General features: G+C 62.1%; 105 protein-coding genes and 3 pseudogenes (1 of these 108 running past the window's edge). 51 read left to right on the top strand and 57 right to left on the bottom strand.

Annotation, left to right across the window (positions count from 1 at the left end):
* Positions 1-410: the 5' portion of an amidohydrolase family protein gene (locus tag GNZ12_RS25975; protein ID WP_235993884.1), read on the bottom strand. The gene continues 25 nt to the left of window position 1, outside the view; 410 of the gene's 435 nt are visible here — the first part of the coding sequence; it begins with the start codon at positions 408-410; its stop codon lies beyond the left edge, outside the window.
* A 177-nt stretch (positions 411-587) separates the two neighbouring features.
* Between GNZ12_RS25975 and GNZ12_RS25970 the strand changes: the two genes are divergently transcribed.
* From GNZ12_RS25970 to GNZ12_RS25960, 3 genes are all read left to right on the top strand, one after another.
* The gene (locus GNZ12_RS25970; RefSeq protein ID WP_172315106.1) at positions 588-1547 is read left to right on the top strand and encodes an MBL fold metallo-hydrolase; all 960 of its coding nucleotides are present in this window, start codon (positions 588-590) and stop codon (positions 1545-1547) included.
* A gap of 18 nt (positions 1548-1565) precedes the next feature.
* Positions 1566-2666, top strand: coding sequence for a CobW family GTP-binding protein (locus GNZ12_RS25965; RefSeq protein ID WP_172315058.1), 1101 nt, complete (start codon positions 1566-1568; stop codon positions 2664-2666).
* Between the two features lie 439 nt (positions 2667-3105).
* Positions 3106-3516, top strand: a complete 411-nt coding sequence (locus tag GNZ12_RS25960) for a DUF995 domain-containing protein (RefSeq protein WP_216673356.1) — start codon at positions 3106-3108, stop codon at positions 3514-3516.
* A gap of 120 nt (positions 3517-3636) precedes the next feature.
* Here GNZ12_RS25960 and GNZ12_RS25955 read toward each other — a convergent pair whose 3' ends face one another.
* From GNZ12_RS25955 to GNZ12_RS25945, 3 genes are all read right to left on the bottom strand, one after another.
* Positions 3637-4155 carry a hypothetical protein gene (locus tag GNZ12_RS25955; RefSeq protein WP_172315056.1) on the bottom strand — a complete coding sequence of 173 codons (519 nt, stop codon included), beginning with the start codon at positions 4153-4155 and terminating at the stop codon, positions 3637-3639.
* Between the two features lie 341 nt (positions 4156-4496).
* Entirely contained in the window at positions 4497-5246 is a 750-nt protein-coding gene (locus tag GNZ12_RS25950) for an SDR family NAD(P)-dependent oxidoreductase (protein WP_172315055.1), read from the bottom strand.
* A gap of 27 nt (positions 5247-5273) precedes the next feature.
* Complete coding sequence (locus GNZ12_RS25945; RefSeq protein WP_172315054.1) at positions 5274-6371, bottom strand: SDR family oxidoreductase; 1098 nt, start codon at positions 6369-6371, stop codon at positions 5274-5276.
* A gap of 264 nt (positions 6372-6635) precedes the next feature.
* Here GNZ12_RS25945 and GNZ12_RS25940 point away from each other — a divergent pair.
* A pseudogene (locus GNZ12_RS25940) lies at positions 6636-6932 on the top strand (solute carrier family 23 protein); the annotation flags it as partial.
* A 16-nt stretch (positions 6933-6948) separates the two neighbouring features.
* Here the strand turns inward: GNZ12_RS25940 and GNZ12_RS44575 are convergent.
* From GNZ12_RS44575 to GNZ12_RS45095, 7 genes and pseudogenes are all read right to left on the bottom strand, one after another.
* A pseudogene (locus tag GNZ12_RS44575) lies at positions 6949-7131 on the bottom strand (ATP-binding cassette domain-containing protein); the annotation flags it as partial.
* A 60-nt stretch (positions 7132-7191) separates the two neighbouring features.
* Positions 7192-7791: a LolA-like protein gene (locus GNZ12_RS25935; RefSeq protein ID WP_172315052.1), complete on the bottom strand. Its 600-nt coding sequence runs from the start codon at positions 7789-7791 to the stop codon at positions 7192-7194.
* A gap of 360 nt (positions 7792-8151) precedes the next feature.
* Positions 8152-8808, bottom strand: a complete 657-nt coding sequence (locus tag GNZ12_RS25930; protein ID WP_172315051.1) for a TetR family transcriptional regulator — start codon at positions 8806-8808, stop codon at positions 8152-8154.
* Positions 8809-8871: 63 nt separating this feature from the next.
* Positions 8872-12234: an efflux RND transporter permease subunit gene (locus GNZ12_RS25925; protein ID WP_172315050.1), complete on the bottom strand. Its 3363-nt coding sequence runs from the start codon at positions 12232-12234 to the stop codon at positions 8872-8874.
* A gap of 10 nt (positions 12235-12244) precedes the next feature.
* On the bottom strand, positions 12245-13519 hold the full coding sequence (locus GNZ12_RS25920) for an efflux RND transporter periplasmic adaptor subunit (protein WP_172315049.1): 1275 nt from the start codon (positions 13517-13519) through the stop codon (positions 12245-12247).
* Positions 13520-13595: 76 nt separating this feature from the next.
* Positions 13596-15080: an efflux transporter outer membrane subunit gene (locus GNZ12_RS25915; RefSeq protein ID WP_328806074.1), complete on the bottom strand. Its 1485-nt coding sequence runs from the start codon at positions 15078-15080 to the stop codon at positions 13596-13598.
* Between the two features lie 253 nt (positions 15081-15333).
* Complete coding sequence (locus GNZ12_RS45095; protein ID WP_268959056.1) at positions 15334-15462, bottom strand: hypothetical protein; 129 nt, start codon at positions 15460-15462, stop codon at positions 15334-15336.
* Between the two features lie 59 nt (positions 15463-15521).
* Between GNZ12_RS45095 and GNZ12_RS25910 the strand changes: the two genes are divergently transcribed.
* The 3 genes from GNZ12_RS25910 to GNZ12_RS25905 are packed head-to-tail and all read left to right on the top strand — an operon-like array spanning position 15522 to position 17187.
* Complete coding sequence (locus GNZ12_RS25910; protein WP_407947729.1) at positions 15522-16358, top strand: flavin monoamine oxidase family protein; 837 nt, start codon at positions 15522-15524, stop codon at positions 16356-16358.
* A gap of 12 nt (positions 16359-16370) precedes the next feature.
* Positions 16371-16808 carry a flavin monoamine oxidase family protein gene (locus GNZ12_RS45605; protein WP_407947732.1) on the top strand — a complete coding sequence of 146 codons (438 nt, stop codon included), beginning with the start codon at positions 16371-16373 and terminating at the stop codon, positions 16806-16808.
* Entirely contained in the window at positions 16801-17187 is a 387-nt protein-coding gene (locus GNZ12_RS25905; protein ID WP_172315047.1) for a c-type cytochrome, read from the top strand. The genes GNZ12_RS45605 and GNZ12_RS25905 overlap by 8 nt, the downstream gene beginning before the upstream one ends.
* Positions 17188-17315: 128 nt before the next feature.
* Here the strand turns inward: GNZ12_RS25905 and GNZ12_RS25900 are convergent, their stop codons facing one another.
* Positions 17316-17780, bottom strand: coding sequence for a ribonuclease (locus tag GNZ12_RS25900; RefSeq protein WP_172315046.1), 465 nt, complete (start codon positions 17778-17780; stop codon positions 17316-17318).
* A 338-nt stretch (positions 17781-18118) separates the two neighbouring features.
* Here GNZ12_RS25900 and GNZ12_RS25895 point away from each other — a divergent pair, with 338 nt between their 5' ends.
* Complete coding sequence (locus tag GNZ12_RS25895) at positions 18119-19546, top strand: cytochrome P450 (RefSeq protein ID WP_172315045.1); 1428 nt, start codon at positions 18119-18121, stop codon at positions 19544-19546.
* Between the two features lie 143 nt (positions 19547-19689).
* Entirely contained in the window at positions 19690-20781 is a 1092-nt protein-coding gene (locus GNZ12_RS25890) for an IS630 family transposase (RefSeq protein WP_172315044.1), read from the top strand.
* Positions 20782-20903: 122 nt separating this feature from the next.
* Here GNZ12_RS25890 and GNZ12_RS25885 read toward each other — a convergent pair whose 3' ends face one another.
* The 11 genes from GNZ12_RS25885 to GNZ12_RS43945 all read right to left on the bottom strand — a co-directional run bounded on the left by GNZ12_RS25885 (position 20904) and on the right by GNZ12_RS43945 (position 32067).
* Positions 20904-21644, bottom strand: coding sequence for an SDR family NAD(P)-dependent oxidoreductase (locus tag GNZ12_RS25885; protein WP_328806073.1), 741 nt, complete (start codon positions 21642-21644; stop codon positions 20904-20906).
* 69 nt (positions 21645-21713) lie between these two features.
* The gene (locus tag GNZ12_RS25880) at positions 21714-22298 is read right to left on the bottom strand and encodes a TetR/AcrR family transcriptional regulator (protein WP_172315043.1); all 585 of its coding nucleotides are present in this window, start codon (positions 22296-22298) and stop codon (positions 21714-21716) included.
* Positions 22299-22528: 230 nt separating this feature from the next.
* On the bottom strand, positions 22529-23653 hold the full coding sequence (locus GNZ12_RS25875; protein ID WP_172315042.1) for a porin: 1125 nt from the start codon (positions 23651-23653) through the stop codon (positions 22529-22531).
* Between the two features lie 210 nt (positions 23654-23863).
* Positions 23864-25033: a thiolase C-terminal domain-containing protein gene (locus GNZ12_RS25870; RefSeq protein WP_172315041.1), complete on the bottom strand. Its 1170-nt coding sequence runs from the start codon at positions 25031-25033 to the stop codon at positions 23864-23866.
* Positions 25034-25039: 6 nt separating this feature from the next.
* On the bottom strand, positions 25040-26575 hold the full coding sequence (locus GNZ12_RS25865) for a class I adenylate-forming enzyme family protein (protein WP_172315040.1): 1536 nt from the start codon (positions 26573-26575) through the stop codon (positions 25040-25042).
* On the bottom strand, positions 26572-26979 hold the full coding sequence (locus tag GNZ12_RS25860; protein WP_172315039.1) for a Zn-ribbon domain-containing OB-fold protein: 408 nt from the start codon (positions 26977-26979) through the stop codon (positions 26572-26574). Before GNZ12_RS25860 ends, GNZ12_RS25865 begins: the two co-directional genes overlap by 4 nt.
* Entirely contained in the window at positions 26976-28466 is a 1491-nt protein-coding gene (locus tag GNZ12_RS25855) for a carboxylase (protein ID WP_172315037.1), read from the bottom strand. The genes GNZ12_RS25860 and GNZ12_RS25855 overlap by 4 nt, the downstream gene beginning before the upstream one ends.
* A gap of 5 nt (positions 28467-28471) precedes the next feature.
* Complete coding sequence (locus tag GNZ12_RS25850) at positions 28472-29920, bottom strand: hypothetical protein (protein ID WP_172315035.1); 1449 nt, start codon at positions 29918-29920, stop codon at positions 28472-28474.
* Entirely contained in the window at positions 29917-31329 is a 1413-nt protein-coding gene (gene accC, locus GNZ12_RS25845; protein ID WP_172315033.1) for an acetyl-CoA carboxylase biotin carboxylase subunit, read from the bottom strand. Before accC ends, GNZ12_RS25850 begins: the two co-directional genes overlap by 4 nt.
* A gap of 21 nt (positions 31330-31350) precedes the next feature.
* A complete protein-coding gene (locus GNZ12_RS25840) occupies positions 31351-31833 on the bottom strand; it encodes an acetyl-CoA carboxylase biotin carboxyl carrier protein (protein ID WP_172315031.1) in 483 nt (160 codons plus the stop codon).
* Between the two features lie 3 nt (positions 31834-31836).
* The gene (locus GNZ12_RS43945) at positions 31837-32067 is read right to left on the bottom strand and encodes an NAD-dependent epimerase/dehydratase family protein (RefSeq protein WP_216673355.1); all 231 of its coding nucleotides are present in this window, start codon (positions 32065-32067) and stop codon (positions 31837-31839) included.
* A 117-nt stretch (positions 32068-32184) separates the two neighbouring features.
* On the opposite strand from GNZ12_RS43945, the gene GNZ12_RS25830 reads away from it, so the two are divergent.
* The 6 genes from GNZ12_RS25830 to GNZ12_RS25805 all read left to right on the top strand — a co-directional run bounded on the left by GNZ12_RS25830 (position 32185) and on the right by GNZ12_RS25805 (position 38732).
* On the top strand, positions 32185-33729 hold the full coding sequence (locus GNZ12_RS25830; protein WP_328806072.1) for an acyl-CoA carboxylase subunit beta: 1545 nt from the start codon (positions 32185-32187) through the stop codon (positions 33727-33729).
* A gap of 18 nt (positions 33730-33747) precedes the next feature.
* The gene (locus tag GNZ12_RS25825; protein WP_172315029.1) at positions 33748-33972 is read left to right on the top strand and encodes an acetyl-CoA carboxylase biotin carboxyl carrier protein subunit; all 225 of its coding nucleotides are present in this window, start codon (positions 33748-33750) and stop codon (positions 33970-33972) included.
* Positions 33973-34058: 86 nt separating this feature from the next.
* The gene (locus GNZ12_RS25820) at positions 34059-35336 is read left to right on the top strand and encodes an MFS transporter (RefSeq protein ID WP_172315027.1); all 1278 of its coding nucleotides are present in this window, start codon (positions 34059-34061) and stop codon (positions 35334-35336) included.
* Between the two features lie 153 nt (positions 35337-35489).
* Positions 35490-36203 (top strand): GntR family transcriptional regulator, encoded by a 714-nt coding sequence (locus GNZ12_RS25815; RefSeq protein ID WP_172315025.1) that lies wholly within the window; start codon positions 35490-35492, stop codon positions 36201-36203.
* A 62-nt stretch (positions 36204-36265) separates the two neighbouring features.
* Entirely contained in the window at positions 36266-37855 is a 1590-nt protein-coding gene (locus GNZ12_RS25810; RefSeq protein ID WP_172315023.1) for an AMP-binding protein, read from the top strand.
* Positions 37848-38732, top strand: a complete 885-nt coding sequence (locus GNZ12_RS25805; RefSeq protein WP_172315021.1) for a TauD/TfdA dioxygenase family protein — start codon at positions 37848-37850, stop codon at positions 38730-38732. Before GNZ12_RS25810 ends, GNZ12_RS25805 begins: the two co-directional genes overlap by 8 nt.
* Before the next feature lie 654 nt (positions 38733-39386).
* Here the strand turns inward: GNZ12_RS25805 and GNZ12_RS25800 are convergent.
* The 6 genes from GNZ12_RS25800 to GNZ12_RS45350 all read right to left on the bottom strand — a co-directional run bounded on the left by GNZ12_RS25800 (position 39387) and on the right by GNZ12_RS45350 (position 45823).
* Complete coding sequence (locus GNZ12_RS25800; RefSeq protein ID WP_172315019.1) at positions 39387-40871, bottom strand: ATP-binding cassette domain-containing protein; 1485 nt, start codon at positions 40869-40871, stop codon at positions 39387-39389.
* Positions 40868-41794, bottom strand: a complete 927-nt coding sequence (locus GNZ12_RS25795) for a branched-chain amino acid ABC transporter permease (protein ID WP_172315017.1) — start codon at positions 41792-41794, stop codon at positions 40868-40870. The genes GNZ12_RS25800 and GNZ12_RS25795 overlap by 4 nt, the downstream gene beginning before the upstream one ends.
* Before the next feature lie 12 nt (positions 41795-41806).
* Positions 41807-42682: a branched-chain amino acid ABC transporter permease gene (locus GNZ12_RS25790; protein WP_172315015.1), complete on the bottom strand. Its 876-nt coding sequence runs from the start codon at positions 42680-42682 to the stop codon at positions 41807-41809.
* 108 nt (positions 42683-42790) lie between these two features.
* Complete coding sequence (locus tag GNZ12_RS25785) at positions 42791-44056, bottom strand: ABC transporter substrate-binding protein (protein ID WP_172315013.1); 1266 nt, start codon at positions 44054-44056, stop codon at positions 42791-42793.
* 231 nt (positions 44057-44287) lie between these two features.
* Positions 44288-44887, bottom strand: a complete 600-nt coding sequence (locus GNZ12_RS25780; protein ID WP_172315011.1) for a LolA-like protein — start codon at positions 44885-44887, stop codon at positions 44288-44290.
* A 300-nt stretch (positions 44888-45187) separates the two neighbouring features.
* Positions 45188-45823: a 2OG-Fe(II) oxygenase gene (locus tag GNZ12_RS45350; RefSeq protein WP_172315009.1), complete on the bottom strand. Its 636-nt coding sequence runs from the start codon at positions 45821-45823 to the stop codon at positions 45188-45190.
* A gap of 419 nt (positions 45824-46242) precedes the next feature.
* On the opposite strand from GNZ12_RS45350, the gene GNZ12_RS25770 reads away from it, so the two are divergent.
* Positions 46243-46983, top strand: coding sequence for a carbonic anhydrase (locus GNZ12_RS25770; RefSeq protein WP_172315007.1), 741 nt, complete (start codon positions 46243-46245; stop codon positions 46981-46983).
* A 152-nt stretch (positions 46984-47135) separates the two neighbouring features.
* On the opposite strand, the gene GNZ12_RS25765 is transcribed toward GNZ12_RS25770, so the two are convergent.
* The gene (locus GNZ12_RS25765; protein ID WP_172315005.1) at positions 47136-47717 is read right to left on the bottom strand and encodes an isochorismatase family cysteine hydrolase; all 582 of its coding nucleotides are present in this window, start codon (positions 47715-47717) and stop codon (positions 47136-47138) included.
* Between the two features lie 117 nt (positions 47718-47834).
* Between GNZ12_RS25765 and GNZ12_RS25760 the strand changes: the two genes are divergently transcribed.
* The 6 genes from GNZ12_RS25760 (at position 47835) to GNZ12_RS25735 (ending at position 52276) form a co-directional block, all read left to right on the top strand.
* Positions 47835-48053 carry a hypothetical protein gene (locus GNZ12_RS25760; protein ID WP_172315003.1) on the top strand — a complete coding sequence of 73 codons (219 nt, stop codon included), beginning with the start codon at positions 47835-47837 and terminating at the stop codon, positions 48051-48053.
* Positions 48007-48615, top strand: coding sequence for a TetR/AcrR family transcriptional regulator (locus GNZ12_RS25755; RefSeq protein ID WP_172315001.1), 609 nt, complete (start codon positions 48007-48009; stop codon positions 48613-48615). Before GNZ12_RS25760 ends, GNZ12_RS25755 begins: the two co-directional genes overlap by 47 nt.
* 108 nt (positions 48616-48723) lie before the next feature.
* The gene (locus GNZ12_RS25750) at positions 48724-49533 is read left to right on the top strand and encodes an oxidoreductase (protein WP_172314999.1); all 810 of its coding nucleotides are present in this window, start codon (positions 48724-48726) and stop codon (positions 49531-49533) included.
* 49 nt (positions 49534-49582) lie between these two features.
* Positions 49583-50575, top strand: a complete 993-nt coding sequence (locus tag GNZ12_RS25745) for an NADP-dependent oxidoreductase (RefSeq protein WP_172315103.1) — start codon at positions 49583-49585, stop codon at positions 50573-50575.
* Between the two features lie 345 nt (positions 50576-50920).
* Complete coding sequence (locus GNZ12_RS25740; protein ID WP_172314997.1) at positions 50921-51859, top strand: aldo/keto reductase; 939 nt, start codon at positions 50921-50923, stop codon at positions 51857-51859.
* Between the two features lie 33 nt (positions 51860-51892).
* Entirely contained in the window at positions 51893-52276 is a 384-nt protein-coding gene (locus GNZ12_RS25735; protein ID WP_172314995.1) for a nuclear transport factor 2 family protein, read from the top strand.
* A gap of 164 nt (positions 52277-52440) precedes the next feature.
* On the opposite strand, the gene GNZ12_RS25730 is transcribed toward GNZ12_RS25735, so the two are convergent.
* Complete coding sequence (locus GNZ12_RS25730; RefSeq protein WP_172314993.1) at positions 52441-53271, bottom strand: SDR family oxidoreductase; 831 nt, start codon at positions 53269-53271, stop codon at positions 52441-52443.
* Positions 53272-53386: 115 nt separating this feature from the next.
* Here GNZ12_RS25730 and GNZ12_RS25725 point away from each other — a divergent pair, with 115 nt between their 5' ends.
* From GNZ12_RS25725 to GNZ12_RS25715, 3 genes are all read left to right on the top strand, one after another.
* Complete coding sequence (locus tag GNZ12_RS25725) at positions 53387-54289, top strand: LysR family transcriptional regulator (protein ID WP_172314991.1); 903 nt, start codon at positions 53387-53389, stop codon at positions 54287-54289.
* Between the two features lie 250 nt (positions 54290-54539).
* Positions 54540-55853 carry an MFS transporter gene (locus GNZ12_RS25720; protein WP_328806071.1) on the top strand — a complete coding sequence of 438 codons (1314 nt, stop codon included), beginning with the start codon at positions 54540-54542 and terminating at the stop codon, positions 55851-55853.
* A gap of 255 nt (positions 55854-56108) precedes the next feature.
* Entirely contained in the window at positions 56109-56540 is a 432-nt protein-coding gene (locus GNZ12_RS25715; protein WP_172315101.1) for a hypothetical protein, read from the top strand.
* Between the two features lie 135 nt (positions 56541-56675).
* Here the strand turns inward: GNZ12_RS25715 and GNZ12_RS25710 are convergent, their stop codons facing one another.
* The gene (locus GNZ12_RS25710) at positions 56676-57050 is read right to left on the bottom strand and encodes a hypothetical protein (RefSeq protein WP_172314989.1); all 375 of its coding nucleotides are present in this window, start codon (positions 57048-57050) and stop codon (positions 56676-56678) included.
* 378 nt (positions 57051-57428) lie between these two features.
* Here GNZ12_RS25710 and GNZ12_RS25705 point away from each other — a divergent pair, with 378 nt between their 5' ends.
* Positions 57429-58085, top strand: a complete 657-nt coding sequence (locus GNZ12_RS25705) for a phosphatase PAP2 family protein (RefSeq protein WP_235993882.1) — start codon at positions 57429-57431, stop codon at positions 58083-58085.
* Between the two features lie 95 nt (positions 58086-58180).
* On the opposite strand, the gene GNZ12_RS25700 is transcribed toward GNZ12_RS25705, so the two are convergent.
* Entirely contained in the window at positions 58181-59110 is a 930-nt protein-coding gene (locus GNZ12_RS25700; protein WP_172314987.1) for a LysR family transcriptional regulator, read from the bottom strand.
* 108 nt (positions 59111-59218) lie between these two features.
* On the opposite strand from GNZ12_RS25700, the gene GNZ12_RS25695 reads away from it, so the two are divergent.
* Both GNZ12_RS25695 and GNZ12_RS25690 read left to right on the top strand, forming a co-directional pair.
* On the top strand, positions 59219-59821 hold the full coding sequence (locus GNZ12_RS25695; protein WP_172314985.1) for an NADPH-dependent F420 reductase: 603 nt from the start codon (positions 59219-59221) through the stop codon (positions 59819-59821).
* 345 nt (positions 59822-60166) lie between these two features.
* Positions 60167-61570, top strand: a complete 1404-nt coding sequence (locus tag GNZ12_RS25690; RefSeq protein WP_172314983.1) for a GGDEF domain-containing protein — start codon at positions 60167-60169, stop codon at positions 61568-61570.
* A 145-nt stretch (positions 61571-61715) separates the two neighbouring features.
* Here the strand turns inward: GNZ12_RS25690 and GNZ12_RS25685 are convergent, their stop codons facing one another.
* From GNZ12_RS25685 to GNZ12_RS25675, 3 genes are all read right to left on the bottom strand, one after another.
* Positions 61716-62213 (bottom strand): hypothetical protein, encoded by a 498-nt coding sequence (locus tag GNZ12_RS25685; protein ID WP_172314981.1) that lies wholly within the window; start codon positions 62211-62213, stop codon positions 61716-61718.
* A 149-nt stretch (positions 62214-62362) separates the two neighbouring features.
* Positions 62363-64633, bottom strand: a complete 2271-nt coding sequence (locus GNZ12_RS25680) for a xanthine dehydrogenase family protein molybdopterin-binding subunit (RefSeq protein WP_172314979.1) — start codon at positions 64631-64633, stop codon at positions 62363-62365.
* A complete protein-coding gene (locus GNZ12_RS25675; protein ID WP_172314977.1) occupies positions 64634-65161 on the bottom strand; it encodes a (2Fe-2S)-binding protein in 528 nt (175 codons plus the stop codon).
* Positions 65162-65297: 136 nt separating this feature from the next.
* On the opposite strand from GNZ12_RS25675, the gene GNZ12_RS25670 reads away from it, so the two are divergent.
* Positions 65298-66194 (top strand): LysR substrate-binding domain-containing protein, encoded by an 897-nt coding sequence (locus GNZ12_RS25670; protein ID WP_172314975.1) that lies wholly within the window; start codon positions 65298-65300, stop codon positions 66192-66194.
* Positions 66195-66264: 70 nt separating this feature from the next.
* Here GNZ12_RS25670 and GNZ12_RS25665 read toward each other — a convergent pair whose 3' ends face one another.
* Positions 66265-67176: a LysR substrate-binding domain-containing protein gene (locus tag GNZ12_RS25665; protein WP_172314973.1), complete on the bottom strand. Its 912-nt coding sequence runs from the start codon at positions 67174-67176 to the stop codon at positions 66265-66267.
* 242 nt (positions 67177-67418) lie between these two features.
* Here GNZ12_RS25665 and GNZ12_RS25660 point away from each other — a divergent pair, with 242 nt between their 5' ends.
* The 8 genes from GNZ12_RS25660 to GNZ12_RS25625 all read left to right on the top strand — a co-directional run bounded on the left by GNZ12_RS25660 (position 67419) and on the right by GNZ12_RS25625 (position 76329).
* Positions 67419-68384, top strand: coding sequence for an amidohydrolase family protein (locus GNZ12_RS25660; RefSeq protein ID WP_172314971.1), 966 nt, complete (start codon positions 67419-67421; stop codon positions 68382-68384).
* Positions 68384-69310 (top strand): amidohydrolase family protein, encoded by a 927-nt coding sequence (locus GNZ12_RS25655; RefSeq protein WP_172314969.1) that lies wholly within the window; start codon positions 68384-68386, stop codon positions 69308-69310. The genes GNZ12_RS25660 and GNZ12_RS25655 overlap by 1 nt, the downstream gene beginning before the upstream one ends.
* 94 nt (positions 69311-69404) lie before the next feature.
* Entirely contained in the window at positions 69405-70802 is a 1398-nt protein-coding gene (locus tag GNZ12_RS25650; protein WP_172314967.1) for a UbiD family decarboxylase, read from the top strand.
* A complete protein-coding gene (locus GNZ12_RS25645; RefSeq protein WP_172314965.1) occupies positions 70799-71413 on the top strand; it encodes a UbiX family flavin prenyltransferase in 615 nt (204 codons plus the stop codon). The genes GNZ12_RS25650 and GNZ12_RS25645 overlap by 4 nt, the downstream gene beginning before the upstream one ends.
* A gap of 49 nt (positions 71414-71462) precedes the next feature.
* Positions 71463-72575 (top strand): CobW family GTP-binding protein, encoded by a 1113-nt coding sequence (locus GNZ12_RS25640; protein ID WP_172314963.1) that lies wholly within the window; start codon positions 71463-71465, stop codon positions 72573-72575.
* A gap of 163 nt (positions 72576-72738) precedes the next feature.
* Positions 72739-74085, top strand: a complete 1347-nt coding sequence (locus GNZ12_RS25635) for a nucleobase:cation symporter-2 family protein (RefSeq protein WP_172314961.1) — start codon at positions 72739-72741, stop codon at positions 74083-74085.
* Positions 74086-74175: 90 nt separating this feature from the next.
* Positions 74176-75555: an amidohydrolase family protein gene (locus GNZ12_RS25630; protein WP_216673362.1), complete on the top strand. Its 1380-nt coding sequence runs from the start codon at positions 74176-74178 to the stop codon at positions 75553-75555.
* 42 nt (positions 75556-75597) lie between these two features.
* Complete coding sequence (locus tag GNZ12_RS25625) at positions 75598-76329, top strand: maleate cis-trans isomerase family protein (RefSeq protein WP_172314957.1); 732 nt, start codon at positions 75598-75600, stop codon at positions 76327-76329.
* Positions 76330-76425: 96 nt separating this feature from the next.
* Here GNZ12_RS25625 and thrS read toward each other — a convergent pair whose 3' ends face one another.
* Positions 76426-77715: a threonine--tRNA ligase gene (gene thrS, locus GNZ12_RS25620; RefSeq protein WP_268959055.1), complete on the bottom strand. Its 1290-nt coding sequence runs from the start codon at positions 77713-77715 to the stop codon at positions 76426-76428.
* 251 nt (positions 77716-77966) lie between these two features.
* A complete protein-coding gene (locus GNZ12_RS25615; protein ID WP_172314952.1) occupies positions 77967-78362 on the bottom strand; it encodes a lysozyme inhibitor LprI family protein in 396 nt (131 codons plus the stop codon).
* A 164-nt stretch (positions 78363-78526) separates the two neighbouring features.
* Between GNZ12_RS25615 and GNZ12_RS25610 the strand changes: the two genes are divergently transcribed.
* Positions 78527-79012 carry a GNAT family N-acetyltransferase gene (locus GNZ12_RS25610; protein WP_172314950.1) on the top strand — a complete coding sequence of 162 codons (486 nt, stop codon included), beginning with the start codon at positions 78527-78529 and terminating at the stop codon, positions 79010-79012.
* A gap of 37 nt (positions 79013-79049) precedes the next feature.
* Here the strand turns inward: GNZ12_RS25610 and GNZ12_RS25605 are convergent, their stop codons facing one another.
* The gene (locus GNZ12_RS25605) at positions 79050-79634 is read right to left on the bottom strand and encodes a flavin reductase family protein (protein WP_074289290.1); all 585 of its coding nucleotides are present in this window, start codon (positions 79632-79634) and stop codon (positions 79050-79052) included.
* Between the two features lie 126 nt (positions 79635-79760).
* On the opposite strand from GNZ12_RS25605, the gene GNZ12_RS25600 reads away from it, so the two are divergent.
* Together GNZ12_RS25600 and GNZ12_RS25595 are read left to right on the top strand one after the other, a co-directional pair.
* Positions 79761-80417, top strand: a complete 657-nt coding sequence (locus GNZ12_RS25600; protein WP_172314948.1) for an aspartate/glutamate racemase family protein — start codon at positions 79761-79763, stop codon at positions 80415-80417.
* A 6-nt stretch (positions 80418-80423) separates the two neighbouring features.
* Positions 80424-81230: an aminoglycoside phosphotransferase family protein gene (locus tag GNZ12_RS25595; protein ID WP_172314946.1), complete on the top strand. Its 807-nt coding sequence runs from the start codon at positions 80424-80426 to the stop codon at positions 81228-81230.
* 54 nt (positions 81231-81284) lie between these two features.
* Here the strand turns inward: GNZ12_RS25595 and GNZ12_RS25590 are convergent, their stop codons facing one another.
* A complete protein-coding gene (locus GNZ12_RS25590; protein WP_172314944.1) occupies positions 81285-81617 on the bottom strand; it encodes a hypothetical protein in 333 nt (110 codons plus the stop codon).
* Between the two features lie 224 nt (positions 81618-81841).
* A complete protein-coding gene (gene pdxR / locus GNZ12_RS25585) occupies positions 81842-83413 on the bottom strand; it encodes a MocR-like pyridoxine biosynthesis transcription factor PdxR (protein WP_172314942.1) in 1572 nt (523 codons plus the stop codon).
* 108 nt (positions 83414-83521) lie between these two features.
* On the opposite strand from pdxR, the gene GNZ12_RS25580 reads away from it, so the two are divergent.
* Complete coding sequence (locus tag GNZ12_RS25580; RefSeq protein WP_172314940.1) at positions 83522-84262, top strand: GNAT family N-acetyltransferase; 741 nt, start codon at positions 83522-83524, stop codon at positions 84260-84262.
* Positions 84263-84371: 109 nt separating this feature from the next.
* Here the strand turns inward: GNZ12_RS25580 and GNZ12_RS25575 are convergent, their stop codons facing one another.
* Complete coding sequence (locus GNZ12_RS25575) at positions 84372-84908, bottom strand: GNAT family N-acetyltransferase (protein ID WP_172314938.1); 537 nt, start codon at positions 84906-84908, stop codon at positions 84372-84374.
* Positions 84909-85167: 259 nt separating this feature from the next.
* On the opposite strand from GNZ12_RS25575, the gene GNZ12_RS25570 reads away from it, so the two are divergent.
* Positions 85168-85839 carry a VC0807 family protein gene (locus tag GNZ12_RS25570; protein ID WP_172315099.1) on the top strand — a complete coding sequence of 224 codons (672 nt, stop codon included), beginning with the start codon at positions 85168-85170 and terminating at the stop codon, positions 85837-85839.
* Between the two features lie 9 nt (positions 85840-85848).
* On the opposite strand, the gene GNZ12_RS25565 is transcribed toward GNZ12_RS25570, so the two are convergent.
* Positions 85849-86715, bottom strand: coding sequence for a LysR family transcriptional regulator (locus tag GNZ12_RS25565; RefSeq protein WP_172314936.1), 867 nt, complete (start codon positions 86713-86715; stop codon positions 85849-85851).
* Between the two features lie 124 nt (positions 86716-86839).
* Here GNZ12_RS25565 and GNZ12_RS25560 point away from each other — a divergent pair, with 124 nt between their 5' ends.
* The 5 genes from GNZ12_RS25560 to GNZ12_RS25540 all read left to right on the top strand — a co-directional run bounded on the left by GNZ12_RS25560 (position 86840) and on the right by GNZ12_RS25540 (position 90904).
* On the top strand, positions 86840-87784 hold the full coding sequence (locus GNZ12_RS25560; protein ID WP_172314934.1) for an AEC family transporter: 945 nt from the start codon (positions 86840-86842) through the stop codon (positions 87782-87784).
* A gap of 118 nt (positions 87785-87902) precedes the next feature.
* A complete protein-coding gene (locus tag GNZ12_RS25555; RefSeq protein WP_172314932.1) occupies positions 87903-88742 on the top strand; it encodes an AraC family transcriptional regulator in 840 nt (279 codons plus the stop codon).
* A gap of 229 nt (positions 88743-88971) precedes the next feature.
* Positions 88972-89937, top strand: coding sequence for a quinone oxidoreductase family protein (locus GNZ12_RS25550; RefSeq protein ID WP_172314930.1), 966 nt, complete (start codon positions 88972-88974; stop codon positions 89935-89937).
* 55 nt (positions 89938-89992) lie between these two features.
* On the top strand, positions 89993-90169 hold the full coding sequence (locus GNZ12_RS25545) for a DUF1427 family protein (RefSeq protein WP_074290155.1): 177 nt from the start codon (positions 89993-89995) through the stop codon (positions 90167-90169).
* A gap of 156 nt (positions 90170-90325) precedes the next feature.
* The gene (locus tag GNZ12_RS25540) at positions 90326-90904 is read left to right on the top strand and encodes a DUF4337 domain-containing protein (protein ID WP_172314928.1); all 579 of its coding nucleotides are present in this window, start codon (positions 90326-90328) and stop codon (positions 90902-90904) included.
* 71 nt (positions 90905-90975) lie between these two features.
* Here GNZ12_RS25540 and GNZ12_RS25535 read toward each other — a convergent pair whose 3' ends face one another.
* The 5 genes from GNZ12_RS25535 to GNZ12_RS25515 form a co-directional block, all read right to left on the bottom strand.
* Positions 90976-92253 (bottom strand): RNA polymerase sigma factor, encoded by a 1278-nt coding sequence (locus GNZ12_RS25535; RefSeq protein ID WP_172314926.1) that lies wholly within the window; start codon positions 92251-92253, stop codon positions 90976-90978.
* 4 nt (positions 92254-92257) lie between these two features.
* Positions 92258-92665, bottom strand: coding sequence for a VOC family protein (locus GNZ12_RS44570; RefSeq protein WP_172314924.1), 408 nt, complete (start codon positions 92663-92665; stop codon positions 92258-92260).
* A 94-nt stretch (positions 92666-92759) separates the two neighbouring features.
* Positions 92760-93287, bottom strand: a complete 528-nt coding sequence (locus tag GNZ12_RS25525) for an SRPBCC family protein (RefSeq protein WP_172314922.1) — start codon at positions 93285-93287, stop codon at positions 92760-92762.
* 62 nt (positions 93288-93349) lie between these two features.
* On the bottom strand, positions 93350-93763 hold the full coding sequence (locus GNZ12_RS25520; RefSeq protein WP_172314920.1) for a YciI family protein: 414 nt from the start codon (positions 93761-93763) through the stop codon (positions 93350-93352).
* Positions 93764-93928: 165 nt separating this feature from the next.
* Entirely contained in the window at positions 93929-94276 is a 348-nt protein-coding gene (locus tag GNZ12_RS25515; protein WP_172314918.1) for a YciI family protein, read from the bottom strand.
* A gap of 231 nt (positions 94277-94507) precedes the next feature.
* Here GNZ12_RS25515 and GNZ12_RS25510 point away from each other — a divergent pair, with 231 nt between their 5' ends.
* On the top strand, positions 94508-94696 hold the full coding sequence (locus GNZ12_RS25510; RefSeq protein ID WP_172314916.1) for a glycine zipper 2TM domain-containing protein: 189 nt from the start codon (positions 94508-94510) through the stop codon (positions 94694-94696).
* A 254-nt stretch (positions 94697-94950) separates the two neighbouring features.
* On the opposite strand, the gene GNZ12_RS25505 is transcribed toward GNZ12_RS25510, so the two are convergent.
* Positions 94951-95424 carry a hypothetical protein gene (locus GNZ12_RS25505; protein ID WP_172314914.1) on the bottom strand — a complete coding sequence of 158 codons (474 nt, stop codon included), beginning with the start codon at positions 95422-95424 and terminating at the stop codon, positions 94951-94953.
* Positions 95425-96337: 913 nt separating this feature from the next.
* Here GNZ12_RS25505 and GNZ12_RS25500 point away from each other — a divergent pair.
* Together GNZ12_RS25500 and GNZ12_RS25495 are read left to right on the top strand one after the other, a co-directional pair.
* The gene (locus tag GNZ12_RS25500) at positions 96338-96811 is read left to right on the top strand and encodes a GNAT family N-acetyltransferase (protein ID WP_172314889.1); all 474 of its coding nucleotides are present in this window, start codon (positions 96338-96340) and stop codon (positions 96809-96811) included.
* 36 nt (positions 96812-96847) lie between these two features.
* Positions 96848-97198: a DOPA 4,5-dioxygenase family protein gene (locus GNZ12_RS25495; protein ID WP_172314887.1), complete on the top strand. Its 351-nt coding sequence runs from the start codon at positions 96848-96850 to the stop codon at positions 97196-97198.
* Between the two features lie 54 nt (positions 97199-97252).
* On the opposite strand, the gene GNZ12_RS25490 is transcribed toward GNZ12_RS25495, so the two are convergent.
* Both GNZ12_RS25490 and GNZ12_RS25485 read right to left on the bottom strand, forming a co-directional pair.
* Positions 97253-97564, bottom strand: coding sequence for a high-potential iron-sulfur protein (locus GNZ12_RS25490; RefSeq protein ID WP_172314885.1), 312 nt, complete (start codon positions 97562-97564; stop codon positions 97253-97255).
* Between the two features lie 113 nt (positions 97565-97677).
* A pseudogene (locus GNZ12_RS25485) lies at positions 97678-97857 on the bottom strand (nitroreductase family protein); the annotation flags it as partial.
* 298 nt (positions 97858-98155) lie between these two features.
* Here GNZ12_RS25485 and GNZ12_RS25480 point away from each other — a divergent pair.
* The gene (locus GNZ12_RS25480) at positions 98156-99151 is read left to right on the top strand and encodes an aldo/keto reductase (protein ID WP_172314881.1); all 996 of its coding nucleotides are present in this window, start codon (positions 98156-98158) and stop codon (positions 99149-99151) included.
* A gap of 24 nt (positions 99152-99175) precedes the next feature.
* Here the strand turns inward: GNZ12_RS25480 and GNZ12_RS25475 are convergent, their stop codons facing one another.
* From GNZ12_RS25475 to GNZ12_RS25455, 5 genes are all read right to left on the bottom strand, one after another.
* Positions 99176-107791, bottom strand: a complete 8616-nt coding sequence (locus GNZ12_RS25475) for a GH36-type glycosyl hydrolase domain-containing protein (RefSeq protein WP_172314879.1) — start codon at positions 107789-107791, stop codon at positions 99176-99178.
* Positions 107792-108340: 549 nt separating this feature from the next.
* On the bottom strand, positions 108341-109141 hold the full coding sequence (locus GNZ12_RS25470; RefSeq protein ID WP_172314877.1) for an ROK family protein: 801 nt from the start codon (positions 109139-109141) through the stop codon (positions 108341-108343).
* Positions 109142-109174: 33 nt separating this feature from the next.
* Positions 109175-110776 (bottom strand): glucose-6-phosphate dehydrogenase, encoded by a 1602-nt coding sequence (gene zwf / locus GNZ12_RS25465; RefSeq protein ID WP_172314875.1) that lies wholly within the window; start codon positions 110774-110776, stop codon positions 109175-109177.
* Between the two features lie 159 nt (positions 110777-110935).
* Entirely contained in the window at positions 110936-113743 is a 2808-nt protein-coding gene (locus GNZ12_RS25460) for an MGH1-like glycoside hydrolase domain-containing protein (protein ID WP_172314873.1), read from the bottom strand.
* 51 nt (positions 113744-113794) lie between these two features.
* The coding region (locus GNZ12_RS25455; protein WP_235993881.1) for an amylo-alpha-1,6-glucosidase at positions 113795-115343 on the bottom strand (1549 nt) is incomplete at its 5' end.

Below are 115343 nucleotides of genomic sequence, written 5' to 3'. Positions count from 1 at the left end.
GCGTTGTCGCGGCCGATCTTCTGCCGGTCGTTGTCGCCGATCTCCGCGCGATCGAACCAGGCGCTCGCCTCTTCCATCGTCTCGAACGGATAGTCGGTCGAGAACAGCACTCGGTCGCCGCCAATTTCCTCCATCGCATTGCGCATGGCAATCGTGCGGAAATTGCCGCTCGTCGTCATATGGAAGTTCTGCCGGAAATAGTCCATGAACGGCTGCTTCGCCTTGACGCCCATCGGGTTCTTGCCATTCGCCAAGGCCCAGTGCGAGGTACGCCAGATGTTCTTCTGCACGAGTTCGCCCAGATGGCCGAGAATCACCTGCAGCTTGGGGTAGGCGTCAAACAGACCGCTGCCAATGAGGCGCAACGTATGGACACCCGTCTCCACCGAGAATGCCCATGCCGGGCCCATCAACCACGGATGCCCGTCTATGAGCTATTTCACGATCTTCGTCCGAGCGCTGTTCTCTGATAGTGTCTAGGCGACGCTGCCCGATCCCGACGCTAGAATCGCGCGCACCCTAACCAGAATGTCAGGAGACACAGAGCCATGAGTGATCAGCCGTTCGGACGTTCCCGTCGTGATTTCATGCGTATTGCCGTTACAGCAGGCACCACCGCAGCGCTGCCGTGGATGCAGGACGCTCACGCGCAGTCACCGGCCAGCTCCGCAACCCCTGCACCCGCCGCTGGACTCCCGGCAAAAGGCACACAACTGATCCTGCTCGGCACCAAGGGGGGCCCGACGCCATCTGACCTGCGCGCGGCACCGGCGAACGTGCTGGTGGTCGACGGTCAGCCCTATGTGATCGATTGCGGCAACGGCGTCGCGCTGCAATTGACCAAAGCAGGCATCAAACTGCCGGGCATTCGTGACATCTTCCTGACCCACCATCATTCGGACCACAACGCCGACCTCGGCAACCTCGTGTTCCTCGCCTGGGCCACCGGCCTGCATACGCCCGTCAATCTGTACGGACCGCCGCGCATGACAAAGATGATCGACGACTTTGTCGACATGAACGCGATCGACCTCGACGTGCGAATGCGCGAAGAAGGCCGCCCGCCGTTCCGGCCACTGATCAACATCCATGAATTCGACGGCCCGCGCCTCGTGATGGAAGACGACCGCGTGCGCGTCACCTCGACACTGGTCGACCACTACACGATCAAGCCGGCGTTCGCTTACCGCTTCGAGACCAAGGACCGCACCGTCGTCTTCTCCGGCGACACGACCTACTACCCGGCGCTTGCCGAGTTCGCGAAAGGCGCTGACGTGCTGGTGCACGAAGTGATGTACCTGCCCGCGCTCCAGAAGCTGATGAAGACCGTCGACAACGCGCCAACGCTGCTCGATCACCTCGTGAAGAGCCACACCACCACTGAACAGGTCGGCAAGATCGCCGCGGCGGCTGGCGTCAAGACGCTAGTGCTGAGCCATTTCGTGCCGGGCGGCGATCCCGCGATTACCGACGAGATGTGGGCCGCCGATGCGCGCAAGCATTTCGACGGACAGGTCATCGTCGGAAAAGACCTGCAGGTAATCTGAGTGTCAGGAAAAACCACCGTGCAATCCGCTGCGATTCCCCTAACGTTGCTGACTGGTTTTCTCGGTTCGGGCAAGACCACGTTGCTTAATCGCCTGCTGCCACAACCGGCGCTGGGCCGTTGTGCGGTGGTGATCAACGAACTGGGCGCGATCGGTCTCGATCATCTGTTCATCAGCACCTCGCGCGACGACACCATCGCGATGCTGGAAAACGGCTGCCTGTGTTGCGGCGTGCGCGACGAACTGGCTGCGACCGTGGCCGATCTGCTAGAGCGTCGCACGCGCGGCGAGATTCCCCCGTTCGAGCGGATTTTGATCGAGACCACGGGGCTCGCGCGCCCCGGTCCGGTAATCTCGCTGCTGCTGGGCGACCCAGCGCTTGATGGTCGTTTGCAACTCGATGGCATCGTGACGACCGTCGATGCGAAACACGGCGCCGCGCAACTTGCCCGACACGAGGAATCGCGTCAGCAGGTGGCGGTCGCGGACCGGCTGTTGCTGACAAAGGCTGAGCTAGTCGATGCGCCCGCGCTTGCCGACCTCGAGGCCGCGCTTGAGGCGCTGAATCCGGGTGCGACGCGCATTCCGGTGCGCAACGGCGAGATTGACGCACAACAATTGCTCGACATCCTGACACCGCGTGCCTTGCGGCCCTGGTTGCGCGCCGAGCCTTCGCCCCGCAAGTCGCTGATGCGTGGCGCGACGGCGTCACGCGTGGCCCATCCGGACATCGACAGCTTCTGCCTGACATACTCGCAGCCATTGCCGATGCAGGCATTCGAGACCGCGCTGACCGTACTGCTCGGCTATCACGGCGAACGCATCCTGCGGGTTAAGGGGATCGGCAATTTCATCGGCGAATCGCGGCCTGTGGTGTTCCATGGCGTGCAGCAGTTGCTGCATGAACCGTTGCGACTTGAAGCGTGGCCTGACGACGATCACACGACTCGGCTCGTCTTCATCGTGCAGGGGCTCGCCAGGTCGGTGATCGAGGAAACGATCACGCATTTTTTGCGCGAAGCTGGGGTGGAGAAACTGGCGCAAGGCGACGACGACGCTTCCTCACGCTTCGTACAAGGTGATGAAGCCTCGGATGCTGAGCGGTGCACCAATCAGTGATTGGAAAGTGGCTCTTGGTAAACGACTGCCCCCTTCAAACGCTGGTTTACTCTTGAAGTTCTGGAAACGCCCCGCTACAACTTCGATAGAGGAACGCAGTTTTTTCAATCACTCGCAAAACGAAGAACTGCATGCACAACTTTTGACGAACCGCGGCTCGGCATTGATTACCCGATGCCGTGCTATTCGTGTTTGCGAAATGTGTTGTGGTAAGTTCCAAAATGCTTCGTTCGAGGGATAGTGGCGCCCTCAATTCCGAAAAAATTAAGACTACGAACGCATCCGTCGACAGTGTCGTCTCTCACGCCGAGCACCTTGTGAATGAGTTTTCCCTGTGGGGCGATGCCTACACCGGGATATGAATCACGAGGGCTCAGGTGTGGCCCGTCAATCGATTGACGACCATCGATTCCGGCGCGTTGCGCCGTGTGGAGACACTATGAAACGCTCCTCAATGTTAATCGTTGCCGCTGCCCTGTCTCTGTCGACTGTCATTGCCGTCGCAGACGATGGGCAACCTTTGTCGCGGGACGAGCTGCAACAGATACTTCCGAATTCGGACGTCAACATCAAGTTTGCGAATGGAGACAACAATCGATGGACGAACGCGCAGGACGGAACACTCGTTGCGAATTGGCAAAATGGCGTTGGATCCGGTTCGAAACACTTTTCGGCGCTCGGCCACGGAACCTGGAAAATCTCCGATGACGGTCGGTACTGTGTTCACATTCAATGGCCGAAGTCAGTCACCGACTGGTGCCGTACCGTCGCCCGGTCGGGCGAGGATTCGTACACGCTGGCGACAACGAACGGTGAGCCGAGCTGGCAGATGAAGGTTTCGAAAAAATAGTCGGCAGGTTCATGTTCGCATGGTCAGATGGACGTCGCCGATATGAAACTGCGGTACTTCGAATAATTGAACGTCTCAGTTTGGGTCGGTCCGAGCGTTGCCCGTCCCACACACCTCGGATTAAAAGCCGTGTCTGACAGAAAGCGTCGCGCCCGTATCATGTGAATGGAGAACCGCGACACGCGCTGTTCCAGAAAAGATCCAGTCGTCGACGATCAACGACAGTCTTCGCTGTGGTTGCGCACCGAGCGTTAAAGTCGCGTTTGGCAACTGAACCAGTGTGAGTTGCAGCGCCGTCGACGGACCCAGATGGAGATAATCCGATGCCTGCTGCGGTACCGCCTCAGGCGTTGGTGTGGCGTTCCCGGCGCCGAATTGGAAGTCGTGGGTCACCTGTGTGCTATAGAAGTTCTCGAATTGCGCGTAGAACGGCTTTCCCTGATCCGACTGATATTCCATTTCATAGCGGGGCAAGTAGCGTTGCGGCTCCGGAATGGGCGGAACGACCGTCTCGGGCAGAGGCGCGATATTCGCAACTGTCGTCTCTTCGGGCGAATCGGTGACGAGGCCGCTCGCGAACGCATATCCGCTCAGTAGAAAAAATATTGCGCCGACAATCCTTTCGCTCAGGCAAGTCATGGGCATGCCTCCGATGAAGGAATTGAAACGTCACTCTACTGACCGTTATGCCTGAACAGACCACCTTTGCAGTTTCGCTTGCACCTATACATTGTAGTCAGTCCTTCGCGTATGGCTACCAATGTGTGCAGCGCCCGCCATACTCCGGCGATCGATGTGCGGGACACGGTACAACGTGGCCCGCGAGTTGGAGAGATGGCGCAAAACATCGCAGGCGTACAGCTGACGCTGAACGTAGGCACCGGTAAGCGCGAAGCGCGCACCTCGCGCGGTGATGTTCCGCGGAGGTGCGCCAAGGCATTTATCTGTCGCGAGGCTGCGACATCGCGGCGTGGCAGGGTCTAGACCTGCGCCAAGCCACCATCGACAAACAGCTCCACGCCTGCCACATAGCTGCTGTCGTCGGATGCGAGGAACAGCGCCGCAGATGCAATTTCCTCCGGTCGTCCGATACGTCCCAGCGGCGTGGCGGCAGCGAAGTTCTGGCGAATCTTTTCCGCGTCCTCGGGCGTCGACGCCTGGCTGTCGATGATCGGTGTGTCGATCGCCCCTGGGCTGATCACGTTGACACGAATGCCACGCCCTTTGAGCTCCATTGTCCACGTACGCGCCAGGGACCGGACCGCCGCCTTCGTCGCACTATAGGTGTCGTGCGCAGGAAGCCCCTTGATGGTAGCGACTGAGCCCGTGAGGATAATGCTGGCGTTGTCCCGAAGGATAGGCAGAGCCTTCTGCACGGTGAAAATTACGCCGCGGACATTGACGTCGAAAGTCTTGTCGTAATGCTCGGGCGAAATCTCCCCGATTGCCTGGTGCTCCACGAAGCCGGAATTGGCGAAAAGTACATCGACAGATCCCCGTTCGGCCTTGACCTTGGAATACAGCCGATCGAGGTCTTCCATCCTTGTGACGTCGCCCTGTACCGCCGTGACGTTTTTGCCTATATGGTCAACGGCTTTATTCAGTTCCGATTGCCGCCTCCCAAAAATAAACACGTGAGCGCCCTCTTCCGCGAATCGCTTTGCCGTGGCGAGGCCGATGCCGCTGCTACCGCCTGTTATGACGGCTGTCTTGTCCTGCAGTCTGTTCATGATGTGTTCCTCCTGGCCAGCGCGCCCTCACTGCAGCGTCGGCGGCAAAAGCTTCCGGTCGATGAAAGACTGAAGCGCTGCGCAGAATGGGTCCTGAGTGTCGACCGCAGCGTTGAATCCGGCTTTACGAAGCTTGACGGTGCTGACAAAAGCGACGGGGCCCGCAGGCGCTCCATATGCGAACGCAAAGTCGGCATGTTGATCGCCCTGTCCGACAAACGCACGAAGATCACCACTCGCAAGGTCGTACTTCTCGACGATCTTCGCCCAGACGTCGGCGTTGTCGCGAATGTACTGCGCCACCCTGGTAGGCTCATCGCCTCCAACTTTCACGCCTAGCGTCTTCGCCATCGCGGGCCACACACTTCGCCATTCGAAGACATCGCCGTTGGTGACGTTGAAGATCTCGTTCGCCGCTTGCGGAGATTGCGCCGCCCACACCATCACCTCGCCGACGAGATCGGCGTCTGCCATTTCCCAGACGAACGACGGGCCGCCGGGAAAACTGAATGCCTCGCCCTTCTCGCGGCGGATAGCCGCATACACACCGATGGCCGGGAGTACGTTGAGCGCCCCGGGCGTCTTCCCGGTGACGAGTTGAGGGCGCAGCACGGTGTAAGTGAAACCGTGCTTCGCAGCCGTGTCGCGAACGTAGTCCTGCTGATCGAAGAAGAAGTTCGCGTGATTTTCGCGGGGGTCGCTCTCCCGTGCCGGGATAGCAATAGGATGAAGGTGCACGCCGTATGCCTTCGTTCCCTGCAGGATAGACACATGCTTGAGCGCCGATTTCCCTGAAATGAGGGGCTCGATCACATTGCGCAGCATCGCATTGTTCACTTCGATCTGGTCTGTGCTCGACCAACCGCTCACCAGATCATCGGCATGCTCGTAAATTGCCGCATACGCTACGTGCGTAATGTCGGTGAGCGCAGACAGCGCCTCATGGGCGGCGCTCTCATCTCGCAAATCCACCGGGATAAACGCAAAGTCTCGCCCACTCGGCAGTTCCGGCTTGCGCCTCGAAATACCGACGACATCCCAGCCCGCGGAGAGAAAGGAATCAATCGCGGCTACGCCTATGAGTCCGCTCGCTCCCACCACCAATACCTTATTTCTCGTGTCCATTACTTCCTCCAGTTCCGTGATTTCTGTCCCGGCCCAAACATTCATATTCGATTCTGAAAATATCGAATCTGCCTGGGCGCGCTTCCCGACTGGCAGCCGGTCGTGACAAATTTAGTCCCGACGGTAGGTGCGTGGTAGCAGCGGGCGCGGAATCATAGTTATTCCCTGGAGTAATAGTCGTCCTCGCCCGAAACGATCGATCGCAGACGACCATGCCCTGATTGCGGACCGCGGCTTTCCGGGCCTGATGGCGAGGGATCAGGTATGCGACAGCCTGGCCGCTCCGGCAGCATTCGGCGATGCGACGTGCGTTTCGTCACACTGAGTTCGGCACGCTTCGTTTTGACGGCAGTCAGCGCGCCATTCGCGTTCGGCGCACCATGTTTCGCGGTAACGCCAATTCTCGTGATATCGCTCGCGATGCCCGTCATCATGGCGGAGACGACCGGCAACGTACTCGCGATCGGCACGATCATCGGGCGCCCATCGTCGCAGACCACGCTTGGCAACGCGTTTCGCGCCGACGGGCTTTCGACGATGCTCGGTGGCGTCTTCAACAGCTTCCCGTGCAACGCGTTCAAGCAGAACACCGCACAGTTTCCAGGTAGCCGCGTCCCATCTCCCGCTCAAAGCTCGACGGATCGCCCTCCCACACGATCCGGCCATGCTCCAGTACGTACACCCGGTCAGCATGCGGCAACGCAAAGGTGACGTTCTGCTCGCCCAGCAACACCGTAATCGGCGTCGTCCGCTGCAATGACTTCCGCCGCGCGGTTCACAGTGGTGGGGCGCATCGCCGGAATGCAAGCATGCGGAAGGGCTATAGAAACGGCTCGATTTCAGGCAAATCGACGCGAAGGTCTTCCATTAGCACTGTTTCGATCATTTCGCCGCGCCCGTTTGCGCGGATCACCTTGATCGGCAGACCGGTCATCACGTCGAGCCACAGTTGATAGCAGCCATCGCCGGCCGCGTCGTGCTCCGGCGCGCCCGAGATGACAAGATGTACGGCGTGGCGCGAGCCAACCGCCTCGTGGCCCACGATTTGGGTCTTGCCATGGCGCTGAAGTTCACGGACATTCCCCAGCAGCGCGCCGATATCAGAGTGATCGATGCGGTGAGCGTTCGGGCCTTGAATCAACGGATTGTCGGGTGCGAGCGCAAGCCGCGGGAACGTATGAAAGCCGAATGGCCAGAGCGTCACCCTGTCCGTCTCCGGACTGTAGGTGAGGACGGCGCCGGCATGCGGGCGGATGAAGTCCATCCGGATGAATCCCGGCTTGCAGTAGCAATAGCGGACTTCGACCGGAACGCCTGCGTACGGTGTCGACCGGACCGTCGCCTCGTAATTCGTCAGCGCGTCGAATCGGGCTTGAGCATCCGCGATGAGATCGGGCGCGGCAAAGAGGCAATCTGTCATGGTGCGCGTCAGTGAGTTGCCGATACGACAGGCCCGGTGACGTCTTCTTCCACGCACCTGCGAAACGCATGCGCGACGACCACCAGGATCCGCATACATCCTCCTGTACTCGCAGATGGAGAACGTCCATACTGACGCTCCGCATGCATGGATGCAACGCCGTTCTGCCGTTGCAGTTCCTTAGTGGCGAACGATCGATCAGTAGCCGATAACCGACACACCAGCCTGGATACTTTAATGACGACTGGGGCCGATGACCTGTCGTTCACAGATGCGAAGTGACAGACGGTTGATCGGCCTTATGCGAAGCTTTCCATAAGGCCGATGACGCGTCGAAGAAGATCGGAGACCGATCGTCCCTTAACTGAGCGAATGCACATCCTCACCTCCCCGCCGCAGCGAAGGCGAATGCCGCAGCATGCCGATGCAGACATCCGCCAGATACTCAGCATCGCGCGGCAATACGATCGAATCCTGTTCCAGTAGCCAGTCTCGCAACACCCCGTCGAGAAACACGTGCACGACGCCCGACGCGCGCACTGTATCCAGGTCGGACGGCAATTGCTCTTTTGCGATCGCGTTTCGCAAAGCAAGCTCAAGCTGCTTTCTTCCGTTGCGGGCCGCGTTGCGCTGTCGATCGAACACCAGATCCGTGTCGCGTGTGTGCTCACACTTCGTGAACAGCACTTCGAAAACACGGCGGCTATGTGGCTCTACCACGGCCTTGCCAAGGCAGAACACCAGCAATTTCCGTAACCTGCCAAGCGGATCTGGCTCGCCGGCATCGACCGATGCCGAGACCAGCATCTCCATCGGCAACATGACGCGGTTCGTCATGGCGACGAACAGCTCGCCCTTGTTGCGAAAGTGTCCGTAAATCGCGCCGCGCGTGAACCCCGCCCGCACCGCGACGTCCTCCAGCGAAGTATGGGCGACGCCATGCTCGGCGAAGACCCACTCGGCCGCGTCGAGAATCTGGTTGCGCGTGTCCTGCGCCTGTTGCCGTGTTCTTTTCATCTGTCGCTGCGCCGCTGCATGGCTGACTGAAGCGCGCCGTATCCGGCGCGCGCCGGTTGTTCGCTAGGCAGGCGTGCCCTCTCCCGCAGAACTAGCGCCCCCGCCACCCGTCCCACCGCCGTCATGACCGCCATCACCTCCCGGTGTGCCACCGTCTTGCTCGCCATGGGCGCCCCCGTCTTCACCGTCGCGATGGCGCATTTTGTGCGACACGTCGTCGAGCTCGTCGCCCAACAGCCGCCGGACGACCACATAGAACACCGGAATCAGCAGCAAACCGAAGAACGTGGCAAACAGCATGCCGCCGATCACGCCTGTGCCAATTTCATGACGCGAAGCGGCGCCGGCACCCGATGAGACAACGAGCGGGAACACGCCGAGAATAAAGGCCATTGATGTCATCAGGATCGGACGCAGTCGCAGCCGGGCTGCGGTCAGGACGGCGTCGCGCAGCGTCATGCCACGTTGCTGACCCTCCACTGCGAACTCGACAATCAGGATCGCGTTTTTCGCCGCGAGACCGATCACGGTCACGAGGCCGATCTTGAAGTAGATGTCGTTCGGCACACCGAACGACAGGCAGAATGCCAGCATGCCGAGCATGCCGAGCGGCACGACCAGCAGCACCGCAGCCGGAATCGACCAGCTTTCATACAGCGCGGCGAGACACAGGAACACCACCAGGATCGACAGCATCAGCAGCGTCACCGCCGACGATCCCGACAGCAATTCCTGGAACGACTGCCCGGTCCAATCCGCCGCGAAACCCACCGGCAACTGGTGGTCCACGATGTTCTGCAGCACATCGATCGCCTGACCGGTCGAATAGCCCGCGGCCGAGTTGCCGACAACCTCGATCGCCGAGTAGCCGTTGTAGCGCGGTAGCACGGTCGGCCCGAAGCTCCATCGGGCATTCACCACACTAGAGAGCGGCACCATGTTGTAAGGGCTGATCGACGGATTCGCGGGCGACGGATCGACGGGCGTCGCGAAGCCGTTCGATGCGGTCGCACTATTCGCTGACAACTGGCTCGCGGCGGTACTCGTGCTGCTACCGGTTGTGAACAGGCTCGGCGTATACAGGTGCTGGAGCGCATCGAGCCCCATCCGGTACGGCGCGTCCGCCTGGATATAGACACGCTTCACGCGCCCGCCGTAAGTGAACTGGTTGACGTAGAACGGCGCGAGCTCCATCTCGAGCGTGTCGTAGACATCGGTCAGCGACAGGCCCATCGCTTCGGCCTGAGTCCGGTCCACCGCGACGTCCAGTTGCGGCGCGCTCGGCAGCGAGTTCGGCCGGATCCCGAATAGCACAGGGTTCTTCGACGCGTTCCCAAGCAGCGTGGCCGTGGCCTGGCCAAGCTCCGCGCGCGATTGGCCGGCACGCGCCTGCAGATACATATCGATACCGCCGAACTGGCTGAGACCGCGGATGGTCGGCAGATTCACCGCGAAGATCTGCGCGTCGGGAATGGTATGAAGGATCTGGTTGATCTGCGGAATCAGCTTCATCGCGGTGTCATGGCGTTTGTTCCAGTCCGCCAGCTTGATGAACGACATGCCGACGTTTTCGCTCGTGCCGACAAAGCTGAAGCCTTCTGGCTGGAAAATGCCCACGATTTCCTTGCCGACCGCACTGTGTTCCAGCTTGTCGCGTACCTCGGCCATCACGTGATCGGTGCGCTGCAGCGTCGAGCCGGGCGGCAGATTGATGAGTGCGAGCACGAAGCCCTGGTCCTCGTCGGGCACGAAGCTGGTCGGCAGTTTCGTATACAGGAAACCGGTTAGTACGACGACGAGCACAAACACGATCATCCAGCGTGGCGCATGGTGCACGGCGCTGCCGGCATGGCCGAGATACTTTTTCGAGGTCCAGTCGAAACTGCGGTTGAACCAGCGGTAGACCGCGCTCTTGTTCTCCGCGTGTTCTGGCCTCAGGATCGCCGCGCACAGCGAAGGCGTGAACGACAGCGCGAGGAACGCGGAGAACCCCATCGACACCGCGATCGTCAGCGCGAACTGTGCGTAGATGATGCCGGTCGCGCCCGGCTGCAGCGCGGAGGGGATGAACACGGCGGAGAGCACCACCGTGATCGCAACAATGGCGCCGGTGATCTGGCCCATGGCCTTGCGGGTCGCCGCCCGTGGCTCCAGATGCTCCTCGCTCATGATGCGTTCGACGTTTTCGATCACGACGATCGCGTCGTCAACCACAATGCCGATCGCCAGCACCATGCCGAACAGCGTCAACTGGTTGAGCGTGTAGTGCAGCGCCGACAGGCCGATGAAAGTCCCGAGCAGCGCCACCGGAATCACGAGCGTCGGGATGATCGTGGCCCGCAGATTCTGCAGGAAGATCAGCATCACGAAAAACACCAGCACGATCGCCTCGATGAGCGTGCGGATCACGTCGACGATCGACGCGGTGATAAACGGCGTGGTGTCGTAGGGCACGCTCCACGTGACGCCTTCCGGCAAATCCCGCGCCAGCGTCGCCATCTCGGCTTTTACCGCCTTTGCGACCGCGAGCGCATTTGCACCCGGCAGCAGGAAGATCGCCATCCCCCCAGCCGCTTTGCCGTTGTAGACCGGCGCAAAGCCATACGTCTGCGAGCCGAACGAAATACGCGCCACGTCGGAGAGCTTGACCGTGGTGCCGTTGCTGTTCGCGACGATAATGATGTCCTGGAACTGCTTGAGCGACGAAAACAGGCTGTCGCCCGTCACGTTCGCCGTAAACACTTGTCCTCTCACGGCCGGATCCGCGCCGAGAGAGCCCGCTGCGAACTGCGCATTCTGCGAGCTCACGGCATTGAGCACCTGGGTCGTCGATAGTCCGTAGCTCTGCAGCTTGTCGGGGTCGAGCCAGATGCGCACCGCGTACTCCGAGCCAAGCAGCGTGGTATTGCCGACCCCGTTCACACGGCCAATGTTAGGCTGGATCTGCGAGGCGAGAATATCTGAGAGCCGCCCAGCATCGATCGCGGGATTGTCCGACTGCAGCGCGACGAACATCAGGATGTCCGGGCTTGCCTTCGCCACCACCACCCCTTGCTGAGTGACCTGCGAAGGCAGCAGAGGCTGGGCGAGCGTGACCTTGTTCTGCACCTGCACCTGGGCGATGTCCGGGTTGGTGCCGGTCGCGAACGTGAGGATGATCTGCGTCTGGCCATTCGAACTGGAGTTCGAACTGAAATACAGCAGATTGTCGATGCCGGTGAGTTGCTGCTCGATCACCTGGGTCACCGTCGATTCCATCGTCTGGGCGCTCGCGCCCGGATACTGCGCGGTGACGGTCACTTCCGGTGGTGCGATCTCCGGGTACGAATCGATCCCCATGCCGTGCACCGAGATGATGCCGAACAGCGAGATCAGGATCGCGATGACCCAGGCGAAGACGGGGCGATTAATGAAAAAACTCGGCATGAGCGGTCTCCTACTGCGCCATGCCGGCCGAAGCCGGTGATGCTGCGGAAGCCTGCGCCGCTGCGGGACCCGACGACGACGCCGGGCTTGACACAGCAGGTGTCGTGGTCGCAGCCGAATCCGCAGCCGCGCCCGATGCTGCCGTAGGCGCCTGCCACGCGACGGTCTTCACCGGCGCACCTTCCCGCACCATCTGTACACCTGTCGCGATGATCTGGTCACCGTCTGCCAGCCCATGCGTGACGACCCAGTTGTTGCCAAGGCTATTGGTCGCCTCGACGTCCTTGCGCGTCACCTTGCCGTCCGCGCCGACCACAAACACGTATGCACCGACCGTGTCGCGCTGCACAGCCTGCTGTGGAATCAGGAACACATTGTTCTGCTGGCCGAAATTGACGGTCAGCGTCACATACATGCCCGGCAGCAGACGCCGCTGCGGGTTCGCGACGAGCGCACGCATATTGATCGAGCCGGTCGCGGCATTCACCGTCACGTCGGAGAAATCGAGGGTGCCCGCCGTGCCGTACGATGTACGATTGGGCAGCGCGATCCGCACCGTGGTCTGGTTCTGTTGCTGCAGTTCTATCGAGCCGTTGCTCTGGGACTGCTGCAGCGTCGCCAGATCGGCCGAACTGATCGTGAAGTTCACGTACATCGGATCGATCTGCTGGATCGTCGTCAGCAGCGTGCCGCTGCCACCCGTGTCGGACGTGCTGGTGCCGACCACCGCGCCCGCCGTCACCTGTTGCTGTCCGGCGATACCGTTGATCGGCGCCGTCACGCGCGTGTAGTTGAGCGAAACCCGTGCGCTTTCGACGGTTGCCTCGTCGGCCTTGACCTTGGCCGCGGCGCTGCGTTCGGCGGCATCGGAATTGTCGACGGTCTGCTGCGAGACCGAACCGACCGGCAGCAGTTTGCGGTTGCGCACGGCGGTGATGTGGTCGTTGACGTAGGTGGCCTGATCCTCGGCCAGTAGCGCGAGGTCGTTATTCAGCTGCGCGCGGTAAAAGACCGGATCGATTTCGAACAGCAGTTGCCCCGCGCGAATCTGCGAGCCTTCCATGTAGGTGCGCCGCAGCAGCACGCCGGACACGCGCGCCGTCACATTGGCGCTGTAGTAAGGCGAAAGCCGGCCGACAAACTGACGCTCGAGCGGCACCGTCTGCGATTGCGCCTTCACCACGGCGACTTGCGGCGGCGGCGGCGGCGGCGCGTGTTTCGAGCAGGCGGCGAGTACGATCAGACACAGATACGACAGCACGCCGCGCTGAGGACGTGACTTCATGAGAACTCCGTTCTTGCTTAAGGCCGGCACACGCGTGCTGCGCGGGATCCCAGACCGTTATGGAACAGCATGTGAGTCAATCGGCAGACTGCGCCGACGCAGGTCGTACAGCAGTTTCGGAAGCGGGCGAAGAAGCGGCGGCCGGCACCGAAGCGACCTTGGCGTCATCACGCTGCCAGCCGCCGCCAAGGTTCTTGACGAGTAACACGTTGCTCTCGGCGAGCAGAGCCTGCGTATCGCGCAGGTTCTGCTGCGCCTGGACCAGGGTGAGGCGCTGCGTCAGCACGTTTTGCTGGCTGGACGCGCCGGCATTGAACTGCGCCTGTTGGCTCGCGAACAGCCGGCTGCTGCTGTCGAGCACCTGCGCGAACGCGCTTTCCTGCGCCCGCAGGTGATTCATCGATGACAGGCTGTCCTCCACGCTCTGGAATGCCGTCAGCACGGTATTACGGTAGTTCGCGACGTCCTCGTCGTAGGTCGCGCGCGCCTTGTGAACCGCGGCCGTGCGTTCGCCGCCATCGAAAATCGTGGCGGCAAGATCGGGGCCTAGCGTCCAGAAGCGGCTCGGCACCGTGAAGAGATGCGCGAACGTGTTGTGCGCAAAACCGCCCTCGGCCGAGAGCGTGAGGGTCGGAAAGTACGCGGCTTCGGCGACGCCGATGGTCGCGTTGGCCGCCGCCGCCGTGCGCTCGGCGCTCACCACGTCGTAGCGCCGCTCGAGCAGTTGCGAAGGGAGCGCGGGCGGCACGTCAGGCTCAAGGAAGGGGTAGTCAGGATCGGGGGCGATGCTGAATGACTCGGGCGGCGTGCCGGTCAGCACGGCAATCGCGTGCTCGTCCTGCTCGCGGGTCGTTTCGGTTATCTGCAAATCGGCGATCACCGTTTGCAGGTTCTCCTGCGCGTTGAGCACGTCGTCGCCCGACGCTGCGCCTTCTTTGAACCCGGTCTGCGTCATCACGAGAATGCGGCTGTCGATGTCCTGCTGCTCCTTCAGCGCGCGAATGTCGTAGTCGGCCTGGCGTAGCTGGAAGTAGTCGGTCGCGACACTGGCCGCGATCGAAATGCGCTCACCAGCAAGCTGCGCATCCGACGCCTCGGCGTTTGCTTTCGCTTCCTCGATCTCGCGCCGTATCTGTCCCCACAGGTCCAGCTCCCAACTGACGGTCCCGGTAGCAGCCACGGCGTTGCCCGCCGAGGCCGACGAGCCGGAACTCGCCGAGAGCCCTTGGACGTTGCCGCCGGAACGCGCACCAGCGAGGCCCGCCGTGACGACTGGGAACAGGCCTGCCTGGTTGGTCTCCACGGTCGCGAGCGCGACGCGATAGGCGGCTTCAGCCGCCGCGATCGACTGATTTGCCTTCAACGCCTGCTCGACGAGACCGTTGAGCGTCTCGTCGCCATACATGTGCCACCAGGTGCTTGAGATCGCCGCCTGCGGATTCGCCTCGGCGCGCTGCCAGTCGACGCCTTCCTTGAACCCTTCCGGCACCTGGACCTCAGGCTTGCGATAGTCCGGGCCGACCATGCACGCCGCAAGGGACGCGACGAGGACGAGCGCCACGCCGCCCTTCATCGCGCGGTGCGATCGAGAGGGTGTAGCCTTTTTGCAAGCAAATCTCAAGGTACGTGAATGACTTCTCAAGTGCATTCCCCTGTGTCGACATGCAAAGCACTAAATCCGGTCCCATGCAGACTCGCTCTGCACACCGGATCAGCAATCCGGCAATGAGATGACGCATACTTTAGCGGGATTAAACGAACTCTGCAGAGCCGAGCCACCAGGAGAGAATTTGAATGGCGACCGCCACTTCGCACTACCCCGGTGAAAACTCCCCCAGCCGCTGGAGCGGCTTGGTCGTGCCGACCGGAATAGTGATGCGCGTATCGAGTACTCTCCGTTTGGTGTACTGATTGGTGTCGCCTGCGGTTATGCTGCTGTTCATCGCAGCAGAATCCGCGCGGAACATCAATAGTTTCTCTCCAGCCGGGGCACCACGTCCTTATGTCGAGAATGACCACCAATGCGATGAGCCGACGGCACCTGCTGACGCTAATCGGCAAGAACCTCGGCGCGGCCGCCATGATGCAAGGCATGGGCACGTTGGGGTTCGCCGCTACCTCGACCTACGCCGGACCGATCAGACTCGATGGCGCGCCCAAAGGAACGCGAATTCTCGTGCTCGGCGCGGGCATGGCTGGCCTCGTCGCGGCCTTTGAGTTGAGAAACACGGGCTACCACGTGCAGGTGCTCAAGTACAACGACCGCGCGGGTGGTCGGGCCTGGACTGTCAGGGGCGGTGATCGTTATAGAGAACTCGGCGGTGCCACCCAGTACTGCGATTTCGCTGACGAGCTTTATCTGAACCCAGGGCCGTGGCGCATTCCGTATCACCACCAGGGCGTACTCGACTATGCAAAACGCCTGAAGGTGCCGCTCGAGCCGTTCATCCTAGTCAATTACAACGCCTACCTGCATTCGACGGAGGCTTTCGATGGCACGCCGCAACGATTCCGGGCAGTGCAGACCGACTATCAAGGCTATGTCGCCGAACTGCTTTCCAAAGCAATCCGCAAGGACGCGCTCGATGATGCGTTGTCAGTCGAAGATGCGCATCTGCTACTCGAATCCCTGCGCCAATGGGGTGCGCTCGGTCGGGATGGGAGCTACCAGGCGGGCCGGCGAAGCAGTGAACGCCGCGGATTCGCGACCGCGGATGGCGGTGGGCTGATGCCCGAGGCGGTACCGTCGAATCTGCTCCCGCGCGACCCTTTGCTTGCATCGCGTTTGTGGCAATGGCTCTCGTCTGGAAACGAGCTGGACTACCAAAGTGCCATTTAAGAAGACGAGCAGATCTACGGCGGCATCACGCATACTGACCTGCCGATCTCGACGATCGGCTATCCGGCAACAGGTTACGGATCGACCGGTCCGGCGGTGCTGCTCGGCGCCTACATGTGGGGGCCCGCCAGCTATGAGATGGGTGCACTGTCCCCTGCGGAACGGATCGCGGTGGCATTGAGCCAGGGCAGCCAGATTCATCCGCAGTACGCGCGCGAGTACCAGAACGGCTTCGCGATGAGCTGGAGCCGATCGCCGTTCACGAATGGCTGCTTCGCCGCATGGACGGATGCGTTGAGAGACGCGCATTACGCGGATCTCTGTCAGATCGACGGACGGATCGTCCTTGCCGGAGAGCACGCTTCCCATATCCCGGCATGGCAGGAAGGCGCCGTGCTGTCGTCGCTGGATGCGATCACCCGGTTGCATCGGAGAATCGCCAATGGATAGGCCGCCGCTGATCTTGAGTGTGATGCTGATGGCCTGGCTGATGGGAGCCGCGACGGTGTCGTCGGCTCAGGACCTGGCACAGGAGGCACCACACGCCTTCACGATTTCGCCGGGCTACCGCTTCACCGAAAAAAGCGGCGAAGCGCTCTACAACGCGACCTGCGCGGGATGCCATATGCCGGATGGAAAAGGCGCACAGGGCGCGGGTCACTACCCGGCGCTCGCTGACAACCCGGCAGTTGAAGCAGCACCCTACGTCATCGTCAACGTACTGCACGGCCGAAAGGCGATGCCACCCTTTGGCGATGCGATGGATGACGATCAGGTCGCTGCTGTCGTCAACTACACGAGAACCCATTTCGGCAATCGATTTGCCTGAGATGTCACGCCGAGCCAGGTTAGAAGTCTGCGCTGAGTTCACGTGGCATGGCTGTCGATGCGCGGGCTCTTTCCCGCACCCTCCTCCATTGCTTCACGAGACTGATGGCGCGATGTACCCGGGTCTGTTTATTCTGCAATGCGTTTGAAACTGGCGTAGTAATCGTCAGTGTAATAGCAGTCGCCGGTCTGCCTGCGCGGTCCACCACATACGATACGGCGCTGCCCGCGATCCGCCGAGCCAGGCGTGCGAACTGTGTATGCGTGGTAATAGCCGCGCGGATGCTGCGGCAGCAATGCCGCGCTGTTGCGGAACAAGACACCGTCCTCGCCAAAAGGGAAAGGGCCGCCCGCTTTGATCAGACGCAGCGTTTCGGCTGCTTCCCCCGGCAACTGCGCCTTAGTGACGACGGCCGGCGCGCTCCGCGCCTGCGCGCCCGATGCGGCGGGAGTGTCGCTCGCGGCCCGCCCAAGCTGCGCCTGACTCGCGGATGCGCCCGATTCCTGAGTAGCATTTTGCGATCCGCCCTTGCCGCATCCGCCGAGGATCGCGCTCAAGGCGAGGATGCAGGAGAAAGCCCACGCTCGCTTCATGAAACGGTTGTCTCCGGGTTGACTAGCATTCGACGATCACGAACGAATTAAGGGTATCGCTAATGGCAGAGTGAATCAATGTTCGGCTGGAGCGGTCGCTCGCGCAAGGGAATGGCAGCCCATCTGAGTCAAGCGGAGGACCAGTGCCGGCAGCAGCATCTATGCAAGCATTTACCAGACGTACGCGCCCAAACTTAGTGCCACGCGGCCAACGACGAATATTTCAGCGGTTGCATTTGCGATTAACGACTTTGATTTGCAAGCAATAACCTATCCTCTACAAGAGCGTTCTTCACGCCCATTGTCCTCGCGTTATGGCATGTGAAGGGGAGGAGAGTATGGCGGACCTTCAACTCGACGCCAACGCGGTTTTGCGCACTGTCGCAGATCTACCATGCCCGCAAGGTTTGCCCCTCCTGGGAAATCTGTTTCAGATGGCACCGTCGAGACTTCACCTGACTTTGGAGCAATGGGCGAAGCGATTTGGTTCGCCATTCAGGGTTCAGCTCGGCACGATTCCGATCACAGTGTGGACGCAGGCGGAACTGTTCCAGACTGTCATGCGCGAGCGTCCACACCTGTATCGACGTTTTGCGCCAATGGAATCCGTTATGGCGGAGCTTGGCGGAAACGGACTATTCTCTGCCGAAGGCACGGCTTGGGAACCGCAGCGTCGGCTCGTCATGCGCGCGCTGTCCTTTTCCAACATTAAGGCCTTTTATCCGACTCTGGTGGCCATTACCGAGCGTCTTCTCGTTCGCCTGCAAGAGGCGGCAAAGGAGCATAGAACGCTCGAAATGACAGAAGAACTCAAGCGCTACACCGTTGACGTGACGAGTACGCTCGCCTTCGGTGAGGACCCGCATACGCTCGAACAGGAACAGGGTGTAATCCAGGAACAGCTTACCCTCATACCACCGGCGCTGATGAGGCGTGTCACTGCCCTCTTTCCTTACTGGCACTACGTTTTGCTTCCCCAGGACCGGCGACTCGCGCGGGCAATGGTGGAGGTACACAGCTACATTCAGAGAATGATTGAACGAGCGCGTGAGCGCATGCGCCAATCGCCTGATGCGCCACCGCACAACTTGCTCGAAGCGATGCTTGCCGCGCGCAACGAGCCCGATTCAACGGTTACCGACGAACAGGTCTCAGCGAACGTCCTGACGCTTCTGGTCGCAGGAGAGGATACGACGGCTAATGCAATTGCCTGGGGGCTCATGTACATTGCTGCGGATTCGCATCTGCAGAACCGGCTATTCGAACAGTCACGTGCGGCACTCGGTGAGTCCAAGGTCTGCCCTGACTACGACGCGTTAAAGCACCTCGACCTATGCGAGGCGGTATGCAGTGAGGCACTCCGACTGCGGCCAGTCGCTGCAATACAGACGTTCGAGCCACTGACTGACGTGTGCCTGGGAGGTGTTGCTATACCGGCAGGTACACGCATGCTATTTCTCACGCGTCCAAGCATGCTGGACCCGCGGAATTTCGTGCGTCCAGAAACGTTTGACCCTGACCGTTGGAGGCATCCGCGAGACCCATCGGACGGTGTGCATGAACAGAAGGCGTACTTGGCATTCGGTGCGGGGCCGAGAGTGTGTCCGGGTCGTTACCTTGCAGCTGTCGAAATGAGGCTGGTTATATCGATGTTGATGAGGCACTTCAAGATCGAACTGGCAATCGACCCGGCCGAGATTGAAGAGGTTTCCGCCTTCACGATGGTGCCGAACAAAATGCCTGTGAGACTTAAGCCCCGTGCCTGATTTGCCGACGCGCTAGTTGCCGTGCTCATTGCGACGTTCCGAGCATGATCGCGATCAACGCTATCAGGTTAGTGTTCCGTTCTGTTGTTAACTAATCTATGTTCACGTAGCATGCTTGTATCGATGGAACGGGAGATACCAGCATGCCCATGGGACGACCGAAGGCCGAACTGGTGTTGAGTGAAGATGAGCGCTCGCAACTGACTTCGATAGCGCGTTCGCGCTCGATTTCGGCGGCGCTGGTGACGCGTGCGCGCATCGTGCTGGCTGCTGCTGCCGGGGAGCCCAACAGCGCAATTGCCCTGCGTCTTCAGCTCACGCGTGCCACGGTGGGCAAGTGGCGTCTCCGGTTCCTGGAGCATCGCATCAACGGGCTGTATGACGAAGTACGTCCTGGCAAGCCGCGCACGATTGACGATGAGCGGCTGGCTCAACTGATTCACAAGACCCTGCACACCAAGCCAGCGGATGGCTCCACGCACTGGAGCGTGCGCACGATCGCCGCCGAAACGGCTATCTCGCCGACGAGTGTGCACCGCTACTTCAAGCTGCTGGGCCTGCAGCCGCATCGCAGCGAAAGCTTCAAGCTCTCGACCGATCAATTCTTCATCGAGAAACTTCGCGACGTGGTCGGCCTGTACCTGAGCCCGCCCGAGAATGCATTGGTCCTGTGCGTGGACGAGAAGAGCCAATGCCAGGCGCTCGAACGCACGCAGCCCATGCTGCCGATGGGCTTCGGCTATGTCGAAGGCGTCACGCACGACTACGTTCGCCACGGCACCACGACACTGTTCGCCGCCCTGAACGTACTCAATGGCGCGGTGCTCGCCACCTGCAAGCCGCGTCATCGGCATCAGGAGTTCCTGTCGTTTCTGCGCGAAATCGACAAGGCCGTGCCGGCCGAACTCGAAGTGCACTGCATCGTGGATAACTATGGCAGTCACAAGCATCCCAAGGTCAAGGCGTGGCTGGCAGCAAAGCCCCGCTGGCACATGCATTTCATTCCGACCTACAGTTCGTGGCTTAACCAGGTCGAACGCTTCTTTGCGCTGATCACCGACAAGGCCATCCGCAGAGGCTCGTTTGGCTCGGTCAAACAACTGATCACGCGTATCGATCAGTTCGTTTCCCACTACAACGAAAACTGCAAACCATTCATGTGGACCGCTTCCGCTGATTCCATCCTCGAAAAGCTACACAGACTTTGTTCGAGAATCAGCGGAACGGAACATTAGCCAATCGGAAACTATCGATCCCGATGCGGAGGTCTCTTTCATGGCTATTCTTCGGCGTAGCAGGTCGTAGAAACGCTGTCGTGAATACTGGTTCTTGACGACCCCGGACCGTCAGCGGGCAGTCATAGCGCCATGCCACCGTCGATGGTGATGCTGGAGCCCGTCATGTAGCCGGACTCCTTGCTGGCGAGGTAGGCAACCAGACCGGCAATCTCGTCCGGATCTCCCGCACGCTTGAGCGGAATGAGCGGCTTGATCGTCTCGATATGATCGACCGTCATATCCGTTACAGTAGGCCCAGGCTGAATGTTGTTGACTGTGATGCCACGGCCCGCGAGGTCGATAGCGATACCTTTCACCATGACGGCAACTGCAGCCTTCGTCATTGAGTAAACGCTCGAGCCCGGATGCCCACTTCGCACCGCAGTGTTGCTGCCGATCGTAATCATCCGGCCACCGTCAGCGAGACGCGCAGCCGCAGCCTGGATGGCGAGAAAGACGCCACGCACGTTGACGTTCAGCATCCGGTCAAGATCTTCAACGCTCACCGTCGCGACGTCGCCAAGCAACAGGATGCCTGCGTTGACAACCGTAATATCCAGTCTCCCAAAGCGATTCACGGCCGCCGCGACAGCCGCCTCGATCGCTGCCGGATCAGCGCTGTCTGCCTTGATGGCAAGGCCGGTCCGTCCGGCGCCCTCTATCGCCCAAACCGTTTCGGCCGCTCGCTCCGGCGCCGACACGTAGGTCACCGCTACATCGGCCCCCTCGTTTGCCAGGCGTCTTGCTGCCGCCGCACCAATGCCTCGCGAACCGCCAAAGACAATGGCAACCTTTCCCGTAAGTTTGCGACTCTCGTTCACTTCCGTCTCCTTTCTTGACAGATCAGTCCATAAAAGGGTGCGCGTAAGCCGCGCCACGTTTTTCGTTGCCTAGCGCGATCTAAGGCGGTTGATTGCAAACCTGGCCAACATGCGCAGGCTCTTTGCGTCGGCGCCCGCGCGGGCGCCGAGCTGAATGCCTTGCATCGTCATCTGTAGAAAGGCGGCGGCTTCGCGGGCGTCGATGGTGGGATCGACTTCTCCGCATGCCTGCCCCTCACGGACGCGTTCAGTCAGGCGTCTGAACAGCCTTGGTCCCACTTTGCTCCGTAGCACCGCAAGCTCCGGATCCGCAGCCCCAAATTCACCGACAGCGCCGACACCCATGCACCCAAGTGCGCGAACGCTCTCGTCTTCGGCAATGAGGCCAAGCAAAAGCGCTTCCATACCGTCTACCGGCGACGCAGCGCCGTTCAAACGCTCCAGGTGGCCCGTGGTGCTTTCCCGTTGATAGCGCTCCAGCGCTTCCAGGTAGAGTTTTCGTTTGTCACCGAACGCGTTGTAGAGGCTCTGTCGCCCAATTTTCATCGCAGCGAGCAGGTCCTCAGTTGAAGTTGAGGCGTAGCCTTTCGCCCAGAACACGCGCGTAGCGCGGTCCAGTGCCTCTTCTCGATCGAACTCTCTAGGTCTAGCCATGACTCGAGATTATTTGTTATGGACTAATCTGTCAATAACAATCCAATGCTGGTACCGTCGCAGACGAAGGCGATGGCGCTGCAGGCATTGTTCAGCGTGTGGTCCTCGTGCGGCTCTCCACTCTGGACGCCGCGCCGCCGATTTGCGCCTTGATCTCGCACGCGGCCGTCCCGGCGCGCTGCTGGGACCGGCTCGCATACGAAGGGTGTGCGAGCCGGTCCCGGGTTCGATCAGAAAGAGTGACGCACACCGATGTTGACCGCAGTGGTTCCCATGCCGGGCGCCGCAGGCGCGCCATAGCTGATGGTTGTGGTCGCATCGCCTTTGTTCTTCACGTAGCCGACCTGCGCATAAACCAGTGTGGCTTTGGAAAGGCTGTATTCGGCTCCCGCGGCGATCTCAGTCGACTTGTTGGCCGAGTTATTCTTGTCCTTCAGGTAATACAGCCCGCTCGTGATTTGGAATGCCGGCGTAAAGCGATAACCGAGCCCGACAGAATACAGGTCCAGGTCGACCAGATTCGAGTGCGCGGGATTCTTGCCGTTACTGTACGACGCCGAGACCGAGAAGCCCTTGATGGTGTACAGCGCGCCCAGATACCAAAAGCGATTGTTGTCTAACCCGGTTGGGACCGTCGTCGGGCCAGGGTTCGTGTCATGACCGTTGTAGTACACCGCCGACAGCTTCAGCCCGTAGTTCGAATACTTCAGCACTGCCGACTCGCGTGTCCCCCCCTGGAAGCTTCCCGCGACGCCCCCTGGCGCGTATTCGAGCGCGCCGCTCACGCCGCCGAAGCTCGGCGACTGGTAGACGATCGCATTGCTGTCGTACAGCGCACCGATCGGTCCGTTGGTACTGGTGCCCGGCCAGCCCGCCGCCGTGTTCATGCCCAGCCACGCGGTCAGAATACTGCCGAAGTACTGGCCCGCGCGAACGTCGGTCTCCGCCATCGCGTAGGCCATCGGCACGATCTGGCGACCCATGTTGACCGAACCGAACGGGCCGGAGAGGCCGACGGTCGCGACCTGATTGAACTGCGCCGCAACACCCGCCGTATCAGAGAGGCCGAATTTGCCAGTGCCGCTGTCGAACACGCCCTGCAGCTTGAAGTTGACGTGGTAGCCGCCGCCGATATCCTCGGTGCCTTTCATGCCCCAGAAGCTCGAATAGATGCCGCCGTCCTTGTAGCGATAGACCTTCCCGAGGTTCTTGGCCGCCGGGCTGAACGAGGCAGCCGAGGTGCTTTGATACAGCAGACCGGAATCAATAACGCCATACAGCGTCACCGACGACTGGGCATACGCCGAAGTTCCGATTGCGGCCACCGCGGCCACAGCGATTCCTTTCAACTTCATTCCGTCTCCTAATTAATTTATATGCTCAACCCGTAACTGCCAGATCCACCTTCACAATGTAATCCGTAACTGCCATCAGACGACAGTGACGGATAGTCCTCAAACTGCCCTCACGGGCAGCTTGTCAACTCCTTGCCAGTAGCACGACGAAACACCGCATCGGCAGACACGACGGGTTCAGTGTCCGGCCTCGATACCGCGAGCAGCTGTTCAGTCGGCGCCCAAGACCATCACCATGTACGCGGACATGACGAGACCGCCGGCCTGCACCAGACACGATCGCGCATCCTTCACCTGGCGCTCCCCAGCCTCGCCGCGTATCTGCCGGACCGCCTCGATCATCAGCTGCATGCCGAATTGTCCGGAGTGGTTGAACGACAGCCCGCCCCCCGACGTATTGAGTGGGAATGCGCCGCCCGGCGCGATCCGGCCGTCGCGCACGAACGCGCCTGCCTCGCCCGGCGCGCAGAAGCCCAAGGCCTCCAGGCCGTGCAAGACGTTGATCGTGAACGCATCGTAGATCTGCACGACGTCAAGGTCGCTGCGGCTCGTCTGCGCCATCGCAAGTGCGTTGGCGCCGCACGTCGCGAGAATACCGTCGTCGAGCCAGTCGTTGCTGCGTAGCGGCGTCGTATGGTGCAGATACGCATCGTCGAAGCCTCGTACGACAACCGGGCGCTTCCTCAGGTCGCGCGCGCGGTCTGCACGCGTCACGATCATCGCTCCGGCACCGTCGGTCACCTGGCAGATGTCGTACTTGCGCAGCGGATCGGACACCATCGGCGCAGCCAGGTACGCCTCCATCGTCAGGTCCTCACGCGCCGCCGCGTTCGGATTCAGCTGCGCCCACTTGCGAGCGGCCAGCGCGACTTCGCCAAAGTCCTCCGGCTTCGTGCCGTAGCGATGCATGTGCAGTTGCGCCTGCATCGCGTAGAACCCGATTGGACTCAGCATTCCATAGGGCTGGATGAACTGGCCGTTGGGCGAGCGTGGGTCGGCAGCATGGCCGCCCGTCCGTCGGCTGCGGTCCAGCCGCTGCGTGCTGCCGTAGGTGATCAGCGCCACGTTGCACAGGCCGGCCTCGATGGCGCCGATCGCGTGGACGAGGTTCGTGATGTTCGACTGGCCGCCCACCAGGGTGCTGTCAACGTAGCGTGGCTTAAGGCCGAGGTATTCGGTAACCAACAGCCCGGCCGCGCGGTCGTCCCAGTAGGCGAACACGCCATCGATGTCGTGTGGCGTGAGCCCGGCATCGAGCATCGCGCCGCGCGCGGAGCGGCATTGCAGGCTGAGCGCCGTGTCTCCAGGGCCGGCCTTGCCGAGCCCGGCCTCGTCGATGCCGACGATCGCATATTGGTGAGCGAGTGCATGCTTCTTCATCGCCGCCTACCTCTTCGCGCCGAACTGCGAGCGGATGTCCTTCTTGAGCACCTTGCCGACCGTACTGCGCGGCAACGCGTCCCAGAACACCACATCCTTAGGAGCCTTGGTGCTGCCCAGGCGCTGCCTGCACATCGCGATCAGTTCGTGGGCGCTGACCGACTGGCCGGGCTTGAGCTCGACCACCGCGGTGACGCGCTCCCCCCAATCCTCGTCGGGTATGCCAACCACGGCACAGTCCTGTACGGCCGGATGACCCCAGATCACCTGTTCGATCTCGCCGGGATAGATGTTGAACCCGCCGGAGATGATCATGTCCTTCTTGCGGTCGACGATGTACAGGTAACCGTCGGCGTCGAACTCTCCGATATCGCCGGTGTGATGCCAACCGAACTGGTGCGCATCGGCATTGGCCTGCGGGTTGTTGAAGTACCCCGGCGACACCAGTTCGCCCTTGGCCACGATCTCGCCGCGCTCGCCCACGCCGACGATGCGCCCGTCGTCGTCCATCAGCGCCACTTCGCAGGCGCCCGTGGGCCGGCCCGCCGAACTCAAGCGCTTCAGGTGCTTCGGATTGTCGCCGACGTCATGGTCAGAGCGTGACAGGCAGGTGATAACGCCCGGTACTTCTGCCTGTCCATAGGCCTGGAAGAACACCGGCCCCCACAAGGCCAGTGCCTCACGCAGCTTCTCCACCGACATCGGCGCGGCGCCGTACATCACGCATTCGAGCGACGAAGCATCGCGACGGCTGGCGTCCGGATGCGCGAGCAACCGGTAAATCATGGTCGGCGTAAGGAACAGGTGCGTGACCTTCTCGCGCTCGATCGCCTCGAGGATGCCACCGGCGTCAGGCGACGGCGTGAGCACGTTGCGTGCGCCGAAGATCGCCATCGCCATCGTGGTGGCCCCCGCCGCATGCGTAAGCGGCGCAACCACCAGATGCACGGGCTCCTTCACCGGCACGGTGAACTGGTTCTGGATGCGATAGGCCGTCAGCAGCGAGCGATGTGTCTGCATGATGGCCTTGGGTCGTCCGGTGGTGCCACCGGACGACTTGATCTGCGCCACGGCATCGAGCGGCTTACGCACGGCGACGCGGCGGCCGGCGTGGGCGCGGCTCCAGTCGGCGATGCACGGCCCGCCTTCCTCAACTGGCTCGTCGAGGCCGATCACGACCTTCAGCGTCGGTACGCCTTCGCGAATGCGCGCCAGGTGCGGTGCGAATTGCGCGTGGCACACGAGCGCACTCACGTCGGTGAAATGCATGAACCAGATCAGGTCGTCGACGGCGTCGCGGCCGTTCAGCGGCACGTAAGTGGCGCCGGAACGAAGGATACCGAGCATCGCGACGAAGCCGATCAGATTATTCGGCGTCAGGATACCGACATGGGCGTCGCCGAGGCCGAGTTCGCCCAGAGCGAAGGCGACCGCATGCGAATCGCTCTCCACCTCCCGGTAGGTGAGCCGGGTGTTCGAATCCTGGAGGCAGACGCGGTCGGGAAACTTCACCGCGCCGGCATCGAACGAGTCTGTAATCATGAAGCCACCGAAAGTTTGAATTGAGGAAGCGTGATGTCGTCGCTGATCGACTCGAACACCACTTCGACCGGCGCGCCGACGCTAAGCTGATCCAGGTCGGAATCGACGATCTGGGTGAGCATGCGGACACCCTCGGCCAGGTCGATCATCGCGATCGCGTAAGGCACCTTGTCGGCCATCGCCGGGTTGGCGGCAATGCGGCAGATCGTGTAGGTGTAGATTCGTCCCCGGCCACAGGCGTCAATCCACTCCATGTCGTCGCACAGGCAGACGGTGCAGAACGGTCGGGGGTAGAACTGATGCCGTGCACAGGCAGTGCAGCGCTGTATCGCGAGCCTGCCCGCCCTGGCTGCGGCCCAGAACGGCGCGGTCTCCGCGGTCGGTTGGGGCAACGGCCGGCTCATGTGCGGGCTCCAAAGGTCGCGCCAGTGACCTGGACGCGTCGTCGAATCCGTGCGAGTCCTGCGACCAGATCGGCGAGCGGATTGCGCACGCTGAACTCGTCGCCGTTACCCGTGGGTGCCAGACCGTCGATCTTCTCGTCGCCGTACATATAGCGCAGCAGCAAGGCATCGTCGTCCAGCTTCGGGTAGCGTTTGCGAAGACCCGGCACCACCGGCTCGAGCGGCGCTGGCGTGAGCGCGACATCGCGGGAGCCGTTCTGGAGGATACGGTCCTTGACGTCGGGGTCCACGGGCAAGGGCAACTCGCCGAAATAGCCGCAGACGTATTTCTTCACTTCGTCAGGCACCACCTTGTAGCGCTCGTTGTTGAGGACGTTCATCACCGCCTGTGCCGCAACGATCGCCGGATAGGGCGTGACCATGATCGGCGAGCCCAACTCCACGCGCACCCGTCCGATCTCTTCAAGGACGGCGGGCAGCTTGTCGGCGATCCCGGCCTGCCTGAGTTGCGATTCCAGATTGCTCATCGCGCCGCCCGCGTACTGGGTGACGTAGTGACTGGGTTCGTACTCGGCAGGCACCCCGACCGGTTGCTGCTCCCGTTGCGCCACTGTGCCGAGGTAGTCGCCAACCTCGTCGAGCAAGCCGTCGTTGACCACGACATCAAAGCCGATCTCGCGCAGATTGCGCGCAATCATCTGGCTGGCCGGCAGCGAGTTGCCATTAGCCAGCGGATCGACCGCCGTCAGGATGCTGTCCGCGCCGTGCACTGCGGCCTCGATCGCGAGCCATGGCCCGAGCCCGGTCAGGCAGTGGGTGTTGAATTCGAGCCGCTTGTCGCCGATCGCCTGCTTCAGCGCCGGCACGAGCGTGCGGACCCGGTCGATCGTGAGGATGCCGGCCGCATCGCCGAGCGCGACGGCCTGTACGCCGAAACGCTCGACGCCTTCGCGCGCTTTCCGCGCATATAGCGCGTCGTCATAACCGGGCGCGATGTTGTAGCCGAGTCCGAGCGTCACATTGGCGCCGAGCCGATGTGCCGTGCCGATGCTCGAGGCGAGATTGTCCGAGCACAGCAAGGCATCGAAAACAGCAACTTCGCGGATGCCGTTGGCGATCTGCCGTTCGACAAAAAGGTCGGTGATGTCGTCGGCCACCGGAAAGAAACCGCGCATCAGGTTGCTACGAACGGCGCCACGCATCGGCGTGCGGGTGATCCGCTCACGCAGCAGGCGGATGCGCTCGAACGGGTCCTGGTTCAGGAACAGCACGCTCGCATCGAACTGGACCAGCGCGATCGTCTGCATCGAGACGAAGCCGGCCTGGTCCATGCGTTCGGCGATGGGCAGCATGTGCTCAGTGCGCATGCGGGTGGCCCACAGGCATTGCTGGGCATCGCGCAACGTGTCGTCTGTCAGGTGGATGGTGCGGCGCTTGCCAGTGCGCGCGGTCTGAGCCGCAACGAGACTCTTCAGGTGTTCGAACATTGAGGCTACTCCTTGCACTGATGAAGGCGGATATCGACGCCCGGGCCCGTCACGCTCAGGAATGCGTAACGCTGCGAGCGCTGGACCAGCCCAAGCGCCAGGCGGTCCCAGGGTGAGGCCGGCCGATAAGTCAGTTCGGCGGCGCTCGACGCACGGGGCAGTGACGACGGGTTTGCCGCGAAAGCATGCGCCAGCAGGCGCGAAGCATCATCAAGAAGAGGCATCGAGCGGCGGATGTCCTCGAGGCTCTTGCATTCGATCTTCTCCAGCGCTCCGACGCGTTGCTGCAGTCCGCGATCCAATGCGCCATCGACCGGCCCGTAGGCGCCAAGCAGGATGCGGCGCAGACCGGGCTGGAGCTCGGCATAGCGCGCCATGCCGCTGTAGTGCTGCCACGCCTGGGCCGCGATGGGTCCGGCGAACGGCGCGACCATCGGTGGGTTCCCGACTTCGGCGCGCACGCGAGCGCATTCCTCGGCGAATGCATGCAGCCCGGCAAGCTGGCCGGACTGGGTCAACGCGTCCATTGCCTGCGCCGCGATTTCTCCCGGCAACTGGTGGACATACAGCGCCACGTCGAACACCCAGGGCGCACCCGCCGGCAATCCCTCAGCGTCGGCAATCCGCGCCAGCTCCGCGTCGGCTTCGGCGACACCGGCCATGTCCGGCACCTCGGCGTCGACGCCGAGCAGCGCGAGCGAGCGCACCAGTCTCGTCAGCGACGGCACCGACGCGCCGTTGGCCACGTGCGGCAGTGCCGTGTCGATGCCCGCCACGCCGAGGCGCACCGCTTCGATGACGACCTGCGGTGCGAGCGCGGTCTGGCAACGCGTATGCAATTGCAACGGCGTTGCCCGCAGCGTCTCAAGCAGCAAGGGGATCAACGTCGCGATGCGGTCCACCGTCAGCACGCCGGCCTCGTCGCGCAGCATCACGCGCTCGGCGCCGTCGGCCACAAGATGCGCGGCCTGCGTGCAGTACCACGCGTTCGTGCGCCGCTCGGCGGCGTCGTACGGCAGCACACCAATGGCACTGACACCGGCCCGGCGCGCCGCGAGGAACATCGGGCGCAACCGGTCGCGCTGCAACAGTGGATCGACGATGACCACCTGCGCGATGCCACGCGCAGCGAGCTCGGCGATCCAGGCCGCGCCGACGTCGGGTGACAGCACGTCGGCACCGCGGCCGCCGTGTTCGGTCAGGAGGTCCAGACGTGCCCGCAGTACCAGCGGCCCGGCGGCCGCACGCAATGCCGTCACGCGCTGCCAGGGATCCTCGTCGCGGGCAAGGCACTCACGAAATGTAGTGGTGCTGATGACCTCGACCTCAGCGAGGCCTGTTCCCGCCATTCGCGCGAGCGGAAGCCGCGCCATCGCCGTGGTCAGCGCGCCCGACCAGGTGACGGTCTGTCCGTCGGTCAAGCTCACATCGGAGAACTGAGCGCGCGCGATCATGATTGCACCTCCACGGCCTTGGCCGCCTTCAGCGCCGCCTTACGGGCCGGAATAAAAGTGTCTTCGACCCAGCGGGTCGTGACCTGGCCCTTCGCAAAATCGTCATGCTCGAGGACTGCCTCGTGGAACGCGATCGTCGTAGCCGGACCTTCGATGTGGAAGTCGGCCAGCGCCCGGCTCATTCGCGCGATCGCGTCGGCGCGCGTCGGCGCATGGACGATCAGCTTGGCAATCAGCGAGTCGTAGTACGGCGGCACCGTGTAGCCCTCATGGCAATGCGTGTCGAGCCGCACGCCAACGCCCGACGGTGGCTGCCACCGATCAATACGTCCGGGCCGTGGCAGGAAATTTTTATCCGGGTCCTCGGCATTGATGCGGCATTCGATCGCGTGACCGTCGAGCACAATGTCCTGTTGACTGAACGACAGCGGCAGCCCACAGGCGACGCGAATCTGCTCGGCCACCAGGTCGCGCCCCGTCACCTCTTCAGTGACCGGGTGCTCGACCTGGATGCGGGTGTTCATCTCGAGGAAATAGAACTTGCCGTCCCTGTCGTCGACCACGAACTCGATGGTGCCGGCTCCGAAGTACCCGACGTTACGCGCGAGGCCCACCGCTGCTTCGCCCATCTGCACGCGCATGTCATTCGACAGGAACGGCGACGGTGCCTCTTCAATAAGCTTCTGGTGCCTGCGCTGGGTCGAGCATTCGCGCTCGCCGAGATGCACGACGTTGCCGTGCTGGTCGCCCATCACCTGGATCTCGATGTGCCGCGCCTTCTCGATGAACTTCTCGACGTAGAGCGTCGCATCGCCAAAGGCCGATTGTGCTTCCGACGATGCCGACTTGAACGCGGCTTCGACCTCGTCGTCGGAGCGCACGACGCGCATGCCGCGTCCGCCGCCGCCCGCGGTCGCCTTCATCAGCACCGGATAACCGATGTCCGCGGCGATCCGGCGCGCGGCTTCAGGGTCGGCCAACGCGCCGGAGCCCGGCACGCGCGGCACGCCGGCCTTGGCGGCGAGGCCCACGGCGGTAATCTTGTCACCCATCGCGTCGATCGCTTCGGGCGACGGGCCGATAAAGATGAGCCCCGCTTCAGCGCAGGCGCGAGCAAACGCCGGGCGTTCAGAAAGGAAGCCGTAACCGGGGTGCACCGCATCGCAGCCCGATTCTTTCGCAGCGCGTACCAGATTGGCGATCTTGAGATAGCTCTCCGAAGCCGGGGGCGGGCCGAGTACGACGTGCTGGTCGGCGAGGCGCGCGGCCTGGCTTTCGACGTCCGCCTCGGAGAGGCCAGCGACCGTCTCGATACCGAGGCTGCGGCAGGCGCGAATGATACGCACGGCGATCTCGCCGCGATTGGCGACGAAGACGCGCCGGATGTCGTGCTTGACGACTGGAACCATGAGTGACTCTCCTCGTTTCGGTCAGGCGGGAAGCGGCGCGATCAGCATGAGCACCTGGTTGTGCTGCACCAGTTCGCCGTTACGGACCAGGACCTTGTGAACGATGCCGCGCGTGGCGCTCTCCACCGAATTGAACATTTTCATGACCTCGACCAGGCAAACGGTCGTGTCAGCCTCGACGACCCCGCCCTCTTCGACGAACAGCGGCTCGCCCGGGCGCGGGCTGTTATAGAAGGTACCCACCATCGGGGCGCGGATCGCGACCATGCCTTCCGGGATCTGCACCGCAGTTTCCGCGGGCGGTGCAGCGTTCGGCGTCACTAGCGTGGCCGCCGGCGAAGCCGACGCAGCGGGCTGAAACACCGCCGCGCTGTCCGGGGCGACGGCACCGGGCTTGCTTGCCTGAACGACAAAGTCGCCCAGCTTGACCTCCAGCGAATCCAGTTCGGCTGCTCGATCGAGCAGCTCGAGGATCCGGGTGACGTCTGTGTGTGTCAGTGACATCTCTCAATTCTCCATGGCGCGAACAATCAGTCGCGAAGGGGTCCCGTCGTGAACGAAGCCGAGCGCCTCGGACTCTGCGGTCGTGAAACTCGAATCACTGTCACCAAACAAAGGGGCGACCGCACGCCCGCCGAGCCCCTCGCCGAGCAAGCGTTGCACCAGCGCATGACCGATAAAGCCGGCCGCACCCGTGACCAGAACGCGTTTCATTACGGTGTTCGTCTCAATATTCATTTCAGTGTCGTGCCCGTGGCTACCCTTAACTCAATGATATTTACAGATTGTGTCATTGTCAACAATAAGACTTGCTGTTATTGTTGCCATCATTGCGACACCTCTTTCGGAGCCCCTGTGACCACCGCTACCTATTCAGAACAGTCTGAACAATTCGAAGCTTGCCTGCGCCATGCCCTGGCGATGGGGGGCAGCGCCAAGCTCGAGCAGCGGCGCGTGACCGGCGCGCTGAACGCCCGGGAACGCGTCGAACGTCTGCTCGACGAAGGTTCGTTCAAAGAAATCGGCATGCTTGCCACGTCGGCAGTGGCCGCGGATCGCGAGTCGACACCGGCTGACGGCAAGATCACCGGCCTCGGCCGGATCGACGAGCGTCGCGTCGCCGTGGTCTCGAATGACATGACCGTGAAGGGGGCGTCCTCGTCGAGCACCAACATGCGCAAGATCGCGTGGATCAAGGAGACCGCGACGCGCAACGGCGTACCGCTGATCTTTCTGGGCGAGTCGTCGGGGTCACGCGTGCCCGATTCGCTCGGCGCGCAAGCGATGGCGCAAGCCGGCCTCGACCCTCAGCAATATTGCCGCCGCCGCGAGATCCCCTGGGTCAGCGCCGTGCTCGGCCCGTGTCTCGGGTCGTCGACGTGGTACACCTGCCTGTCGGACTTCGTCGTGATGCGCAAGGGCGCGTTTCTCGCCGTGTCGAGCGCGCGCGTGACGTCCGCAGCCATCGGCGAAGCGATCGATCCGGAAGAACTCGGCGGCTGGCGGCTGCATGCGGAACAAACCGGCCTGGTGGACATGGTGGTGACGACCGATGAGGAAGCGTTGGGCGCAATCCGACGCTTCCTGTCGTACCTGCCTTCGCATTCGGGCGAGCCGGCGCCCCACCGCACTGCGGGCGCCGACGTCGAACCCTTGAGCGAGCCCCTCACCGAACTGGTACCCGCCGCGCGCGCAAAGACCTATGACATGCGCAAGGTCATCCCCGCTATCGTCGACCGCGACAGCTTCTTCCCGCTGAAGGATCGGTTCGGGCGCGCCGCGGTCACCGGCCTCGCGCGCCTGAACGGTGAGAGCGTCGGCGTCGTGGCGTCTAATCCGATGTTCAAGGCCGGCGCGATGGACCCCGACGCGTGCCGCAAGGTCACCTCGTTTCTGGTGCTCTGCGATTCATTCAATATTCCCGTGCTGTTCCTCGTCGACACGCCGGGGTTCCTGGTCGGCCTGGAGGGCGAGCGTAAGGCCGCACCGGCGCACATCATGAACATGATTCACGCGGTTCAACTGTGTTCCGTACCCAAGGTTTCGGTCATCCTGCGAAAGAGTTTCGGGCAGGCCTACATCAACATGGGCGGCGGTCGCAACAGCGACGAAGTGGCCGCGTGGCCCGGCGCCGATGTGAGCTTCATGGATCCCGAGGTCGCAGTCGGTGTGCTGCACGGTGTCAGTCGCAACGAAGACGCACAGCGGTTCGAAGCCTTAAAGGCTGAACTGGTGCGAGACACCTCGGCCTATGCGCTGGCCGGTGCGTTCGGCGTGCAGACCGTCATCAAACCCGAGCAGACACGTTCTTTCCTGATTGAGGCCTTCCGCACCCATCGGCGCTCGAGAAGCGCCGGTGTAGGACTGCATGAAATGCGGGCGTGGCCGACCTACTTCTGACTTTTACCAAGAACCAATATGACCCAACGAGCAATCAAATCGGAAATCACCGGCACGGTCTGGAAGATCGACGCGCAACCCGGCGACAACATGGATGAAGATCAGGTTGTTCTGACACTGGAATCGATGAAGATGGAAATTCCAGTGATAGCACCCGAGACCTGCCGCCTGATCTCCGTACTCGTCAAGGAAGGCGAAGCGGTGCGTGAGGGCCAGGACCTCGCGGTGATCGAACACGACTGAGGACGCACGGCTCTGCCAAGGTATTTGGGGGCCAATGTGTAGACAATCATACGAATTCGGCCAATGTCGCCGAAAAGGAGACACGCATGAACTGGAAGAACAGGCCGGGCGCCGTGCTCGCCACGCTATTGACGATTCACCTTCTGGGACAAATCGACCGCAACATGCTGCTGGGCTTCTCGCCGCAGATCACGCGGGACCTGGCGCTCAGCAACGCGCAGTACGGCTTCCTGGTCGGCGCGGTGTGGGTTTTGAGTTACGGCGTGATGTCGGTGCTCATGGGAACACTCGCCGACCGCTTCAGCCGCCCCCGCCTGATCGCCGTCGGTCTCATCATCTGGAGCGTATGCACCGCGGCTTCCGGCACGGCACACACGTTCGGGCAGATGGTAGCAGCGCGCTTTCTCGTCGCCAGTGGCGAGGCCGCGTTGATCCCGGCCGCCGTGGCGCTGCTGTATGAAGTCTTCGCCCCTCAGCGGCGAAGCGCGGCGATTGGCTTGTTCTTCATGGGCATTCCGGTTGGCATCGGCTGTAGCTTCCTGCTCGCCGGCTCGTTTGGCGCCGAGCATGGCTGGCGCACGACTTTTCTCGTGCTGGGCGCAATTGGGATGACCATCGCGATACCGCTATCGCTGCTGCGCGAGCGCCGCGGCGAACAGCCGCAAGACGCGCGCGGCGAACCTTTCGTCGCGCAGGTGGGCGCCGTCGTTGCGTTGCTGCGAGGGAACCCGACCATCGCGCTGACGATCGTTGGGTTCGTGCTGGTTCATATGGTCGTGGCCGGGCTTTCGTTCTCGCAACTATGGCTGGTGCGTGAGCGTGGCTTCGATGGCGCCAGCATCGCCAGGACGATAGGCCTGCTGCAGATCGTCTTCGGCACGCTGGGTTCCCTGGCCGGTGGCGCGCTGGGCGACCGCTATGCGCGCCGCCTCCCTGGCGGGCTCGCTACGTTCATGCTGATACTCGTGCTGCTGGCAGCACCGCTGATGATCGCTTACCGCCTGACGCCGGCCGGCTCCCCGCTGTTCTACGCGGGGATGTGCGCGGGGTCCTTCCTCCCTTTGGCCCTGTATGGACCAGCCATCACCGTCATCCAGAGCCTGACCCCGCCGCAGATGCGTTCGACGATTACCGGTTGCTGCATGCTGCTGATCAACATCTTCGCGGCCGCCATCGGCAGCTTTGCCATTGGCTCGGTGAGCGACGCGCTGGTGCGCGCCGGCGTGAGCGCGCCGCTCACGAAGGTACTGCTGGGAGCCGATATCGTGGCCATCGCGTCGGCGCTGTTCTTCCTGATGGCGGCGCGGCGCCTGTGTCGCAAGACCCCGACGCCCCAGGGTGTCAACGAGGCCGTGCTCCCATGATTTTCATGGTCACGCGTCCCGGGTTGGCGCCTTGGTGGACGCCAGCTCCGCGGTCAGCTTGGCTTTCGTGGATCATTGTAATATTGTCAACACGAATACGTTATGATAGACTGCTACTGTAGTGCTACAACCCTATATAAGCCAAACGGAATCATGTCGACCACTGACGACAACATTGCCGATGTTGCGATCCCCAACGGTGCGCGCGGTGGACGCGGCAGCCCGCGGCCCCTGACCATGCCGGAGCAGATCGCCGAGAGCATCACCGACGCAGTGCTACGAGGCGACTACCAGCCAGGCGATCGCGTGCGCGAGCAGGAGCTGGCGTCGCAGTTTCAGGTCAGTCGCGGCCCGATCCGGGAAGCGCTGCGGATCCTCGAAAAGAGCGGGGTCGTGCGCATCTTGCCACAACGCGGCGCGCACATCACGCAACTCAGCGCGAAGGAAGTCAACGACCTCTTCGAGGTTCGGCGCTCCCTCATCGGCCTGCTTGCTCGCAAGATATGCCCTGCGCCGCCGGCACTGATCAAGGCGGTGGATCAGCAAGTTCGTACTTTGGAAGCGCTTGGCGGTCAGGAGAGCGCGACGGAAGAACACGCGAAAATCAGCCTGCTGCTCAGCCGGCTGATACTCGCCACTTGCGACAACCATCGGCTGGTGGAGATGCTGGAGTCGCTCGTCAACCAGACAGCGCGATATACGCGGCTCGGATTGCGCGAACCGCAGCGCCGCACACAGTCGGCCGCCAGTTGGCGCAGTTTCGTGATCGCCCTTGAGGCCGGCAACGCCGACCTCGCCGCGGCGGCTCTCGAGGGCCTCGTCGAGGCGTCGCGCGTCGCAGCCGTGAAGCATCTTCAGCAAGGCTGACATACCGCACCGGTTTTCCGGTGTTTTGCCGCCTATTGGTGTAGACATTCGGACAATTTTATATGAGCACTCAGATTGCGGGCCGCATGATCTCCTGGGCATCTGCCCAGCACGCGAGCCGAACCGCCCTCGTCTTTCAGGGCCGCAACATCACGTTCGATGAGGTCGAACGACGCAGCAACCGCCTGGCCAACGCTCTGATTTCGCTCGGGCTGAAGCCCGGCGAGCGCCTCGCGGCACTGCTTGCGAATTCGGAAGAGACCGTAGATAGCTTCTTCGGAGCGGAGAAGGCCGCGCTGACCTACGTGCCGCTGAATGCCCGCCACACACTGCATGAGCAGGTGGATATCCTCAACGACTGCGAAGCAGCCGTCGTTATCGTAGGCCCGGAGTTCCGCGACGTCGGCGCGCGGCTCGCAGCCCGCCCGTCGTCAGCCAGGGTGCCGTCGCTCAGACACGTTATCGCGCTCGGATGGTCGGCGCCGGGCACGATCGACTACGAGACATTTGTCCGCACCGCGGGCGAGACAGCGCCCGCAATCGAGGTCGGCTCCGAACATCTGATACGCCTCGCCTATACCTCGGGCACGACCGGCAAGCCCAAGGGGGTGGCCTACTCGCTGGCGCGCTGGCAAGCCCGCCTCACCAATCATTTCGACGCGATGGAGTATTCGCTCGGTCCGGACGACGCGATGCTGCACGTCGGCCCGTTGACGCACGCGGCCGGAGTCCATTTGCTGCCCTGCTACCTGAGCGGGGCGCGCAACGTGATCGAAGACAAGTTCGACGTCGAGGCGATGCTCACGCTGATCGAGCAGTACCGCATCACCCATATCATGCTCGTGCCCACGATGCTGAACCGCCTGGTCGACGCAGTGGAAGACGGCGCGAAGGCGGACCTGTCATCGTTGCGGCGCATCCACTACGGTACGGCACCGACGCCGCCCGCGCTCATCAAGCGTGCGATCGCCGCGTTCGGGCCGATCCTGCGCCAACAGTACGGCATGACAGAGGCGGCGCAACCGCTGACCGTGTTGTACCCAGACGATCATCTGGCCGGTGATGGGGTGCACGAGCACCGCTTGCTGTCTTGCGGACGGCCGACGGCCAACGTACACATCGTGATCCGCGATACCGGCGGCGCCGCGCTGCCGCCGGACGAGATCGGTGAAATCACGATCGAATATCGTGGCATCGGTGAGGTGCAATTCTGGCGCCGGCCCGAACTGCTCGCCGAAACGGTACGTAACGGCTGGTACTACACGGGCGATCTCGGCTACTTCGACAAGGCCGGCTTCCTGTACATCGTTGGCCGCAACAAGGACATGATCATCTCGGGCGGTTTCAACGTCTACTCGCGCGAAGTCGAAGATGCTCTTATCAGTCATGGCGCAGTGTCGGAAGTCGCGGTGCTGGGGCTGCCTGACGCCGAGTGGGGCGAGACGGTCGCGGCCTTCGTCGTCACGCGCACCGGCACGACGACCACGGCCGAAGAACTGCAGCGCCACTGCGCAGAGCGCATCGCCAGCTATAAGAAGCCGCGCCTGGTGGAGTTTGTCGACGCGCTACCGCGCAACGGCGCGGGCAAGGTCACGAAGAACACCCTACGAGACACCTACCTGGCATCACGAAAGGAAGCAACCAATGAATGACTATGGATTGAACGCCATTGAGGCGTGGAACAACCGCCCTCGCCGGCACTACGAAACCATCAGCGTCAAGCCGCTGACGCACACGATCGGCGCGGAAATCAGCGGCGTGGATCTGTCCACCGAACTCTCGGATCAACAGCTCGACGAGATCCGTCATGCGTGGCTGGAGAATCTGGTCGTCATCTTCCGCGACCAGCAGATGACGCCCGAGCAGCACAAGCGTCTCGGCCGGCGCTTCGGCGCGTTGCACGTGCATCCGCTCAACGCCGTAAAACCCGGCAAGGACCCGGAGATCTTCGAGGTCAAGGCTGGCAAGCACTCGAAGACAGTGGCAGGCGAAGGCTGGCACACGGATGTGTCGTGCGATGCCGAACCGCCAATGGGCTCAATGCTCTACGTCACGCAGATGCCGGAGGGAGGCATCGGCGGCGACACCATGTTCGCCAACATGTACCTCGCCTACGACATGCTGTCGGATCGACTCAAGAGTTTGCTCGAGGGCATGACCGCCATTCACGACGGCGCCATTCCTTACGCTGGCCGCTATCGACACAAAGTGCCCGAAGGCGGTTTCCCGACCGCCGAACACCCGATCGTGGTGCGGCATCCCGAGACCGGCCGCAAGCTGCTGTTCGTCAATCCGGGCTTTACTTCGCATATCGTTCAGCTCACCGGCTACGAGAGCAGGTGCTTGCTCGAGATGCTCTACCGAATGATCGAGATAACCCCGTCACTCATCTGTCGGATCCCCTGGACGCAGAACTCCATGGTGCTCTGGGACAACCGATGCACACAACATCACGCGGTCTGGGACTACTACCCGCTCAACCGCTATGGGCAGCGCGTCACCATCGCCGGTCAGGCGCCAAGCGCCTGAAAAAGCTACGTAGAACGGAATAATCATGAAACCCATTGCCATCGTCCCCCTTGCCTCGCTGCGCGCCGAGGCCGCCGCAGTATCAGCCGCCACTGCCGCCCCATTGTCGACGCCGCTTTCCTGAACGATCCCTACCCCGCATATCGTGCACTGCGCGAAGCTGGCCCGATTCACTGGAGCGAGGAGTTTTTCGGCGGCGCCTGGTTGCTCACGAGACGCGAGGATGTAGAGAGCGTGCTGCGCGATCCCCTCTACTCCGCGCGCCGCACGGGAGGTTGGGTCATGCGGGGCAGCGAAGGGGCGCGTCAGGCGCTGTGTCCCTTCCAGCGCCTGTTCTCGCACGTTGGCCGGAGCTGGAACTCGTGGAGGCGAAGCCGCGCTGGAACAGGAATCCGGTCTACCGCGGGCTCGCGAGCCTTCGGGTGAATCGGAGGGGGTAAGCGTCGCCGGCAAAGCCCGAAAATCATCGGCCGAAGCCGACGTTCGTCCATCGACAGTGATAGGCCCGCTCACTGCCGAACAAGCCACCTTCGCGAGAGGCGACAGCGATTCCTGCGTGAAGCCGAACGCTGCCTGGCTCTCGACCCGTTCGCGCTGCCCGGCAGCCGGCCGACATCGGGGGCGCCACATGCTTTACCAGGCATTGCCGCCGAATCAGACCGGCACAGTTTCCAGGTAGCCGCGTCCCATCTCCCGCTCAAAGCTCGACGGATCGCCCTCCCACACGATCCGGCCATGCTCCAGTACGTACACCCGGTCAGCATGCGGCAACGCAAAGGTGACGTTCTGCTCGCCCAGCAACACCGTAATCGGCGTCGTCCGCTGCAATGACTCCAGCGCCTTCGACAATTGCTCCAGGATCACCGGCGCAAGCCCCAAGGTCGGCTCATCCAGGATCAGCAGCCTGGGTTGCATCATCAGCGCGCGGGCAATCGCCAACATCTGCTGCTCGCCACCTGACAACGTGCGCGCCGTCTGACGCTGCCGCGACTTCAAAATCGGAAACAACTCGAAGAGCCACGTCAACTGATCCGAACGCGCAGCTTCGGCGAGATGGTATCCGCCAAGGTCCAGGTTCTCACGCACCGTCATGTCGCTAAAGAGCTCACGGGTCTCCGGACATTGCACCACGCCCGCGCGCGCAATCGCTGCACCGCTCATCCCTCGCAAATTCTGTCCGCCGAAACGGATCGCGCCCTGGTAAGGCACGAACCCCGAAATGGCATTGAACAGCGTCGTCTTGCCGGCGCCATTCAGTCCCACCACCGAGACGAATTCCCCTTCGCGCACATGAAGGCTGACGCCGTCGAGCGCCCGCGCCTTGCCATACAGCACGCCGAGGTCCTCCACCTCGAGAATCGCTGGCTTGCTGACCACCTCGCTACGCGCCCGCTCCCTTGTCTCGATCTTGCCGCCCAGATACACCCGCCGCACCGTCTCGTTCTGCATCACCTGTTCGGCCGTACCCTCCGCAATCTGCTCGCCCAGATACATCGCAAGCGCCCTGTCGACCAACGCGGCCACACTCTTGACGTTATGGTCCACCAGCAGCACAGCGCGGCCCTCGGCGCGAAAACTGCGGATCAGCGCGGCGAACGACTCCGACTCTGCCAAGGTAAGCCCGGCGAATGGCTCATCAACCAGCACGACCTTGGGATCGCGGGCGATCGCCTTCGCCATCTCCATGCGGCGCAGATCCGCGAACGGCAGGGTTGCGGGATGACGATGCATCACTGCGCCAAGCTCGACGCGCTCGGCGATTTCGCGGGCACGGCGGTTGACATGCGGATCGGCGACGAGCTTGATTAATGAGTCGGGCAGGAGCGCCAGCTTGATGTGCTCGAGCACCGTCTGCCGATGCAGGGGGCGCGAGTGTTGAAAGACGATGCCCACGCCTGCCCGGGCAATTCGGTGCGGCGCCCAGCCCGCCATCTCCGTGCCGTCCACTTTGACGGAGCCGGCATTGGGCCGCTCAATGCCCATGATCAGCTTCATCACGGTCGACTTGCCGGACCCATTCGGGCCGATGAGCCCGAGGATCTCGCCGGCCTCGATGTCAAAGCCGATGTCCTTGACCGCGACCAGGCCGCCGAAACGCTTGGTCAGGCCGCGTACCGAGAGGCGGGAGGCTTCGCTCATTCGCGCTCTCTCACGCGCAGCAGGTTGCCGAGCAGACCGTCTGGAAAGAACAGGATGACCGCTAGCGCCAAGGCTGCGACCACGAAGGTATTGATCTGGCCCAACGGCCGCAGGAACTCGCCGGCCACGATCAGGAACACAGCGCCGAGCACCGCGCCCAGGATGGTGCGACGGCCTCCAAGCACAGCGGCAATGATGATCTGCACGCCCACGCCCAGGTCCACTACCGTGCTGACGGAAGCCGTGCCCTGGTAGAACACCAACATCGCACCGGCGACACCGGAGAACACCGCGCTGATGCAAAAGGCCGCAAGCTTGTGCTTGGTCACGTTGAAGCCGAGCGCCTGCGCACCGATGGCGTCCTGACCACTCGCCTGCAGGATGAGGCCGATCGCCGAGCGCGACAGGCCGAACAGAATGATCGCGCACACCACAAGAAACGCGAGCGCATACCAGTAGTTTTGCTCCGCGCTGACGGACATGACGTCAGGCACGGTCATGCCGATCTCGTCGCCCGTGATACCCGCGAAGATCACGATAGCGTTCTGCAGCAACAGCACCGCGACCAGTGTGATCAGACCGAAATACGGGCCGCGCAAGCGCAGCGCAGGCACCGCCAACAGTAGCCCCCCGACCAGCGCGACAAGGCCGCCGGCGACGATGCAGACGAGAATCGGTGGCCCCCACCGCGCGTCGAGTATCGCGGCCGTATAGGCGCCGAGACCAATAAGGAAAGTGGGACCGAAGTTGACCTCGCCGGCGAAGCCGAACAGCAGGTCCCAAGCCATCGAAAACACGCTGAAGTAATAGGCGACAGTGAGGATGCCCAGGATATAGCCGGACACCCACCAGGGCAGCGTGGCCGCCGCGACCGCTAGCAATACGGCGGCCCATAGCATCCGGGAGCGAACAAGGTTGGTCACTGTGCCCTCCGGCTAGCGCCGCCCCAGGAAGCCCTGCGGCCGCAGATAGACGACCAGCACCAGGAGCACGAGCGCGGGCATGGGGCGCAGCGTCGGTGCGATGAGATAGGCGGTGATGGTCTCGAGATAGCCGACCACATACGCGGCCATCAGGGAGCCCGACACACTGCCCAGCCCGCCCAGCACCACGATCGAAAAAGCGCTTGCCGTGAGCTGGCCCGTGTTGTTGGAACTGACACCAAGGAAGGACGCAAGCAGCACGCCTGCGACGCCTGCGAGCACACCGTACAGGGTCCACGCGAGCAAATAGACGCGGGAGAGCTCGAAGCCGAGCAATGTCAGCCCGCGCGGATTCATCGATGCGGCGAGCAGCGCCTTGCCGACCCGCGTGCGATTGACGAAAAACCAGAGCAGGCCGATTACGACCCAGCAAACGACAGCGATCATCACCTCGTTGAGTGGCGTACGCACGCCCGCAATGGTCGCGACGCCCGGGAACAGGGGGCGCATCGTCACCGGGTTGTCGGTGAAGATGTAGGCCATGCCCTGCTGGATCATGATGCCCCACAGCAGTGTGCCGGTCAGGACGAAAATCTCTTTCTCCTCGCGCGGAATGGCGGAGGAACGCTGAATCGGCCGCACGACCATCAGATAGGTGACGTACGCCGCGATCAGGCCGGCGAGGACGCCGAGCAGCGTGCCGAGCCAGGTGCCGAGGCCGGCCTCGCCGGCCAACATCCAGCCCATCAACGCCGCAACCAGCATCACGCCGCCGTGCGCCAGGTTCAGGACACCGGATACGCCGAAAATCAGCGTGAAGCCGATCGCGCCCAGTGCATACAGAGAACTGATGGCAAAGCCGTCGATGAGAATTTGCAGCCAGACCATACGCTACCCTTTGGTTCGGCTAAGGGCCGGAATCCGTTGCCTGAGATGCGACCGGGATCCTGGACAATCCCGGCGCCCGGCCTTATCTACCTTATCTACGTTGTGCAACTAGTTGGCGCTTGCCTGCTGCAGCTTGATGAAGGACGGGAACTTCACGGTTCCGTTGGCCAGGGCTTTCGGCCAGATCGCGACTTGCTTGCCATCCTGCCATTGCAGGTCGATGCCGGTGATGTAGCCCGGACCGTATTTCAGCGCGTGGGTGAATGGGTCGTTGCGGCCGTAGAACTGCCAGCGGCCGATCGTCCCGATGTAATCGGTCTTCTCGAGCGCATCGACCATCTTGTCCGGATCCGTCGCGCCCTTGTTGCGCCTGATCGCGTCCGCGAGGATGTAAACCAGGTCGTAGCTCGTGAAGCCGCAATAGGCCGGCGACACGCCGAACTGCTTGGTGTATGCATCGACGAAGGGCACCGTCTTCGGCGTAATCGCCACACCGGGAGCGGCGGCGGAGGCCGTGATGACACCTTCGGTCGCGCCGTTGGTGTCTTTCCAGAAGCTGGTGGTCGTGGCCTGCGAACTCTGTCCGGCCAGCGGAATCGGCACCTGCTGGTCATGCCACTGCACCGTAGGCTGCACCCCCACGTGGCTGATGCCGGTGGTGATCGTATCGGGATGCTTGCTTTCGATCTGGTTGTAGATCGGCGTGAAGTCTGTCGTATCCGGATTGAAGCGGATGTGATCGAGCACCTTGAGCCCTGCTTTCGGCAGGCATTCGAGGAAGCGCTCGTCGAGCGGCTTGGTCCATGCGGCATCCTCGCTCATCACGACCGTTGTCTTCATCTTGAACTGGCCGACCAGGACGTCATGCGAGAAGTCGCAGATCGACTGGGCGATGAAGGCCGAAGTCATCCAGCCGTGGAAGGTGTACTTGTAATGATCGTAGTCGTCGTGGACCTGCTTGGAGATATCGTTGCTTGCCGCACCCGGCGTAATGAAAGGCATCTTGAGGCGCGCTGACCAAGGTTCCATCGCGAGCGCCACCTCGCTGATGTAGCTGCCGATCACGGCCACGACCTTGTCCTGGGTGGCGGCACGCTGGAACGCGCGCACCCCGTCGGAAGCCGACGAGTGGTCGTCGTAAGCGATGATCTGGATCGGCCTGCCGTCGACGCCGCCGTGCGCATTGATTTCGTCCGCCGCGAGCTGAGCGGCCTTGGTGATCGACGCGCCGGCCACCGCCGATTCCTCCCCGATCACCCCGATCTTGACGGGGTCTCCCGCCGCGTAGGCCGACACTGCGAGACCGAGTGCCGCCATTGTCGTACCGATACGGATGACGCGGTACGGGTTCCGCCCCGTATTGCTGTTGGACATTGTCTGTTCTCCGATGCTTATGTGCGATCGTGGAGCAACATTTGCCACATACAGTGCAGCAATTAAGAATGCACAGACAACAATAGCATTCGCTCGGAGCGCCCCACATCGGTAGTAACGATTAGGATACCGTTGGGTCCTGCCTCGGCATCGGGTTCTCTAGCGCGACACCCTGACGCGCTCCCGTGGCCGTTTTTGTGCGGCGCGCAAATGCGCAAGCATGCGCAAAGGCTATAGAAACGCCTCGATTTCAGGCAAATCGACGCGAAGGTCTTCCATCAGCACTGTTTCGATCATTTCGCCGCGCCCGTTTGCGCGGATCACCTTGATCGGCAGACCGGTCATCACGTCGAGCCACAGTTGATAGCAGCCATCGCCGGCCGCGTCGTGCTCCGGCGCGCCCGAGATGACAAGATGTACGGCGTGGCGCGAGCCAACCGCCTCGTGGCCCACGATTTGGGTCTTGCCATGGCGCTGAAGTTCACGGACATTCCCCAGCAGCGCGCCGATATCGGAGCGATCGATACGGTGAGCGTTCGGGCCTTGAATCAAGGGATTGTCGGGTGCGAGCGCAAGCCGCGGGAACGTATGAAAGCCGAATGGCCAGAGCGTCACCTTGCCCGTCTCCGGATTGTAGGTGAGGACGGCGCCGGCATGCGGGCGGATGAAGTCCATCCGGATGAATCCCGGCTTGCAGTAGCAATAGCGGACGTCGACCGGAACGCCTGCGTACGGTGTCGACCGGACCGTCGCCTCGTAATTCGTCAGCGCGTCGAATCGGGCTTGGGCATCCGCGATGAGATCGGGCGCCGCAAAGAGGCAATCTGTCATGGCGCGCGTCAGTGAGTTGCCGACACGATCTGCCCGGTGATGCCTTCTTCCACGCACTTGCGAAACGCATGCGCGACGATTTCTCTACCGAGGAGCCCTGTCGCCCCGACCACCAGGATGCGCATACATCCTCCTGTACTCACAGGTGGAGAACGTCCATTCTGACGCTCCGCATGCATGGATGCAACGCCGTTCTACCGTTGCAGTTCCTGAGTGTTCGACGCCTGCCCATGTCCGCGGGCTCGGGGGCGCTCGACGGCGCGTGCGGGCAGGCGTTGAATAAACCTCAAGACCAGGAGATCACGAGCGGCGTCTAAACCATCCCGTGAGCGACATGCGGTCGCGCGTCGCAGGCAATACTTCATGCAGCATGTCGGCGGATAGAAACACCGCAATCCGGCTGCCGACTGGCGAGATGTCATGCGTGCTCAAACCCTCTGGATGCAGCCGCAACGCACCGCCGTGCTCAGGCAGCCAGTCCGCGTTCAGATAGACGACGACGGACACCGTGCGGCTATCGTCATCGCGAAACTGATCGCGGTGCTGCAGATACGAAGCGCCCGGGGCATAGTAGGCGAAGTGGCTTTCGTATTCTTCGAGTCCTAGAAAAAGTTCGCGATTCAACGCAATACGCAGCATTTCCATGAGCGCGAGATACTGGTCGCGGGCTTCGGACTGGCCCGCCTCCAGCCACTGAATCCGGTCCCCGCGCACATCGGGCTGGAGCGAACGCGCCGCGCCCTGGCTGACACGCGCCAAGGTAAGCATCCCTGCCGTCGCAAGCGCTGCACATTCCAACCCCAGCGCGAGCGTCAAATCCGGTGGAAAAAAATTGTCCTGCTCCGACCAGCCATGGTCATGAATGGCATCCACGATACGTTGATGCTGCTCATCTCCGGGCGCATCGAAACGCCCCGGCGAGTGTGATCGGGTCACTGCTTGTTCCTTCGAACGAACGTGCTGGGTAGAACTTCGAACGGTCGTCCGAGGCGGGTATCGGCAAGGGGGGGGTTGATCCGAGTGAAACATAGTAACACTGACTTTCCTGCGGCCGGCTTTCCGCGTGGCCGCCGCGTGGGTCCACGTTGAAAGTATGTATCCGCTGCATGTGTAATCGGCCGGTCGCGGCGACCCGCCATACGCCGCCACGGTCTGCTCCTGGCAGTTGCGGGTTTTCCGGGCACTGCGCCTGGCGACGGTATAGACTCGAATCTATGCAAGTCAGCTGATCTACCGCGTGGCGTTGGACCACCACGTGAGGCCTACATAGCCGGGGATCGGTGTGCCAGTTGCATTGTGATGCGGCAAGTATCTGTTCGCGGCCGAATGCGCCCAGCGATAACGGAGGAACTCAAATGTGTGATGTGTGTGGTGATGCGCAGCACGAGCCTCAAGTATCGCGTCGAGATTTCCTGAAAACCGGCGCACTCGCGGCGCTCCTGCCGTGGACCGTGGGTGCCGCGATCGCGGCCGAGCCGCCAGCGCCAGGCGCATCACCACCACCCAACTCGATCGCGCCTGCCGACGCGTTGAAGCGCCTGATGGATGGCAACGCGCGCTACGCCGCCAACGCGCCGAACGAGCGCGACTTCTCATCGGGGCGCGCCGCCCGTGTGCAGGCACAGTATCCGATTGCCACGATCCTGAGCTGCGCTGATTCGCGCGTGGCGCCGGAGTTCGCGTTCGATCAGTCGCCGGGCGATCTCTTCGTTTTACGCGTCGCGGGCAACATCGTGAACCCGGATCTGCTTGCATCCCTCGAATACGGCGCCCAGTTCCTGGGGGTGCCGCTCGTCATGGTGCTAGGCCACACCGGATGCGGCGCAGTCGACGCCGCAATCAAAGTGCTGAAGACCAAGGCGGTCCTTCCGGGCCATTTGCCGGGGCTCATCGCCGAGATCAAACCGGCGGTCATCGCCGCCGAGAAGACGCAGACCGGCAACTTGCTGGACAACGCGGTCACCGAGAACGTGCGACGGCAGGTGGCTCGACTGAAGAACTCACCGCCGATCGTCCAAAAACTTTACGCGGACAAGAAGATCGACATTGTTGGCGGCGTGTATGACCTCGCCACCGGCAAGATTGCACTCGTCTAAACGAGTGGGCTGCCCGTGCACGGGTGCTAGCAACCGAGTTGTTGAGCCAAATGCAAGAAATCGGAGGCATTGACATCAAAGGCTGCTTTGAAGGCAGTATCGACCTTTCCTGCGGGGCCGAACTCCAACGGTCCAGAGCAGACGTCGAACGTCTAGTCGAGCAGCAGCAAAGCATCCGCGAGCGACAGCACCGTGGTGCGCGAATCGAATGCGGTGGAGAACAGATGTTCATGTACCACCTGATCCGGGTCGTAACAGCAATCCTTGACCGTGTACAGGCGGAAGTCCGCGTCGCTCGCATACGCGACCGACGACAGCACGACACCGGTCGACGCAATGCCGACCATAATCAGCGAATCGATACCTTGTGCGATAAGCCGTGCCTGCAGATCGGTGCCGAAGAACACGCTGGCGCGATGCGCGATGATGACCGGCTCACTGGCCTGCTGGCCCAACTCCGGCGAGATCCTGTCGTCGACGAAGAGGCCGAGTTGCTTGATGCCCTGCCCATTCTTGTTCAATGGACTGACTTCCGGATAGCCCGGACTGAACCGGAGGTTGGCGAAATAGACGCTAACGCCTTTGGCCCGTGCCGCGTCGCATAGCTTGCGCGTATTGGCGAGCAAGGCCGGTGCGACCGATGGAAAGAGCCCGAGAATGTCGGTCTGATAATGCATGACGACAAGCGCGGTTCGCGCCGGCGCGATTGCCGCTGGCAATGCTACTGCCTCCATTTGCACTTCTCCTTTTCTTCGACACGCGGTTCATATTCACAACCAGAGAACGTCGAATGCAGCGAAGCATCCGTTGTCAAAACGACGCGCTCATGTACGTTCGGGAGTATTGCCGCCATGCAAGCTGCCGAACTGCCGAGCACTGAACAGGCTCATAGCCAGAATGCCAATACCGAATGGCATGACATCACCCGTCACCTTAAGCGCAAAGTCGCCCACGCGGCAATCTGGGGGGCGCATCGATCTCCATCGACATTGCTCGTTGCAGCAAACTGCGCCGAAATGTTATATGATGGCCATCATGAAGAATTCGCCAATCAATCGGAAAGCCGTTAGCCGCAAGGAAATCACGCACGAACGCATCGTCGAGGTTGCCGCGCGCGCGATTCGGCGCAGTGGCTACGACGGGACGGGAGTGGCCGACATCATGAAGGAGGCCGGCCTGACGCACGGCGGCTTCTACGCGCACTTCCCATCGCGCGAGGTGTTGCTTGCCGAAGCGGCTGACCGCGCCGGTGCTGAGGCTGTGGCCCTGTCAGAGCAAATCGCCGCTTCCGTGCCGCCGGAGCAGGCATTGCCGTCGATGGTGCGCGCCTATCTGTCGAAGGAACACCGTGACGCCATAGAGACAGGCTGCCCGGTCTCCGCCCTTGGCTCGGAGATGCCGCGTCAGGCGCCGGTCGTGCGGCGCGCGGCCACCCGCCGCATCAAGGAGATGATCGATGTCGTTGCGCGTCAATTGCCCGATTGGGGGCAACCGGGCGCGCATGAACAGGCACTTATAACCGTTGCCACCATGGTCGGCACCATGGTGCTGGCGCGCGCCGTCGACGACCCCAAGCTGTCGGACAGTTTTCTTGAAGCCACATTGAAAAAACTCGCACCCACTGAGGAGTAAATCCGCGTATCCAGCGTGCGTTTTTGTTGGACCACAAATATGATGATCATCATATTTGTGACAAAATGAACGCTCGAGCAAACCTGTAATCACTATCGGAAGGACATGATGAAAAACGGAATAGCCCTCGTTACGGGCGCCTCGTCAGGCATCGGCGAAGCCACGGCAAACCGCCTTGCGAAGGCCGGATACAAGGTCTACGGCACCAGCCGGCGCGGTGCACAAGCCGGCCAGCGAGCGTTCGAGATGCTGCCGCTCGACGTGACTAGCGACGCATCCGTTGAAGCAGCCGTCAAGGAAGTGCTTCGCCTGAACGGCCGCATCGACCTGTTGGTGAACAACGCGGGCTTCGGCGTCGCCCCTGCCGCTGCGGAAGAAAGTTCGCTTGACCAGGCCCGTGCGATCTTCGATACGAACTTCTTCGGGATTGTCCGCATGACGCGTGCCGTGCTGCCCCATATGCGGCAACAAGGTGGCGGTCGCATCATCAACATCGGTTCTGTGCTGGGTTTCTTACCCATGCCCTATATGGCGCTGTATTCCGCCACCAAGCACGCGGTAGCAGGCTATTCGGAGTCGCTTGACCATGAGTTGCGTACGATGGGCATCCGGGTATCGGTCATTGAGCCTGCCTACATCAAGACGCCTTTCGACGCGAACTTCATGCCACCCGACGTCCCCCTCGACGCGTACCGCGAGGTGCGCGCGGCCGTGGATCAGCGCGTCAAGGAGGTGGTCGCAAGCGCTGACGGTCCTGAGGTTGTGGCCGAAACCGTATTGCAGGCCGCCCTCGCGGCTCGCCCGAAACTCCGCTATGCAGCCGGCGGGCTCGCCGGACGTCTGCGCTTGCTACGCAGATTTGCGCCTGCGGGCCTGGTGGACGCCGGCATTCGCAAAGATCTACGGCTCGCAACGTAGACGCTGTTACCTGGCGCAAAACGAAACTGACAAGGACCAAGGAACCATGATGAAGGCATTCGTCGTCGATCGATATGGACGCAAGAATGGCGTTCGAGCCGGCGAGATGCCGGTCCCGGAAATACGTGAGGACGACGTATTGATCGAGATTCACGCCGCTAGCGTGAATCCTCTTGATTCAAAGATCAGGGATGGAGAGTTCAAACTCATCTTGCCCTATCGTTTGCCGCTGATTTTGGGCAACGATCTGGCCGGGGTCGTTGCCCGCGTCGGATCGCGCGTGCGGCAATTCACGCCGGGCGATGAGGTCTATGCGCGACCGCCTAAAGATCGGATCGGTGCTTTCGCGGAATTCATCGCGATCAAGGAAGATGCGGTGGCTCTCAAGCCCAAAACGCTCAGCATGGAAGAAGCGGCTTCAATCCCGTTGGTGGGCTTGACCGCCTGGCAGGCGTTGATCGGACGAGGACAACTGAAGAAAGGGCAGAAGGTGCTCATACACGCCGGCTCGGGCGGCGTCGGCACCTTTGCCATTCAACTGGCGAAGCATTTGGTCGCGACGACAGCGAGTGCCGCGAATGCCGAATTGATGAAGCAACTCGGCGCGGATATCGTCATCGATTACAAGAAAGACGACTTTTCCGCCGTGCTGAAAGACTTCGACGTGGTGCTGGATACGCAGGGCGGAAATACGCTTGAAAGATCATTGCGAGTGCTCAAGCCGGGTGGCAAGCTCATCGGGATCGCCGGACCGCCCGATCCTGATTTCGCTAAACAGATGGGTGCCCCCTGGTTCCTGAAAACGGCGATGCGCTTTCTGAGCTATCGCATCCGAAAGGCGGCGAAACGCCATGACGTCAGTTATTCATTCCTTTTTATGCGTGCCGATGGTGAACAGCTGGGCGGGATCGCTGCGCTCATCGAGGCAGGTGCGATAAGGCCTGTGATCGATCGGATTTTCCCGTTTGGGTCAACCGGAGAGGCTTTGGCTTACGTTGAAACAGGACGTACTAAGGGTAAGGTTGTCATCAAGATCCGATAGAAGGATTGATGCCTGTTTGTTTCCTCGCAGAAGTAGCAGCGCTTGCTCGACGTCAATTCTTGCAACGTGGAGAGTCAACCGTCCGTTGTCAGCTATTCGTCACCTACGCACTGCGTGTTGTACCTCCCAGAACCCTCCGCTGCCGCCCAGTCATTCGTTTGCTACACTGGATCAGGAAGCCGACCTGTTTGGCGCTCGGTCTGACCCTGATGGCGGCGGCTGAGTTGCGAATCAACACGACTCGAGTACGTTGACGTTCTTTCTGATCATCGACCCGGCGCCACAATTGCAAGCCCAGGCGTCGGTCCTTCGTCGCAGGGCATGAAGTCGTGCGGAGGTGTTGCCGTGATTGAGTCTTCCGATTTCCGGAGCAAAAAGATCGCGCTTAATCACGGAGGCGGCCGCATGCCCGTGCTCGGATTTGGCACGCTGATTCCCGATGCAGTTACAACTACCAGTGCGACCAGAGACGCACTGGAAGCCGGCTATCGACACTTCGATTGCGCCGAGCGATATCGGAACGAGCGCGAGGTGGGCGAGGCGCTGAGGATAGGCCTTGCTGCCGGCGGGATCGCGCGCGAAGACATCTTCGTGACCACAAAATTGTGGAACTCCAATCATCGGCCAGAGCGTGTCGAACCGGCTTTCGAGGCCAGTCTTGAAAGGCTCGGACTCGACTATCTTGATCTCTATCTGATACACACTCCGTTTGCATTTCAGCTTGGAGATGAGCAGGATCCGCGCGATGAAAACGGTGATGTCATCTACGATAAAGGCGTGACTTTGCAAGACACATGGAGGGCGATGGAAGATCTCGTCGACCATGGAAGGTGCCGGGCCATCGGACTGTCTGACATCGGCTTGAACGAATTGCGGCCTCTCTACGAATCGGCTCGAATCAAGCCGGCGGCGGTGCAGGTCGAAGCACATCCGTATCTTCCGGAAGCGGAACTTCTGGAATTCTGCAAAGAGAAAGAGATCGTGTTTTTGGCCTTTGCGCCGTTGGGTCACGGAATCAGGCCGGGACCGCTTGAGGATCCAGTCATCTCGCAGATTGCCGCGCAAATCGGAAAGACGCCGGCACAGGTACTCCTTGCCTGGGCGATCCAGCGTGGCGGGGCTTTGCTCACCACCCCAAAATCTGCGGCCCGTGCACGCGAGAATTGCGATATCTCCGCGCTTCCGGCAGACGCGTTCGACGCGATTAACCGGATTGAGACGAGGCAGAGGTTCAATGAAGTCGTCAAGACGGGCAGCCCCGGCTTTATTCCGCGGCGTACGTAATGGATAGACGTGAACGGTATGCGGAGGCACGCCATGCAGGAAGAAACAATACGTGAAGCCCTGAACGCGCACTGGCAGGCGTCGGCGGCCGGCGATCTCGACGCGGAACACGATATTTACGATGACGATGCCGTCTGTGACTATCCCCAATCAGGTGAACGAATCGTCAGGCGAATTAATTTGCAGGCACTGCGGAGTCATCATCCAGATAAGCCATCAGGTTTCGATGTCAGGCGAATCCAGGGAGAAGGTAATCTCTGGGTCACGGAATACGCCATCACCTATAAGGGGCGAACGGCTTACACGGTAAGCATTATGGAGTTCTGCAACGGCAAGGTCATTCACGAGACCCAGTATTTTTCGGATCCCTTTGAAGCACCGGGTTGGCGGAGTCAGTGGGTTCAGCAGATCGCGTGATATCGCGTTGTGGCGAGATAAGCCCAATCCTGATGGAGCAAATGTCCGTTGTGCGGCTTGACCTTGCCGATCGGGCGGCCCTGTCTTCACCGTCCGTTGAGGGTCGATCTGGGATCGACCCTCATGCAGTTATTGCGTCAGCGCGCCGCTATGCGTCGGTTCGCTTAGCCTATCGAGTCCACCGAAAACGCGATGTCCTTCTGCGCTTCAAGCATCCTCAGGCGCTCCGCCAATGCAGCGCTGATCGAGTCGTAGGCACCGCCGCCAAGCGTCAAGCGTAGCGGTGGATGTGCCGAGTCCGCCGCGACGATCATTGCGGCGACCGTCTTGCCGGCATCGCCCCGAATTGCAAAGCTGTTGGACGCAATCGCCCGCCTGACGTCGCCCGCGGGGGTGTCGTCGTACTCGGGCATCGGCACCGCGCGATCGAGACCGGCACCGAACTGCGTGCTTGTCGGTCCCGGCTCCACAATCACGAAGTCGATACCGAATGGTGCCACCTCCTTCGACACTGACTCGACGAAACCTTCGATACCCCATTTCGTCGCATGATAGAGGCTGAAATTCGGGTAAGCGATCTGTCCGCCTTCGGACGAAACCTGGATAATCCGGCCGCCGCCCTGGCGGCGCAGGTGAGGTAGCGCGGCACGGATCACCTGAATCGATCCGATGAGATTGGTGGCGATCTGCCGGTCGATCTGTTCATCCGTCACTTCCTCGGCCGCGCCGAATAACCCGTAGCCCGCGTTGTTCACGACCACGTCGATACGGCCCATCGCTTCGAATGCGGCAGCGACATGCGTGTGCACCGCGCGGATGTCGGTGACATCGAGTGTCAGCACATGCAACCGGTCGTCGTACTGTATTTTCAGATCATTGAGCGCCCCCTCGCGCCGCAGCGTCGCGACGACCCGATCGCCGCGTTGCAGCAGGCGCTCGGCGAGTAGCCGACCGAGGCCCGACGACGTGCCGGTGATAAGCCAGGTCTTCATCATGGTGTGTCTCTCAGGAAAGTGGATGGAGTGGCATTGCATGATTACCAGTCTAGGCACCCGTCATTGGTCAGAGAAGCCTCTATAGTGCGTATGACCCCGTGAAAATTCGCCACCAATGACCAAGCCGACACTTGCCGATCTCACCGCGTTTTCCACTGTCGCAGCGCATCGGAGTTTCCGCCGCGCCGCCGATGCGCTCGGCGTTTCGCGCTCCTCGCTCAGTCACGCCATGCTCGCATTGGAGCGTGAATTGGGTGTGCGCCTGCTCAACCGCACGACGCGTAGCGTAGCGCCGACAGAAGCCGGCGAAGCATTGCTCGCGCGGCTCGCGCCCGTGCTCCGCGATCTTGACGAGGCACTGGATGCCGTCGCCGATGCGCGCGGCAATCCGAGCGGCATGCTCAGGATCAATGCCAATGAGAGTGCGGCGCGGCTGTTGTTGAAAACGGTGGTGCCGCGTTTTCTGAAGCGATTCCCCGGCATGGCGCTCGATCTGGTCGCGGAGGGACGGCTCGTCGATATCGTTGAGCAAGGTTTCGATGCCGGCGTACGGCTTGGCGAGTCGATACCGCGCGACATGGTGGCGGTGCGCATCAACGATGATCTTCGCTTCGTAGTCGTTGCAGCGCCTTCGTATCTCGCGGGACGAACACCGCTCATCACGCCCGACGACCTTCGTCACCACGATTGCATTCGTCAACGGCTGCCGAGCGGCAAGCGCTACCGCCGGGAGTTCCGCAAGCACGGGCAGGAAGTGGCGATCGATGTTCCCGGCGTACTCACGCTAGATCACAACGGCCTGATGGTTGAAGCAGCGTCCGACGGGTTGGGCCTTGCGTATGTACCGGAGTCCACGGCCCGTGATTGGCTGGACGACGGCCGGCTGGTTACCGTGCTGGAAGATTGGTGCCCGTTCATCCCGGGGCTCTGCCTGTACTATCCCGGGCATCGCCACGTGCCTGCGGGTCTACGGGCGTTCATCGACGTGCTTAGGGAGGTCAATCACTCACGCATGTGAATGTCCGTTGTCGAGGATCCTGACTGCCCGCTCAGGTCGCGTGCCGCCGATCGACGACAGGCAGTGACCGGCCAATTTCGGCCAGTCGGCATACCCCCGTGAATTGCTGACAATCGCTATCTGAGGCATCGCCATTCGCGAATCGGCCGTTCATCGGCCCGCCAGTGAAACACCGGTATCTGGAAACGTTCATCTAAACTGCGGGAAAAATGTTGAGGTAGCATCATCGAACTCAACAGGGGAGAAAGCGGTGTTTCGGGGAATCAAATCTCGTATAAACGCAATCGCCCCTTCTCTTGCCAGTCTGCTTCTCAGCGATCTTCTGACGATCCTGGCAGACATGGTTGGCTATATCACGCTCCCCTGGTGGATCGTTCATCGGGGCGGCGCACATGACCTTGCAATCTACGGCGTAAGCATCGCCATCACCACGATCTTCGCAATGCCGCTGCTTTCGCCACTCGGGGATCGATACGCAAAGAGACCGCAGATTGTATGGGGTGTCTGCGCCTTAATGGTCGTCGCCTTTGCCCTCGCCACGCTCGCCTCGCTGTCCGACTACCGACTTATGCTCATCATCTGTATAGGCATGGTCACTGTTATAGCGAAAGCTTTCATCGATCCGGCCAGCTCCACCATTTCGGCTGAACTTGTTCCGGCGAATCGTTTGGCCGAAGCGCTTCGTCTTCGTAAATCGACTCAAGCGGCTGGCCGCGCCTTAGGACCAGCACTGGCTGGCGCGGCATTGGCCTTGGGCGGTATTGCTGCAACGTTTTGGATGAACGGCATTCTGCTTGGCGTCGCTGCCTATGTGACCTTGCAGCTTCCATCCCAGTCTCAGCATCGTGAACACCATCGCGGTTTGGCCCGTTGGTGGGAAGATCTGCGCGCGGGACTGCACGCTAAATGGGTCGTCCCGTTGGAGCGCGGCTGGACACTGGTCAACTTCCTCGTATGGATATTCCAGGGCCCTGCGGTCGGCATGCTGATCCCGCTCAAAGTTCAATCACTCGGGCTGTCGGGTCTCTGGCTAGGTGGTTGCGAAGCGGCCCTATCTATAGGTTTGCTACTCGGCAGCTTTCGTGGTTCTGACGCACTGGTCAGTCGGTTCGGCCGATTCAATGTCCGGGTGGGTGCAGCGATGTGTGAAGGGCTGGCACTTGCTGCTTCGGGCTGGGCCCATTCACCCATCGTTCTCGTATTGGCGCTTACGTGTGTGGGTTTCGCCAATGCATCGATGGGACTCGTTGGCGCGACTCACCGTTCATTGGCTATCCCGCAGAATTTCCGCGTGCGCATTCTCGCTGCCAGCATGATGACCACGCAGATTGCCGGCATTCTTGGCCCCATGATCGCAGGCGTGGCGCTCACGCATTGGGCTGTGGGCAAGGTCTATACATGCTTCGGTCTCGCCACCTGTCTGCTCGCTTTCGGTTTCGTCCTGATACCGCGATCGCGCGAATTCTTTGCACTCGATCACGATCAGGTGAAAGATTGGTTTCGTCACCAATATCCTGATGCATTCAAAGCACCAACGGTGCCCGAATCGGGACAAATTACGTAGATCGCGCAACGCGACAGGAAGTCGAGGGACGCCGCGCGTATACGGGCGAATGGGTCTCAACCCGGAACACGAACGAGTGACTGCTTTGTAGAGATTTCATCGACCGCTTCGGGTCGGTCAATGCTGATCGCATCAACCTCTGTTCTGCCAGTTGCAGACCTTCGACGTGTCGACCAAAATCGACGACAATGTTCCCAAGGAACGATTGCGAGTCGTGCTCTGTCGTCGGAGACGCCGCGGAACCTAAAAGGCAACATGAGACGACTGTTCGTCGCTGCGCTCGCAGCCGCTTCTTTCGCGACTTGCGTTCATGCGCAAAGCAACGCGTCCGGCCCGCTCGGCACGCCCTCGGGCAAACTGCAATTCGTGCGCGTCGACCACGTTTTTGCGGCTATGCTCGACAAGGAAATTTTCGATCGGTTTGGCGCGAGCACGCTCACGCATTTCGATGACATGGGCAACAAAGATGACACTGTTGACCGCACGCTTGTGCAGACCGATTCCGGCCCGGTGCTGTACGACTTTCGTCACCGTCCTCCACTTGTGCAGCGCTGTGGCACGCGCATGACAGTCAAGCGCGTGTTCTGGCAAGACGATGAGGTCGTGATGCAAGGCTCGCAAGGCTGGTTTCGATTCAAGCGCGGCGCGCTAACGAAGCTGCAGTCGTCTACGACGACGTACCACTGACTACTCGCAGGCCGAACACACGCTCGCCCGCGATGACATACAGCGCCTCGCCGCGCACGTATTTCTGATAGCAACCACGCAAAAGAAAACGGGCCACGAGGCCCGTAACAGCAGTTTGGCTGCTATGCGATGCGGTTAGCACTCACCCTTTTTAGCGTGTCCCGGAGGGCAGTGGCCATGATCATCATGGTGGTGGTTATGGTCTTCCCACTCACTCCGCTCCCAGTAGCGATGACCGTCGTAATATCTGTCTCCATGCCAGCCAATGACAACCGGTGCCTGGACGACTACTACGGGAGCACCGTGATGATGTTCCTCCCATTCCTGGCGTTCCCAGTAACGGTGACCATCCCAATATCGGTCGCCGTGCCAGCCTTGTTGAATAACGACGGGTGCCGCGACTACAGGGGCAGGCGTGCCGATATTGACGTCTACGTTGACGGCGTTGGCCACGCCGGATAGGCCAATTCCCAGGCTCGCGACCAACGATGCCAAGAGAGGATATTTCATACCGTACTCCAAAATAGAATTCGATGAATGCACTTGGCCTGTCGCCGCAGTGACGATGCACGGCAGGTGATTCGCCGATCCTCTCTAAACGGGCAATACTGCGATGTCGTTGACGGTGTTTCCCCAGACAGGGGGTTATTTGATAAAAGTTAACACTATGTTCGGTGCAGCGTAACGTGCGCGATGTGCTGGGTTGAACGGCCCAGTCAGGCAGGGACCAGCCAGGTCCAGCCGCTACCCAGTGCATTCGCGAGGACAATCCCGCGCCCGCTCCGCACGACACAGTTGACATAAGAGTTCGTTAAGGTTCGACACACTTATCATTTCTCGCATCCTGTGACGAGTTGGACCGCTCATCTCGACTTTTCAGGAGGCGCCATGCGCCTTGCTCATCCCTTGTCGCCAGGAGGGCACCCGCTCTGGGGCCTCAACCTGTGGATCGCGCTCATCATGCTGAGCGCGATACCTGAGGCCGTTGTTGCCGGTGGCGGCCCGCTCGGCATCGATCACGAATGGGGATTGGATCAAAGCGGGATCTGGGGCCGGGGGTATCAGCTCGGACTCGAATATGCGGTCATAGCGACCGAGGTGGGTGGGGCGCTATGGCTTGGCAACGATAACGAACTCGGCCACACGTTCTGGCAGTCCGCCGACGCATCGGCTATCTCAGCAGTCGCTGCAGAGGGGATGAAGTACGCTTTTGGCCGTGCGCGGCCGAGCAGCGGAAAAGGGCCGAACCAATGGTTCAGCGGTGGTGACAGCTTTCCGAGCGGCGAGGTCGCGCTGCAGGCGAGCTTTGTCACGCCATTCATCGTCAACTACGGTCGGCGGGACCCGTGGGTGTGGGCGCTCGAAGTGTTGCCTATCTATGACGGGATCGCAAGGATGAAGAGCCAGGCGCACTGGCAAACCGATGTACTTGCAAGCTGGGCGCTCGGTACCGCCGTTGGATACTGGAGCACCACTCGCCAGACGCCAATATTCGTCCAGGTCCTACCGCACGGATTCACCGTGGGTTTTTCAAAGCGTTTTTAGACGACGCACGTAGTCCGGCCGCGCCTCAGGCCCGGATTGCCCGCTGGTATCGACGCTCCACCGATATTCAGCAGTTCAGGGCAAACGGGTGCGGCTCATTCAATGCTTCCCGCAAACCGCTCAGCCAACCGCTCCCGCTCGAACGCATCGACCACGAAATCGACAAACACCCGTGTTTTCGCCGGCAGCAGCGCTCGCGTCGCGTAGTAGATCGAAATCGCCCCGGCGTCCGCGTGCCAGCGCGGCAGTAATCGCACGAGTTCGCCCCGTTCGACCGACGACAGCACGTCCGACACGGACAACAGCGCAACACCCAGTCCGAGAATCGCAGCCTCACGCATCGCTGCCGGGTCGTTGACCATGATGGTCTCGCCAAGCTGCGCAGGCATCTCGCCGCCCGCCGCGTTGCGCATTGTCCGGTGGCGCACGCGGCCGGTGCGGCTCGAGCGCATCACGATGCCGTCGAGTTCCGCGAGATCGCTGGGATCCGTCGGTGGCACGCGGCCGGCCATGTATGCCGGAGAGGCGACCGCCACGAGATGCGCAGGCGCCAATGCGCGCGAAACGACGCCCGGCGCGAGATCGAACCCACCACCCAGCGCTGCATCGTATCCCTCTGCAATCAGGTCGACCTGTCGGTTCTCGAAGTGCCAATCCGGACGAATCATCGGATAGCGAGCGAGGAAGGCCGGCAACAGCGGCATGACGTACGTGATGCCAAACGTCGGCGCCATGCTGACTTTCAGCACGCCAGCCGGCTCGCCGCGATCGGTCGAGACGGACGCGATCGCGGCTTGCAGCGCGTCCAGATTGCCGCCAATTTCGACGAGAAAGCGCTCACCTGCCTCGGTCAGCGTGAGCTTGCGTGTCGAGCGTTGAAACAGTCGCACGCCAAGATTGCGCTCCAGCAGCGCAACGTTCCGACTGACCGCAGCAGGCGTCAGCGCTAGACGCCGCGCAGCCGCGGAGAAGCTGCCCGTTTCGGCGCTGCGGACAAACGACTCGAGGTTGGCGAGGGTTTCCATACGGGCATCTTAAAGTACCAGTTGAAAATAATTCAAGTAATTACCCGCTAATCATAGTGCAATAAAGACGGCAACATTCGCTCACTTACCCACACAAGGAGCATCACTATGAGCACCATCGGTATCATCGGAGCAGGCGCCATCGGGTCCGCGTTCGCGAAAGCGCTCGCGGGCAAATGCCTCGAAGCCATCATTGCGAACAGCCGAGGCCCAGAGTCGCTCGCGGATCTCGCGCGCGAGCTTGGCCCCTCGATCACGCCGGGAACGCGCGAACAAGCGGCCGCGCAGGACATCGTCCTTGTCGCAGTGAACTGGTCGAAGCTGCCGACCGCTCTCGCCGGGTTGCCGGACTTCGGTGGACGCATCGTGATTGACGCGAACAACCCGATCGAGGCGCCGCTGTTCAAACCGGCTGAATTGCATGGGCGGACGTCGAGTGAAATATTCACCGACCTCGTGCCGGGCGCACGCGTCGTGAAGGCGTTCAATCACCTGCCGGCGCACCTCCTCTCCGACGATCCACAGGCCGAGGGCGGACGCCGAGTGCTGTTCTTCGCAGGAGACGACGCGCAGGCGAAAGCGGCGGTAAGCGGACTGATCGAGCGGCTCGGCTTCTTCGGCATCGATCTGGGTTTGCTCGAAGACGGGGGCTGGCTAGTTCAAATCCCGGGCGGCCCGCTGCCAGTGCTTAATCTCGTCAAATTTGGATAACCAACGAAAGGCGCGGCATACCGCGCCTTTCACACAAAGACCCAAACACGCTTCACGGCTTCGGCCGATCAACCGCCTTTCATGTCACGTTGGTCATCGGCGGTTCATTGTTGGTCGCCGCCATCCTCTATGTCGTTACGCTATGGCGGTGCCATCAAGATTCGGATTGTTGGGCGTCTTGCCAGATAAAACCTGACGCATATACTTCCAATAGTCTGACGGTAGTCCACTGCGAGGTATGCTTGGTTCTGCACGACGGTATGCTGCCGTGTCCGAGCCGGCCGATTCACGCGTCAATCGCTCGGCGATGCGAACAACCACAGAAGTATTGTCGGAGGCTGGCACATGAGCACGACCATCTCAATCGAAGAGCCGCCCCGCATCATCGGGATTGTGACCAAGGTCTACTCAGGCTTGCTGGTCATTGGTTTTGCGCTCGTTCCCGCCTACCTGATTGCTTACCTCTCCTTCTTTCAAGACCCGAGCCTGAAGTTCGAAAACCACGCGTTCCACGAAATCGCGATCGCAGCGGCGACGCTCGAGGGGCTGTTTGTCACCTATGTGACGTGGCGTTGTTATATGTCGTCGGGTGAACCGCTGCTGCGGTGGCTGACTTTGGGTTTTCTAGGCTTTGTGCTGGTCTATGCGCTGCACGGCGCGTTCACCGGCATGGCTCACCACAATATCTGGCTATTCCTGCTCTACGGACCGGCATCGCGTCTGGTGATGTCGGTGCTGCTATTCGTCGGGCTTCTCTCGTACCATCGCGCGCCCGACGCGATCGAGCGGCGCGCGAACTCGCGCCCGTGGCTGACGTGGATCGCCGTGTTCGTCGTGATCGATCTGGTCGTGGGACTCATTGCGAACTCGCCATTTGCGGGCAGCCTCGCAGTGCGCCTATCGATGGAGGGCGGCGCGCTCGTCTTCTCGACGCTGAACGTCATGGCGCTGATGCTGCGTCGCATTCGCTCGCCGCTGATGGTGATCTATGGCATCTCGGTCACCTTCTTCGCGCTGGCGTCGCTCGCGTTCATTGTCGGCAAGCCCTGGAATCATATGTGGTGGCTGGCGCACGCGATCTTCGCCGCCGGCTTTTTCCTGCTGAGTTATGGCGTTGTTCAAGCGTTTCGCACGACGCGGTCCTTTTCGACGATCTACAGCCAGGAAGAACTGATGGCCCGCCTCGCCGAGGCGATGGCACGCACGGAAAGCGCGCTGCAGGAACTCCAACGCACCAATCACAAGCTTGAGCATCTCGCCGCGACCGATCCGCTGACGGGTGCCGCGAACCGGCGCGAGTTTATCCAGCAAGTGACGGCGGAAATCGCACGAGCCAAACGAGGTGGTGCGCCGTTCTCGTTGCTGGCGCTGGATCTCGACAACTTCAAATTGATCAACGACAACTACGGCCATCAGGTGGGTGACGAGGTGTTGCAGCGATTCGTGCAGAAATGCCTTGATGCCATTCGGCCCTATGACGGCGTGGCGAGAGTCGGTGGCGAAGAGTTCATGGTGCTGCTGCCTAAAGCCGCGCTAGACGCGGCACGTTCGATCGCGGAGCGCGTCCGGGGCGCCGTGGCTACCGAGGAGTTCTATACCGGAACCGGGCGACCCGTCGCCGTTACCGTCAGTGTTGGCGTCTCCGAGTTCGGCCGCGACGGCGACACGATCGACACCCTCTTACGAGTCGCCGACGAGCGACTTTACCGGGCCAAGCACGATGGGCGCAACCGCGTGGTGGCCGGATAGCAGCGTTTAACTATCCATGGCGGTTGCAACTTGCAAAGCTGACCTAACCTCGCTATGACCTCGAGCATGCTTAGCGGCAAACGTTGTCTGGCGTCCCGACCCGAGCAATCGGGCGCGCGCCGCGCATTCAATCCGGGAGCGCAAATCAGTCATGCAATTGCAGCGCTTTGGTCAGCGAGCGCTGCGCCTTACCCGTGCCGTAAATAATATCGGTAATCACCCAACGTCCACCCTGCAACGCCAGCAGCATATGCGTCCGGGCAATCGGATCGCCCTTGAATTGCCAGATTAACGTGACTTGGGCTGATTTGCCGGTTTGGCGCACCTTGACAATCCGGTAACTCGAAACGCTGTCCGGAGCGCCGGTAACGACCGACAATTCGACATAGTCCGGCTTCATGTCAGGCGAGGCTTTCTCCTGCTTGGCCTGTTCGGCCTTCGCCGCAGCTATCGAGCGCTGCAACGCGTCGCTGAAAGTCGATTTGAACGGTTCGTCGCCAGCGCCCGGCAGCCCGACTGAGCCGTCCTTCACGTACCAGTCGGCGACCGTCCTCGCCACCGACCGGGGCGTCTCTGTGGCCGCGTTGCCCACGTGTAAATACAGTCCCAACAGAGCCACACCCACCATCTGGAAAAACTTCATGCATACCCCTTGACGTCGAACGTCCTGATGTCCCACGGCAACACATGCATGGCGAGTGTTGAGTCGCGCTGCAAGCATCATCGCGGACGCGATAACTTGACCGACGTCCGTGGTACCGTCTGAACCGGATGCGTGGACGTCTGATGAAGTTAGACCTTAGCCTTATTCGGCAGGTTCTTATCCTTGACGTTTTGCAACACAAACGGCGTATCCCTCAACCGCCGTCCCGTCAGCTTAAACACCGCATTCGCCACCGCCGGCGCCACTGAAGGACTCGACAACTCCCCCACACCACCAGGTTTAGCCGGATCCCCCTGCACGATCTGAATATCAACCTCCGGCATATCACTCATGCGTATCACGCGATACGTGTCGAAGTTCTTCTGCTCGATCTGACCGTGGCGAATATCGATGCGATCCGCTGTCGCATGCCCTAACCCCCACATCAGTCCGCCATACAGTTGTTCCTCAACCCCACCTGGCGACACCGCCAACCCGCAATCCGCCACACACGTTAGCCTCTCGACCACAACCGCATCGCCCTTGCGAACCACCCGCGCCACCACCGCAACATAGCTGCTGTACGCCTGATTCGTCGCAACGCCCAATGCGGTACCGGCAGGCAACGGCTTACCCCATCCAGCCCGCTCCGCCGCCTCGCGCAACACGGCCTTATGCCGCGGGTCCTTCATATGCGCGAGCCGGAAATCAACCGGATCGCGCTGCGCGGCATGCGCGGCCTCATGCATAAAAGACTCCACCGCGAAGACGTTCGGGATATAACTCACCGCGCGATACCAACCGGTCGGCACACCCGTCTCATGACGCACCCAACCAATATCGACATGCGGCGCGTCGTAAGCGAACTCGTATTTGCTGATCGCTTCTGTAGTGCTGTAGTCCATCCGGTCAGGACGGTCGAAATAGCCCGGCTCCCATTGCTCCGGCGAGGCGGGCATCACGGCGCGCAATTGCAACGTGGTGAGATTGCCGCGCGCATCGAGTGCAGCTTTAGCACGGTGATAACTCGCCGAGTGGTAGAAGAGCGCGCGCATTTCGTCTTCGCGGCTATTCATCAGCTTGACCGGCTTGCCGGTTTTCAGCGCGAGCCATGTCACTTCGAATAACCAGTACTTCGATTCGCGCGAACCGAAGCTGCCGCCCGAGACAAGTTCATGCAGCACAACGCGCTCAGCAGGAATACCGCCGATCACCTCAGCCGCTTCCTGCACAGTAGAAGGCACTTGCAAACCGCCCCAGTACTCAATGCGGCCGTCTTTCGCCCAAGCGGTGACATTGATCGGCTCGAGCGCATTTTGAGCCTTGTAGGGCATCGAATACGACGCCTCGATCATGCGCGCGCCGTGTGGCCATGCAGTTTTCGCGTCACCGGTCTCGATCGTCGGCACGACACGCGCGGCAGGATCGTCGAGCCATGCGGCCTGACGCGCGGCGAGCGTACTGCTATCGAAGGTTTCCATCGGACTGTCTTCCCACTCGACCTTCAGCGCCGCCTGGCCTTGATGCGCCGACCAATAATCATCGGCCAGCACGGCGACGCCCGCCTGATTGCCGCCGAGAGTGTCGGGACGCCCAGGAATCTGTAACACCTGCCGCACACCCGGCACCGCCAACGCGGCCTTAGCATCCACGCTACGCACGCGCGCATCGATCACCGGCGCGCGCGTCACGACAGCCACCAGCATCCCTGGCAACGATACGTCGATGCTGTACGGAAACGCGCCTCTCGCTTTCAGATCGGCGCCGCGCTTTTTCTGCAGCTTGCCGATGTACTTGAACTGCGACGGGTCTTTCAACGCGACGTCTTTCGGCGCGGGTAATTGCGCTGCGACACTCGCCAACGATCCGTAGTTCGCGCGCTTACCGCTCGCCTTGTCGACAACGAAGCCGTTCTCCGTCGTGCAAGTGGACGGCGCCACGTTCCATTGTTTCGCGGCGGCTTCGACCAACATGGCACGTGCGGTTGCGCCCGCACGCCGCAAGCGATCGTATTCGAGCGAGACGCTGGTACTGCCGCCTGTCGAGAACACTTTCCACAACGGATGAATGTAATCCCCGAAGAACGGATTATCCGGCGTAATCACATCGACACGAAACGGATCGACATCGAGTTCTTCAGCGACAACCGCAGCCAATGCGGTACGCGTTCCCGTGCCGGAGTCGTGCTTATGGACCACGAGTTTGATCGTGTCGTCAGGCAGCACGCGCACCCACGCGTTCGGTTCGAACTCGCCGGCTTGCGGTTTCGGATCGCCGCTTACATTGGCGTCTTTCGCGAAAGCTTCAGGCAGTTGAAAGCCGATCGCGAGACCCGAAGCCAACAAGGCCGAACTTTGTTTGATGAAACGTCTGCGCGCTGCACCGTGTGCGCTGTTTAGCGCTTGCTTGTCGTTGCGCATTCAAGCCTCCTCTTTCGCGGAGGTGCAGGCAGAAGCGCACATCGGCTCGACCCACTTGACCGCCGCAAGCGCGGGATCGCCGGACGCGGCACGTTTGATCGCCTTGCGAATGCGCGAATAGGTGCCGCAGCGACAGATGTTGCCCGACATGGCCGTCGCGATGGTTTCATCGTTGACCGTCGGTTTGTCCTTCAGAAACGAGGCTGCCTGCATCAACTGACCGGACTGACAGTAGCCACACTGCGGCACGTCCTCGGCGACCCACGCGAGTTGCAGCGGATGCGTGCCGTCTTTCGACAAACCTTCGATTGTCGTGATGTGCTTGTCCGCCACGGCTGCAATCGGCAACAAACAGGAGCGCACGGCCTCGCCTTCCAGATGCACCGTACACGCGCCGCAAAAGCCGCCGCCGCAGCCGAACTTCGTACCGGTCAATTTGAGCCGGTCGCGCAACACCCACAACAGGGGCATGTCTTCCGGTACATTGTCGAGCGAGTGCCGCGTGTCGTTGACCACGATCTCGATCATGCGCTGTCTCCTGAATGTTGTTGTGCAGCGCGGCGTGTGATTCAAAGAGTCCGCGTGCTTGCGGTCATTATTGGAAGCCGTTAAGCACAACGCCAGCGACGATTTCTTCCATCACCCGTAAGTCCGGCTAACACCCATGTTGAAGCGCTACCCTTCCATCCAGTCGATGCAGGCCTTTCTGCAAGCGGCACGCGTCGGCAGCTTTTCGAGCGCGGCACGCCAGCTGTCGCTTACGCATAGCGCGATCAGCCAGCAGATCCGCACGCTCGAAGAGTTCGTCGGGCAGCCGTTGTTCGTGCGCGAAAGCGGCCGCGTCGTGCTGACCGATGCCGGCGTGCTGTTTGCGAATCAGCTGGCGGATGGCTTCGAGCAGATCGATCGCGCGTTGTCGTCGGTGAAAGAGCGCACGGTCAAGCAGTCGATCACGCTCGACGTCGATCCCGAGCTCGCGCAGAGCTGGCTGGTGGCGCGCTTGCCTGCGTTGCTCGGTGCGTTAGCCGGCACATCGTTGACGGTACTGTCCACACCGCGCTATGAGCGCAGCGCGTTCGAGCGCGTGGATATTGCGTTGCGGTATGGGTATGGAGAATGGGAAGGCTTCGAGAACGCGCTGATCTGCGGGGACCGATTGACTGCCGTGGGTTCGCCCGCGCTTCTTGAGGCGCGCGGGCTGAGCCTGCCGCTCACGCCTGAACAGGTGCTCGATTTACCGTTGCTCGGCTATACGAAACGCTCGTGGATTCCATGGCTCACCGCGGCAGGCATGCCCGCGGTCGAACCGGATGCCGTCGCCGTATTCGATAATGCCGCCGGGCTAATTGCAGCCGCAAGCGCAGGCGTGGGTGCCGGTTTGGCGCGCGGCCTGCTCGCGGCGGACGCGCAACGCGAGGGGCGGTTGGTCGAACTCACCCAAGTGGAAATTCCGACGCATTACAACTTGTATGCAGTGTGGCCTCGGGAGAAGGCGGCACGCGTTGCGCCGTTGATCGAGGTGATTCGCGAGTTAGTCGCGCAGGCGGGCAGCCCCCGTTAGCGTGAGCGCTCGGCGCCCTTCGCACTCATGCGCACTATCTCGCGTCGCGCAAACGGGCAGCGCGCTGGCGTTACCTCTCGCCACCCTTCGCGTCCACACTCACGCTAGCAGCCACCTCGCGCACGGTGTCGAGAAAAAGCGAAAGCACCGGCGACGGATCCTCAGCGCGATAGCGTGCGTGCAACGACACCTCAGGACACGGAGCAACCAGCGGCACGAACGCAACGCCACCGGTCGTCAATTGCCGCGCCGACGAAGGCAGCAACGCCACGCCTAAGCCTTCACGCACGAGACACAGCAGCGTATGCACCTCGACCACCTCCTGCTCGATCTGCGGCGTAAACCCTGCCTCGACGCAACAGTTCTGCAGAAAGCGCGCAAGCTGCGACTGCTGCAAACCGAACGATACAAAGCGCTCCGTCTCCAACTCACGCAACGCGATCTCCCCACGCGCGGCAAGCCGATGCCCTAACGGGAGCGCCACCACCGCCGATTCCCGCATCACCACTTCACTACGAATCTCCGGGTCCTCATGCGACACCCGGAAGAAGCACACATCCAGGCGCCGCTCCTTGAGCGCGAGAATCTGCGCAGCGGGTGTCATTTCATGCAGCGTCCACTGTACCTGCGGATGCTTCTCCGCAAATACCCGTAGCGCGCGCGGAATCGGTTCGACCATCGCTGAGCTAATGATGCCGATCTCGAGACTTCCCACTTCGCCACGTCCCGCGCAACGCGTCAGATCGATCGCGCGTTCGAACTGCGCGAAGATCAACGGTACCTGCTCCTTAAGTGTTTTCCCTGCATCGGTGAGTTCGACACGGTGTTGCGAGCGCATGAACAACGCGGTGCCCATCTCCTCTTCGAGGATGCGAATTTGCTGGCTCAGCGGCGGCTGCGAAATGTGCAGCCGTGCGGCTGCCCGGCCGAAATGCAGTTCGTCGGCAAGTACCGCGAAGTAACGCAACAACCGGATGTCCATATCGCAAACGTATCAAGATCGTGGTTAAAAAATATTGTACAGAGCGTTTTTATCTTGTGAGACTGCATCGCAAGCAGCAGTGCACATCAGTGTGACACTCGATGCCGGCGAGGGGAAGGCGCACAAACACTGCGTCTTGCAAAGGGCCGCATGGGCAAGTCCGTCTGGGCTCCGTTCCATCGATGCGCCTGCCCGCGATCCGGCAACTGGATACACCAGTTCCTCTCAAGGAGATCGAGTACATGATCATCGACACTAGCTGTTACCCGACCAATCTGGTCGACCTCGCCTGGCGCCATGACGGCGAGCCATTTACCGGCGAGCGTCTGATCGCAACGATGGACGGTCCGTACATCATCAACGGCAAACCGCGCCGCATCGACAAGGCATTCATTCAGCCGCCGCAAGGCAACACCATCTATACGTGGACCGACGGCAATCGTTCGGGGCGCGAATCGATCGACGACTACATGGCGTACACCGTCGAAATGACGCAGAAGTACCCGGACCGTTTGATCGGTTGCTTCGTGTACAACCCACGTTGCGGTCCTGAGAACGGCGCTGAAGCCATCGAGTTCTATGCGAAGGAACACGGCTTCAAGATGGTGCAGTTGCAGGCCAACATGCATGCGTACCGTCCCGACCGCGCGCTCGACTGGCTGCGTCCTGCATTGCGTAAATGCGCGGACCTCGGCCTGCTCGTGAAACTGCACACCGGCGATGGTCCCTACAGCATTCCGAGCGAGTGGTATCCGTTGATCCGCGAATTTCCATCGGTGAATTTCATCATGGCGCACTTCGGTGTGCAGACAGGTGGCGTGTACTGCTTCGAGCCGTATCAGATGGCACTGGATACGCCGAATGTGTATTGCGAATCGAGCTGGTGCCTGCAATCGCGGATCGTCGAATTCGCGAAGGTGCTGCCGACACACAAGATTCTCTACGGCTCGGATACACCGCCGAACGAGCCCGGCATGTGGCTGCGTTTGCTCGAAGTGTTGTGCCATGAGCCGCCGCAAGGCCTGAATCTCGACGAAGACACGCTCGAGGATTACCTCGGCAACAACCTCGCCCGCATGATCGGCATCGAGCCCACCGCGCGGCCGAAAAGCGTCGAAGAAGCACAAGCCTATCTGAAACAACACGCTGGCGTGTCGCAGAAGCATGCCGCGAATGCAACTCAAGCAGCCTACGCAGGAGCCCGCTGATGATCATCGATACCCATCTGCACCCGACCAATCTCGTCGACGAAGCGTGGCGCCACACCGGCGAGCCGTTCACCGGCGAACGCCTGCTGAAGATGATGGACGGTCCGTACATCATCAACGGCAAGCCGCGCCGTATCGACATGGGCTTCATTCAGCCGCCGCCGGGCAACACCGGCCATCGCGACGGCAATCGCCGCGGCCGTGAAGGCATTCGCGATTACATGGCGTATATCGCCGAGCTCACGCAGAAGTACCCTGATCGCTTTATCGGCAACTTCACGTACAACCCGCGTTGGGGTCCGGAGAACGGCGCAGCCGAACTCGAATTCCACGTGAAGGAGTACGGCTTCAAGATGCTCAAGCTGCACGCGAACATGCACGGCTATCGTCCCGATCGCGCGCTCGACTGGCTGCGTCCGGCGATGAAGAAGTGCGCCGAACTCGGCGTGGTGGTGCTGATTCACACCGGCGACGGACCGTACACGATTCCGACGCAGTTCTATCCGATCATCCGCGAATTTCCGATGGTGAATTTCATCATTGGTCACTTCGGGATTCAGACGGGCGGCAACTACTCGTTCGAATCGTTCTGGATGGCGATGGATACACCGAACGTGTACTGCGAATCGGGCTGGTGCTATCAGTCGCGCATCGTCGAATTCGCTCGTGAACTGCCGCGCAACAAGATCGTGTTCGGTACCGATTCGCCGCCAAACGAGCCGGGTATGTGGCTGCGCGAACTCGAAATGCTGTGCGGTCCGGCGCCGCAAGGCATGGATCTGGATGAAGACGGTCTCGAAGACTATATGGGCAACAACATCGCTCGTCTGGTCGGCATCGAGCCGACCAAGCCGCCGAAAGATCTGGCCGAAGCGGAGAAGCGTTTGAAGGCGACCTACGTGAATGACGTAACGCAGCCTGCTTAACGCGTTTAGCGCTTGCTGATGGGCAGGTGCGACTCATACCGCACCTGCCTCTCCCTACAGTCCGCTTTCGTTATCGCTTTCGACGGAGTTCACCATGGCGGATAACCTCTTCCGCGCCACGCAGGATTTTCATCGCTTCGCACAGGCGTATCGCGAGCAGTATTCCGACGATGTATTGACCATCAAACAGCCCGTTGCCGCGGATCAGGACGTCACCGCTATCGTGGCCGAATTGGCCGCGCGCGGACGGCATGACATGCTGATCTGCGAAAAGGTCGACGGCATTGCGACACCGCTGGTCACCAATTTCTTTGCTTCACGTACCCGCATTGGGCGTTTGTTCGACGTCGATGCGTCAGGCCTGTTCGACGCTTACCAACACCGCGTGAACGCGCCTGTCGCACCTGTTTACGTTCCGACCGGCCCCGTTCTCGACCAGGTTATCGAAGGCGAAGCCGTCGATCTCGCGCAACTGCCGATGATCCGCCACTTCGATACCGATCGTGGCCCGTACATCACCAACGCGGTGATCATTGCCGAAGACCCAGTGACGGGCGTCGCCAATCTCAGCTATCACCGTTCAATGCGGCACGCCCGCAACGCGCTCGCCACCAGCCTGCATTCACGCGGCCACCTCTGGCGCATGCTGCAAACCGCTCAAGCACGCGGCGACACGCTGAAAGTCGCGATGGTGATCGGCGCACATCCGCTGTTCATGCTGGCCGCCGCGGCGCGCGTGCCCTTCGGTACCGATGAGCGCGCAATTGCTGGCGGTTTGTTTGGTGCACCGCTGGAACTGGTGCGTACGCCGCGTTACGGCATTGGCGTTCCCGCTTCCGCTGAGTTTGTCCTTGAAGGCACGATCGATCCGGACGCTCATGCAGAAGAAGGCCCGTTCGGCGAATTCACCGGCTATTCATCGGACCGCTCCACCAATAACGTGCTGCGCGTCGACACGATGATGCAGCGTAACGATGCATGGCTCGTCGATGTCGTCGGCGGCCCATATGCCGAGCATCTGACACTCGCTCGCTTGCCACGCGAAGCGGAAATGAGCGAGAAACTGAAGGCGCGCTTTCCTTCCGTCACCGCGCTGCACTATCCGAACTCGGGCACGCATTTCCACTGCTACGTCGCGCTGAACCAGACACGCGACGGTGAAGCGCGCCAAATCATGCTCGCATTGCTCGGCTGGGACCCGTATCTGAAGAACGTGGTGGCGGTGGATAGCGATATCGACATCACCAACGATTCGCAAGTGCTGTGGGCCATCGCCACGCATTTTCAGCCCCACCAGGACGTGTTCATTGTCGATGGGTTGCCGGGTAGCCCACTCGATCCGTCATCGTCTGCGGCGGGCACGACGTCGCGTATGGGTATCGACGCAACACGCGGTTCCCATTTCGACGGCATTCGCGCGAAGATCAGCGAGCGCGCTGCGCAACAAGCGCTTGAGATTCTGAACCGCGCCGCCATCGGAGCCCAGCAATGACCCCACGGCGACTGGTAGTCGGCATCAGCGGCGCGTCCGGTTTCACGTACGGCGTGCGCCTGCTGCAACTGCTGCGTGAACTCGACATCGAGACGCATTTGACCGTCTCGCGCAGCGCTCTGCTGACGATGACGCACGAAACCGACTACAAGTTCGCCGACGTCAGCGCCCTCGCCAGCTTCACCTACCGTTGCGACGACATGGCAGCGGCCATTTCCAGCGGTTCGTTCCGCTCGCTGGGCATGATCGTCGCGCCCTGTTCGATGAAGACACTTGCCGAAATTGCCAGCGGGATGTCGTCAAACCTGATCTCGCGCGCCGCCGATGTCACGTTAAAAGAGCGCCGCCCGTTAGTGCTGCTGGCGCGTGAAACCCCTTACACGCTGGCGCATCTGCGCAACATGATCGCCGTCACTGAAATGGGCGCGATCGTCGCCCCACCTGTCCCGGCGTTTTACGCGCGCCCTGTTTCGCTCGACCGGATGATCGACCACACGCTTGGCCGCGTGCTCGATCTGTTCGGCCTGGAAGCGGGCACCGTCAAACGCTGGCGAGAGGCTGAAGTAGAAACCGCATCACAAGAAACGTCACAAGCACCGCATACCGCCTGATAGCCGAACCGCACGAACCGCAGTACGAACGAAGAAACGGAGACGAGCCATGAATCACATTCACACCACCCACAACGAAATCGAGAAAATCCCCGTCACGGTGCTGACCGGTTTTCTCGGCGCCGGCAAAACGACGCTGCTCAACTACATCCTGCGCGAGAAGCACGGCCGCAAGATCGCGGTGATCGAGAACGAGTTCGGCGAAATCGGCATTGACGGTGGCCTCGTGCTCGAATCGACCGAAGAGATCTACGAGATGACCAACGGCTGCGTGTGCTGCGTCGGTGCTGTGCGCGAAGACCTGGTGCGGATCGTGCGCATGCTGGTGGAAAGGCCGGACCGGCTCGATCACATCATCGTCGAAACGAGTGGGCTCGCCGATCCGTATCCGGTCGCACAGACTTTCTTCCTCGACGATCCGATCGCGAAACAGGTGACGTTGGATGCGGTCGTCACGATGGTGGATGCGAAGCATATCGCCGCGCACCTGGACGATCTGGTGCTCGACGGCAGCGACAACCAGGCGGTCGATCAGATCGTCTGCGCGGACCGTATCGTGATCAATAAAGTCGACCTGGTGACGGCGGAAGATATCGCTTCACTAACACAGCGTATTCGCGGGTTGAATGCCACTGCGGAGATCGTCGAATCGAGCTATGCACAGATCGACCTGGACAAAATTCTCGGTATCGGCGCGAATGAGTTCTCGCAGATTCTCGTGGAGGCTGACGGCTTGCATGAAGAAGAGCACAAGCACTCGCATGAGGAAGCGCATCACCACGACGACCATGAAGCGCATCACGATCATGAACACGCCCATCATGATGAAGATCACGCCGACCACCAGCACGACGAAAGCGTGTCCTCGGTCGGGATCGAAGTGGATGCGGACATTGATCTCGATGCGCTGCAAGCCTGGCTCACTGAAATGCGCGAGTCCGATGCCACCAACCTGTTCCGCATGAAAGGCATTCTCGCCGTGCAAGGCCAGTCGCACCGCTATGTGCTGCAAGGCGTGCACAACGTCATCGAATTGCGCGCGGCGCAAGTGTGGGGCACTGAACCGCGCTCATGCCGCATTGTATTCATCGGACGCGATCTCGATCGCGCCGCGCTGACCGACCGCTTCCATGCCTGTCTTGCCGTGCCGGTTGCGGCCTGACGGGAGATCCGGTCGGCGCGCGAAGTGATGCTGCACGGCTAGGCCCTGCGGCGCGCTCCGATCGACAACGATAATCGCTGTGCATGGGACCGGAGTAAGTGCTTTGCATGGGACCAGAGTAACGCGCTAAAGCGCGAACTCTGGTCGACACTGGAGACACGTCATGAACACCGCCATACACCCCGTCGATCGGATTCTGCCGAAGCGCCAGATGATCACGCTCGGTTTGCAGCACATGTTAGTGGCTTATATCGGCGCGATCGCTGTTCCGTTGATCGTCGCGTCGGCACTGAAGATGTCGCCGGCCGACACGACCGTGCTCATCAGCACCGCCCTGTTTTGCTCAGGCATCTCGACGATCTTGCAGACCGTCGGCGTCTGGAAGTTCGGCGTGCGACTGCCGATTCTGCAAGGCGTCGCGTTCAGCAGCGTCGGACCAGTGATCGCGATCGGCATGAGTCGGGGCGTCGGCTTTGCCGGCGTGTGTGGCGCGGTGATTGGCGCGGGTCTCTTCACGATGTTCGCCGCGCCCCTGGTCGGACGCTTACGAAGATTCTTCCCACCTGTGGTGACCGGTTGCATCGTGACCGTGATCGGTTTGCAACTGTTCCCTGTTGCGTATCAATGGGCCGGTGGTGGCGAGGCCGCGCAACAGCAGTTCGGTGCGTTGCCCTTCCTGAGCGTCACGCTGTTCGTTGCGGTGGTGATTCTCGCGATCAACCGCTTCGCCGGCCCGTTCCTGCGCAATCTCTCAGTGCTCATCGGTTTGATCGCAGGCGGCATTCTCGCCTGCTCGCTCGGCATGGGCAACTTCACGAGCGTGAGCGCCGCGCCGTGGTTCACGATGCCGATGCCGTTCCACTTCGGCACGCCCGTGTTTTCGCTGGTGCCGGTGCTGACGATGATCGTTGTGATGGTGGTGCAAATGGTCGAATCGATGGGACTGTTCGTCGCCATCGGTGGCATCGTCGGCAAGGACGTGAGCGAGGAAGACGTGGTGCGCGGCATGCGTGCGAATGGTCTGGCGAGCGCGATTGCCGGTATGTTCGCGGCGTTCCCGTTCATCGCCTTCATGGAGAACGTCGGTCTCGTGATCCTGACTGGCGTGCGCAGCCGCTGGGTGGTGGCGATCAGTGGCCTGCTGATGTGCGTGGTGGCGCTGGTCCCGAAGATTGGTGCGGTAGTCGCATCAACGCCCGCTGCGGCCCTCGGCGGCGCGGGCATTGCGATGTTCGGTGTGGTGGTGGCAGCCGGTATTCAAACCTTGGCAAAGGTGGACTTCGAGCACAATCGCTACAACGTGCTGATCGTCGGCTTCACGATCGCCACCGCGCTGATTCCAGTGATGGCGCCGCAAGTCTTCAAGCATATGCCCGACTGGACACAGCCGTTCCTGCATAGCGGCGTTGTGCTGGCGTGTCTGGTGTCGGTCGTGTTGAACGCGGTGCTGAACGGCGCGCATGAAGAAGAAGCAAAGATTGTCGAGACGCACAACCTGGTACGCGAATAAGCGACCCAGACAGTAAGACGAGCGCGGCCGGCGCGCCTCCCTGGACCGACGGTCGCTTCGCGGTAACTGAAAGGACATTGAATCGTGAGCATGCAAACTGAAGCGTTGCTGATCAAGAACCCTGTCGCGGTGATGAGCGGCCGAAGTGGTAATAACGCGCGGCTGGGTCAAGTCGATCTGCGGATTCGCAACGGCCGGATTGAGACCATCGCCCCTAATCTCGAACCGCGCGCCGATGAACGCGTGATCGACGCGCGTTCATGCGTCGTTTATCCGGGCTGGGTGAACACGCATCACCATCTGTTCCAGAACCTGCTGAAAGCGGTGCCGTCCGGCATCAACGCCGATTTACAGGAATGGCTGGCCGCCGTGCCGTATCCGCGTCTGGCGCGTTTTACGCCGGACCTCGCGCGCGTCGCTGCACGTTTGGGGCTTGCCGAGTTGTTGTTGTCCGGCGTGACCACCTGCGCCGATCATCACTACCTCTATCACGCCGAAGGCACCACCGAAACCGGCGATCTGCTGTTCGACGAAGCGGCATCGTTCGGCATGCGCTTCGTGCTGTGCCGTGGCGGTGCATTGCAGGCAGCAGGCGATCACCCGGGTTTTTCCAAGGTTGCGCTCAAGCCGGAAACGCTCGATCAGATGCTCGCGGACATCGAACGCCTGAAGTCGCGCTATCACGATGCGGGCGACGCCTCGATGCGTCGCGTGGTCGTTGCACCGACCACGCCGACATTTTCGCTGCCGCCGGAACGGCTGCCGGAAGTCGCTCGTGCGGCGCGTCGCATGGGCTTAAGGCTGCACACGCACCTCTCCGAAACGACGCGCTACGTCGACTTCTGCAAAGAGCGCTTCAACAAACTGCCTGTCGAGTTCGTCGCTGATCACGAGTGGCTCGGGCCGGATGTCTGGTTCGCCCACCTGGTACATCTGCAGCCGAGCGAAATAGCGATGCTCGCGGAAACCGGCAGCGGCTGCTCGCACTGTCCGGTAAGCAACGCGCGCCTCGGCAGCGGCATTGCGCCCGCGCCGCAGATGGCGGCGGCAGGCGTACCGGTGTCGCTGGCGGTGGATGGCGTGGCGTCGAACGAATCCGGCAGCATGACCAACGAGGCGCACTTCGCATGGCTCGTGCATCGCGCGGCCCAAGGGGCGTCGGCGACCACCGTCGAAGAGATCATTCATTGGGGCAGCGCGGGCGGCGCCGGCGTGCTCGGTCTCGATGCCGTCGGCACGCTCGAGGTGGGCATGGCAGCGGACTTCGTCCTGTACGACATCAGCGATCTGCGCTTCAACGGTTTTCACGACGTGGCGGTGGCGCCGGTGACAGCGGGCGAACCGGCTCGTGTGCGCTACAACGTGGTGAACGGCCGCGTGGTGGTGGACAACGGCGTGATTCCTGGCCTCGATCTCGAACAGCTTCGTTATGAAGCGGCCGAAGGCGTAAAGCGGCTGCTTGCCGACTAAGCCACTCACGCACGCAAGCAAACACCAAAGGGACACGTCGCGATGCAACACAGAAGAATCCGGCTCGGCATGCTCACGCCTTCGTCGAACACGGCGCTAGAACCGATCACCGCGGCGTTGCTAAGCGAACTGCCGCACGTCAGCGCGCACTTTGCGCGCTTCACAGTCACGGAGATCGCATTGTCGGAGCAGGCGCTCGGTCAGTTCGACGCAAGCCGGATTCTGGCGGCCGCGCGTCAACTGGCCGATGCACGGGTCGACGTGATCGGCTGGAGCGGCACGTCGGCGGGATGGTTGGGATTCGAGCGCGATCAAGCGTTGTGCCGCCAGATCACCGAGGCGACGGGCATTCCCGCGACGACCTCCGTGCTGGCGCTCAACGAAATCTTCGATAAAACGGGGGTGCGGCGGTTTGGTTTGGTGACGCCGTATATCGACGATGTTCAGCAGCGGATCGTACGTAACTACGAGAAGCTTGGCATTGAATGCGTGGCGGAACGGCACCTCGGCTTACAGCACAATTTCAGTTTTGCCGAGGTGCCGGATACGCAATTGGCGATCATGATGCGTGAGGCGGCGTTTGCGAGGCCGGATGCAGTGACGACGTTCTGCACGAATCTTCATGCCGCGCATCTCGTGCGGGCGTTTGAGATGGCCACCGATATTCCCGCTTATGACACGGTGGCAACCGTGGTGTGGAAGTCGTTAAGAATGTTGGGGGTGGATACGACGCCGATTAGAAGTTGGGGCAGGTTGTTTGAGGAAGTGGGTTGAACGCAGCCAGATTCAGGGATGCGGATGAGGCCTTAGAACCGAAGAAATAGACAAAGCTTAAGGGCACGGGTCAGTGCGCCCTTAAGCGGCCATGCTTTATGGTTTCAACTGCGAGGTGGGCGGCAGCGCAGCCAGCCGCAAGTGCTCGACACCCTCCGCGAGCGCAAGCGTCGACTGTTGCCCGTCACGCAGGCGAATGCTGATCGTCCGGTCGCGCTCATCGCGCGAACCGACCGCGACGAGAATCGGCACCTGTTTTTCCCTTGCGTCGACGATCTTCTTCTCCAATCGCTCGGGTCCGCTGTCGAGCAACGCCCTGATGCCGGCTTCTTCAAGTGCCTGCATTACTTCTTGCGCGTAAACCGCGTTCGCGTCGCTGATCGTCGCGACCACGACCTGCTCCGGCGCGAGCCACACCGGCAGCCATCCTTCGTGATGTTCCAGCAGCATCGCGATAAAACGCTCCATGCTGCCGAGCACCACGTGATGAATCATCACCGGCCGCTCGCGTTCGTTGCGCTCGTTGACGAACTCCGCGTCAAGCCGCTCGGGCAGCACGAAATCGAGCTGGATCGTGCCGCATTGCCAGCTGCGTTCACGGTTGTCCGTCAGATGAAACTCGAGTTTCGGACCATAAAATGCACCCTCGCCTTCGAGGACATCGAATTCGAGACCCGCTGCCCGCGCTGCATTTGCCAGCGCCTCTTCCGCGCGATCCCACGTCTGGTCGTTGCCCGCGCGCATCGCGGGCCGCGTGGCGAGCGCTACTTTGAAGCCGGGAAAATCGAGGTCCGCATAGACCGCGCGCAACAGCGAACAGAAGCGACCGACTTCGGCTTCGATATGCGCCTCCGTGCAGAACACATGCGCATCGTCCTGCACGAACGCACGCGTACGCTTGAGCCCCTCAAGCGACCCGGAAGGTTCGTCACGATGACACGCGCCGAATTCACTATAACGAACCGGTAGCTCGCGATACGACCGCACGCGCTGGTTGAACACCTGCACGTGACACGGACAACTCATCGGCTTCAGACACAACGCGCGTCCTTGTTCCGCATCGCGTGGTTCCGCGCCGCCTTGTTCCAGAAGGCCTTGTTCGGCGTCGGAAACCGAATACATCGCCGCGCCAAACTTCTCCCAATGGCCGCTTTTCTCCCACAACGAGCGCGCCAGTAATTGCGGCGTGCGGATCTCGCGAAAGCCCGCACGCCGCATGCGGGCGCGAATATAGTCTTCCAGCACGCGGTACAACTCCCAGCCGCGTGGGTGCCAGAAGACCATGCCGGGGCCTTCTTCCTGCTGATGGAAGAGGTCGAGTTTATTGCCCAGTACACGATGATCGATATCGTTCACAGTCATGCTCCGTTTGGTTTGATGTCGCAAATGCTGCAGATCGATGCCGCAAACGGAGGTCCAGAAACGCCAAAGGCCCCGTCCGTTTCCGGCGGGGCCTTTGGTGGTCTGCCACAGCTTCTTGCTTCTAGCGTGCGCAACCCCCAGACGACCCGCCTGTGAAGGTGGTCGTCGTGGTGGTGACGGCAGCGAAGGGAATCGAGTGGAAGTCCATGGATCGACAGTAAACGAGTTTGTGAGGGAACGTCAATCGCAATCTCGACGCGCGCCGGTTTGCGCGGTCACTGCTGGCCGCAGCCGATGACACCTTCTGCACAGTGCAATTGCTCATCGAGCAGCTTGGTTTGCGCTTCTGTGAGGCGGCTCAGGCAGTACGAGTGAATCATTGGCTGGGCGCTGTAGGGTGTCGGAGACGAAGTCAGGAACTCGCATTGCGCGTCGCGATAGGTGACCCATGCGCGCTCAGCCTTCTGCAAACGCGGTTTGCCTTGCGGGCTGACCTTCTTCAGCAACTTGCTATAGGTCTCGTTCAGTTTCTTGTCGGCCGCCTGGTAGTCGAGGTCGGCGCACTGGTTGAGCGAGGCTTGGTCGGATGCGTTTTTACAATCGATGGTTTCGGCATGGGCATGGATGCTCAGAATCAGAAAAGACATCGCAAGGATGGGCATTCGCTTCATCGAAGAGCCTCGAGGCGGTTGTATGGTGTGAGTCGGCGGCTATCTGCGTGCTTGGCGTCACTACCCGGCAGCCTCAGTCCCACGTACTATAGCGGCATAGAAGATTGGCCGCCGCGCATGACGGCCCTTTCGATCCACCCTCCAGACCGACCGAGCACTGCACCTTGACCATTCACATCCGCCACGCCCACATATCCGACGCAGCCTTGATTCTCCGCTTTATCACCGAACTCGCGGTGTATGAAAAAGCGGAACACGAAGTTGTCGCTACCGTTCAAGACATTGAAACAAGCCTGTTCTCCGCCACGTCCACCACGAAGGCTTTGATCTGCGAAATAAACGGCGAGCCGATCGGCTTTTGCGTCTATTTCTTTTCCTATTCGACGTGGCTCGGCAAACAGGGGCTCTATCTGGAAGACCTGTACATATCGCCGACATCGCGCGGCAGTGGCGCGGGCAAACAGATGCTTCGCCACCTCGCGCAAATTGCATGCGAAACAGGCTGTGGGCGCTTCGAATGGAGCGTGCTCGACTGGAACGAGCCGGCAATCGGCTTCTATGAATCGATCGGCGCGAGCGCGCAAAGCGAATGGGTTCGCTATCGGTTGGCGGGGGATGCGCTCACGGCGTTTGCTGAGGGTACAGAGTAAGAGGTCGCCAGGACGCTAACGCGTCGCCGCCGCGTGGTTAATCCCCTGCCCCGCTCGCTACCGGCTCGACTTCGAACGCGTCGCCCGTAGCGAAGAACGTCCCGCCCGCCACGTAGTGGCACGTACGCAGATCAGGGTCGTCACCGAAATGCCAGCGGTTGTTCGAATAGACGCGGCTGTCCGCGTAGGCGGCAACCACTTCGCCAATGATCAGATCGTGCCGCTGGCTATCGTCGGGAATGACCTTGCATTCCATCCACGTGATGCAGCCGGCCAGCATCGGCACATCGATTTCTTGCGCGGGAAACGTCTCGAGGTCGAAGGCCGAGAACTTGTCGAGTTCAGCACCTGCGTTCGTGCCCACCGCCAGCGTCTGCGCGGCAAATCCGCGGCTCGGCAGCTGCAGCCCGAACACGCCGCTCGCTTCGATCAGTTGCCGTGTGAGCGTACGGCTGTCCACTACCACGACGACCTTCGGCGGGGTGAAATCGAGCGGCATCGCCCACGATGCTGCCATCACGTTCGAGCGGCCGCCGTGCGCGCTGGTAATGATGGTGACGGGTCCATGATTCAGTAACTGCGTGGCCCGCGACAATGCGACGGGTTCCCGGGTGACTTTCATACGTGCTCTTCCGCGTCAAATGAATCCGACAGATTGTAGCGGGGACGCGCGAAACGGGTGAGGCGGGCCGTCACGTGCGCCGTTTCCAGGCGAGAATGCAAAACGATCAAACCCGTTGGAGAAACCGTGCGCATCGTCTGCTTGCATACTGCTGACAGCAATATCGCCCTGTTCGACGCGGCCGCCCGCGCCGCCGGATTTGAGGCGCTCGAGTTGGCACATGTGGTCCGCGCCGACTTGCTCGCCGCCGCTGAGCAGGCTGGCGGCTTGACCGACGCGATCGCGGCGCAAACCCGCAAGGTGCTCCTCACGCTGACGGACAACGCACACGCCGTTTTGCTCAACTGTTCGACGCTCGGCCCGTCAGTCAACGACGCCCTCGCCGCGCGAGCCGCACCGGTACCCGTTTTGCGGGCCGATGCCGCGTTGGCTCAGCGCGCGGTGGAAGGTGGTGGCAAGGTTGTCGTGCTATGCACCGTATCCACCACACTCGACCCGACCACCAGCCTGTTCGCTCAAGCCGCCACGCGTACTGCCGCGGATGTCGAGGTTCGGTTGGTTAGCGGCGTGTGGGACCGTTTCAGAGCAAACGACACAGCGGGCTATCTGTCCACGATCGCCACCGCTGCGGACGCGGCCTACGAAAACGGCGCGGACGTCGTGGCGTTTGCGCAAACATCGATGGTCGGTGCGGCCTTATTGGTCACGGGTGGGGTGAAACCTCTGACCACGCCGGCCATCGCCCTCGCCGCCGCGGTCCACGCAGCCACGCTCGCAGCCTGAAGCGCGATGTTCGCCGAATACATCGTCAAGTGGGACTTGCTGCCGGACGGTGAGCCGATCCGCACGCATAGCAGCCGCCTGCTGCCGGTGCGCCAGCATGGCGTCGCCGCGATGCTAAAAGTTGCGCAGGAACCCGAAGAGAAATTCGGCGCGCAGTTGATGGTGTGGTGGGACGGCAACGGCGCGGCCCGCGTGCTTGCCCATGATGCAGACGCCCTGCTGCTGGAGCGCGCCGAAAGCAATCACTCGCTAGCGGACAAAGCCCGCATGGGCGACAGTGAGGCGGACGACCACGCCATCGACATCCTTTGCGCCGCCGCTGCACGACTCCACACCCCGCGAAACAAACCCCCGCCTGAACTGATCGGCTTGCCGCGCTGGTTCCAGAGTCTCTGGCCCGCGGCAGCGCAATACGGCGGCTGGCTCGCAGACAGTGCCGCCGCCGCACAAGCCCTGCTCGCCGCGCCGCAAGACCCGGTCGTGCTGCACGGCGATATTCATCACGGCAACGTGCTCGATTTCGGCGCGCGTGGCTGGCTGGCGATCGACCCGAAGGGTCTGTACGGCGAGCGCGGCTTCGACTACGCGAACATCTTCTGCAATCCGGACCAGGCGTCCGCGCTAATACCGGGACGGTTCGAGCGGCGCGTCGAACGAGTGGCGAAAATCGCCGGACTCGAAAGACAGCGTTTGCTGCAATGGATTCTCGCGTGGTCAGGGTTGTCCGCAGCGTGGATTCTCGAAACGGGTGAGACGCCGGACATCGATATAGAGATCGGCAGCATGGCGGCCGACGCGCTGAACCGGAAGTGAGTGCCGAGATCATCAGGCGGTAGCCGGTAAGCCGCCGCCCAGAGACTCAGTCGGTCAATGCGGGGCTTTCCCGTTGGGCAGGGCGTCCAGCGGTTTGTGCTGTTCTTCGCCGAATCCAGGGAAGAACGCGTTCCACGCGGCGCGCACGCCCTGAGCCGCGGTGGCCTCCGCGCCGATCGATTCTGCCTCACCGTCGGCAGCTTTCGACGGGTCGGCGGAGAGGCCGCGCCAGTGCGTGAACACCAGTAGCGGTTTCTCGGTCCATACGCCGTCGCCATATTTCGCAAATGCCGTGTCCCCGCTCGTCAACTGCACCTCGTACCAGCCTTCACGCACGGGCGTATGGGCGGCAAGCTCAAACCAAGCAGTCGGTTCGATTTCCTTCATGTCGTCTCCGGTCGGATATATCGTCATAGATAGCCACAACAAAGGCATGCTTCATGCCCGAGCCCGATCGTGGCCCGGCAGGCGCGCGCCGCATGTCACGCGATCTTGCATGACGGCGCGCTGGGCATGACCTGCGGGTGATTCGTCGACGTCGCGCACGTCGAAATCGCCGCGCATAAACGACACGATAGCGCGACATGGGCCACGCGGACAAACGTAAAAACTTACACAGTGCGCACGCTTGTCGAGCCGGTTGCTGACCCGCTCGCCGGCTCGCTTGTCGAACCGCTTGCTGCCCCATTTTCCGACTCGCCGCTCGACTCGCCCGCCATCTCGCGCACCAGCTCGACCAGGACGCGGACAGCGGGCGCCAGTTGCCCGGCTGGCGTGCTGCCGTAGCCGATCACCAGTCCATTCGTCTCCTCGCACTGCTGCAATGCAAAACCCGACAGCGCGCGCGGATTGAGCCGCGCGGCGAGCGCGCGTTCGGCGAGGGTCAGATCGGCAATGTGCGGCGGCAAGCGAAGCGTCAGATGCATGCCGCAATTGCCCCCCAGAATCTGTGACGGCGCGAAATGCGCGGTGAGCGCATCGCGCAGCGCCTGCTGACGCTCGCGATACAAACGCCGCATGCGACCCAGATGCCGCCCGAATTCGCCGCTGTCGATGAAATGCGCCAGCGCCAGTTGCTCCAGACGATGCCCGCCGCGCAGCATCTCCTGCAACGCAACAGCCGTGTGCGCGGCGATGGCTCGCGGCAGCACCACAAAGCCGATGCGCAGCGCCGGAAACATCGTTTTGCTGAATGAGCCGACGTACAAAACCGGTGCGTCCTCGACCAGCCCTTGCATGCTGGCGATTGGCTCGCCGGTATGGCGGAATTCACCGTCGTAGTCGTCTTCGATCAGCCAGGCGCCGCAACGGCGCGCCTGCGCGATCAGCTCCAGCCGGCGCGCCACCGACAACACCGCGCCGGTCGGATACTGATGTGCGGGCGACGTGTAGATCAGCTTGGGAGGCTGCGTGCGCCAGGCGTCGGGCGGAACCGCGATGCCTTCAAGGTCGACCGGCATCGGCAGCATGGTCAGATCGCCGAGATTGAAGGCCGCCTTGGCGCCGCGATAGCCCGGATCTTCCACCCATGCGATGTCGCCCGGATTGGTGAACAGCCGCACGCACAGGTTAAGCGCCTCCTGCGCGCCTTCGGTGATCACCACCTGCGCGCCGTCACAGCGAACACCCCGCGCCATCCGCAAATGCGCAGTGATCGCGTCGCGCAGGGCCGGCTCGCCCGCCGGGTCGCCATAGCCGAGCGCGAGCGGCAACACACGCTCCATCGCACGTTCGAGCGCGCGCCGCCAGGCGGCGAGCGGAAACCGGTCCAACGCGGGCGTGCCCGGCGTCAGCGGCAGGGTGTTGTCGGCATGGGTGCGCGTCGCCGTGAATTGCTCGACGCGCGCCGCGTAAGCGACCTCCGGCGCGACCGGCAGTGTCCGCGGCTCACCGCGTGCAGAGGGGCTCGAGAGCGGACTCACGCGCGTGCCCTTTTTGTCGGCCACGACATAGCCGACCGCGGCCAGATGCTCGTACGCGATCACCACCGTGTTGCGCGACACGCCCATTTCCGCCGCCAGCAAGCGCGACGACGGCAGCAGCGACCCCGCCGGCAAACGTCCCGCGAGGATGGCCTGCTGCAAACGCTCGATCAATTGCTTTTGCAGCGGCGCGGGTTTTTCGCCGCTGCCGGCGGGGGTCGTGGCGGCCGGGTTGGCGAGTGGGCCAATGATCTCGATCATCTTGGCTGGACCTATCAAATGCTGTTCGGCTGGATCTTTTTAACATACCACGTTTGCCGTATCGTTCTCCATAAGCAGCGATCACCCACATTCGACAGGAGAGCAGACATGGAACCCACACGTAACGCTTTCGAGCAGCCGATTGGCGCCCCCGTGCCGGGCTGGAGCGGCGCCCAGGCGCCTGGCCGCGAGCCGCTGGTGGGCCGCTATTGCCGGATCGAACCGGTGAACGTGGAACGCCATGCTGCGGATCTGTACGGGGCCTACAGTTCCGCGCCCGATGGCCGCGACTGGACCTATCTGTCGGTCGGGCCGTTCGAGAGCCTCGCCGCGTATCGCGAGCATCTGACTCGTATGGCCGCATCGCCCGATCCGCTGCACTACGCTGTGATCGATCTGGCGACCGGCAAGGCAGTCGGCACGCTCGCGCTGATGCGGATCGACCGCGCGAACGGCGTGATCGAAGTCGGACACGTCACCTATTCGCCGCGCCTGAAGCGCACGCGCATCGCCACCGAAGCGATGTTCCTGCTGATGAACCATGTGTTCGACGACCTCGGCTATCGCCGCTTCGAATGGAAGTGCGATTCGCTGAATGGACCGTCGCGCACGGCGGCGCTGCGCTATGGCTTTACGTTCGAAGGGATCTTTCGGCAGGCGATCGTGTATCGCGAACGCAATCGCGATACCGCGTGGTTTTCGATCATCGACAGCGAATGGCCTGCGCTACGTCCGAGCTACGCGCGCTGGCTCGATGCCGGCAACTTCGATACGCAGGGCAAGCAGCTTGAACGGCTGGTGGACTTGATCGCGCAACAGCGAGCGGCACCGAGCAAAGGCGTTCAATAAGGCAAGCAGGCAAGCCGGTTCGCGGGCCGGCACGCGCCGGCTCGACGATTCCGAAGCTTCATAGGCTGAAGAAACTAACGAGATTTCAGACGACGTCTCGTGCGGCGGGTCACACCATCCCGGCCGCTCTCCGCAGCACGATGGTCGGCTGGCCTTTGTACGTCGTGCGAAGCTGTTCGCGGTAACCGCACTTGCGCGCGACGTTCAGCGACGGCCGGTTTTCCGGCGCGATGATGCAGGCAGTGTCGCCGTCCGGCCACTGTGCGTCGGCCCAGGCGAGTGCGGCGCGCACGGCTTCGGTCGCGTAGCCGCGATTGTGCACGGCTGGGTCCAGTGCCCAGCCGATCTCAGGCGTATCCATCAAGGAAGGCTCGATCTCGCGGTGATAGTCGGCAAAGCCGACTTCGCCCAGGAACCGGCCGCCGTCCTTTTCCCGCACCACCCAATAGCCGTATCCCAGCATCGCCCAATGTCCTGCGTAACGCAGCAGGCGCGCCCAGACTTCTTCGCGCGTGAACGGCTTGCCGCCGATATAGCGGATCACTTCGGGATCGGACCACATCGCATAGCTATCGAGGAAATCGTCGCGCGTGTGCGGACGCATGATCAGGCGGTCGGTGGTGAGGAGCGTGGGGCGGGTCGACATAGGCGGGCTGATGGTTGGCATGGACGCTTTGGGCTAGAAAGCGTTGAAACGTGGCTGGGATGATCGCAGATTTTTGGCGCGCCAGGTACGCTGCCACCATCCTGGCAGTGCTCGCGCCGCGCCGCGAACGCTGGCATGCGAAGGGGCTTCGCCCTACACTCCCTGGATACGCATGCGCAGCCACGCCGGCGCGACAAGCACGGCGAAGACCGGCGTGCGCGACTCGCACATGATTGCCACGCTCACCGCCGCTCGGTCCATGAAAGCCCGCTTGCGTTACGTCTCCGCGCTGATCGTGAACCTCGTCTTGCCGTGGCTCGCCTACCGGCTTGCGTTCCCGCACTATGGCCAACTCGGCGCACTGGTTGCGTCGGCGCTGCCCTTGATCGCGTGGATGATCTGGGACCTGGTGCGCCACCGCCATTTCGACGCGCTCAGTGCGATCGTGCTGGTCGGCATCGTGTTGTCGCTGATCGTGATGGCCGCGGGCGGCGGCTCGCGCATGCGAGCGCTGGAAGATCCCATGATCTCGGGGATGATCGGCGTGTCGTTCCTCGTCTCACTGGCCCTGCCGCGGCCGCTGGTGTTCTACCTCGGCCGCTCGACGCGGGCACGCGAAGATCATCGCAGCGTCGAAAGCTACGAAAAGCATTGGCGCGAACGTCCTATGCTTGCCGCCTATATCCGGTTGATGACGCTCGTATGGGGCCTGGGCATGACCGGGGAGAACCTCTTGCGCAGCCTGATCATCTGGCAATGGCCGAACGATCCGCGCTCGGCGCTGGCCTCTGAGGTTCTTCGCTACGGCGTCTATGCCGGCTTAACAGTCTGGACGTTCTGGTGCCGGCGGCGCCTCAAGCAGGACGCCATGCGCTATCCAGCCGAGCCAGTAGACCCAGCGGACACCACGGACCGTCTGGCGAATTCATGAAGCAGCCCCTCACGCCAGTTCGAGAAACCGCGCCAGACACGGATTGCGATTGGCGGGCGACCACGCCAGCACCTGCTCGATCAACGGCGCATCGACCAGCGGCCGGAACACCACCCCCGCGAGTTGTACCTTGCGCATCGAAGCGGGCACCAGCGCCACCCCCACGCCTTCATCGACGAGGCTGAGCACGGTCTGCTGCAACTGCACTTCAAAGCGGATATCCGGTTCGAAGCCGCCCGAGCGGCAATGCTCGAGGATGGTCGCGCGCAAGGTCGGCGCGACGTCCTCGGACGCCAGCACGAACGGCTCGCCCGCCAGTTGCGCGATTCTCAGACGCCGCGCGCGGGCTCGCGGATGGCTGCGCGACAGCGCAACGCACAAAGGCTCGCGGAGGATCGTCCGGGTCGCGATGCCCTTGTCGGGCACGCCCGGAAACATGATCGCCGCGTCGATCTGTCCGGCCAGCACTTGCGCGGCCAGATCGTTCGAAACGACCTCGCGCAGATTCAATGCGACCTCGGGAAACGCCGCGCCAAACGCACGCGCATAGCCGGGGACGACGTTGTACGCGGCGCACATCGTGAAGCCGATGGCGAGCTTGCCAGCGTCGCCGTGCGCCGCGGCTTGCGCGTTACTGACCGCCTGTTCCACGGACGCGAGGATCGCCTTCGCATCAACGTAAAAGCGCTCGCCCGCCGCAGTGAGCGTGACGCTGCGCGGACTGCGTTCAAGCAGCGTCACACCCAGGCTCGCCTCCAGCGCCGCCAGTTGCCGGCTCAAAGGCGGCTGCGACAGATTCAGGCGTGCCGCCGCCCGGCCGAAATGGCGCGTCTCGGCGAGTGTCACAAAGTAGCGTAGCGGCTTAATATCGATCACGACGCCCTCGGGCTGAATGACGATGCAGAAAAGGTATTATTGGAGACAAAAAACAGTATTGGATTGTATCAACGCAAGCCACTACGCTGGCGCATCGCTCTGTCCACCCACGCCTTTTGCACCGATGTTAGCCACCCTTGAGATTCTGCTTCCCGTGTTCGGCCTGATTTTCGCGGGCTTTGCCTGTCGCCGGCGCGGCGTGCTTGGACCGAACTCCGCGTCCGAGCTGAATCGCTTCGTGGTCTGGCTGGCGCTGCCGGCCCTTCTGTTCGACACGATGGCGCACGCCACCTGGCAGCAGCTCTATCAGCCGGCTTTTGTCGCGACGTTTTCGATCGGGTGCGTCAGCGTGTTTCTGCTGACGCTCTTCATGCGCTTGATGAGTGGCCGGCATCTGGCCGACGCGAGCGTCGACGCGATTGCGGCGTCGTATCCGAACACGGGCTACATCGGCTTTCCTCTCGGCATGATCGCGTTCGGCTCAGCCAGCCTGACGCCGACCACGATCGCCACGATCCTCGTCGCGTGCGTGCTGTTCGCGCTCGCGATCGTCCTCATCGAAGTCGGCTTGCAAACCGAACGCACGCCGCACAAGCTGGGGTTGAAAGTGCTGAACTCGCTGGCGCGCAATCCGCTGATCGTGTCGCCGATTGCGGGTGTGCTGTTCGCGAGCACTCACGTCGCATTGCCGCCAAGCGCGGAGACGTTTCTGAAGCTGCTGAGCGGTGCCGCCAGTCCTTGCGCGCTGGTGAGCCTCGGCCTGTTCCTCGCGGAAAAGCGTCCGTCCGAGGCCGGCTCGCGCGGCATCTCGCTGCTGCTGACCGCCTTCAAGCTGCTGGGCCAGCCGGCGCTGACCTGGTGGCTCGCAGCGCGCGTATTCGGGCTCTCAGCCACGCTGGTCGAGATGGCCGTCGTACTGGCCGCGTTGCCCACGGGCACCGGCCCATTCATGCTGGCCGAGTTCTACCGGCGCGAGGCGCACATCACCTCGCGCACGATCTTGCTGTCGACGGTGGGATCGGTGGTGACCCTGTCGTTGCTCCTGCTGGTGATGGGACATCGCCCGTAGGCGAGCAGGGAGAATGCACGGTTTCTGCACCGTTTCGCGCCTCACGCTATTCTTCGCACACGGACCGTCAAGGTCCGCAATCTTTGTGTGCGAACCGCAAACAGCGAACCGATCCGCCGTGTCCCAAGCCCGCCCACCCGAACTCCACGACGACGCCGAGGCCCGCTCGCTCGCGCGGCGCTATCCGCGCGGACTGCACATCGACCCGCATTCGCACACGTGGGCGCAGGTGCTGTATGCGGTGTCGGGCGTAATGTGGGTGGAAGTCGGCCGCGAAGCGCTGGTTGTGCCGCCGCAGCGCGCGGTCTGGCTGCCCGCCGGCACGGTCCACTCCATCCACATGATGAGCGAGGTAGAGATGCGCAATCTCTATCTGCACGAGCGCAACGTCGGCCACCTGAGCCGGCGTAGCGACGTGTTCGAGATCAACGGCCTGCTGCGCGAGCTCATCACGTCGATTGCGGAATACGAGCGCACCCATGCTCGCGACGAAACCTATCTCGAAGCCGCGTATCGTCTCGCGATGCTGGAGTTGGGGCACGCCCCGCGCTCGTCGCTGCGCATCGCGCTGCCCGATGCGTCGGACCGGCGGCTCGATGCGTTGTGCCGCGCGGTGATCGACAACCCGTCGATCGCGATCAGCTTCGAACAGCATGCGGCATCGGTCGGCGCGAGCGTGCGCACGCTCGCGCGCCTCTTCACGCGTGAGCTGGGGGTGGGCTTTGCCGAATGGCGGCGTCAGGTGCAACTGGCGGTGGCCGTGTCGGGCCTGGCGGAGGGACGCCCGGTCAGCAGCATTGCGCGCTCGCTGGGCTTCCAGCCGAGCAGCTTCAGCGACATGTTCCGGCGCGAACTCGGTGCGCCGCCTACCGGCTTCGATGCGAGCAGTACGCTGAGCGAGCCGGCTTCTGAAGCTTTGCCGGAGCAGGTGCGAGACAAGCTGTCCATTGACGGGTGAGCCCTTCGCGTTGTCGGCTGAACGATTCGCGCTGGCGACCGGACCACTCCTTGACGGCCGAGCAGCGCGCGCTTGCGGACAAGCGGCTCCCCGCGCGACCGGTGCGCCGACCCACGGCACGTCTTGTCCGAAATTCGAAAGTCTTTGTCTCAACGCCTTTGTATCGGCCACCTAGACTACGCCCATCGGCTGCACATAGCAGCGCAAGACCCGACAGGAGTGACACGCAATGAAAGCGATTCAGTTCAAGACGTTTGGCAACTCCGAGGTGCTGGAATACGTCGATCTGCCAACGCCCCAAGCCGATGCGGACAGCGTCGTCGTGCAGATCAAGGCCGCCTCGGTGAATCCAAGCGACGTCAAGAACGTGTCCGGCCATTTCGAACACACCGTCCTGCCACGCTCACCCGGCCGCGACTTCAGCGGCGTCGTGGTGGACGGCCCGCAGGCATGGCTCGGCGCCGAAGTGTGGGGCACCGGCGGCGATGTCGGCTTCACGCGCGACGGCACGCACGCCCAGTTCATCAAGATCCCGCTCGCCGCCCTGTCGCGCAAGCCCACCACGCTCAGCCACGCGGAGGCCTCCGCGATCGGCGTGAACTTCGTGGTCGCATGGCTCGGCACCATCGAGTACGCCCACCTGCAAGCGGGCGAGACGATTGCCGTGATCGGTGCGGGCGGCGGTGTCGGCGGCGCGGTGGTGCAGATCGCGAAAGCACGGGGCGCTCGCGTGATTGCCATTGACCGCCATCCGCTTTCCGTCGATACGCCTGCGGGCCGGCTGATCGACGACTACGTGCCGTTCGACGAAAACGTGACCGCGCGCCTGAAGGCGCTGACCGACGGTGCCGGCGCGGGCGTGGTGTACGACACGGTCGGCGGCGTCGCGTTTCAGACCGCACTGAGTCTCGTCAAACGCCGCGGCCGGGTGCTGGAAATCAGCGCCACGGGTCAACGCCGCGTGGAACTAGACCTGATTGATTTCTACCACAACGAAACGCAACTGCTCGGCGTGGATAGCGCCAAACTGGGCGTCGCCGAATCGGCGCCGCTGATGACGGCGCTGGTGGAAGGCTTCGAAAGCGGCAAGCTGCAAGGGCCGGCCATCGCGCAGGAATTTCCGCTCGAACGGGCACGCGAGGCCTACGACGCAGTGGCCGCCGGCACGCGCGGCCGGGTCGTCATCACGATGTAATGGCCCAAGCAACCGGCGGGCGTGGCTGCCCGCATTTCAGATGAGTGCAACGAACATGAAAGCGTATTTGATCTCACTCGCTGCCGGTGTCGTGGTCGGTTTGCTCTACAGCGTGATGCAGGTGAAATCGCCCGCGCCGCCAACAGTCGCGCTGGTCGGATTGCTCGGCATGCTGGCCGGCGAGCACGTCATTCCCCTCGTACGGACATGGCTGGCCATCGGCGTTCATTGAGGCACCCGACGCCGATACCTTGTCCATCACCGGGCGCCTCACGCTAAGATTGAGGCCGCCGGGCCGGCACGCAGCGCTTGCTGCGTTGCCCGCGCATGTGCCACTGCCATGCGCGCCGCCCGGCGATCACAAGAAAAGCCTGGCTCGGAGAATCAGATGTCTGAAGAATATGAAGTGCATGGTCCGCATGACCATGCGGTTGAACACGCAGGCCACCACGACGAGGATCCGTTTGCGAGCCGCATGGCCGTGATGACGGCGATCCTCGCGACGATCGGCGCACTGTGCGCCTATCAGAGTGGCAACAGCGAAAATCTGGCGCTGTACTACAAGAACGAAGCCGCGATTAAAAAGACCGAAGCGTCGAATCAATGGAACTACTACCAGGCCAAGGGCGAGAAAGAGAATCTCGCTGAACTCGGCGCGGCGCTGTCGCTCGGCAACACCGATGCGCACGCGAAGTTCATCGCCGATGTCGACAAGTACAAGCAGCAGAAAGAGCCGATTCGCGTGAAGGCCGAAGCGAGCGAAAAGGAAGTCGTGGACAATGACGCCAAGAGTGAAACGCTGCTGCACGGCCATCATCGCTGGGCGCAGGCCACGACCTTGATTCAGGTGGCGATCGCGCTGTGCGCGATTACGTTGCTGACCCGAAAGAAATGGCTGCGTAACCTATCGTTCGGTATTGCGGCCGCGGGTGTGATCACGGGTGCGCTGGCGTTCTTTTCGGCTTGATTGGGCGAACGGCGCGGCGAGTGCGGGCACCATTGGGCGTGCGTCAGTTGATACGATAAGTTGCGTACGGTTCAATGCGCAGTGCCGCGCGCAGCACGCTCTAGCAACAGCTCGCGCTCGCGGGCGTTGCGCGTCATGGCGGCGGCGCGTTCGAATTCGGCGCGCGCCTCTTCCACGCGGCCGAGTTTTTCCAGCAGATCGCCGCGCACGCTCGGCAACCAGTGATAGTTCGCGAGCGCCGCATCGGTGGCGAGCGCATCGACGATTTCCAGACCAGCCGCCGGCCCGAACGCCATGCCGACCGCCACCGCCCGGTTCAACTCGACCACCGGCGAAGGCGCCATCTGCGCCAGCGCGTCGTACAACGCGACGATCTGCGCCCAGTCGGTGTCTTCGGCACGGCGTGCGCGCGCATGACACGCGGCCAGCGCGGCCTGCAATGCATACGGACCGCCCGCGCCGCCTAACGCGTGTGAGGTGGCGAGCGCCGCCAGCCCACGGCGGATCAGCAGCGGGTCCCAGCGGCTGCGGTCCTGGTCGAGCAACAGCACCGGCTTGCCGTCGGCATCGGTACGTGAGTGGGTGCGTGACGCCTGGATTTCCATCAACGCGACGAGGCCATGCACTTCGCTTTCGTCAGGCACGAGCCCGCTCAGCACGCGCCCAAGCCGCAGCGCTTCCTCGCACAACGCCGGACGCATCCAGTCGTCGCCAGCGGTGGCCGAATAGCCTTCGTTGAAAATCAGATAGATCACCTGCAGCACCGACGCGAGCCGCGGCGCACGCGCATCCGCTTGCGGCACCTCGAACGGCACCTTGGCTGCCGACAGCGTGCGCTTGGCCCGCACGACGCGCTGCGCGATGGTCGGCTCGGGCACGAGGAATGCGCGCGCGATTTCGTCCGTGGTCAGGCCGCCGAGCAGACGTAGCGTCAACGCGACACGTGCGTCGGTGGACAGCACCGGGTGGCACGCCGTGAACACCAGCCGCAGCAGGTCGTCGCCGATATCGTCGGCGCGTGCGGCATCGAGGGTATCGACGAAATCCGGCACGAGGTGCGCCTCCAGTGCGTCGAGGTCATGGCCCAGCTCTTCGCGCTTGCGGGCATGCAGCGCTTCCTGACGCAAGCGGTCAAGGGCGCGGTTCTTCGCAGTCGCCATCAGCCACGCTCCCGGATTGTCGGGTACGCCCGCGTCAGGCCAATGTTCGAGCGCCGCCACCAGCGCGTCCTGCGCCAGTTCTTCGGCAAGCCCCACGTCGCGCACGATCCGCGCGACGTGGGCGATGACCTTGGCGGACTCAATCCGCCAGACTGCCTCGATGGCACGATGGGTGGCCGGCTTCGTCACGGGATCAGCCCGCTGCCTTGGCGTTCGGGTCCATGTAGATCAGCTCCCAGATGTGTCCGTCGATATCTTCGAAGCCGTGCCCGTACATGAAACCGTAGTCCTGCGGCGCACGCGGCACCGTGCCGCCGGCGGCGAGCGCCTTCGCGACCAGCGCATCCACCTCGCCCCGGCTCTCGCATGACAGGCCCATCAACGCCTCGGTGCTTTCCTTCGGATTGCAAAGCGACTTGCGCGTGAAGGATTTGAACAGATCCTTCACCAGCAGCATCGCGTAGAGGTTCTCGCCGAGGACCAGACACGCGGCCTGCTCGTTGGTGAATTGCGCGTCGAAGCTGAAACCGATCGTGCTGAAGAACGCCTTCGACCGCTCGAGGTCGTCGACGGCGAGATTGACGTAGATCTGCTTATGCATGATGGAATCCATTGATCCGGTTGTGTGCGCGCTCGCGCAGCGCATTGCGTCGCGGTGCGTCACAGTGCGCCGCCTATGTAGCGATCCTGCGTACTCAACTCGCCTCGGCAAGCGTTTTCAGATTGCCTAGGCCGTCTTCGAAATCCTTGCCGATCATCCGGTCCATGCTAAAGAACACCTGCATCAGCTTCGACAGAAACGGCGCGGGCCCATGCATCGCCCAGGTGACCTGAGTCTCGCCCGCCTCCGGCTTCAACTCGAATTCGGCGATGTTATGCGCTTCGAACGGCTTGATGAAATCGAGGTTCATTGTCACGCTCGACGGTGCCGCCGTGTTGGCGATCTCCATCTGCCCCGCGCCGATCTTTTCGCTTTGCCACGCATAACGCGCACCCTTGCCGCTTGGCGTGCCGCTGTATGTGCCTTGCGTCGCGGGATCCTGGCGCAGGAACGGATTCCAGCGATTGAATTGATGCAGGTCGTCGATCAACCCGTAGATCCGCTCCGGCGGCGCCTTGATGCGCACGCTGCGTTCAATGCGAAAGGTGTCGGGCCGCGTCGCCGCGTAGATGAGCACAAGACCCACCGCAGCGACGAAGGCGATCAGAATGGTTTTAAGCATGATGGAATCCTTTTGATGTGGCCGGATCGGCGCCTCGTCCGGCGCTCGGATCGGCGTCGCGATCAATGTTTGGCCGCGTCCAGTTTCTGGAAGCGCTCAAGTTCCGGGCTCGGCTCGAAGTCCTCGAGTTCATACAGTTGCCGCACTTCGATTTCGCCGTCGGCCTGCTCGCCGAACGGCGCCGGAAACCGCCGCGCCCATTCCATAGCTTCTTCGCGGGAGCGAACCTGGATCAGCGTGTAGCCGGCGATCAGTTCCTTGGTTTCCGCGAACGGGCCGTCGATGACCGTGCGCTTGCCCGCGCTGTAGCGGATGCGCCAGCCTTTCGAACTCGGTTGCAGGCCGGTTGCGTCGAGTAGCACACCGGCCTTGGCCAGTTCTTCATGGTAGGTGCCCATCGCGGCCATCAGGGCTTCGTCAGGCGGCCCGCCAGCTTCGCTGACGGCAGTCGCCTTGACTATGATCATGAATCGCATCGCAATCGCTCCTTGGGTGGCGTGGGGTAAGTGGCGAGCCGTTATCTGTTTGCTGGCTCCTTACTCACACGACGAGCGACGCGCGACCGGATCGACATATTGGTTGCCGATCCAGGGAAAACCCCAAAAAAAGAGTCGCGGGTGGGCAACCCCGGGCGAACCCGCTTACAGGAAACAGGGCCCGACTTTGCGGACTTCGATGGTGCACCACGAAGCAGCCGGGCAGGTTTGCGCGATCGCAACCGCTTCTTCACGGGTTTCACAATCGAGCAGGAAGAAGCCGCCGATCATTTCCTTGGCCTCAGCGAACGGGCCGTCGAGCAGTTTTGGTTGACCGCCACGCACCTGCACGCGCACGGCCTCGGAGGCCAGCGATTCGACTGCGAGCAGCTTGCCGCGCTCTTTGAGGTCGGCGGCAAAACGCACCATCTGGTCATAAACTTCGCGCCCCGCCTGCTCGCCGCGTTCGATGCGTTGATCCGGGGGTTCGACGATAAGCAGCATGTACGACATGGCGTCTCCGATTGATCGCGCCGCGGACGTGAACGCCAGGCCGGCGTACGAGGGCAAAAACGCGCTTACAGTTAGGTTGCGAAGGGCAGTCTAGCAAGCGCGGATCACTCCAGCAAACCCGTTTCACCGCCCGGACGCCGACGGACCGCGCGCCCTACGGACACTCGTAATACAGACGCGGGCATGGGGATTGCTGCCCCGGTTGTATCGACACATATCCGAGGTGACATCATGCGGAATCTATCCGGTCTGGGCGTGCTTGCAACGATATTGACGCTGCTGACAATCACGACCGGCTGCACCCTTGGCGGTGCGGCGGCGGGCGGCGTCATCGGTAACGAAGCAACCAATCACAGCACGGTCGGCACAGTCGGTGGCGCGGTAGTCGGCGGTGTTATCGGACACGAGTTGGGCAAGTAATTGAAACGCTGAGCGGCTCTTCCCCGGTGCGCGACACAAGAGCGCCGCGTTGAAGTGTTCTCCGAACCCGCTAAAGCCCGCCATAAATGTGCCGTTTATCAATTGCCGTTTATCGATTAGCGCCCTCGGTCAGCGCATGAGGAAACGCTGAAAGAGGGAAGCCGAAATAGAAAAACGCCCTATGTGGGCGTTTTTCGTTTGTGCGTATTCGGACGGGTTTGAGCGTTCTCCGCAATGGAAAACGGACGTGGCTGTTAAACCACCGCTTCGACAATCGCCTGCGTGCGAGCCGATCTCATCAGCCCCTCGATCATCTTCGCTTCCGCGTTCGCGATCTCGCTCAACGATGCGTGGGCCAGTTGCCCATCCAGAATCGCCAGCGCCGTGCAAAGACGGGCGTATTCGCTGTCCTCGAGAATCCAGGCGCCGTCGTGATGCTCACGCGCGTCGAGCTGCACCATCGCCGCATGTGCGCTTTCGATATCGGCAATGACGTCTTCGCCAAGACCAAGACGCGCCAACTCTTGCGACACCAGCAAATGCCGGCTCAAGGTCAAGTGCAAATCCCGCGAGCCCTGGCCGCGCCGGAATGCATCGAGGGCGGTGTAGCACTGCAGGAGCATCGCCGTGGTGATTGGCTCGTGGGCGGTGCGGCTATAGGTCAGCGCACGCAACAGCGGGGACATGGCCGGCTGGGTGTGCTTGCGGACTCGCGATTTACTGGACATATCGATTCAACCTCCTTCGCTAACTCTCGGCTCTACCACCGAATGCTGTGCTCCCCGGTGGCAAACGCCGCCGTGCGCCGGCGGCTTTGACAGGCCCTTAATGTGAGTCTGTGTAGCCATCATGGCAAGCAACTATTAAGACAGACTTAAATAACCCAAAGTCTCGATTGTGCGTCGCATCTCGCTGCGCACGCGCAAACTTTCCGCTGCGGTTGGCCCGACATGCAACGTTGCCATATAGGTTCGGACCCGCTAAATACAAGTCGCTCGTGCCGCAATGACGAAAAAAAAGCCCTGTTCCCGCGAGGGAACAGGGCCGGACAGGATGGAAGAGTCGTACAGGCGCGTGGATGCTTGCCGACCTATAGCCACCACAAACTAACAAAGACGAACAAAGCTGTTGCTACTTACGCTGCTACGTTGTTACTTGTACTACAACTGCGTTACAGTTCGGTCCCTCGCCATCAACATCACCGCGCTGCAACCCCCTGCTGATTCACGCGCATTGATACCTCGATTGCGCGCTGTTTCCATTGCTTCGACTTCCTACTGCTTTACTGCCCTGCCGCGTTAGACAATCGCGGCAAACTGCCATCAACGGTACGGTTCAAAACAACGCGGGGGGAAGACCGCGTCGATGGGCTCGGTGACTTGTCGCTCCATGGAAAACAGTTTATGTGAGCACGCTCGAATGCAATTGGGCGAAGCGAGGGGAATTGGCAGGCCAGTTTGCTGAATCGGTGTAACGTGCCTATTTCGTCAGATGTGAAATGCGCGTAACACCTGCCGCCGCGACAGCGACACAAACAAGAAGATGAGAGGCGGAGCCCAACCGCGTGGCAAATAAGCACGCCAGACGCGACAATTCACGAGAATTCTGACTCGCCGCCCACGCACCGGAAACGTTACCAGCATGTCTGTTCAAGAACCTGACCTCACCCTGCGCCCGGCGCTAGAAGCCGACGAGCGCTTTCTTTTCCAACTGCGCAAAGCCACCATGACGGAGCATCTGGTGCGCGTCGACGAACCTACCGATGATGCCCAGCATCGCGCGCGTCTGCGCTATCGCTACGATGCGGCGCGGGTGATTTGCATCGACGGCGCGCCGGCCGGTTTGCTGAAGGCGTATCGCACCGAGACCGAGTGGTTCGTCATGCAATTGCAGATTGCGCAGGCGCATCAAGGGCGCGGCATCGGTGAGCGAGCGTTGCGGACGGTCTTGCACGCCGCGCAGGCCGACGCATTGCCGGTCACGCTGAAGGTGCTCAAAGGCAATCCCGCGAAGCGCCTGTACGATCGCCTCGGATTCGAGATCGTCGGCGAAGATGAAAAGGAGTTTCACATGAGACGCACGCCGCACGCGTCAGCGGAAACTCAAGCAAAATAAAGGTCTGATAAAAACGGAACCGCAATAGACCCTGTTATGACCCTTCGCGACACCTCAGCCATCGAGAGCTGGCACGCCCACGTTTACTTCGATTCAGGCAACCGCGACGCCGCGTGGGTCTTCCGCGAGCAAATCGAAGCGCACTGGAACGGCAAACTGCAAATGGGCCGCTTTCACGAACGCCCGGTCGGGCCGCATCCGATGTGGTCGTATCAGCTGGCATTCGCGCCGGAGCAGTTCGCCGAACTCGTCGCTTGGCTCACGCTGAATCACGGCGCGCTCGATATCTTTCTGCACCCGAATACGGGCGACGCCTTGCGCGACCACCGCGACGCGGCAATATGGATCGGCCATTCGCATGAACTGGTACTGAGCGCCTTGAACTAAGGGCAAGGCGGCGTTCTTAAACCACACATACCGGAGCGCGGGCCGCTTGCCCGGTCACATATTCGAATACGAACTGCACCAGCCGTGCGCAGCGACCTGCTTGTCACCGAACAGCGTGCAGCCACCGTAGGCGTCGGTGGTTTTACCTTGGAATAGCGAGCAGTTTGCGCAGGTTTGTCCAGCGGCGTAGCCAGGGAATTTCGCCTTGTCGACCTTTGATGCGTCCTCCTTATAGCCGAGGGCTTGCGCCTTCGGATCGGCTTCGCTCAGTGTGTTCGCGGTGTCGGCGAACGCGACGCGGGAAAGCATGAGCGATGAGCTCACGCCCACACCCAGCATTAGAAAATGGCGGCGTGAAGTTTTCATCATGGTCCGATGGGAGGTGGGGATGCCTGTCAATCGAGGAATCGCGTGAACCGTTCAACCGGTTCGCGACGAGTGCGTAGCGTATTGACGAGCGCGCTTTCGTCGGCGAAACCGAGCGACTTGCCCGTCACCACATACACTTTCCACGGCTGGGTATTGGTGCCCGAGGGCGCGCGGCTGGCCGCTTCGAGAATCGCTTCGATATCGGCGCGCGCAACCGGCGTGGGCAGGAAGGCGCGGATCGAACGCCGCGACATCAGCGCGGCGTCGACCTGATTGGGGGATGTCGTCATCGGCAGAATTCCGGCAGGGCCAACGGTTTTGGCGGTCTGCGAAGATTCTAGCGCGAGCGCCCGCTTTCTCGCTGGCAGGCGCGCAGGACTCCGGGCATGCGAGCCGGTATCCGTGACCACGCGCATCACGTACTGGCCCGGCGTGACGTCCGCGTTGAGCCTGGCGTAGGCGTCGCATAGCGCGGCGGGCGCCGCTTCGGCTAGCGTGTGCCGGCGGCCGAACGCGAAATCGCCACATCGTTTATCCTTTTTACAACACCGCCTACCGCAACTGTTCCGTCCATCTTCGGAGTTGACCATGCAATACCGCAAATTCGGCCGCACCGGCCTGACCGTTTCGCGCCTGTGTCTCGGGACGATGACCTTTGGCCTGCAGACTGAAGAAGATGTTTCGCGCCGGATTCTCGACACGGCGGCGGACGCCGGCGTGAACTTCATCGATACCGCCAACGTTTATCCGCTCGGCGGCGGCGAAAACATTGCCGGGCGCACGGAAGAGATCGTCGGACGGTGGCTGAAGGGCAAACGCGACCGCTTCATTCTGGCAACGAAGGCGGTCGGCAAGATGGGGCCGTCAGCGTGGGATCAAGGCGCGTCGCGCAAACATCTGCTGGATGCGATCGACGCATCGCTGAGGCGGCTCGGCACGGACTACGTGGACCTGTACCAGCTCCATTCCGACGACGCGAACACCCCGCTCGATGAGACGCTCGAAGCACTCGACGTGATCGTGCGATCCGGGAAGGCGCGGTATATCGGCGTGTCGAATTTCCTGGCGTATCGGCTGGCACGGGCGCTGGGTCGCGCCGATGTGTTGCGCGTGGCGCGGTTTGTATCGGTGCAACCCCGCTATAACCTGTTGTTCCGGCAGATCGAAAGGGAGTTGTTGCCTTTGGCGGCCGAAGAGCAGTTAGCCGTGATGCCTTATAACCCACTGGCGGGTGGCTTGCTGACGGGTAAGCATCGGGTGGATGCTGCGCCCACGTCCGGGCGATTCACCGAAACCGTTGGGAAGGCGGGGGCCATGTATCAGGAGCGGTACTGGCATCAGCGCGAATTCGAAACGATCGAGAAACTGAAGGCGATCGCTACGCCGACGGGCGAGTCTTTGACTCGGGTTTCGCTGGCGTGGGTGTTGGCCAATCCGCTGATTACGTCGGCGATTATTGGCGCAAGTCGCGCTGAGCAGTTGAGCGATACGCTGGCGGCTTCGGAGCTTGTGCTCGATGCACAAGTTAAGGCGCAGCTTGATGAGGTGAGCCAGGAATATCGATGGGGTGACGCGGCCAGGTAAGTGGGATGCTCCTGATGCAGTGGCTTAAGCATCTTGCTCACAACGGCGTTCGGGGTCGACATCCTCATTCACGCCCTGGCCAAGCGAAATAAAGAGGCTATGCGACCCCGCATCCAACGGCACACGCACGCATCCATCCTCGCAATCAATAGGCGTGCCGTTGAGCATGGCCTGCGTCGAACGGTGCCCTGCCGCGGAATCGACGCGGATGTCATACCGCGTCGAATGCACATTGACGGTTGCCTCAAACCCCGGCCACGCGTGCGGAATACACGGATTAATCACGAGGAAATCTCCCTCCCGGCACATTCCGAGAATGCCTTCGACACCCGCGCGGTACATCCATCCAGCGGACCCCGTGTACCAGGTCCAGCCACCGCGTCCGGCATGGGGCGTCACCGAATAAACATCGGCGGCAACCACATAAGGCTCGACCTTGTAGCGCTCGACTTCCATCGGCGTGCGCGCATGATTGACCGGATTGAGCAGCGAAAACAGCTCGGCGGCCTTGTCGCCATCACCCAGTTTCGCGAACGCGAGGATCGCCCACATCGCCGCGTGACTGTACTGTCCGCCGTTTTCACGCAGTCCCGGCGGATACCCCTTGATGTAGCCGGGGTCGTGAGCCGTTCTATCGAACGGCGGCGTGAACAGCAAAGCGAGACCGTCGCCACGACGGATCAGATGCTTGTCCAGTGACGCCAACGCCAGCGCGGCGCGCGCCGGATCAGCCGCGCCCGACAGCACGGCCCATGATTGCGCGATCGAATCAATCTGACACTCGTCGCTGTCCTTCGAGCCGAGCCACGTGCCGTCGTCGAAAGTCGCGCGGCGATACCACTCACCATCCCACGCCTCGCGCTCCAGCGCCTCGCGTACCGACACCGCATGAGCGCGCCAGCGTGCGGCGCGCTGACTGTCGCGCGGTTCGGCCAGCGGGGCGAACAACGCGATGGTTCGCAGCAGCAGCCAGCCGAGCCAGACGCTTTCGCCCTTGCCGTGCGCACCGACGCGGTTCATTCCGTCGTTCCAGTCGCCCGTGCCGATCAGCGGCAAGCCATGCTCGCCGGTCAGTTCGATGCATTGGTCCAGGCCGCGCGCGCAATGTTCGAACAGTGACGCCGATTGATCTGCGATCATCGGCTGGAAGAACGCGTCGTGCTCGCCGGGACGTAGCAGTGGTCCGCTGAGGAACGGCACGATCTCGTCGAGAATCGCGACGTCGCCCACGCAGCCGATATACGTCGCGGTCGCGAACGCGAGCCACACGCGATCGTCGGAAATCCGCGTGCGCACGCCTTGCCCCGACTGCGGCAACCACCAATGCTGAAAATCGCCTTCGACGAATTGTCGCGACGCAGCGCGCAGCAAATGCCGCCGTGTCTCGTCGGGCTGCGCATGCGTCAGCGCCATGCCATCCTGCAACTGATCGCGGAACCCGTACGCGCCGCTCGCCTGATAGAACGCCGAGCGCGCCCAGACGCGGCAGGCGAGCGTCTGATACAGGAGCCAGCCGTTCAGCATCAGGTCCATCGCGCGGTCTGGCGTCTTCACCTGGACCGCGCCGAGCACGGTCTGCCAGTGGTTCGTCACCTCGGCGAGCACGGCGTCAAGATCGGCTTTGCGATAGCGCTCGATCAACCCACGCACCTCGTCCACAGACGCGCATTGCCCGACGAACGACACCACCTCGACAATCTCGCCCACGCCCAACTCGATGATGCCCTGCAACGCCGCGCACGGATCGAGGCCCGCGCCGGTCATGCCGGACAGCGGCACGTTGCTGGTCAGCGCGGCGGGCGCGGCAGTGCCGCCGCTGCGGCCGAGGAATTCGGTACGATCTGCCGTCCATGCCGTCTGCCGGCCGCCGAGGTCGGCGAACGCGACGCGCCCCGCGAAGCCAACGCTCCATGGATTGCGCGCCAGCATCGCACCGGTGACCGGGTCAATTTCCGTCGTGATGAACGGCCCCGACGCGCCGCGCGAGGTGCCGAGCACCCATTCCATCCACGCCGTCACGGACAGACGACGCGGCACGCCGGACAGATTGCGCAGCGTCAGCCGGGAAATCTTCAGCGGGTCGGCGAGCGGCACGTATTGCAACAAGTCGAGTGCGATGCCATTCGCCTCGTGTTCGAAGCGGCTGTAGCCGAATCCGTGACGCGCGACGTAAGTCCCGCCGTCGCGGATCGGCTGCGCGGTGGCGCCCCACAAGTCGCCGGTCATTTCGTCGCGCACGTAGAGGGCTTCGCCAGCCGGGTCTTCGACCGGATCGTTCGACCACGGCGTGAGCTGGTTCTCGCGGCTGTTTTCGGCCCACGTGTAGCCGCTGCCTTGCGCCGCAACCTGAAAGCCGAAATGGGGATTGGCGATCACGTTGATCCACGGCGCGGGCGTGGTTGCGCCCGCCGTGAGAACCGTCACGTATTCCCGGCCGTTCTTATCGAAGCCGCCAAGACCGTTGAAATACTCGAGTCCGGCCGGAACCGGAGAAGAGGTCCGAGGCAGCTGAACCGGCGCGGGCCATGGCGACGACATCGGCGGCTTCTGCCGGCGCAGCGCCGACGGCTGACGCGGCAACTTCGGCAAACGCGCGAGCTGGTCGGCAATCGAACCGCGGCGCGCGATCAGTGCGACGCGCGCAACCGATTTCAGCAACGCCCGCGCCTCCACGCTCATCAAATCGGCGCGCAGCGTATAGACCGTCCCTTGCGCGAGTTCTTCACCGAACCGTGGCCGCGACTGGCTGCTACGCACGGCCGTTTCGATCGCCCCCTGCAATTCCTGGATGTACGACGAAGCCCGTTCGTTGACGATCACAAGATCGACGCCCAGCCGCTTCATCCGCCAGTACTCGTGCGCCCTCAACAATTGCCGCACCTGCGCGATATCTTCGACGTCGTCGATATGCAGCAGTACGATCGGCAGGTCGCCGGAAATCGCGTGTGGCCACAGCCCGGACTGCACGCCGGCCCCGCGAATGATCGCGTCCGACGGCGCCCTGAAACGCCGATCGGCGTAGATGATCGGCGCGGCGAGGCGTTGAAAATCCGACGCCTCTTCGGCCGCGACGTCGAGATGGCGCAACTGCACCTGAGCCTGTGTCCATGCGAGCGTTTTGGCGCGGTCGAACGCGTTGCGATCATGGTGCTGGTCGATCAGATCGAGTAACAGTGCGCGCGACGCAGCCACCACCGTCCAGAACGTGACGCGCGCGACCTTGCCCGGCGGCACCAGCACGCGATACCGGAGCGCAAAGACCGGATCAAGCACGGTGCCGGTAGTGTTGGTCAGCGGCTGATCGTCGACAATCGCCGCCGCTGTCCCCGCATTGCGCCCTCGCCCCAGAAAGCGCAGGCGATCCGATTCGTATTGCGGATCGGCGACGATCTCGCCTTCGACCACCGCGAAATGCGCAGCCCACACCTGCTTTTCGTCGTTCGAACGCGGGCGGCGCGTGGCCACCAGCGCGCCGAATTCGGCGAGGTGTTCGGTCTGGACAAACATGCGCGAGAAGGCGGGATGCGCGTCGTCGGCGGCGGGCGTCGTGAGGACGATTTCGGCGTACGACGTCAGCTCGATCTCGCGCGCCCGGCGTCCGCTGTTCGCCAGCGACACGCGGCGCACTTCGCCGTCCGCCTCGCCGGACACCAGCACGTCAAGGGTGGTCGTCAGCGAGCCGTCGCGCCGGATGAATTCCGCGTGATCCTCGCCGAACACGACCTCTTCGTGCTCGGCTTCGCTGCCCACTGGCTGCGCGCCCGCCGACCACACGTGGCCGCTCTGCGTATCGCGCAGGAAGATGAACGAGCCCCAGTTGTCGCGGGTCGCATCTTCGCGCCAGCGCGTCACGGCGGTGTCGCGCCAGCGGCTGTAGCCGGCGCCAGTCGCCGTGAGCATCACCGCGTAGCGTCCATTCGACAACAGGTGCGTGATCGGCGCGCCGCCGGCCTCCGCCGGCGCGGCGATACGCCGTACGGTCGGCGGCACGGCGCCGGCTTCAACCGCGGACGTACTCACTTCTTCAGCACGTGGATGCGCAACGGCGACGTTACGCGGCATGCGTTCCTGCAACAGCAGTTCGCACGCCTGGATCATGGGTTCGCGATGGAAACGCGCACGCATTTGCGCATCGAGCAACGTATTCGCGATCGAAACAATCGTCATGCCCTGGTGATGCGCCATGAAATTGCGGACAATCGCGACTTCCTCGTTATCCGGCAGCCGCGAGCGGGTGAAATCGAGTGCTTCGTAGAAACCGTAGCGGCCCAGTGCGCCCAGCGCGGCGAGTTGCGCATAGTTCTCTCGCGCGGCTTGTGGGTCGACCATCGCGGCTAGCCCCGTCGCATACGGCGCAATCACGCGGTTCTCTGAAAGCCCGCGCTTGAGACCAAGACCGGGCACGCCGAAATTCGAATACTGGTAGGTGAATTCGATGTCGCGAGCGTTGTACGCCGATTCCGAAATGCCCCACGGGATACCAAGCGAGCGTCCATACGCGGCCTGCCGCTCCACCACCAGCCGGTTCGTCTGTTCGAGCAGGCTGCCGACCGGCGCGCGCATCACCAGCGACGGCATCAGGTATTCGAACATCGACCCCGACCACGAGATCAGCGCCGAGCCGTTACCCACCGGCGTCGCGGCACGGCCGAGCCGGAACCAGTGGCGCGTCGTCACGTCGCCTTTCGCGATCGCGAACAGGCTCGCGAGACGCGCCTCGGACGCCAGCAAGTCGTAGCAGTTCACGTCGAGGCTATTGTCGGATTGCGAATAGCCGATCGACAGCAGCTCGCGTTCCGGATCGAGCAGAAACGCGAAGTCCATATCGAGCGCCATCGCGCGCGATGTATCGGCGAGCGACTTCAACCGTGCCTGCAGAAGATCGGGCGCCTCGGCGAATTGTTGCCGGTCGCGGGCGTGCTCGGCGACGCTTCTGCTCAACGCGTCGATCCAGAACACGAGGTCGGTGGAACTGTCGTCGCCGCCGGCGGGGACCAGTTCGCGTGTCGCCTTCGCGGCCTTTTCGGTCAGCCGCGTGAGCGACGGGGACAGCGCTTCGAGCGTCTGCGGCCCGTGCAACTGCGTGCTGATCTCTTCGAGGATCGCAACCAACTGCTTGCCACGTTCACCGCCTGCGGCGGGCAGCGTGTTGATAGCTTCACGCGCGAGTAGTAGGTTGTCCATCAATCCGGGCCGCGCAGCCGGCGCGAGCAACTCATGCGGCCACTCTTCGCACGCGTTGGCGAGCGCGATCAGATGACCGGCGAGATTGCCGCTATCGACCGACGAAACATACGCCGGCGCCAGCAACTGGAGATCGAGCGTCCCGTACCAGTTATAGAAATGTCCCTTGAAACGCGTGAGCTTGTGCATCGAAGCGAACGCCGCTTCGAGTCGTTCGACAGTTTCCGTCGTCCCCGTCCAGCCAAAATCGCGCGCGGCAATCGCCGACAGCAGATAGAGTCCAAGGTTGGTCGGCGAGGTGCGGTGCGCGACGACCGGCTTCGGATCTTCCTGGAAGTTGTCGGGCGGCAGCATGTTTTCTGCTGGCGTCACGAAGGTCTCGAAGAAACGCCACGTGCGTCGCGCGATGAGGCGAAGGCTGCGTGCATCCATGTCCGCCATCGCGAAACGCCCCGCGACGGTCGGCGAACGGCTCGACCACAACGCGAGCGCCGGCGCGACCAGCCATAACAACGCCAACGGCAGCACGAGCGGCCAGTGCGACGGTGCGAACGCAAGCGCGCCAGCCGGCAGCACGAGACCGAGCGCGACACTGCCTCTCATCTGCCGATAAAAGCCACGCAGATCGAGGCGAGGGCTGCCCTTCGACTGCGCCGCCGTTGTCCATTCAAGCAACCGGCGATGCGTCACGAACAGCCGTATCAGCGTCCGGACGATCGCATCGCCCATGCGCCACGCCTGGTCAGCGAGAAACGCGGCCGACAGGAAAATCTGCAAGGCAGCGAGCCGCACATCGGCGGCCAGCACGTCCAGATGATTGCGCAGATGGATGCCGCTGCGGCGCGGCAGGATCGCGAACAGCGTCGGCAGGAAGGCGGGAATCGCGAGCGCGCCTAGCATCAGCAGCGCGCCTGCCATACCGGCGCGGATCGGCATCAGCCAGCATAGGCTGAGCGCGGCAACCATGCAGGGTGCGAGCAGCGAACGGCGCAAATTGTCGAGCATCTTGAAGCGGCCGATCGACGGCATCGCGTGTTGGTCCCGGCCACGATGGCCGACGATCCACGGTAGCAATTGCCAGTCGCCACGCGTCCAGCGATGCTGCCGCTTGCCAATCACGTCGTAACGCGACGGCACTTCCTCGACCACTTCGACATCCGACGCCAGCCCGGCGCGCGCAAAAATTCCTTCGAACAGATCGTGACTGAGCAGCGCGTTTTCCGGTACGCGTCCCTGTAAAGCGGCTTCAAACGCATCGACGTCGTAGATGCCCTTGCCGGTATACGACCCTTCGCCGAACAGATCCTGATAGACATCGGACACGGCCGCCGCATACGGGTCCATCCCTCCGGGGCCGGAGAAGACGCGCTGATGCAGCGATCCTTCCTGGCCGACGGGCAGCGAAGGCGTGACGCGCGGCTGCAGAATCGCGTAACCGTTGACGACGCGTTGTTCGGCGTCGCTGAATGTCGGCCGGTTCAGTGGATGCGCCATCTTGCCGATCAGCCGCAACGCAGCGTCTCGTGGCAGACGCGTATCGGCATCGAGCGTGATGACGTAGCGCACGTCGGACGGCACCTGCGGCGCGCATCCGGCGATCGGCACGAAGGTCGTATCCGTCGCGCCGCGCAGCAGGCGGTTGAGTTCATGCAGCTTGCCGCGCTTGCGTTCCCAGCCCATCCATTTGTTCTCGCTCGCGTTGAATACGCGGCGGCGGTGTAGCAGCAGGAAACGGTTGCCGCCGGGGCCTGGCTCGTAACGGCGGTTCAGTGCTTCGATGGCGTCGGCGGCCACGGCGAGCAGATGCGCATCGCCAGCCACCACTTCCTGATCCGCATCGAGCCCGTCTGCCAGCAGCGCGAAGGACAGGTCGCCGCCGGCGCCCGCGAGGTGATGGACCTCAAGACGTTCGACCTGCTCACGCAGATCGGCAACGCTCGTCAGGAGCGTCGGCACGGCAACCAGCGTGCGCAACGACGACGGCACGCCAGCAGTCAGTTCGAGACCCGGCAACGTGATCGCGCCGAAACTCCATGTCACCGCGCGGTTGATGAGCGCGGTCGCGATCTCGGTGACGGGCAGGAATCCGCATACGGCAAACAGCGCGAGTACCCCGGCGTCGAGGCCGCGCGGCGCTAGTGTCGACAGCGCCCACAGCGCCCACAGCGCCAGCGCCAATACCGTCGCGGCGAGCGCCAGGATCGTGCCGACGTAGCCGCCGATGCCGAGGCGGACGTTGAACCGCGTGATCCGCAAGCGCGGCGGCGGACGGAATTCGATCGCCTGCTCCAGCGCGAGCCGGCCTTCGGCGATCAGGTGATAGCCGGGGTCGCCGGCGCGCTCTGCGTGCGCGGCACCGCCGGCCTCCAGCACCGCCGCCTGCGCCGAATGCAGCGCCAGACCGGCGACTTCGAGTTCGCTGAAGGACGAGCCGCGCGCCAATTGCTCGATCGCGCTGCGATACAGATTGCGCGTCGAGAAATCCATCTCGGCGAAGCCGCTGCCCGCACGCAACTGCGCGTCGACGAGACTCACGCTCTCGAACAGGTCTGCCCAGTCAATGTCGGAAATCAGCCGCATGCTGGTGATCACATTGCGCACGGTGACGTTCGACGCACCCTGCCGCTGCTGCGCATGCTGCACGACCGCATCGACCGACGCACCCTGAAGCTTGAGCCGCTCTTCCAACCAGCCAAGTGCGGGCGTGGTGCGTGGATCCTGGTCGCGCAGCCGTTTGGCGAGTTGTGCCGCGAACAGTTCCGACAACAGGCCCGACGAGCGCGTGGAAATATCCGCTTCAAGCGCCGAGCGAGCGCTACCCGATACCAGCAGACGGTCGGTGAGTGCATCGGCGTCCGCGCGTGCACTACGGCCCGCGGTGATCTGGTCGGTAAGACGTCGCAGGTTCTCGATCAGCACGATGCGCAGCGTGATCGCCACCGCCCACAGTTCGCCAATCGTCAGCGGCTGAACTCGCTGATACGCGTCGATGAAACGCCGTAGGATCTGCGGGTCGAAGTGACTGTCGGTATGCGCAACGAACGCCCACGCGAGACCAAATACGCGCGGATAGCCGGCGAACGGGCCAGCGGCGAGCTTGGGCAACTGACGGTAGTAGCCGGGCGGCAGATCGTCGCGGATCTCGCGGATCTGCTCTTCGACGAGATGATAGTTGTCGAGCAGCCATTCGGCGGCAGGCACCACGCCCCGGCCGCTCTCCAGTTCCGCGGCGCTCGCACGGTAGGCCGCGAGCAGGACGGCGGCGTTGTCGTTGAGCCGCGTATGCAGAGATAAAACGGCGGGCGGCGTCTTCGTCACCGATTGCGCGGCGGCGAGGCTCTGCGCGTGTTGCTCGAGCCGTTCGATGCCGAACAGCTCTTCGCGCACCGGCGCGATGTCATCCCACGGCGGCGGCAGCGAGCGATGCTTCACGACATATCGAAGGATCGCGTTCACAGGCGCACGTCGTGCGACGTCGGTGACTTCGGCGAGTTGCCGTGGCAGGCGATGTTCGCGCCGCGTGCTGCCGGCGCAATCGTTGCGTCGCCGTACAGTTCATCGAACTGGGACATGATCGGTTCTTCCTTCAGGGAGGCCAGACCACGCGTGTCACGTGTGTGTGGTCCTCCGGGCTGTGACTGGTTCCTCGGGTGCGGGCGAACGCGCGCGGTCCCGTCAGGACGAAAAGAGGCGTGCGCGGCATGTGCCGGGCGCGGTGAGGAATGAGTGTGGGCGGCCGCAATAGGCGGCGATCGCTGATGGTCGACTATCGGCGGACGCAAACAATGTCGGACGAACGTCGACTGGACCGGTGTGGGTTATCCGGTGTGCTCGGCGCTTGCGCGGCCGGTCCGGATTCGCCGGCCGCGAACGCGACGGCCGTGTCGCGCATCTTGGACCTATTTGCGGATACTGTCGCGATCTATTTTTCAGGGGCCATGGGCGTGCCTTACGGACGAGGCCGGGTCCATCGGGCAGCAACGAGGCACGTCAGCAAATTACATGTCACTTAAACTGGCCGGTCCGCTCATTAGCCTCCGGCAACTGCCGCGTCTCGCGCAGCGACCTCGGATGCCACAAGCGCGCGCCGCCTTCGATCCCTGCATCGTTCGATACTGTCGCGACGTTCGCGGGCAGCTTAAACGTCAGCCGCGCCGCGTTGCCACCGCCAATCCACAGCTTGTCGTAGTTCACCAGCGAATCGAGAATCCCGATCACTTTCTCGACCCGGCGATTCCAGCGCTTATTTCCCGCCGTCTCGCGCGCCGCGTCGCCGATGTACTCGTCGTACGCCACGCCCTTCTTGCTGACCGGATGATGCGCAAGCTCGAGGTGAGGCATCAACTCGCCATCGCGGAACAGCGCCGTGCCCGCGCCCGTGCCAAGCGTCAGCACGAACTCGAGTCCATGACCTTCGATAGCGGCAAAGCCCTGCATCTCGGCATCGTTGATCATGCGCACCGGCAGACCGCCGAGGCGCTGCGCCAGCGAATCCGCTAGCGGAATGTCGTGCCAGCCCTCAACGCCAAAGTGCGGCGCCGTCAGAATGCGGTTGTTGCGCACCACACCTGGGAAGCCGATCGACATCAGCGTGGGCGGCTCCTCTTTGACGAGCGGCTCGACCAGCTTCGCCAACGCATCCACCAGTTGATCCGGCGTGCACGGATGCGGCGTCGCCACGCGCAAACGCTCGGTTTTCATCTGTCCGTCCGCATCGATGATCGCGGCCTTCAAGCCCGTGCCACCGACGTCGATCGCCAGAATCCGCTCGGTACTGCTGTTTACTTTCGTTTTACGTGTGGCCACGGTGCCCCCAATTGTGTTGGTGCGTCTCACGATTTACTTCTTTTCGACTGCATCCCGCTTCAAAGGGCGCCATGCATGGCCGTCGCGTGCGAGCAGCGCATCCGCTTCAGCAGGCCCCTCGCTGCCGGCCGGATAACCGTGCACCGGTATCGCGCCGCCGGTCTTCGGGTGCAGCACGTCGTCCACCGCGCACCAGCTCGTTTCGATGCTGTCGGCGCGCTGGAACAGCGTCTCGTCTCCAAGCATGCAGTCGTACAGCAGGGTCTCGTAGCCCACGTTGGCCCGCTCGGCGAAGAAGTCTGCGTAGTCGAAAGACGACTGGACCGCGCCGATCTGCATCACCGGTCCCGGTGTCTTCACGTTGAAGTCGAAACTCGTGCCGTGCGCGGGATCGATGCGCAGGGTCAGCACATTCGGCGTCAGCGCGTCCACCGGCGTGTCGCGGAACAGGCGGAACGGCACCGGCTTCAGTTGCACGGAAATCTCCGTGCGGCGCGCGGCAAGCCGCTTTCCGGTGCGTAGATAGAACGGCACGCCCGCCCAACGCCAGTTCTCGACGTACACGCGAGCGGCAGCGTAGGTTTCAGTCGTGCTGTCCGGCGCGACGTCCGGTTCCTCACGGTAGCCCACGCCCGCCGGACCCTTTTCGTATTGACCGAAGACGACGTCGTCGGCGGTTAGCGGCTGGATCGCGTCGGAGATTTCCGCCTTCTTGTCGCGCACGGCTTCGGCATCGAACGAGTTGGGCGGCTCCATCGCGACCATGCCGAGCAACTGGAACAGGTGGTTCGGCAGCATGTCGCGGAACGCGCCGGTCTGCTCGTAAAACTTGCCGCGCCCCTCCACGCCGATCGTTTCGGCGGCGGTGATCTGCACGCTGTCGATATATTCGCGCCGCCAGATCGGTTCGAACAAGGCATTCGCGAAGCGCACCGCGAGAATGCTCTGCACGGTGTCCTTACCGAGAAAGTGATCGATGCGATACACCTGCGACTCGTTCGCGTACGAGAGAATGTGCACGTTCAGATCGCGCGCCGAAGCGAGATCGGTACCGAACGGTTTCTCGATCACGATGCGGCGGAAGCCACTTGCGTCGCCCTCGCCTTCTTTCAGCAAGCCCGCCTTGCCGAGATGCTCGACGATCGGTTTGAAAAAGCGCGAGCTGACCGCCAGGTAAAAAATCACGTTGCAGCCCGGCGATTGATTGAGTTTTTGCTTGAGCTTCGTGAACGTGTCGTCGGTTTCGAATTCGCCGGCCATGTATTCGAGCCGTTGCGCGACCCAGTCCCACGCTGTGTCGTCGAGCTTCCCGGCGTGAAAGGTGCTGGCTTTGTCGGCGGCGAACTGTTGCAGCGACGTGTGCAAGTCTTCGCGCCATACGCTCGTCTCGCGCTCGCCGTGATTCACGCCGATGATTTTCATCCCATCGTCAAGCAGGCCGTCCACCGCAAGGTTGTACAGCGCGGGCATCAGCAGCCGCTTGGTCAGATCGCCGCCCGCACCGAAGATCACCAGCGTGCAAGGCGGCGCAGGGTGCTTGCCGGCCGGCGACGACGGCGCTTCATGCGGACCCGCGCTGACTTTGCAACTGGGTTCGCGACTGGCGGAAGTTGGGGTGTTCGGAGTAGTCGACATGGGATTCACTTAATTAAGGAAGCCAATGGAACGGACGTGGCGGTAGATGAAAGACCACGCTTGAACCCACACAGTTCAAAAACAACGACTCAACCTGCCCGCCCCGCGCGCTGTATGGCTTGTGTAGCCTCGCGCGGCTGGATCTCTACATTCCACTCGCTACTTGGTCACCGCGGTCACCAGCGCAGGTGCAGGTTCGGGCGCAGACTCGGGTGGGCGTGCGGGGACAGGCGTTGAAGTCGACGTTGGCATCGGCGCCCGGTCCGGCTCGCCTGTCAGCGGCACATTACCGGATGCGGCCATCGCCCTCGGTTGCAGGAGCAACGCCACCAACCCGGTCCAACCGGTTTGATGCGACGCGCCCACACCACGCCCGTTGTCGCCATGGAAATACTCATGGAACAGAACGAGATCGCGAGAACGCGGGTCGGCCTGCAAGAGCGGATACGCGCCCATTACCGGGCGTTCGCCGTTTTTGTCCTTCAGGAACAAGGTAGTCGCCCGGCGCGCCAGTTCGTCGGCGATTTCGCCAAGCGAGAACTTTTGCCCGGAGCCGGTCGGATACTCGACGCGGAAACCGTCGCCGTAATAGCGATGAAATTCGTATAGCGATTCAATCAGCAGATAGTTCATCGGCATCCACACCGGCCCACGCCAGTTCGAATTGCCGCCGAACACCCGTGTGTCGGATTCGGCTGGCAGATACTTGACGGTGACGCTGGTGCCGTTGTGGCTGAACTCGAACGGGTGGTCGCGATGGAACCGCGACAGCGCCCGCACGCCGTGATCGGAGAGAAATTCACTTTCGTCGAGCGCACGGCGCAGCAATGCTTTCATCCGATGCCCGCGCAGCAGCGAGAGCAGCAACGCATTGCCCTTGCCGGGCTCGTTCCAGCGTGAGACCAGCTTCGCCAGATCGGGGCGATGTTCGAGGAACCAGACGAGCCGCTCGCGCAGACCGGGCAAATGACCATGCAGACGTTCTTCGAGCACGTGCACGGCGAAAAGCGGAATCAGGCCGACGATCGAGCGCAGGCGCATCGGAATATTGCTGCCGTCGGGCAGGCGCAGTTTGTCGTAGAAGAATTCGTCTTCGCTGTCCCACAGACCGGTCTCGCAACCGTCGTCACAACTGACGGCCTCGGCGATATACAGGAAGTGCTCGAAAAACTTCACGCCGATATCGACGAACACGTGGTTCGCATACGCGAGTTCGAGCGCGATACGCATCAGGTCGAGCGCGTACGCTGCCATCCACGCAGTGCCGTCGGCCTGATCGATGTGACCGCCAGTCGGCAGCGGCGAGGAGCGGTCGAAGATACCGACGTTGTCCAGGCCGAGAAATCCCCCTTGGAAAACGTTGTGGCCGTCGGCGTCCTTGCGGTTCACCCACCACGAGAAATTCAGCAGCAGCTTGTGGAAGACGAGTTCGAGAAAGTCGCGATCCGCTTTGCCCATGAGCGCACGGTCGATTTCATACACGCGCCAGGCAGCCCAGGCATGCACAGGTGGATTCGCGTCGCCGAGCGCCCATTCGTAGGCGGGTATCTGACCGTTTGGATGCTGATAGCGGTCCTTCACCAGCAGCAGCAGTTGACGCTTGGCAAACGCGGGATCGATCAGCGCAAACGCGGCCGCATGAAACGCCAGGTCCCACGACGCGTACCACGGGTACTCCCACTTGTCGGGCATCGACACGATGTCCGCGTTGCACAGATGCCGCCATTCCGCATTGCGGCCGTGTTTGCGCGACTCGGGCGGCTTGGGTTGCAAGGGATCGCCTTCGAGCCAGCGCTGCACGTCGTACTGGTAGTACTGCTTGGACCACAACATGCCGGCGAGCGCCTGACGCTGCACGAGGCGCGCGTCGGGATCGCCGATCTCGTGTTGCAACGCGCCATAGAATTCGTCGGCCTCGGCGATGCGGTGAGCGAACACCGCATCGGCATCGAGCTGCGCGTCATCGGGCGCCGACTGCGGACGCCAGCGCATATACACCACGGCGCGGCCATGCGGGCCGAGTTCGATCGACGCATGCGCGCCCGCCTTGGTGCCGGCGTCGCGGCGTACCGCCTGTTCGTCGCCGTGGACGAGGTAGTCATTGAAGCCGTCCTTGAACGGCCCCGTGCCATCTATGTTGAACAGGCGCTTGACGTTGGTGTCGTTCTCGCAGAACAGCCACGTCATCTGCGGCGCGTCTTTCGACCATGCTGTCACGACGATGGGCTCATGGCCATGCTGACGGCCGACCACATGGGCTTCACCATCGTGGTCTTTGCCTGCAACGAGCGACGGTTTGTCCTTGTTCTCCTTCCACGACCACGAATTGCGCGCCCAGATCTGCGGCAGCACATCGAGCGAGGCCGGCTCGTCCGCGCGATTCTCGATCGTCACGCGCATCAGGATGTCGTCGGGCGCATGTTTCGCGTATTCGACCTGCACGTCGAAGTAACGCAAATCGTCGAACACACCGGTGTCGAGGATCTCGTACTCCGGCATGTCGCCGCCGCGTCGGACGTTTTCCTGCACCAGGTCGTCGTACGGAAAGGCGGCATGCGGGTACTTGTAGAGCATCCTCATGTACGAATGCGTAGGCGTGCCGTCGAGGTAGAAGTACAGCTCCTTCACGTCCTCGCCGTGATTGCCCTGCTCGTTGGTGAGGCCGAACAAGCGTTCCTTCAGGATCGGATCTTTGCGGTTCCACAACGCCAGCGACACGCACCAGCTGAGTTTATCGTCGCCAAAACCGGCGATGCCGTCTTCGCCCCAGCGGTAGGCGCGGCTGCGCGCGTGGTCGTGCGGAAAGTGGTCCCAGGCGGTGCCGTCCGGGCTGTAATCCTCGCGTACCGTGCCCCACTGACGCTCACTGAGATACGGCCCCCAGCGCTGCCAATGGCCACAATCAGCGGAGTGCAGGCGGGAACCTTCGATTGTGTCGAGCAGATTGGCAGCGCGCAGCGGTGGCATGACTACGTCCTTGCGTCGGGCCTGGCGGTGGGACTCACATCGTAGCGCGGTTTAAGCGGCGATGGGCCCCAACCGGGCAAGCAGGTTTTCGATGCGCAGCAACTCCCCCAGCGACCACGCCTGAAACGGCGTGCCGGCGGGCGTGTGCGGCGCGTCGCCGTCGGCGATTTCGGAGAGATGGTCGAGGCCGGCGTGATCGAGATGCGCGTACAGCGGGTCGAGAAAGCGTGCTCTGGCTTGTGCATGGGCGTCCGGCTCGGCGCCGTGAACCCGCAGCCATGCTTCGACGAACGGGCCTAGCAGCCATGGCCAGACCGTCCCTTGATGATAGGCGCCATCGCGCGCCAGCGGAGGACCGCCGTAGTGCCCGCGGTAGGCAGGATCGGACGGCGCAAGCGTTCTGAGGCCAAGCGGCGTGAGCAACTGTGCTTCGACCTGATCGACGACCGCGCGCGCCGCCGGGCCTTCGAGTAACGAAAACGGCAGGCCGCCTACGGCAAAGATCTGGTTCGGGCGGATCGAGCGATCGACTGCGCCTTTCACGAAGTCCACGTCGACGTTGTCGACAAGCGCTTGCGTCGACGGATCGGTAAAACGTTCATGAAACGCTTGCAACGCTCGCTCCGCAGGCTGCTGCCACTGCGGATTCCACGTTGCTGCAATGCGCAATGCGTTGATCCAGAGCGCCTGCACTTCCACGGGTTTGCCGATGCGTGGCGTGACCACCCAGTCGCCGACCTTGCCATCCATCCACGTGAGTTGTACGCCGGGGACACCGGCGCTCAGGAGGCCGTCGTCGGGGGATGCCTTGATGTTGAAGCGCGTGCCGTTCGTGTAGCCCGTGAGGATGGTTTCGACAGCCTGCTGCAGGCGTGTTCGGGTGTCAGCGTTGGCGTGGTTCGTCACCAGATAGTCGTGGACGGCGATGACGAACCATAGCGATGCGTCGACGGAATTGTATTCCGGGGCATCGCCATAGTCGGGGAAACGATTCGGCAGCATGCCTTCGGACAACGTACGCGACCATTCGAGCAGGATCGCTTCGGCCTCGGCGAGGCGGCCCGCTGAGATCAACAAGCCGCGCATGGCGATGAACGTGTCGCGGCCCCAATCGGTGAACCATGGAAAGCCGGCGAGAATCGTGCGGCCTTCGTTACGCGCTACGACGTAAGCATCGGCGGAACGCTGCAGGCGTGAGCCGAGTGCGCTGCGGCGCTGCTGTTCGATGCGCGCGAGTTCGGCTGCGTGGACGGCGGCTGGTTTGGGGCTTGCCGACTGCATTGCATCGGTGGCGGTGGCGGTTGACACCGTTGCGTGGGCGGCGGTTGTCTTCGCGCCTGTCGGTTCCGTTGCAACGGCAGTGTTGCCGGCCGGCTCCGTCGTGCTAGCGGTGACCGCCTTTGTGCCTGCCGGCCCCGCTGCCGACGCTGAAGACGCCGAGGATGCGATCGACGCGCTGAGGATCATCACCGCTTCGCCATCGGCGAGGTTGAAGCTGAACACACCAGGCGTGGCAAGGTCCTCGCTGAAATCGAGGCCGCGCTCCCGCTCGCGAACGTAGCAGAAGTTTCGATACCAATCAGGCGCGTGTGTGTAGATG

It is taken from the genome of Paraburkholderia solitsugae (genome assembly GCF_013177695.1).
In the GTDB taxonomy this organism is placed as follows: Bacteria; Pseudomonadota; Gammaproteobacteria; order Burkholderiales; family Burkholderiaceae; genus Paraburkholderia; species Paraburkholderia solitsugae.
Note: the sequence above shows the minus strand (reverse complement) of the source record. Positions and strands in the feature narration are given on the sequence as shown.

Bases quoted from the DNA above. Each gene is read 5' to 3' on its own strand.
- GNZ12_RS25970 (WP_172315106.1), top strand. From the start codon at position 588: ATGCGTATTGCCGTTACAGCAGGCACCACCGCAGCGCTGCCGTGGATG.
- GNZ12_RS25960 (WP_216673356.1), top strand. From the start codon at position 3,106: ATGAAACGCTCCTCAATGTTAATCGTTGCCGCTGCCCTGTCTCTGTCG.
- GNZ12_RS25955 (WP_172315056.1), bottom strand. From the start codon at position 4,155: ATGACTTGCCTGAGCGAAAGGATTGTCGGCGCAATATTTTTTCTACTG.
- GNZ12_RS25950 (WP_172315055.1), bottom strand. From the start codon at position 5,246: ATGAACAGACTGCAGGACAAGACAGCCGTCATAACAGGCGGTAGCAGC.
- GNZ12_RS25945 (WP_172315054.1), bottom strand. From the start codon at position 6,371: ATGGACACGAGAAATAAGGTATTGGTGGTGGGAGCGAGCGGACTCATA.
- GNZ12_RS25935 (WP_172315052.1), bottom strand. From the start codon at position 7,791: ATGACAGATTGCCTCTTTGCCGCGCCCGATCTCATCGCGGATGCTCAA.
- GNZ12_RS25930 (WP_172315051.1), bottom strand. From the start codon at position 8,808: ATGAAAAGAACACGGCAACAGGCGCAGGACACGCGCAACCAGATTCTC.
- GNZ12_RS25925 (WP_172315050.1), bottom strand. From the start codon at position 12,234: ATGCCGAGTTTTTTCATTAATCGCCCCGTCTTCGCCTGGGTCATCGCG.
- GNZ12_RS25920 (WP_172315049.1), bottom strand. From the start codon at position 13,519: ATGAAGTCACGTCCTCAGCGCGGCGTGCTGTCGTATCTGTGTCTGATC.
- GNZ12_RS45095 (WP_268959056.1), bottom strand. From the start codon at position 15,462: ATGAACAGCAGCATAACCGCAGGCGACACCAATCAGTACACCAAACGG.
- GNZ12_RS25910 (WP_407947729.1), top strand. From the start codon at position 15,522: ATGTCGAGAATGACCACCAATGCGATGAGCCGACGGCACCTGCTGACG.
- GNZ12_RS25905 (WP_172315047.1), top strand. From the start codon at position 16,801: ATGGATAGGCCGCCGCTGATCTTGAGTGTGATGCTGATGGCCTGGCTG.
- GNZ12_RS25900 (WP_172315046.1), bottom strand. From the start codon at position 17,780: ATGAAGCGAGCGTGGGCTTTCTCCTGCATCCTCGCCTTGAGCGCGATC.
- GNZ12_RS25895 (WP_172315045.1), top strand. From the start codon at position 18,119: ATGGCGGACCTTCAACTCGACGCCAACGCGGTTTTGCGCACTGTCGCA.
- GNZ12_RS25890 (WP_172315044.1), top strand. From the start codon at position 19,690: ATGCCCATGGGACGACCGAAGGCCGAACTGGTGTTGAGTGAAGATGAG.
- GNZ12_RS25880 (WP_172315043.1), bottom strand. From the start codon at position 22,298: ATGGCTAGACCTAGAGAGTTCGATCGAGAAGAGGCACTGGACCGCGCT.
- GNZ12_RS25875 (WP_172315042.1), bottom strand. From the start codon at position 23,653: ATGAAGTTGAAAGGAATCGCTGTGGCCGCGGTGGCCGCAATCGGAACT.
- GNZ12_RS25870 (WP_172315041.1), bottom strand. From the start codon at position 25,033: ATGAAGAAGCATGCACTCGCTCACCAATATGCGATCGTCGGCATCGAC.
- GNZ12_RS25865 (WP_172315040.1), bottom strand. From the start codon at position 26,575: ATGATTACAGACTCGTTCGATGCCGGCGCGGTGAAGTTTCCCGACCGC.
- GNZ12_RS25860 (WP_172315039.1), bottom strand. From the start codon at position 26,979: ATGAGCCGGCCGTTGCCCCAACCGACCGCGGAGACCGCGCCGTTCTGG.
- GNZ12_RS25855 (WP_172315037.1), bottom strand. From the start codon at position 28,466: ATGTTCGAACACCTGAAGAGTCTCGTTGCGGCTCAGACCGCGCGCACT.
- GNZ12_RS25850 (WP_172315035.1), bottom strand. From the start codon at position 29,920: ATGATCGCGCGCGCTCAGTTCTCCGATGTGAGCTTGACCGACGGACAG.
- accC (WP_172315033.1), bottom strand. From the start codon at position 31,329: ATGGTTCCAGTCGTCAAGCACGACATCCGGCGCGTCTTCGTCGCCAAT.
- GNZ12_RS25840 (WP_172315031.1), bottom strand. From the start codon at position 31,833: ATGTCACTGACACACACAGACGTCACCCGGATCCTCGAGCTGCTCGAT.
- GNZ12_RS43945 (WP_216673355.1), bottom strand. From the start codon at position 32,067: ATGAATATTGAGACGAACACCGTAATGAAACGCGTTCTGGTCACGGGT.
- GNZ12_RS25825 (WP_172315029.1), top strand. From the start codon at position 33,748: ATGACCCAACGAGCAATCAAATCGGAAATCACCGGCACGGTCTGGAAG.
- GNZ12_RS25820 (WP_172315027.1), top strand. From the start codon at position 34,059: ATGAACTGGAAGAACAGGCCGGGCGCCGTGCTCGCCACGCTATTGACG.
- GNZ12_RS25815 (WP_172315025.1), top strand. From the start codon at position 35,490: ATGTCGACCACTGACGACAACATTGCCGATGTTGCGATCCCCAACGGT.
- GNZ12_RS25810 (WP_172315023.1), top strand. From the start codon at position 36,266: ATGAGCACTCAGATTGCGGGCCGCATGATCTCCTGGGCATCTGCCCAG.
- GNZ12_RS25805 (WP_172315021.1), top strand. From the start codon at position 37,848: ATGAATGACTATGGATTGAACGCCATTGAGGCGTGGAACAACCGCCCT.
- GNZ12_RS25800 (WP_172315019.1), bottom strand. From the start codon at position 40,871: ATGAGCGAAGCCTCCCGCCTCTCGGTACGCGGCCTGACCAAGCGTTTC.
- GNZ12_RS25790 (WP_172315015.1), bottom strand. From the start codon at position 42,682: ATGGTCTGGCTGCAAATTCTCATCGACGGCTTTGCCATCAGTTCTCTG.
- GNZ12_RS25785 (WP_172315013.1), bottom strand. From the start codon at position 44,056: ATGTCCAACAGCAATACGGGGCGGAACCCGTACCGCGTCATCCGTATC.
- GNZ12_RS25780 (WP_172315011.1), bottom strand. From the start codon at position 44,887: ATGACAGATTGCCTCTTTGCGGCGCCCGATCTCATCGCGGATGCCCAA.
- GNZ12_RS25770 (WP_172315007.1), top strand. From the start codon at position 46,243: ATGTGTGATGTGTGTGGTGATGCGCAGCACGAGCCTCAAGTATCGCGT.
- GNZ12_RS25765 (WP_172315005.1), bottom strand. From the start codon at position 47,717: ATGGAGGCAGTAGCATTGCCAGCGGCAATCGCGCCGGCGCGAACCGCG.
- GNZ12_RS25760 (WP_172315003.1), top strand. From the start codon at position 47,835: ATGCAAGCTGCCGAACTGCCGAGCACTGAACAGGCTCATAGCCAGAAT.
- GNZ12_RS25755 (WP_172315001.1), top strand. From the start codon at position 48,007: ATGATGGCCATCATGAAGAATTCGCCAATCAATCGGAAAGCCGTTAGC.
- GNZ12_RS25750 (WP_172314999.1), top strand. From the start codon at position 48,724: ATGAAAAACGGAATAGCCCTCGTTACGGGCGCCTCGTCAGGCATCGGC.
- GNZ12_RS25745 (WP_172315103.1), top strand. From the start codon at position 49,583: ATGAAGGCATTCGTCGTCGATCGATATGGACGCAAGAATGGCGTTCGA.
- GNZ12_RS25735 (WP_172314995.1), top strand. From the start codon at position 51,893: ATGCAGGAAGAAACAATACGTGAAGCCCTGAACGCGCACTGGCAGGCG.
- GNZ12_RS25730 (WP_172314993.1), bottom strand. From the start codon at position 53,271: ATGATGAAGACCTGGCTTATCACCGGCACGTCGTCGGGCCTCGGTCGG.
- GNZ12_RS25725 (WP_172314991.1), top strand. From the start codon at position 53,387: ATGACCAAGCCGACACTTGCCGATCTCACCGCGTTTTCCACTGTCGCA.
- GNZ12_RS25715 (WP_172315101.1), top strand. From the start codon at position 56,109: ATGAGACGACTGTTCGTCGCTGCGCTCGCAGCCGCTTCTTTCGCGACT.
- GNZ12_RS25710 (WP_172314989.1), bottom strand. From the start codon at position 57,050: ATGAAATATCCTCTCTTGGCATCGTTGGTCGCGAGCCTGGGAATTGGC.
- GNZ12_RS25705 (WP_235993882.1), top strand. From the start codon at position 57,429: ATGCGCCTTGCTCATCCCTTGTCGCCAGGAGGGCACCCGCTCTGGGGC.
- GNZ12_RS25700 (WP_172314987.1), bottom strand. From the start codon at position 59,110: ATGGAAACCCTCGCCAACCTCGAGTCGTTTGTCCGCAGCGCCGAAACG.
- GNZ12_RS25695 (WP_172314985.1), top strand. From the start codon at position 59,219: ATGAGCACCATCGGTATCATCGGAGCAGGCGCCATCGGGTCCGCGTTC.
- GNZ12_RS25690 (WP_172314983.1), top strand. From the start codon at position 60,167: ATGAGCACGACCATCTCAATCGAAGAGCCGCCCCGCATCATCGGGATT.
- GNZ12_RS25685 (WP_172314981.1), bottom strand. From the start codon at position 62,213: ATGAAGTTTTTCCAGATGGTGGGTGTGGCTCTGTTGGGACTGTATTTA.
- GNZ12_RS25680 (WP_172314979.1), bottom strand. From the start codon at position 64,633: ATGCGCAACGACAAGCAAGCGCTAAACAGCGCACACGGTGCAGCGCGC.
- GNZ12_RS25675 (WP_172314977.1), bottom strand. From the start codon at position 65,161: ATGATCGAGATCGTGGTCAACGACACGCGGCACTCGCTCGACAATGTA.
- GNZ12_RS25670 (WP_172314975.1), top strand. From the start codon at position 65,298: ATGTTGAAGCGCTACCCTTCCATCCAGTCGATGCAGGCCTTTCTGCAA.
- GNZ12_RS25665 (WP_172314973.1), bottom strand. From the start codon at position 67,176: ATGGACATCCGGTTGTTGCGTTACTTCGCGGTACTTGCCGACGAACTG.
- GNZ12_RS25660 (WP_172314971.1), top strand. From the start codon at position 67,419: ATGATCATCGACACTAGCTGTTACCCGACCAATCTGGTCGACCTCGCC.
- GNZ12_RS25655 (WP_172314969.1), top strand. From the start codon at position 68,384: ATGATCATCGATACCCATCTGCACCCGACCAATCTCGTCGACGAAGCG.
- GNZ12_RS25650 (WP_172314967.1), top strand. From the start codon at position 69,405: ATGGCGGATAACCTCTTCCGCGCCACGCAGGATTTTCATCGCTTCGCA.
- GNZ12_RS25645 (WP_172314965.1), top strand. From the start codon at position 70,799: ATGACCCCACGGCGACTGGTAGTCGGCATCAGCGGCGCGTCCGGTTTC.
- GNZ12_RS25640 (WP_172314963.1), top strand. From the start codon at position 71,463: ATGAATCACATTCACACCACCCACAACGAAATCGAGAAAATCCCCGTC.
- GNZ12_RS25635 (WP_172314961.1), top strand. From the start codon at position 72,739: ATGAACACCGCCATACACCCCGTCGATCGGATTCTGCCGAAGCGCCAG.
- GNZ12_RS25630 (WP_216673362.1), top strand. From the start codon at position 74,176: ATGCAAACTGAAGCGTTGCTGATCAAGAACCCTGTCGCGGTGATGAGC.
- GNZ12_RS25625 (WP_172314957.1), top strand. From the start codon at position 75,598: ATGCAACACAGAAGAATCCGGCTCGGCATGCTCACGCCTTCGTCGAAC.
- GNZ12_RS25615 (WP_172314952.1), bottom strand. From the start codon at position 78,362: ATGAAGCGAATGCCCATCCTTGCGATGTCTTTTCTGATTCTGAGCATC.
- GNZ12_RS25605 (WP_074289290.1), bottom strand. From the start codon at position 79,634: ATGAAAGTCACCCGGGAACCCGTCGCATTGTCGCGGGCCACGCAGTTA.
- GNZ12_RS25595 (WP_172314946.1), top strand. From the start codon at position 80,424: ATGTTCGCCGAATACATCGTCAAGTGGGACTTGCTGCCGGACGGTGAG.
- GNZ12_RS25590 (WP_172314944.1), bottom strand. From the start codon at position 81,617: ATGAAGGAAATCGAACCGACTGCTTGGTTTGAGCTTGCCGCCCATACG.
- pdxR (WP_172314942.1), bottom strand. From the start codon at position 83,413: ATGATCGAGATCATTGGCCCACTCGCCAACCCGGCCGCCACGACCCCC.
- GNZ12_RS25580 (WP_172314940.1), top strand. From the start codon at position 83,522: ATGGAACCCACACGTAACGCTTTCGAGCAGCCGATTGGCGCCCCCGTG.
- GNZ12_RS25575 (WP_172314938.1), bottom strand. From the start codon at position 84,908: ATGTCGACCCGCCCCACGCTCCTCACCACCGACCGCCTGATCATGCGT.
- GNZ12_RS25570 (WP_172315099.1), top strand. From the start codon at position 85,168: ATGAAAGCCCGCTTGCGTTACGTCTCCGCGCTGATCGTGAACCTCGTC.
- GNZ12_RS25560 (WP_172314934.1), top strand. From the start codon at position 86,840: ATGTTAGCCACCCTTGAGATTCTGCTTCCCGTGTTCGGCCTGATTTTC.
- GNZ12_RS25550 (WP_172314930.1), top strand. From the start codon at position 88,972: ATGAAAGCGATTCAGTTCAAGACGTTTGGCAACTCCGAGGTGCTGGAA.
- GNZ12_RS25545 (WP_074290155.1), top strand. From the start codon at position 89,993: ATGAAAGCGTATTTGATCTCACTCGCTGCCGGTGTCGTGGTCGGTTTG.
- GNZ12_RS25540 (WP_172314928.1), top strand. From the start codon at position 90,326: ATGTCTGAAGAATATGAAGTGCATGGTCCGCATGACCATGCGGTTGAA.
- GNZ12_RS44570 (WP_172314924.1), bottom strand. From the start codon at position 92,665: ATGCATAAGCAGATCTACGTCAATCTCGCCGTCGACGACCTCGAGCGG.
- GNZ12_RS25525 (WP_172314922.1), bottom strand. From the start codon at position 93,287: ATGCTTAAAACCATTCTGATCGCCTTCGTCGCTGCGGTGGGTCTTGTG.
- GNZ12_RS25520 (WP_172314920.1), bottom strand. From the start codon at position 93,763: ATGCGATTCATGATCATAGTCAAGGCGACTGCCGTCAGCGAAGCTGGC.
- GNZ12_RS25515 (WP_172314918.1), bottom strand. From the start codon at position 94,276: ATGTCGTACATGCTGCTTATCGTCGAACCCCCGGATCAACGCATCGAA.
- GNZ12_RS25510 (WP_172314916.1), top strand. From the start codon at position 94,508: ATGCGGAATCTATCCGGTCTGGGCGTGCTTGCAACGATATTGACGCTG.
- GNZ12_RS25505 (WP_172314914.1), bottom strand. From the start codon at position 95,424: ATGTCCAGTAAATCGCGAGTCCGCAAGCACACCCAGCCGGCCATGTCC.
- GNZ12_RS25500 (WP_172314889.1), top strand. From the start codon at position 96,338: ATGTCTGTTCAAGAACCTGACCTCACCCTGCGCCCGGCGCTAGAAGCC.
- GNZ12_RS25495 (WP_172314887.1), top strand. From the start codon at position 96,848: ATGACCCTTCGCGACACCTCAGCCATCGAGAGCTGGCACGCCCACGTT.
- GNZ12_RS25490 (WP_172314885.1), bottom strand. From the start codon at position 97,564: ATGAAAACTTCACGCCGCCATTTTCTAATGCTGGGTGTGGGCGTGAGC.
- GNZ12_RS25480 (WP_172314881.1), top strand. From the start codon at position 98,156: ATGCAATACCGCAAATTCGGCCGCACCGGCCTGACCGTTTCGCGCCTG.
- zwf (WP_172314875.1), bottom strand. From the start codon at position 110,776: ATGTCGACTACTCCGAACACCCCAACTTCCGCCAGTCGCGAACCCAGT.
- GNZ12_RS25460 (WP_172314873.1), bottom strand. From the start codon at position 113,743: ATGCCACCGCTGCGCGCTGCCAATCTGCTCGACACAATCGAAGGTTCC.